Consider the following 115,343-nt stretch of genomic DNA (forward strand, 5'->3'; position numbering starts at 1 on the left):
TATCTGTATCTCTTCCACTGAACGTTCCTGCAGCTTGAATCCACTCTGATCGATGACCTGGTAGGAAATGAACTCCGAATACGCCACTCTTCTCAATGAGTTCATAGGAGTATGTTTCCTTACGAAGGGAGATGCCATATACACCTGGAGATGATCCGATGTATGTATGCCATCCGGACGCCATCACATTCTGGACTCCCTCATGACGTGAAGTCACCACCGCTACCATTCCAGGATAAGAATAAAATTTGGGTTCTTCTATCGACTGAAGCATCTAATCCCCTCTCTTCTTCGTTATAAATACACTTTCATTATAAAGTAATGCAGCAGGTTGAAAAAGCGCTTTGCGGAGGATTACGCTATAAGTACACATTCATTATTATGTTATACTGAGAGGGATCAATGTCTAAAAATACGATACCGGGAATGTGATAGGATATGGTCAAATCAGTCAAATATACCTCCTAAATAAAGGCATTATTATAATTTAGGAGGTTATAACTTATGTTTAATCCAATCGTGTTAGATCAGTGGGATCGAAAGCCTTACTTTGACCACTACTTGAATCAGGTCAGATGTACCTACAGCATGACTGCTAATCTGGATATCACGCTATTGATTGCTCAAATAAAACTTAAAGGCATGAAGTTCTACCCAGCTCTTATTCATATGATCTCTACGGTCGTCAATACACATCAAGAATTTCGAACTTGTTTCGACGCCGAGGGGAGATTGGGCTACTGGGACGAGATGTCTCCGAGCTATACGATTTTTCATGAGGACGACAAACGTTTCTCGACGATCTGGACGACATTCCATGAAGATTTTGAGACGTTCCACATTCGTTATCTGGACGATATGAAGAATTACAAAGATCATAAACAATTGGTTGCCAAACCCAATGAACCACCAAATACATTTCCCGTTTCCAGTATTCCCTGGGTGAACTTTACGGGATTTAATCTGAATATTTACAATGAGGGAACCTTCTTGTTGCCTATCTTCACGATGGGAAAATATGTTCAAACAAACGATAAAGTTTATCTTCCCTTATCTATTCAGTTACACCATGCCGTGTGCGACGGCTATCACGCTGGGGTTCTATTCAACGAATTGCAGTCATTGGCAGATCGTAGTCATAAATGGTGTTAGTTAGCTAAATGAAGAAAAGGCATTCCTGACTCTTGGTGGAGTCATGGAACGCCTTTTCTTTTTCTCTTTTTTTCAAATGCTATTTAATTGCACTTGCTATACCCACATTGACTGCATGTTTTGCATCCTTCCACATTCATCAGGGATGCCGAACCACAAGAAGGGCATAAATCTCTTGATTCGATAAAGTTTTTTTGATTCTCCACTTGTGGATATGCGCTCTTCACTTGGTTCTGTTCTTGTGAAGCTCCCGTTTCATTCGCCTGCACATTGCTCTGTACATGACTTTCCAATGCTTTGGCGACGGCATCTGCAATCGATTCCACCCGGTTGGCTCCAAAGCCAATCGCACCCGAACCACCAATTCCCTTGAGATGTTTGATCAACAGTTCCACCTTGTGCCCGTGATCTCCGTATCGAAGAAACAGTGAGCATACCCGACCGAGGGCCTCAGCCATGGCGAACACGTCCGATCCCGCTTTGCCCACGTTCAGGAAGATTTCACCCGGCGTTCCCTCCAGATCATTAATTGTAATGTAAGCCATTCCGAATGGCGTATTAATTTTGTATGTTGCACCGCGAAGTACCTGAGGGCGGCTTCTATATTGTTTATCCAGCACTGTGGCAGAGGAAGAGGTTTGATCGGAAGAATGGATTTCATCATCAACCTTACTACTGACCGGCTCAACACCTGCCTGCCCTCCTACATTATTCGGGTTATCTATTGTAGATACGTCCGTCTTCTCTTTTGCTTCCGCCGTGTTCTGATCTTCGGTCTCCTGGGTCTCTTCCTTCTTCGAAGTGGACAACACCTGCACATCCCTACTGCCGTCTCGATATATCGTTACTCCCTTACAGCCAAGGTCGAAGGCCAGTTCATACAGTTCAGCCGTATCCTCCACCGTAAAATCAGCCGGACAGTTGGCCGTCTTCGAGATGGAACTATCCACCCATTGCTGAATCGCAGCCTGCACCCGGATGTGATTCTCAGCCGACAGATCCATCGCCGTCACATAATAGTCTGGTAAAGCTTCACCCGGATGTTCATCCAGCCACTCTTGCGCAATCGGTACGAACTGTTCATCATAACCCAGACGGCTTTGACGGAAATACTTGAAGGCGAAATACGGCTCAATCCCTGTTGATGTGCCTACCATCGTACCTGTACTTCCCGTTGGCGCCTGGGTGATCAGCGTGACATTTCGAATGCCCTGTTTGCGAATAGCCTCTCCCACTTCAGGGTACCTCGCAACCATATTTTTCATGAATCCACTCTGTAAATACGGTTCAGCTTCGAAAGCCGGGAAAGCTCCCTTCTCTGCTGCAATCTCTGCCGATGCCAGATAGGCCTCCTTCGCCATGAATCCATACAGTTTATCCAGAAATTCAAGGGATTCAGGACTGCCGTACCTTATACGCAGCTTAATCATCAGCTCTGCCAGTCCCATCGTGCCAAGCCCCACCCTGCGTTCACGCTGCTGATTCAGTCTGTTTTCCTCAAAATGATATGGTGTTGCATCAATGACATTGTCCAAAAATCGAGCCGAGATGCGAGTGGTTTCCGCCAGTTCATCCCATGCCACATCATGATTCGTTTCATCATAGAATTTGGACAGATTGATCGCTGACAGATTACATACACCCCAGGCAGGCAGACCCTGTTCCGCGCATGGATTAGTACAGATGATCGGATTAAAGTACCAGCTGTTGGACATCTGGTTATAGTACTCCATGAAAACCACACCAGGCTCTGCCGATTTCCAGGCTGATTCAATAATGGTATGCCAGATTTCGCGCGCCTTCAGCGTACGATAGTGTACCACCGAATGACCTGCGGCTTTCCACTGCTGCATATCCCCGTTCCACTCGGTGTCGTAGTCTGGATCGTTCGTATCGGGGAAAACCAAATCCCAATCTCCGTCCTGCTTGACAGCCTCCATAAAGGCGTTGCTCACACATACAGACAGATTGGCATTGGTCACCTGCCCCATCGTTTGTTTCACGGTAATAAAATCAAGCACATCCGGATGCCAGTCATTCATCATCAGCATGAGCGCACCCCGTCGGCTTCCGCCCTGTTCAATCAGTCCTGTCGTATAACTGAACAATCCGCCCCACGATACGGAACCGCTGGATGATCCATTGACACCTTTCACCACCGCTCGGCGAGGACGCAAAGAAGACAAATTAATGCCCACACCTCCCCCACGTGCCATAATCTCCGTCATCTCGGTCAAGGTCTTCATGATGCCACCCCGACTGTCCTGCGGAGACGGAATAACATAACAATTAAAGAGTGTGAGCTCATCGCTTGCCCCCGCTCCTGCAGCAATACGCCCTCCGGGTACTAACTTCCAATCCTCCAACACGGAGCGGAACTTGGACTCCCACGTTGCCCGCTGATCTGCTGTAGATTCAACAGAGGCCATGGCTTTGGCAAGCCGGCTCCACATCTCTTCCGGTGTTTTTTCGATGTTGAGTGTCAGTTTCTCCACGCTGGTCTCGATGATCTCTCCGCTTCGAGTCCTTACTTGTACAAGCTGACCCTGACGTTCTATAATTTCGCCCACTTCCTTGGTTGGGAACTTGGGATCATCCTTTGTTAATACCAGTACCACATCTCCGACCTTGGCATGATTCGAGTCAGCATCCTTCCAGGCGTATCGGTCCAGAAATATTTTTTCGCTAAGTCCTTCTAATTGGTACGATCGTTGGTTTGATTTCATCGCTACGTTCAACCTCCCCGATTAACGCTCCATTTTCACTATAAAAGTAAATTATGATGAAACACCACATATAGTGATATAAAACCAGTATATTACACCATATATTGATTTTCTATATGACTTTTATCACAGACCTTATTTTTTAGACTCTCCTGCTCGGACAAGCTTCTTCACACACCCTCAGACTCACGCATACAAAACCTGTGAATTTTTTGGGACAGAAAAAACCTGAAAGAGCGAAGCGTTCGCCTAAAAGCTTTCTGAAAGAAAGCTGCATCGAAAGCATACGCTATCCCCGGATTTCCCCTTCAGAAAAGGGAATCAAAAAAATCTGGGGATAACAGCGATTGGAAGGTTGTTCTGTCATCGTAGTGTTCGTGCAAATAAAATGTAGTTCAACTTGTATAGTTATGAACTCACTCTCATTCGTCCATACTATTACCTACGAATAAAACGTCATCACGTATGGCAGGGGAGGAAGCATCATGAACCGGAAAAACCCGCACCACACGAATCAACCTGTAGCCGAGCTGCCCGTTCCACTGGAATTCGATCGAAGCTGGATCAATCAGTTGGAATCACGACTGGATAAAGGGGGCCCTTGGGGAGATTACCGACTCTTTCAACTGGGCATTCAAGCCGAAGAGACCAATCTGATTCCCAATTTTGACGAAATTCAGTGTTTGAAGCATTTACAAGGCCTTACTCCACTTCCTCACCAGATGGACACTGCACGCAGAGTATTATTTGAAATGTCAGGCCGGGCCATTCTCGCCGATGAGGTCGGTCTTGGCAAAACCATTGAAGCCGGTCTCATTCTGAAAGAATATATGGTTCGGGGTCTCGTATCCAAGGTACTCATTCTCGTACCGGCTTCTCTTGTGTTGCAATGGGTACGGGAGTTGAATTCGAAATTCGGTATTCCTGCCATTGCCCAGAAAAAGGCCTATTCCTGGCAGAATGAAGTAGTCGTTGCTTCAATGGATACAGCCAAACGTGACCCGCATAAAGATATGCTGCTGAACACTGATTACGACATGATCATTATTGATGAAGCACATAAGCTCAAAAACAAGAAAACAACCAATTATCAATTCATGCTGAAATTGCGCAAAAAGTACTGTTTGCTGCTCACAGCTACACCTGTGCAGAACGATATGAGTGAGCTGTTCAATCTGATTAACCTGCTGAAGCCCGGTCAGTTGGGGCGTCAGGGTGACTTTGCGGCCAACTTTGTCGTAGACAAACGGGTTCCGAAAAATCAGGAACAACTTAAGAACGAGTTATCCAAAGTGATGATTCGTAACCGCCGCGGCGAAGGCCCCGTTCAATTTACCAAACGGAACGTCTCCAACGTGAATCTGCAACTATCGCCCGAAGAACAAGCGCTTTATGATGGGGTGACGTCCTTTGTTAAGGATCAATACCAGGAAGCTGGCGGCAACCTGAGCAGCATGCTCTCCCTTGTTACATTGCAGCGTGAAGTGTGTAGTAGTCGAGATGCGGTATTCGTGACACTGGTTAATCTGTCGAAGAAACTTCCGCTGGACTCTCCCCTTCGGGACAAGATTTGGGAACTCGTTGCCCATATCAAAGCGATCAAGGAAAATACCAAAGCCGAGAAAACGATGGAGCTAATTCGGAACATGAATGAAAAAGTAATTATCTTCACCGAATACCGGGCCACGCAGGAGTATCTGCTAAACTATTTCCGTAACAATGGGCTTACGGCTGTACCCTATCGGGGTGGTATGAATCGAGGCAAAAAAGACTGGATGATGGATCTCTTCCGCGGACGTGTGCAGGCCATGATTGCAACCGAAGCGGGTGGCGAGGGCATTAATCTGCAATTCTGCCACCATATGATCAACTTTGATCTGCCTTGGAACCCTATGCGGGTAGAGCAGCGGATCGGTCGGGTACACCGTCTGGGACAGCAAAATGATGTGAACATTTTCAACCTATCCACGTCCGGAACCATTGAGGAACATATCCTGAACCTGCTGCATGAGAAAATCAATATGTTTGAGATGGTGATTGGCGGGCTGGATGTCATTCTGGAACGGCTGGAGAAGAAGGAGTCCATTGAGAAAAGCCTGTACAAAATCATGTTGGAATCACAAAATGATGAAGATATTCGCCGTAAAATGGATTCACTTGGGCAATCACTGAACTCCATTCAACGCGAGGTTGCCGATGAAGGCCCTGCCGTCTCCGGGCTGTTAGATCTTCGCAAAGGAGGTAGCTGACCCATGACCATGACTCCCCATGAAGTGCAGGCATATGTTCTCACCTATCTGGAAGCACTCGATTGTCAGATTATGGAGCGTTCGCCTGCCCATGTTACTGTTAAACTTTCGCCTGAGGCAGACAAAGCGTTGACCAATCGCCCCTATTATTGGGGGTTCGTGGAGCGAACCGGAGCACCCGCTGAGACAATGTCCTTTACATTTATATTCGATCCTGACAGTTATCAGCAGGCCATTGAAGCAGCAGAAGCCAAAACAGCGCAAGCATCACCTGACACTGCTCAAACGAATGGCGCAACCAACGGCAGTCCTCAAGGCGAGCCACCGAAAGAAACCATTCTGGGCCGTTATTTCGGCATTACTCCATCCATGCCACTACTGGGACCAGGAAGGATATTGCGTGAAGAAGTGGTGTACGGCAGTCGCAGACTCCAACAGATTTTTGGTGCAGCACGTGAAGGGGGTGCCTTCGTGAATCTGTTCGAACAAGCTGCCAAACGGCAATTGCGCGCTACAGCGCCAGCCGTATATGAACCTTGGCTCGGTGTCTGTTTCAAGGTAGAGTTCGCCTGTGATTTGAAACGGGAAGAATTGCATTTTCTCGGCATCTCCCTTCGCTCAGGTGAAATTATAGAGAAGTTCGGAACCAAGCTGAATCGACGTGATCTCAGTCCAAGGCTCGCGGAGAACATGCATGTACAGACAGCCAAAGTATCGTTATCCGATGCCGGAGCTGCTCTCGAATCTCATTTGACGAACCGCTTGCTGGAACTCGATTATAGCTGGGCTGAGAAAGCCCAAGAGCGACTTGATCTGGAGCTGGACGTGTTGGATACCTATTACGAAGCAGTACTCCGGGAAGATACACCTGAAGTAGAACCCCCGGGTAACATAGCCTCAGGCGTGGAGAGTGTCCATTCTAACCGCACGTCACCTGTATCTCTGAAAAAAGTTCTGGATATAACTAACGCTAAACCCATTGGAACAGATATGGAACTGGCCGCAGAGGCCGTTGTGCCGATCGAAACCGAGACAGACGCTGAAGAAGAGAAAGCCAAACAGGCGGTTATCGATCGCGAAGCCATGAAACTGCAATACGAGACACGCCGGACCGAGATGATCTGGCAATACGAACCCAAAGTGAAAGTGACTGCGATTAGCAGCGGCATGTTTCACTTAAGATAGACGAAGACACTACTTTTCCTGCAAATGCTGGCAAAAGTAGTGTTTATTCATGATCAGCTGCCCGACAGGTTGCGGCAACCTTTGCATAGCCCGTCCCCTAGAATGAAATTAGGACCGGCTCAGGTAACGGATAAATGAAAAGTAGGTGTGAATTTGAAACAATTCTTCCATATGTGTTGGAACAACGCTCGGAAAACAGTCTGTATCTCCTTGGGCTTGCTCAGTTGTCTTGCCCTATTCTCCTTTTGGTCGATAGCCAATGCTGAAGAACAAAAAACGTCTTCACCATATCTCGCTTCATCTACAGCATATGGTCCCGAACATCATGCTTCCCAGAATGACAAACTAGCTCCCGCTGCTGTGCAACGATTTGCAGAGCAACAAGCTGCTGCACTTGGTACGGCTAACGCGGAAACTGATTGGAAGAACGCCGACCTGGACTTCTATCCTCTGGGCCCTGGTACACATAGCTGGCTGGTGCAAGCTGCATTGGATGGGAAACCAATGGGATATATGATTATTACCGCCACAGAACAGGGACATCTGATGCTTAGTGAATATGGTCAAGGAGAGCAGTCACCATATAACAATGAACTTCTCGGACAAGCCTTGGATCGACAACATGTGAATCTTGAGGCGTTACTTGCTGGCGGAGGAGAGCTTCATCGTGGTTATGCTCTTCCCCTGCTGGCTTATTGGAAAGTGGAACAACCCAACCATCCTGCACTTTATATTGATGCTACGAATGGTGATGTATTACCCTCCGAGTTACTGAAGCTGTTGGAGGCTGATTCCAAACAGGTTTCTGCGATCATAACTAAGTTATCCATAGCTCCATCGGGCACAGTCGATCCAATTCATTTGCGTCCCGTCTTCAATCCGGCTGACAATCTGTTGTGGATGACATCCAAGCCTATTGCTGCCAATCGGGCACGAGAGGTGATACAACACGGGGAGGATCAAGAAATTGTTTTCTCAGCAGATGATCGCAACGTCGTATACGGTGGTCCTCTACCCGTCAGCGGTTATCAGCTGTGGCATGCAGGACAGGAAACAGAGTCCATTCTATATGTAGCGCTTGGTGGAAAAACATCCATTCAACGCTTTGTGCCTTTGAGCATATTACAACAAGACGGTCAGTTTTACATCTTGAAGCCTTAACTGTCAGCTAACTCTACAGAGCATTCAATAACGTTAGAACAATTAAATATCTACAACAAATAAGACGCCTTCCCATGTAATAAAGGGATTGCGTCTTTTGGTTTCTCAACAAGGCGTGTCTTTAAGCTCACTGAGTGAAATAGGTGTGCTACAGTTATCCTTTGCCTGAAGAACTTCGTTTATGAGACGGTGTATCCAATTCCTTTTCCTTTTTCCCCACCCACAGGGATACAGCGAAGGGAATCATACCAAACCATTTCATCGCCCACGGCTCTTTCCTTTTGGCACGGTCTTTCCGCTCATCCTTCGGCGTATCGATATAATGAACAACCCGCTGCGTAATGTATTTTACCAATTCATCACTTTTGGCCATAACATCTGCCTCCTTCGCTCCTGCACATTCGCGGAGCTTACGATAGTTCTATTGTGTGCAAGATGTGTACTGGTTAAACATTTTTTTTGTTGAAAAGGGTATGAAAAACCTCAGAATGCACAGTCTAATGCCAAAGGTATCCAGACAGCCATGAATCTGCATCCGATACCTATTTCATGAAGGAGTGTGTATCCCATGTATAAGCTGCTGACCGCTTCGGTAGCCTTGTTAATCAGCTTCTATTGCCTTACCATGCTGCCCCATGTCGCTTATGGAAAAGCAGCCCCGTCTCAGAACAGTCCATCCATGCTGCCTGTGACCGATGGAGATGCTTATCGCTCAAGTCATCATGCCTTTGCAGCACCGGTTATCCTGCTCGATGTAGGCCATGGCGGTATTGACGGCGGTACGTCAGCCCAGGGTGTGCTGGAAAAAGATATCAATCTCGCCATTAGCCAAAAAGTCTATCTCCTGCTTCGCAGCAAAGGTTATGCCGTTATCATCAATCGACTTGGTGATTACGCCCTTAGTGACGACAACCGCTGGCTGAACAGCCGCTCGCGTCATACCAGAGATCTTGCCCAACGTAAGAGCCTTAGCGAAGAAGTAAGTACGGATATCGTGGTCAGCATCCATGCGAACTGGAGTCCCCGATCATCTGCACACGGCCCCGTGGTATTGCACCAGAAGGAAGGCAGAAGCTATCTGTTAGCCCAATCCATCCAGGACGCCATGAACCAATTATTCAAAACGGAGCACGGAGTCGTGTGGGGCAAGCCCTTTTATTTATTGAATTACGTGAAGCAGCCAGCCGTCATCGTCGAAACCGGATTTTTGAGCAACGCCGAAGACCGGGCCAGAATGAGTGACCCCGCAGAGCAAAAACGAATCGCAGAGTCTATTGCGAGCGGCATTATTTATTATCTGTCGGTAGTGTAGGGGTAGCGTGCCAGTTCCACACTTCGCGCACAAGATCGCCAATACCTACAAACTCAACCTGACCCTGCAGACGGGAAACGGATTCACGAACTACAGCTGATGTGTTCATCCCGCTATGTCCGACATGACCAATAACAACACAGGTCTCCTTGTCGATTGCACGACGAGCTGCCAGATCCATTTGCTTGCGAATGTGTTGCTTGGAGTTCTGATCATCCAGGAAAATGTCATTACCTACAGGTGGCATGTTTTTGGATATAGCCAGTTCCCCCACCACGGAGCGAAAGTTCGTACGGCTGTCTACAAAGAATAGGCCCCGCTCCTTGCATACATCGAGCACAATGGACATGATGCGTTTGTCCGAAGTAATTTTGGAACCCATATGATTGTTCATGCCAATTGCGTAGGGCACATCATCAATCGCTTTTTCCACGCGTGAGCGGACTTCCTCATCTGTCAGATTGGATGTGATTGCACCCGGGCCCAGCCATTCAGGTCTTCCTTTCTTGGGTTCCATGGGCATGTGCACAATTACATCCATCCCCTTTTCATGTGCAGCTATCGCATCTTTCTTCGTTGTTGGCAAAAAAGGCATGACTGCTACCGTAAGTTTAATTGGCATTGCCAGGATCTCTGCGGTACCTTTCATGTCGTTACCAACATCATCGATGATAATCGCTAATCGTTTATGATTCGATGTGGACTCTGAAGCTGCCGCTGTTGGCCCTCCTGCCGATATCCCTGCGCAAATTACTATCAACAATACCATGCAACCTGCAATGAATCGAAAATGCTTTCTATTTTCCATCATCATGACTCCCTCCCCGTAAGTTTCTGTGATTTCATTGTTTGATAATGAAGGGGGGAATATGTAAGCCAATGCCTTCCTTAATCACAATATCCCCACCACTGGAGACCTGTATCTTCAGGGAACCACGCCATCTCCCCGTTTTCACCTTTACAATCAGACAAGAAATGTCATTGAACTGTAGAAAAAAGAGATTAATTAGAAAAAATACTGTAATTTGTCAGGTTTTCAGTTTGGCAATTATTTAGTAGAATCAACAAATGAAAGAAGTTAATATGTTTCATTTCTTTCCTATACTTTTTGGAAGGGGGTTTTGAAAGGGTTTACATAAAATAAATGCCAGACTATCAGCTCTTTTTATTTCCCTGGTCACGGTTTCTCTATGTAACCATTTACCATTATCGAGGAGGATGAAAGTAGTGAAATTCAAATTCAAAAAAACGATCAATGTTTTATTGGCCTGTTTAACAGCACTACCCCTGATGTTAACCCCGACACAAGTTTCGGCGGCAAGTGATGCCAACATTAATTTATCCTCGGAAAAACAACTGATCAAGGGCTTTGGCGGTATTAACCTTCCCGCCTGGATTGGTGATCTGACTCCCGCTCAACGTGAAACTGCTTTTGGTAATGACCAGAATCAGTTAGGCTTTTCAATTCTGAGGATCTACGTGGATCCAGATTCCAATAACTGGTATCGTGAAGTTGCCACAGCGAAACGGGCTATTGAGAAGGGAGCTATCGTATTCGCCTCCCCGTGGAATCCTCCGAGCAGCATGGTGGAAACGTTCAACCGTAATGGAGATACCAATGCCAAACGTTTGAAATACGACAAATATGCCGCATATGCGCAACATCTGAATGACTTTGTAACCTATATGAAAAATAACGGCGTAGATCTGTATGCCATTTCTGTGCAAAATGAACCGGATTACGCGCATGACTGGACCTGGTGGACTCCACAAGAAATTCTTCGTTTCATGAAAGAAAATGCCGGGTCCATTCAAGGTACCAAAGTCATGGCACCTGAATCCTTCCAGTACTTGAAGAACATATCCGATCCAATCCTGAATGATCCGCAGGCACTTGCCAACATGGACATTCTGGGAGCACATACGTATGGAACCCAGATTTCGAACTTTGCCTATCCTCTCTTTAAGCAAAAAGGAGCCGGTAAAGAACTGTGGATGACTGAGGTATATGTTCCGAACAGTGACAACAACTCAGCAGACCGCTGGCCTGAAGCACTGGAGGTTTCCTATCACATGCACAATGCCATGGTGGAAGGTGATTTCCAGGCCTATGTGTGGTGGTACATCCGCAGACAGTATGGTCCGATGAAAGAAGATGGTACCATAAGCAAACGCGGATATAATATGGCCCATTTCTCCAAATTTGTACGTCCTGGCTACCTGCGAGTCGATGCAACGAAAAATCCGGATACGAACACATTTGTCTCAGCCTATAAAGGGGATAATAAAGTAGTCGTCGTGGCAATTAACCGTGGAACTTCGGCCACAAGCCAAAAATTCGTTCTGCAGAATGGTAATGCCTCCACGGTGTCCTCATGGGTTACGGACAGCAGTCGCAACCTGGCAAGCGGGGCCTCGCTTACCGTATCCAATGGAGCCTTCACGGCACAACTCCCCGCTCAGAGCGTAACAACATTTGTTGCCAACATTACTGGTGGGAATAACGGTGGAAATACAGGCAGCGGCACTACTTATGAAGCAGAGACCGGAACAACACTTACGGAAGCTGCCATTGAAACGATCTACCCCGATTACACAGGCTCCGGGTATGTCAACTTCAATGCAATGACTGGTTCAGCCATTCAATGGAACGCTATTAACAATACGATTACTGGCACCAAAAATGTAAAGTTTCGTTATGCGCTGGAAAGTGGAACACGTAACCTCGACATTTTTGTTAACGGAACCAAAGTTATCAGCAATGAGCCCTTTCCAGCAACGGGAAGCTGGTCCACTTGGGTTGAAAAAACAATACAAGTTCCCATGAACACCGGGACCAATACCTTGAAAGTGGTTACAACGGGAACGGAAGGACCGAATATTGACAGCATTAATGTTACCGCAGCACAATAAAACATTCCGTATAGTTGATGTTAGGATAATATCAAAAAATGCAAACAAAAAAAGACTCCTCATGCGTTAGCTTGAGGAGTCTTTTTATTCGATGCGGTCGAGAGGACTCGAACCTCCACGGGGGGTTAGCCCACACGGACCTGAACCGTGCGCGTCTGCCAATTCCGCCACGACCGCATATTATATCTCCGTGATTAATCTCGGCGACAAGAAATAATATATCATGCCCAATCTATCATGTCAACACTGAAAATAATAACATGAAAGCCCGAACCAGACATGCTTGTCCATTCGGGCTTTACCTTCAACTAATCATTTGGTTCATCAAAAAGGAGTCATACTACAGCTTGGAAGGCCAATTGCCATACCAGGCATAACCGCCTCTTCTTTCTTTATCAATGTCACTCAATTTGTATTTAACTACCCCGTCTCGTCCAATGAAAATGGGTCTATCCGTTCCTATTTCATAGAAGCGTGCCCAGATCGGTGCTGCTTTGGAATCAGCGATAATCTTGCTATCACCATTTGCCCTTTCATACTTGTAACCCGTAATTTTCACCTTGTTAAACCAGTCCTCTGCTCCTTTAATGGATGCGGTAATTTTAGCGGTAGCAGGCCTTGTTTTCAGAAATTTAACAATCGTTACACTCTCTCCAGCTGTCAGCGATGGTACTTCGTAGATTCTTGCGCTCGCTGGTTTAAGGGAACTGGAATCATGTTGTTGTCCCCATGCTGTAAGCTTCCCGCCTGAGACGACCTGAGTATTCAGAATCGCCTCCACACCTTTGGCAACTGAATTTTTACTGCGATTAGCAAGTGTACTGTCGATAAATGAGAAATCACCTTTGCGTGTTGCTACTTCATCGAGCATGATCATTACATTAATCATTGCATCATCATTGTAGGTAATATGCTTGTGATATCCAGAGCTTTGGTAGACTTGTGGCCATCCGCCGTTTGAATACTGCATATTGATCAAAAAGTTGATTCCTTTGATTGCAGCTGTGGAGTAGCGTGGATCATTCGTCTTTTTAAATTCCTTCGCCAATCTTCTAATTTCTGAATATGTAGCCTTGTTGTCAATCGTGGACTTCGCCCACTCTCCACTTGTTTGTTTATAATCTTTTCTCCAACCTCCATCCGGCAGTTGGTTCTTCAAAATATCTGAAATACTCGCTGTAGTACCCGATGCATCAGCAGCAGATACCGTCCCTACAGGTAGAACTGCAATTCCAACTGTTGAGAACACCATGGCGCATGCCAGGACAAAAGTAACTATTTTCTTTGCTTTCAAATGTAACACTCTCCCATGTTCATTGTAATAACATCCACAATTCTACCTTACCTATAACGCCCGTCCTTAAACCTCCTTAATTTAAATATATAACATAATAAAATCTATTTTTATCCAATATGTGGATTGGATAATCAGATGATATGCAAAAAATCAATTTTTGTCAATATATGCAACTTAATGAATATAATCTCTTAAATTCTACATAACGGATAGTTCTTTTAACTCATGACAAACTTATTTATTTATCCAATTTCGTCTCAAACGAATCAATAATTACGTTTTTGTCATCAATGATACCCAAACTTGACGCCTTCTTTCATATAAAATCGTTAATTCCGCTAACATTGAGGTATTACGAAGGGGTTTAAAAGGGTTTGACAATTACGCATTTATGCAATATAGTTTCAAATAGTTACAAAAACTTAATTATTCATTGCCGAGTTTCAGGTTTGAAAACGGGGGAACCATTTTGGGTGAATTATTCTTATACATAGGAAATATAGGGAACCTTCTACCGAACCCTTAGCTAACTCCGTAGGCATCGAAGGGAGAACATTGATTTTGAAAAAACTGATTATCTCCATTTTTGGAGCGGCTGTACTATTTACATCCGGGGCAACAAGCACAGAGGCAAGCAGTATTAACTCCGTAGTGAACAACATGACAGGTATTCCTTACAAGTGGGGTGGCACGACTCTGGCCGGGTTCGACTGTTCCGGGTTTATGAGATATATTTTCAATAAATACAGCATTGAATTGCCACGTACTTCGCAACAGCAAGCCAAAGCAGGTACTCCAGTAGCCAAGAGCAATGTTCGGACAGGTGATCTGGTGTTCTTTAACACAACAGGCAAAGGCATTTCACATACAGGTGTTTATATCGGCGGCGGACAATTTGCACATGCATCCAGCAGCAAAGGGGTAAGCATCACCAAAATGAGCAATCCTTATTTCAATGATCGTTACGTAACAGCACGTCGGGTAACTGGACAGTTTATGTACGATAAAATGTTAGGGAAAATGTAGGGATAATATCAAAGAGGAGGCTCCGGATCAACCGGAACCTCCTCTTTTGTTTGATTTCCTCTTTAGGAGGACAGTCCTTGGACTACCTCCATCTACACTTAATGCAGCGCCTTCTGCACTCGCATCGCGCCCTGGGACAGGGCATGTCCGCCTCCTACAGCTCCAGCCACAGCAACGGTCTCCATAATCTCCTGATCTGTAGCGCCCTTGGCACGTGCTTCTTCTACATGATAGAAGGTACATACCTCATTGTTGGCGAACAAGCCAATACCAAGCGCGATGAGCTGTTTGGTCTTCGCATCAATCGCCCCAGGTTGGAAGCATTCTCCGGTAAACTCATGATACGACTTCACCACACCTGGCAGCACATCACTTAATGCTCCAATCTGATCCTTGTAGGCATGAACTTTATCATTCATCAATGTCATGTCTTGCAGCACACCCTCTCGGCTATAGTTACAGAATTTCTTCACTGTACCTATCTTCTCTCCCGAGTGAGTCAATTATGCCAAGAAATCATGGTAATTCCAAACATTTGTACGCTCATACTTCTGACATAATGATCGTTGTTACTCACCAAGTGGACTTTGCCGGGGTTCGCTGAACAACTGATAGCGGTAACCACGATCCAACTTGACGACACGTCGATTCTGACGACGGATAAGTACCTGCTCGCCATCCCAGGCAACGACAATCCCGGTTACATCGTTCGATTCGAGCTCGTCCCGTACTACTCTGACTTTCTCACCTGACAGACGCAGGGCGTCCAATTCTGTATCACTAATCATGTTCATGGCTCCTATATTCCAAATTTATTTACAAAAAGAGACCTAAATGAAAAGTCATTTAGGTCTCACGTGACTGTATTGGACTGTCATGTCATTCGAAATTATGTCCCGACTGAAAGTTACCGCTGCGCGTGCTCTTTGCTGTCGTTCTTCTCGAACCAAAAATCAAGCACTTTGGCGGACATCACACGTTCTTCAAGGTACTCCACTTGATGCGGTGTAAATTGTTCTTTCCAAGAGAAGGACAACTCTTCGCATAAGCCTACAATCGTCAGTAATTCTGACCAGGCAACATAGCGTTTGTACCAGAAAAATTGAGGATGTTCAATCATATAGGGATAAAGGTCATCGAATTCCGTATGTTTACAATCCAGGGCACGTTCAAAATGAACTTTCGATTCCGCCAGCTTATCATTAAAGAATTGTTCTGTTGCCGGTTGGTTCCCCATGGTGTTGCCTCCTCTCCCTAACATAACCCCATTATAAATGAAATTAGCGGCCATGCAAAGGCATAGTTCAAAAAATAGGCCCTATTCCTTTAAAATGTCACATTTCGTTATCGTCAAATTGTACCGTCCCATCGTTCAGGGAACGAATGCGTACCAAGGCTTCCACCGGAATCCCCTGTTCACGAATCGTTCGTGCCCCTGCCTGGAAACATTTCTCTACCACAACACCGAATCCGACGAGTTCCGCACCGGAACGCTCAATGATTTTGATGACGCCACGAGCGGCATCTCCATTGGCAATAATATCATCAATGAACAAAATACGGTCATTCTCATGAATGAACTCGCGAGATACCATAATGTCAGTTACAATTCCTTTGGTAAAGGACGGTACGCGTTCACAGTAAGCATCAGGATCAGCTAGAAGTGTTTTTTTGCGACGGGCGAATACAAGTGGCACCCCAAGTTCATAGGCCGCGGCAAACGCAACCGGAATCCCTGAGGATTCTACCGTGATTACACGGGTCACTCCACTTTCACGAAAACGGGCAGCGAATTCACGCCCCATCTCCATCGTTAATGCAGGATCAATCTGGTGGTTCAACAGACCATCCAGCTTCAATACTTGATCCGAGATGACAACACCCTCTTGTAAAATTCGTTGTTTCAATAATTCCATGATTTGACCTCCCAAGCCTATCTTATGAGGTAAAAGTATCATATATCTATCTATAAGTTCAAGCGAAATTGCCTGGACGCTGTCCTTCAGACGCGATTCAAGCCAAAGCTCATGATCGATTGTCATGACTTTCGTGGGTCAAGCATACCTTGTACCATGGTACCCGCATGTCCAAACTATACAGGGTCCTGAGAGGGGAAACACATGAAACAGGCATTTCGGGTGCTGCAGATCGCATTTACATACATCGGAACGGTTGTCGGAGCCGGCTTCGCTACAGGGCAGGAAATTTTGCAGTTTTTTACCCAGTATGGCAAATGGGCCACCGTCACCATAGGCTTATCCACCATGCTCTTTGTCTGGTTAGGTACCAAAATGATGCTGATCGCCCACGATACCGGATCCCGCTCTTATGAGGATCTGAACAAACACTTATTCGGCCACAAGGCGGGCAAATGGATCACTTGGGTGACCCTTCTCATTCTCATTGGCGTGAACAGTGTCATGCTTGCCGGAGCAGGTTCCGTTTTTGTCGAACATCTCGGTTTGCATTATCAGACCGGTCTAATCGTCACACTTGTAGGGACATATCTGCTTCTCGGTCGGGGCATCCAAGCTATTCTTCAAATGAATAGCATTGTCGTGCCTATGATGCTTCTGTTATCTCTGCTCATGATCACAAGTACCATCCATCATCCGGGAGCTTCCCGATTCATCACACTGACGACAGACTCAAATCCTATTCAAGTATGGCTGTCTCCACTGTTGTACACTTCATTTAATCTGGCGTTAGCTCAAGCTGTTCTGGTGCCTGTAGGGAACCAGATTCGTAGTCGGAATGTGCTGAAGTGGGGCGGAGTATTGGGTGGAATTGGCGTAGGTTTCATGCTAATGGCAGCCCATTTTGCCATGTCGGCACAGATGCCCGGCATCATCCAATTCGAAATTCCGATGGGCAGCATTGCCTTTCAACTTGGATGGGCAGTACAATCTGTATATGTATCCCTTATTTTTATGGAAATATTCAGTACGTTTGTTGCGGATATCTATGGCATGACCTTGCAACTCAGACAACATATACGCGTTCATCCCCGTTTCATTACATTAACCATTATGCTCCTCTGTTACTCACTCAGTCAGTTTGGATTCAGTTCTCTGCTATCTATCCTTTACCCTATCTTCGGAAGTATGGCACTGTTCTGGGCAGCCAAATTGGTATTAAACCGCTGGGGTACATTTCGTGGACGCAAAAATATATAAACATGCTTATGTACTTCATGAATATGTGCATACGTTTGCTTCATAACCACAATTCATCACTCATGCGCACACCTTTTGCATGAAAAAAAAGCCGCTGTTTAGCACAGCGGCTCGCACTTTTTGTTCTCTCTTTTAGGTCTTGCTGGGAAACTGTAGATACATCTTCTTCAGCTCATTGACTGATCTGCCGAGCGAGTAATGTGTTTTGGCTTTTTCACATGCTGAACGGGCAAGTTCATAACGATAAGCCGGATCCAGCATCACCTTTTCAAGCGCTTCAGCCAGTGCAGAAGGATCTTCTGCCGGTACAAGCAACCCATTGCTACCATTCTCGATCTGTTCGGGTATTCCACCTACATCCGTACCCACAAGGGCAAGACAACTCAGCGCCGCTTCAGCGAAAACGGAACCAAATGCCTCTGCTCGTGAAGGAAGTACAAAAATATCAAAGAATGGCATGAATTCCTCAGGGTGCAGTGTGTAACCATAGAAAATGGTCTCATTATAGATCCCTAATCGCTGCGCCAATTCTTCCAGATCAGGACGAATCGGTCCATCTCCAATAATATGTAACACATAATCATGACCTCGGCCCTTGAGTTCCGCACAGGCTTTGAAAAGAATATCCAATCCTTTCGCCGGAACAAGCCGACATACCGTCACTAGCTGTGGTATCGCATTATCATGAGGAATCGGCTTAAAGCGCTTCTCATCAAATCCATTGGGAATCACACCGATGACATCAGGTTCCTTCACGTAGGGAGCCAGATAACGACGGAACGAGTCTGACACCGTCAAGAGACGCTCTGCCTGATGTTCCAGTTCACCATATATCGCAAGCAGGAATTGATGCTCCGGTCCGTCCGTTTCAATGCGTCCATTAAGGATTAATTCTCGTTCATAACTGGAGTGAATCGTCTGAATGAGAGGTGTATCCGGGAAGACCGTTTTCATCGCAAGTCCGGCAATGGGATGGTGAGCATGAATCAGATCATAGGGCTTCTGAATACGCAACTTGGTCCACCATAGATAATCACGATAGGTTTGAATATATTTTTGGACAACAGGACTATCCTGATATTCAGTCCAGTCAAACGTTTCGAAATGAACTTCCTCCCTGCCCTTGTTGCGAATCCGCTTCGGCAACGAGAACAGATCCATTTCCCACCTTGGGGTTGTAAATCTCTCTTGCATATACGGAATCATAGAGGATACACCTCCGGGCTGCTCCGGAGGAAAGAAAAGCGCCTGCAGCAATCTCACTGTTAGTTTCCCCCTTTCTAATTACGTTCTTTCCATACATCTTCATTCATGATATACCAGAACATATGTTCAGTAAAGATACAAAATGAGAATCCCTCTCAATTGCCCATCCTATATTGCATGCATATTCATTCATTTGTTTTCTCTGATACGGCTCTGTTATCCATTATGACATAGGACAGCCGGAACATCTATATTACGATAGACACAGCAAAATCTTGCTATTCAAACCACGCGATTTAAGCAGCACTTGATAAGCTTTTGTTATCACTCGTATATACAACATATTCATGAAACATGACGCTCAGAAGCAAAAGCTTTAAACCAAACCAGCAATCAACCACTTGCTGTTGTCATCAATATATATTTGATAATAATTATAATTAAAATCAGAGGACAGTCATCATGCTCAGCTCAGGAGCTCCACCGGCTTCTCATATGTACTGTAACCATCAGTCTCTCCCAAAAAAGTATACCCGTTCCGCGCGTAAAAGGCGTTTAACGTTGCGTTGTCGGCTCCGCAGTCCAAACGAACCGTATGTTTGCCTTCAAAGTGTATGCCGCTGCTGGACCATTCCAATATTGCTCGTCCCAGACCGCTTTGGGCATATTTTCTTCGGATCGCCAGCCGATGCAGATAGATTGCGCCATCCTCGGCGTAAGCTTTTGAACCCCAGAGATGAATATCCCACGGGCTTGGCTGAACCATAAGGATGACCATTCCCGCTACGTCAGCTCCTTTTTTAAATACAAACACATCCCCGCGCCGAATTGCCCCTGCCGTATCATGTGAATCTTCACCTTGAAGCAAAGCGTTCCATTGGGTAGAACCTTGGCCCTGTAACCATTCGGCTGTCTCCACCAACAGCGACATCACATCCTCCGTATCTTCGGGCTTCGCCTGAACCGCTTGAAAACCATCGTTAATATATTCGCTACTGATCCTGAATGAGTGCATATTGTTCTCCTCCGCTTCCTGAGCTCTATTAAACTAATGGTACTATACCGGGAAATGAATTTTTCGTCAAAATGAGAACAAAAAAAGGTAAAAGGCAGTTGCCTTTTACCCATCTATTCTGGCTTCATCAATAATCTGATTTCGATACAACATCGTAAGATGAAGGGTATCAAACTCCATCTCCTTGTCCAACTCCTGCATCAACACTTCGACAAGGCTCTTTCGCTGCACACTGGTTCCAGGAACCTCGTAATCAATGTATCCCGTCAGATCGGATTGAGAGGTGTCTATTGTTGCTGTTCCGACAGGCAACCCACCTCGTTCCTGAAGAAATAGCTCATACACCCGGAACTCCCGGTCCTTACGTTTCAGCATGACATAACATGCTTCTTCAGCAGCTTCCAGCTCATCCTGATCGGATTCATCCAGATCCTCAAATTCCTCGGAGAAATCGCGATGTATCCACTCTAACGTCTCGAGTTCATTCCCCTGATGCCACATGCGGATCGTAATCGTATCGATGATGTCCTCATCCAGCTCTCTGACCAGCAACTCTGCTGCGGCTTCCAATTGGTTCTCTTCCGGCTCGTCATACCAGTGTATTTCACCTTGGACATCAGCGCCATATTGTTTTAGAGAAGCTTCTGCAAGCTCCTGTCCTTCGACATCATTGAATATATAGGTGGATATGCTGCGTCCTGCGCTTACCATTTCCATCTCCAGAACCTGATCCCGATCTTCATATGTAAACGATTCGGCTTGTGAAACAGGAATTACCTTACTTTCACTGCTGTCTATATCGTCATAGCTGCCATCGTGATGATTCATATCCTCAGACGGCCACATCGTATCTGACTCAGGCTTATGCAGAACTGAGTGCAATGAGCCGCAACTAACCAGCACTTCATAATATGCAGCTTCCAACGCATCTGCAAGAGATCGGACATAGGTATGCACTTTATCCACAATAAGTTGCTCTGTGTCATCTGGCAGAGACTCCTGCTCGATCTGAAGACTGCCTGATAAACGGTCTCCTTCTCTGTACACGAGAAAAAGTGAGCCTGCATATTGACCATTGATCATCACGTCCTGCACTTCTCCACCTGATGTCCGCAGGTCTGCAACCAATTCCACATCATATTTCATCACGTGTCCTCCTCAATTCCTAACGTTATTCTCTTAGGATGCCCCTGAGGACGGTAGATTATGAGGAAAGCGTGCATTTTACGTATAAGATGCAGGATTAAACCGATAAGACATATTTTTGGATTGCGTGTGCTACTCCCTGCTCGTTATTAGAGAGGGTCACCTCGTCCGCGGCAGCTTTCACCTCGTCAGGTGAGTTATCCATGGCAATGCCTTTGCCCGCAAAAGTCAGCATCGTAATATCGTTGAAGTAGTTGCCAATCGCCATGATCTCCGAAGGCATGATTCCTTTGGATTCGGCAAGCCTTTTAAGCGCAGCACCTTTGGACGCTTCGGGATGCATCAGGTCAATAAAAAAATCACCACTCCGTGTCATATAATAAGGCAGATTCCAGGTAGACCACTCCTGAAGTACGGCATCCATCTGTTCAATCGGTCCAAATGCAGTGAACTTGGCCAGCGGTTCTGTCATGTCAACCCACTTGGGTAACTTCAGTGGCTCTGCCATAAAGTTGTAATACATCTCACGCACCTGCAATCCCAGACCTTCTGGTTGATCCACATACAGACCAAATGCCGTATTGATGTCAAAATGTACTCCATTGGTTCGACAGTAGGATATGATCGGCTCCAGTCCTTGTCCATCCAATGCAAAATGATGAACCACCTCACGAGTATCCACTTGCGCCGTTACAGCGCCATTATGTGTAATCACATATCCATCCAGTCCCATCTGCTCCATGAAAGGAATCGTATTGGCAGGACCTCTACCTGAACAAAGAACGATCTCTGCTCCCTGACGGGAAGCTTGGATCAAGGTCTCCTGAGTCCATTCGGTTAGTTCATGATGGTCATTCAGCAGTGTTCCATCTACATCTAGTGCAATTAGTTTATACGTCATTCTGGCTTCATTCCTCATCTATTAAGTAGTCGCACCCACCCAAACCCTCCCTTCCGAGGGAGGGCCCCAGAGAGCTCTGCCCTCTGGACTCCCGTCTTGCTCATCGGTGGTAGGTCGGGTCTTGCTATGTAACGGTTGGCGTAGGAACGCTTGTTGCCGGGAACACCGCTTTTCAGCGGCGATCCCACCCAAGCTTAACCGGGACCATTTCGGGCAGGGCTTCGCTTTCTGCCCGGCTCCCTGCTCCGCTTCGCGCAGGATAGGAGCTTTCTCGCCTTCGGCGGTCGTATCGGGGCTTCGCTTCCCTCCACAACTCCCTGCTCCGCTTCGTGAAGAGCGGGAGCTTTCTCGCCTTCGGCGGTCGTATCAGGGCTTCGCTTCCTTCCACAACTCCCTGCTTCACTTCAATGAAGAACGGGAGCTTTCTCGCCTTCGGCGGTCGTATCGGGGCTTCGCCTCCCTCCACAACTCCCTGCTCCGCTTCGCGCAGGACGGGAGCTTTACTTCCGCAGAAGGTTCAACTCATCTGCGGTTAGTTCACGATAGCTTCCGATAGCAAGATCGGAAGCTAATTCAAGCTCACCCATGGCAACGCGTTTCAGATAGATCACTCGCTTGCCTACCGCCTGAAACATACGTTTCACCTGATGAAATTTCCCCTCGTGAATAATAAGCGAGATCGACGAGATCGTGCCTTCTTCCGTCTCTTCATGACCAAGTATAGTTAGCTCAGCAGGCAACGTCTCGTATCCGTCATCCAATTGAATGCCCGCTTTGAAACGTTGCACATCCGCATCATCCACATTTCCCAATACACGGGCTTCGTAGGTTTTGGGCACATGCTTGCGTGGAGATAACAGATCATGGGCAAGTGGACCATCATTCGTGAGAATGAGCAGTCCCTCCGTATCCTTATCCAATCGTCCCACAGGAAAGGGATTGAACACCCGATCCTCTTTCCGCAGCAGATCCAGCACCGTCTTATCTCTGTTGTCTTCCGTAGCAGACACAACACCCGGAGGTTTATGCAGCATCAGATAGATCATCTCCCGGTACACAATCCGCTCTCCGTCAGCTTCAATGACGTTAACCTCGGGATTCACCTGTACACCACTATCTTTTACCGCTTTGCCGTCCACATGGATTCTGCCTTGCTTCACCATCTTTTTGAGTTCACTTCGTGTTCCCACACCCATATGACTTAACACTTTGTCCAGACGCAACGTTTGTTTGCCTTTTCCACTCATACCGATGTCCACCTCCAGCCTGCCGGATATTCATTCTTCAATACACCATCCAGCCATTTTCCCCAGCCAGCGGCATAACCATCTACACACACAAGAACATACCCTTTGGCGACTGTATCCGCCTTGAGCACCACTCGTTCTTCTTCGATATTCAACGTTTCACCCTTGAGGTACCTCACGGCTTCGCCATTAGCCGATGACAGATTCACGCTTCGCCGTGCCTCAGATGCATTCAGAGCACACGCAAGCGGGTGGGAAGGAACAAATCGGCCATTCTTGATTGTGCCCATAAACCAGCCTGGGCGAATGACTTTCAGTCCCTCCAACCTTGCTGCACCTACCGATGATTGATACACACGATCTCCGTAACATACCGTTTCTCCAGTTAGATCCATCTCCAATTGTTCTTTCATAAACGAAGTATAGATCGCAATCGGGTCCATACTTGCCGGATCAGCTCCGCGTCCCTGACCCCGTTCCGATTTACGTCCACTGTAATCTTTACCTTTTTTGCTCGATCTACTCGTATTCTTGCCTCCACCAGCTTGTCTGTCATGGGACTCTCTGGATTCGATTCGCAGCAAACGTTCCTTTTTACGATCAGCCTTGGTCATAGCAATTGAAGAAGCAGCAATAGAGTGATCCTGGTTCCCCTCTACTTCAATCCTGGACACATCCTCGACCTGTCCATACTCCATTGCTCCTTCTTGAACTACTCCTGGTTGATCTGTTTCGAGTCCTTGCTCTGCACGATGCTGTAATACAGCGACATAATGTCCTTCCCCTTCCAAAAGGTGAGGCCACAATCTTGCGGTACCACGCGTTTGATCCAGCACTTCTTTTGTATCATCAGCCTTCTCAGGCATCATCTGACGCACCCATTCCGGACGCCCTGGAGCAAATCCTGTCTCTTCAGGAATGTCCTTTACAACAAAATCACGGTTTAGATTCAGAAACTCCGCAATCATCGCTTCATTTTCCTCCGGCGCAAAGGTACATGTCGAATATACAATTGTCCCTCCTGGAGCCAGTAATCGTGCGGCAGTCTCCAAAATATCCCGCTGCATGAGTACACATTTTTCCACCGAATGATGTTCCCACGATTTCACCATGTCTTCATCCTTGCGGAACATACCTTCACCTGAACAAGGCGCATCAATTAATACTTTGTCAAAATAATGAGGAAATGCATTCGCGATCCGCTCGGGCGACTCATTCAAAACAACGGCGTTCCGCACCCCGAACAATTCCACGTTCTTGGCCAGCGCTTTGGTGCGTTCAGCATGGATATCGTTCGTGACAAGCACACCCTTGCCTTGCAGCTTCGCAGCAATCTGTGTTGTTTTCCCTCCTGGGGCAGCACAGAGATCAAGCACACGATCACCAGGCTTCACCTGCAATAATTCAACTGGAGCCATTGCACTTGGTTCCTGTATATAATACAGACCAGCATGATAATAAGGGTGCAGCCCCGGTTTAACACCATGAGGTACATAGAATCCTGTCTCACACCAAGGAATAGGTCTTAGATCAAACGGAGCAATCTCATCGAACTGTTCCATCGATATTTTCAGCGTATTAACTCTCAGTCCCGCATGAGGAGACTGTTCATAAGATTTCATAAATTGTTCAAACTCATCACCCAGCAAACTTTTCATTCGCTCAGCAAATATCAAAGGTAACTTTACACCCATATTCCCACTCATCCTGTCTTGGTAAGATTGCAATATCGTTTTATTTTATCATATCCAAGCTTTGCTTTCCTATCATATCGTATCTATTCCACTACAGCGTGTAATGTAGTATAATGGCAAGTAGATTGATTCCTGAGCAAAAATCCGGGTGTTTATGCATATTATCCCAACCTATATTTTTGCCCAAACTATATTTCGATATGATCGATGGGGGATGTCCGATGAAATCCAAGAAGAAAAAGAAAAGTGCTGCGATCCTTATTTTCCTGGGTATTTTAGTCGTTATGATTGCTGCATTGGTTGTTGTAGACCAACAATCCAAGAAACAGATGGATTCAGTAGAAAATGCTTATGGCATCGCTGCTTCCAAGCTTAATCCAGCGACACGGGAGCTACTTAGCGATCCCAATTACCAACAAATCATTCTTCCCGCGGATCTCAAAGCCAAGATTGATAACAAAGACAGCTTCTTTGTTTATTTCTTCGCTTCCGACTGCTCGCACTGCCGTGCCACAACACCTCAGTTGATGCCACTGGTTGACAGTGAAGGTATTAAGCTTCCGCAGTTCAATCTGCGCGAATTCGAAGCAGGATGGACCGATTACAACATCGAGTTCACGCCTACACTCGTCTATTATGAAGCTGGTGTCGAGAAAGACCGTATGGTTGGCGGCCTGCAAGAGAATGGCAGTGATCAAGGCTACACGTTAGACGATTACAAACAATTTTTCGAAAAATATAAAGGCAATGCCACTCCTTCGGCAAGCTAACGGATAGATCAACTTCATAATTAAGCACAGTTAAGGTCCTAACACACCAGACACTGATCTGTTGAAGGACAGGCTGTGCCACCTGCAATTATCTGAATATGATGCAACATTCAAAAACACCCCGATTGTTCCCTTCACAGGAATAATCGGGGTGTTTCATAACCATGGAATTTCAAATCCATGAGATGCTCGTATGAATGCTAACGCTGATTACAACTCAACTTTCACCCTGCTTCATCGCCTTCATCTTCTCTTCGTATATACGCCCTCTGGTAGGACTCCGGCGTTGCGGAATATTAGGTTTTAGCTCAAGTGATCTTCTAGAAATCTCCTGTTCCAAGACCTCATCAACAATTCGTATGGACAAATCCCTGTAAGACACAGACTGATCATCTGATTGGGACAGTTCCTTCACGATTTCCTGTACATCCCGTACCAAAGCCCCAAGGTCAATGCCCAGAATCGTATCAGGATAAGGTTCCAGAAGGTCAAGTGAACTCTGTAACATCATCGTTCCTCCGCGGAGATTGCCATTCCTGAAGTGGTATAAACCAACCGCAATCTGCAACAATCCTTTATAGAGAGAATCCCGGTTCCGTTCAAGCCACAATTCTTCCAGCACTTCATGGCACTCGAAATAATCCTGATCCCGATTGAAGTAGATTAAGTAATCAATGTACAGTGGCTCATAGATGCTCATCCGGGTTTTCGCCCTTTCTGGCGTTGTTCAGAAGTGTTTTCACGTCATCCAGCAAGTCTTTGAGCCCTTCCATATCATGTCGTTCCCAGTAATCGTTAAAACGCTTCTGTGCTTCAATCGCTTCACTGACAAGGTGGTAGAAGTATAATTGATGAATGATATTCAATGTTCTTGACACAATATTGGAATCATCCTCAAATGCCTTCTGTGCCTCCAAAATCTGTAGACGAATGGCAGACATCTCATTATCCAGTACAAAAGCGGCCTCCGCTGTTTTTTTCAACCTGGCTCGCATATCATCCGGTAAACTCTCCCGAAATTTGTAACTCAGAGAATGTTCAATGGTAGCCCAGAAATTCATGGCAAGTGTACGGATCTGAATCTCGGCCAATACGATCTTTTGTCCCAGAGCCGTCTGAACGGGATACTCAATAATCATATGGAAGCTGCGATAGCCACTCTCTTTGAAATTCGTAATATAATCTTTCTCAATGAGCACCGTGAGATCCTTGCGGCCTCGAATGTATTCGGCAACCCGACGGATATCATCTACGAATTGGCACATGATACGGATACCTGCAATATCCTCAATGCCTGTCTCCACGTCATCAAGCGACACATTCAGTCGTCTGGATTTCTCCAGAATACTGGATATTTTTTTGACACGACCGGTAACGAATTCAATCGGGGCATACTCTTCCCGTTTTTTCAGCTCCGCCCGCATTGTCTTAAACTTGACTTTTAATTCCTCTACCGCTTGTTCATAAGGAAGTAAAAATGTACCCCAGTCTCTACCGTCCATGCTTATGCCTCCTGTCTCTATAGCGTCCCCTGTTCTATTCCATTATACATGATGTTTGGTGGGGGGAAGAGTCCCGAACCATATTACGCTCTTCCATGCTTCTATATTTTCATACCGGGGAATCACAATCCTTCTTAACGATGCTCTGCACCAACCGCTTCAGAGATATGACGATAACCATCCTTGCGCAGTAACTCACGCAGTCCGGCATGAATGCGCCGATTCACCTCAGGTCCTTCATAGATCAATGCGGTATATATTTCGACCAGGCTTGCTCCGGCTTTAATCTTCTCGTATGCATCCTCACTTGTGAAAATGCCACCTGAACCGATGATAGGAAGTTTGCCTTCGGTCTGACGATAGATCTGGCGAATAATCTCCGTTGAACGTTCACGCAGAGGTTTACCGCTCAGACCACCCGTTTCCTTCGCATGTTGGTGAGAAAGTCCTGTACGACTGATGGTTGTGTTCGTTGCAATGATGCCAGCAACACCACTGTCTGCAATCGTGCGAACCATGTATTCAAGTTCCTGATCATTCACATCCGGTGCAATCTTCACCAGAACGGATTTGGTCGCTCCGCCTGCTCGCGAATGCTGCGCATTCATCTCGTTCATAACCGCAGCGAGCAGTTCCTTCAATTCATTCCCATGTTGCAGATTACGCAAATCCGGTGTATTTGGTGAACTGATATTCACCACGAACAGATCAGCATAATCGTATAGTGCCTGTATGCACTTGGAATAGTCCAGGTGAGCTTCCTCATTAGACGTTGCCTTATTTTTGCCGATGTTAACAGCCACTGGAATACGCCGATCCTGTAGACGTGCCAACTCACCTGCCATGGCTTCCGCACCAAGATTGTTGAAGCCCATTCGGTTCACCAAAGCCTCATCTGGCGGCAAACGGAACAGCCGTGGTTGGTCGTTACCTGGTTGTGCAAGTGGTGTCACGGTTCCCACTTCCATGAATCCAAATCCGATGGAAGAAAAGCCCGTTACGGCCTGTCCGTTTTTGTCCAGACCCGCCGCCAGACCAACAGGTGTAGGGAAATGACACCCAAACATGTCAACAGCCAGATCAGACGTTTCACGAACGCCGTACATCACTCGCAGTCCGGAAGGAACCGGACGGATGCTACCCACGCCACTAAGGCCGCCAATAATCAGATGATGGGCCTGTTCAGGGTCCATTTTGAACAACAAAGGTTTAGCAAGACTTCTGTATAACAAATCACTCACTCCGTTCTGGTCCGGTACGCCAATAAGCCGTTTTCCGCCTTTTCATATGTAAAAAAACACTCTACACACAAGTCTATCTGTTTCTTATTAAAAAGGAAAGTAGTTTACGCATAGACACCACAAATCGAATCATGCAAAATGCTCACAAGAAATCCACCCGTCCACTGGTAATGACGAGTTGAATTCTTTACAATGAGAGCATGGTTACTCTACACCAGTTCTATTCCAATAAGGAGGAATAACTCATGGCTCCCAAACGTAAACCACCTGCATTACAGCAAAAGAAAGAAGAAGTGAATCGCAAAGCCATTGCATGGACTGCAGCATGTGTAGGCGGCTTGATCATCATTATTGGTGCTCTTATCATTATTGCCAATATGTAGATGATTCAGGCTAAACCCGTCTGATTCTACATATCCAACAGATCAATTCAGCCAATGATACGTTTTGTTCGGGTTATCTTGCTTTGGAACAAGCGTATGCTGATAACGCTGCTTTGCTTCTGGAACAAGTGTCAGATCTGGCAGTAGATCTTCTCCAATGCGTACCGGAGTACCTTGCGGAGCAAGAGCAAACAACTCTTCTACATCTCCTGTACGCATTCTCACACATCCAAGGGACTCATCCAGTCCGATACTGTCTGGCTCGTTGGTCCCATGGATAGCATAATTCGTGTTGGAGAGCTGCATCCCCCTGCTACCAAACTCACCATTCGAACGTCCATTCGGATTCACCACTTTATCCGTAATGACATATGAACCTTCCGGTGTTCGATCACCCCCAAGTCCCACATCATACATCCGAACAATCGTATCCCCACTGATTAATGCAAGTTTATGTATATCCTTATCAATGACAATCTCAAGCGGTTCCTGCAAAAAAGGTTTTCCTCCCAGCGTATCCGCAAAAGCGGCATTCTGTCCTTGAGACGAATTCGAAGTCGTCGAACTGTTATCTGCTCCACCGGCTTCACTCTTTCCTTGCTGTGCCTTTCCTTGATGCAAGGCAAGCAGCTTCGGAAACATCTCGGTCATGCCTGGCGCGGTCTCTCCGAGGATATTATTTGGAAATGGCTGAGCCATTTGCGTTACACTCTTGGGCCAAGCGTCATTTTTTTTGCGATAAGCAACAATTGCACTTGATAATGATGCAGCGGCTTCCTGCTTCGCGGTCCACGCCATAGCCATCTTTTTGATCTTCGGCGTGACTTCTGGAGGTTCACAGTTACACTGCTTGGCATCATAACTCTGTGCAGTTAGTTTCCCGCTTGTATTCGTCTGCACAATGTATTTCACAGGCATATTTCGCTTCCACAAAGACCAATCCTCCGAGGTTTGCATTCCCAATACAGCCGAAGTCTCTACTTTTGGTCCAGATCCGGACCATGCAGCTGCGAGCGCAGCCTCACCATGATTGCCCCCGCCAAACGCCGCAGCGGTGAACACATTACTTGGTGGCGTGGCTGTACTTACAGCCTGTTTATCCGCCTCTACAGGCTCTGCGATGTCATCTGTGGATTCCAGTGCCGCCGATAGTGCGTCTGCCGCTTCACGACTGAAACCTGGAGCGTCCGCAGGTGGCAGACCTGCCAGTACAAGCAACATGAATAACGTAAGCCACATTTTGCGTCTACGTTGTTTTTTCTCCTTTTGCTCGGACATCTCCACCAGTTTCTCCTGATAGTCTACCCAGATGTCGGCAGGAGCTTTACTGCGCTCAAATGCCTCGTAGACCTCGCCCGCTTGCTGAAAGCAATAGTTGGCTTTGGCCTCCTGTCCTTCGCCCAAGTACTCCTTTCCAAGCAAATACCAGGCCATTTTATTGTCTGGATGTTTCTTGACATATGTTCTTAGATGAGTATTTTGCATCCGATCCTCCACTATTTCGCCTTTTTCCGTATATCCTTATATATCGGCATAAACAGTCGTTCAATCCATAGGACTTGAGTACCCGGTGGGAAAAAGGCATTTCGACAATGTTCGTCCTTGATCCATGGATCAGATAAATACAGATAGACGAAAACAAAAAAAGCACCTTCCCTTGTCGTAAGACAACAGAAAGTGCTCTGTGAGCATGTAAGAAATTAGCCCTCTTTATTGAAAGGCTCGTCCGCTACTTTGATTGAATCTGTAGGGCAGCCGTCGCATGCATCCTGCATATCGTCAAACAAGTCGTCTGGAATCGCTTTGATCCCTTTGTTAGCGTCGCCGTCAAAGATAACTTCTGCCAAACCTTCATCATCGTAATCGTAGATGTCTGGAGCCGTTGCTCCGCAAGCGCCACAAGCGATGCATGTGTCTTTTTCAACCCAAGTATATTTACTCATTTACATTCTCTCCTCCTATAATTCGAAACGTACAGTGTTTTTATCTAGAAACATATTAAACCAAAGTAAGAATAATTACAAATCATTTTGCAACCATAAGTCTCTATTATCCCCTATTTAATCAAGACTTTGCAAGTTATCTTTTTGCAGTGAAGTCCCCCGCACTTTATGATTACGAAGCAGTACGGAAGGATCGTCTCCAAGCATGCCTGCAGTCACAACAGCATTCTCACCAAATTTATCACGTAACTGATCCATAATCCGAATCAGATTGTCCTTTTTGGGCTTCTGCTCATATTCGAACAAGTCCATCTGCACAGCGGATTCCTCTCTTGGAATCAGGTTTTGAAGTGTCACACCCAGCATACGTACAGGCTTGCCATTTCCCCAGTGCTTCTCAAATAATTGACATGCCTCACGGTAAATGACCGCTGCATCCTCCGTAGGAACTTCCATTAGACGTGATCGGGTGATCGTCTTCATATCGGGTGTCCGGATCGTAATCTGAATACCCTGGCTGAACATTTCGTGCTTGCGCAATCTTCTGGCGACCTGGTCACTTATATTGAGGAATACCCGATGAATCTCATTCATATCCGATACATCCGCCGGCAGAGTTGTCGTATGCCCAATGGACTTATTGGCTTCCCGTTCTGCGTGAACCGCGGAATGGTTAATGCCATTTGCAGAGTTTTTGAGCCAGGCTCCATTGACTCCAAATAGTTCGGTCAACATGTTCTCATCCGACTTGGCCAATTGACCAATGGTTTCAATGCCTATTTTTTTCAACTTTTCAGCCGTTTTTTTGCCAATGCCAAACATTTCGTTACATGGCCTGTGCCAAAGAATCCGGGGTACGTCCCTCATGCGCAAAATGGAGATACCGTTCGGTTTTTTCAGATCCGAAGCCATTTTCGCCAATAATTTGTTGGGTGCAATACCAATGGAACAAGGCAGTCCCAATTCATCCTTGATTCTACGCTGAATGCTCTCCGCAATCTCCATTGGATTCCCGAATTGTCTTGAGCCTGTAATATCAAGATAACACTCATCAATGGATGTTGCCTCAAGTTGAGGCGTATAACTATATGCAATCTGCATGAACGCTCTTGAATATTGACGGTATAGATGAAAATCGGGACGAATCACAATGAGGTCAGGGCACTTTTTCATGGCTTGGTGTACAACCATACCTGTTGAGATCCCTCGGTTACGAGCGGTATATGAGCAGGTTACAATTACACCCTTGCGCAGTTCACTACTTCCCGCAACGGCCGTTGCTTTTCCTCTATATAGATCCGGTTCTTCCGCTTCATGTACAGAGCAGTAGAAAGCATTCATATCCACATGCAGTATCACCCGTCCGGCTGTAGGGTAATATTGATCCACATTCGCTGGAGGATTGCCGTCTGAAGACATCATGACCCCCGCCCTTTCATGCACACTAATTAATGAAACGAATTTCTTTCTTCTATAGTATATCAAACCCGTTATGTAAATTCAGTCGCGGGCTTTTATTTTCTCCGAGATCTGATCAGAGATCGAATAACCAACCAGCCTACACTCACAAAAAGAATCAACGTGATCAGGGCAATAATCGTATTTTCCCATACAAAAGTCAAAATCAACCCTCCTTTTTTTCCACATATTCCTATTAAAACTCAATAATAAATTATAACATACATACGAATTATGATTAACATCCTTCTTTTAGCTCTAAAATCCATTAATTATTACATGAAACTGTGATTTCGATGTAGCATTTGGCTATAATGGTGCTATAATAATTAATTATACAAATTGACAACTTTAGGACAAATCAACGCATCCAGTTTAACACAGTGTAGCGTTGCCGAATTGAAGGATTTGTCCATTACCGTACTTAACTGCTTTTCCCAACTTACAATCCAAACTTTTAAAAGAGCGCTTTATCTCAAAGGAGGATCTTCATGTCAAAGGCCATTTCCATCTTCGATACGACTTTACGTGACGGCACACAAGGGGAGGGTGTCAGCTTATCGGCAGACGACAAACTCAAAATTGCCAAGAAGCTTGATGACCTGGGTGTCCATTATATTGAAGGCGGAATTCCCGGCAGCAATACCAAGGACATTGAGTTTTTCAAAAGAGTCAAGGAATTAAACCTGAATGCAAAAGTCGTCGCTTTTGGAAGCACACGCCGTAAAGGCAGCATCGCTAGTGAAGACGCTAACCTGAAGCGCATGATCGAATCCGGTGCCCAAGCTGCAACCTTAGTCGGTAAATCATGGGACTTCCACGTGCATACTGCTTTGCAAACCACCCTGGAAGAGAACTTGTCCATGATCTATGATTCCATCGCCTATCTGAAACAGAACGGTATGGAAGTCATCTTTGATGCAGAACACTTCTTTGACGGATTCAAACATAACCCGGAGTATGCTCAAGCTGTCTTGACCAAGGCTCACGAGGCTGGAGCGGACTGGCTCGTCATGTGTGATACCAACGGCGGGACCATGCCAAACGAGGTGTACGAGATCGTATCAACACTGCATAGAAGCCTGCCTCATGCACATCTTGGCATCCACACACATAATGACTGTGAACTTGCTGTGGCCAATACACTAAGCGCTGTACAAGCCGGAGCCCGTCAGGTTCAAGGAACAATGAACGGTTATGGAGAGCGTTGCGGTAACGCCAATCTCGCATCCATTATCCCGAACCTGCAACTGAAGCTTGGCTATGAATGTGTTACTGAGGAGTCCATGCGACAACTTACCAACGTGGCTCGTTATGTTAGCGAGATTGCCAATGTAAACATGCCGATTAATCAGCCTTATGTCGGCAATGCTGCTTTTGCTCACAAAGGTGGGATCCACGTCTCTGCCATCCTGCGGGATTCGCGTACGTATGAACACATCGTGCCTGAACTTGTCGGTAACAAGCAACGTGTGTTGGTATCGGAACTTGCCGGACAGAGTAATATTGTATCCAAAGCGCAGGAACTGGGGCTTGAATTCGATCCAAGCAGTGCCAATTCACGTCAGATTATTGAGAAAATCAAAGACCTGGAGCATCAGGGTTATCAGTTCGAAGGCGCTGACGCCTCGCTCGAATTGTTAATTCGTGAGGCGAACGGTGACATGAAAGAATTGTTCACTTTCGAATCATTCAAAATGCTTGTGGAGAAAACGGCGGGCAAATCCGTAGTCTCTGAAGCTTTTGTCAAACTTAATGTAGCTGGAACAAGTGTCTATACCGCTGCTGAAGGTAATGGTCCGGTTAACGCACTCGATAATGCACTTCGGAAAGCACTGGTGCAATACTTCCCTTCACTTGCCAACATGCATCTCTCGGACTACAAAGTACGTGTACTGGATGAGAAGGATGCCACTGCTGCCAAAGTTCGTGTTTTGATCGAATCCAAAAATACGGAAAACACGTGGAACACGGTTGGTGTATCCGAGAACGTAATTGAAGCCAGTTGGGAAGCTCTCGTGCATAGTTTCCGCTATGCGCTTCTTCAAGAAAAATTGCAGGATGAGCCGGGCACACTCCCTATTCCTGCTCACGGGCTGAGTAATCATTGAAGTGTATTTCCCGGAAAATAAAAAGAAGCCTCTGTACCCATGATTCATGGATGCAAAGGCTTCTTTCTTTGCAGTAATTAATTTGCAATTAATTCTTTAATCTTACGTTCCAACTCTTTTTCGGGCAATATGCCCAGAATAATCTCCTGTATAACGCCTCTGGAGTCGATCAGAACATTCGTTGGAAAGGCGACCCCATTGTATTGAGCATACACGGTTCCCTTCTCGTCCAAGGGAATGGGGAACTTCAGTTGGTATTCATCCACAAAAGCTTTGGCATCTTTCAGTTTATCGTAGGATGTTACATTAACGCCATAGAGATCAAGCTTATCCTTATATTTCTCAGCCATTTTGTTCAGCTCGGGAGCTTCCTGTTTACACGGATCACACCACGATGCCCAGAAACTGACGAAAGTCGCCTTGTCTTTGGCGCCGCCCACACTGTACGTTTTCCCATCCATTGCTGTCAGAGAAAAAGGAGGTGCCAGAAGACCCGCACGCGGACCCGTCTCAGTAGGCATGGGTTCCTCCTGCTTAAATACGGCGGCAATACCATCGCCCGCATTCTGGGCCAGTGTAATACCAACTAGCAAGACAACACCGAGGAGTATGTATATGTTTCGTTTCATAACCCGCCACCCTTTTATATAATTAACCTATTGAAACTGAAACCTTATTTCGCGCATGTTAGATGTTTACGACAATCTATTACAGATCACCAGAACATGATTCACCAATGTCCTCTTTAATATTGTACCCTTTTCCTTTAAAATTTTACAATCCACATCACAGAAAATAAAATGAAAAAGGACTCCTGCCTAAGCAGGAGCCAAAGAGAGAGGGGTGAATACAAATGGCAGCACTTCACGGACAGCAGAACACCTTCTACATCCCTTCTTCCGTAGAACAAGAGATGTGTAAGCACATGTTCCTTTCGCTGCCGCAAGAAGCCTGCGGGGTTATGCTGGGTGAAACCGCAGCGGGCGGTATACGAATCAGTCGGTTTCAGCCCATTCGTAACGTAGCACCTGACCCGCTGCACCATTTTGCTCTGGACGATGCCGAATGGATTCGGTGCGTTTTCTCCGAACCCAAACTCATCGGCATCTTCCATTCTCATCCGCAGACTAGTCCTGTACCTTCCCTAGAGGACATGCAAGCTCTTCCCGCCTTCGCCGGTTTGCTTCAGATGTACCTCATCGGCTCACCTGACCTAACAAGCGGGTTGCGATCGCGTATGCATCTGAACGGATATCAGATTGAATCTTCGAAGGAATTGCCGGATCAAGCACACCACGTTGCGCCTTCTTACCATCTGCTTCCCGTTCCGTTATGCGTGACTTAGCTGGGTATACAAATCACCCAGGGTCTCCACATTTTTACGCATCATGTCCTCCAGATAACAGGACCATAACTGTGCAGTCATTTTCGAATCTTCCAATGCATGGTGACGACCATAGATCGGAATGCCTCTGGATTCCAGTAATTCATCCAGACCATACCCCGGCCTGCTTGGTTCAAGCCAGCGAGCCAACATCATCGTATCAATTAAACGATGCGTCAGTCTTACTTTTGAAGTCCGCCACAGCGCAGCATTCAGAAAGGCGCGATCATGCGCACTTGCGTGTGCGATCAGAACATTTCCGCCTACAAAAGACATGAAATCATGTAATCCCTCCAACAAAGTTGGCGCGTTCAGTGTCATCTCCTGTGTAATACCTGTAAGTTCAGTAATATGTTCTGGGACCGCAGTTTTGGACTGGACCACCGTATAGAACTGTTCTCCTTCCAGCACCACACCACCATGTATACGGACCGCACCAAATGAGATAATCTCATCCCCATGCTGGGGTGAAAAACCCGTCGTTTCCAGATCAAATACAACTGCGTCCAACTCGTTTAGAGGCGTATGCAGAACCTCAGGTCTGCGCTGTTCTCTCATCATCGAGCGGATAAACGCCATGTGTTGCGCCGTAGGGGCTCCCATAATGGAAGCGATGGCGGAAGGAACCCCTCCCTGACGCAGCGAATTCCAGAATCCTGTATTGCCCCTTGCCGGCTCTCTCATGGACGTCTCCTTTCTGCAAAACGCAACTGTCTTTGCAAAGCACGATGCACTCGTCGTACCAACCCGAGCGTATCCCTGAGCTCATAATGAATCTGTTTTTGTTTCATCTGTTTCTCATCCAGGAACCCGCTGCTATGTTGCAAATCCCCTTGGATGATAACCGGCGTACTTCGGCGAAACTTCAAAGCGGCTATGAAGGCCCGCTGACATGCGTCCAGTAGTGTAAACGGAACAGCTTCAAGTGAAGTCAGTCTCTCCATTCTTTTTAACGTAGATGACTCCTTGATCCCATGCTGCAAAGCCAAATAACGGGCACTGTTCACAAGTGGGATGTACAAACCATACTTGACATCAAATCCACCTGCATGTTCACCAAATCGTTCTGTGACCACACGTCCAAGTACATTTAATGTAGCTTTATGTTTAACCGTATTGCGAAGAACGGCATCCGAAAGTTCGGGAACAAGTCTGAACTGTTCATAAAAACTTGTGATCCATTCCTCTGCCAGACTTTGCTGCCCCGTAACAAAACGCATGTCTGAAGCGATGATCAGATTACGAACAGGCTCCCAATTCAGATCTGAACTCCACTCTGCCAATTGTTGCTTCCATGATGCCAGCGTTTTTCTCCACAGTGACTCTGAGCACATGACTTTGCCTTCGCACTTGGCGTAACCAAGCCCTTCCAACATATCCGTGATTCGCTGTCCAAGTTCGGCAAAGTATGCCCCTTTACCCTCATGTGGGATATCGCTAATAATCATGCCATTGTCCTGATCACTCCATAACGTTGCTTCTTCCCTGCCAGAACTGCCAAATACGATAAAGGCATAGGGGACGGGAGGTTGGCCTAAGCCTTCCTCAACCATCCCCTGAATGCATAACTCTACTGCTTTCCGTGCAATCCGGTCATGCAGTTCATTTACCGTTTGGTACCACTCGATTGGCGACAAGGAAGCGGACAACAAATCCTGGAGCTCATTCTGTAATATCACACGTGCCTGGCGCAGTTCTGGAACAGACACCGCACCATCGATTCCCTGATAAGACCAGGAATAGTTTGTAAACGAGATGGGTTCCATCATGTCCAGCCTCCTTGATGCATGTTTCAGCATTATCCAACTCAGGAGCTGAACGTACCACCATTGGATTTTGAATCTACGCTTTTCATTTGTTCAGGGTATCCGTAAGTACCGTGCTCACTGATATCCAGACCCATTGTTTCTTCTTCTTCAGTAACACGGATGCCCATGATCGCTTTCATTCCGCCCAGAATAATGAAGGACATCACCAGTACGAAGGCAAAAGCACCCGCCAGACCTAGAAGTTGTACGCCCAATTGGTGGAAGCCACCGCCATAGAACAGACCCGCTTGACCTACACCAGCATTCTCGGCAAGTTCAGGAGTAGCGAACAAACCTGTGGAAATCGCACCCCACATACCCGCAATACCATGTACGGAGAAAGCGTAGATTGGATCGTCAATTCCTTTACGATCGAAGTACTGTGCTGTGAAGAATGTGATGATACCCGCCAAAGCACCGATAACCAGCGCTGCCCAAGGCTCAACGAATGCACATGCCCCTGTAATCGCAACGAGTGCCGCAAGCACACCGTTTAACATGCTAGGAATATCTGACTTACCAAGTACTGCCCACGAGATTAACAGCGCAGCAACACCACCTGCTGCTGCAGCTACGTTAGTAGTCAATGCAACATATCCGAAGAATCCATCCCCCATGGCAGATAACGTACTACCTGGGTTGAATCCAAACCAACCGATCCAGAGGATAATAACCCCGAGTACGGAATACACTTGGTTGTGACCTGGAATGATGTTAGGTTTGCCGTCTTTGTTATATTTACCGATACGTGGTTTCAACAAGATGGTAGCTACCAATGCTGCAGTCGCACCAGTCAAGTGAACTACCGTCGATCCTGCAAAGTCTTGCATACCCAGCTCAGCCAACCAGCCGCCGCCCCATACCCAGTGAGCAACAACCGGATACATAATAATGGTATACAATGTACCAAACACGATATATACGCTCATCTTTGCACGTTCAGCCATACCACCGCAGGCAATGGCCAGAGATACCGCCGCAAAGGCGAGGTGGAATACAAATTTGATAGTCAGTGGAACATCGGAGAAAGCCAGTGATTCGAAGGAAGCAGCCATACTGTCTCCACTTAGGAAGAATCCGGTAGTTCCAAAAAATCCATTACCATTACCGAAGCCTAGACCAAAACCCAGCCCCCAGAAGGCAATAACTGAAATTCCCAATGTCAGGATGGTCTTACCTGCAATGTGTCCTGCATTCTTCATCCGTGTTGAACCCGCTTCGAGTAAAGCAAATCCCCCTTGCATCAAGAATACGAGTACCACAGCCAGAAACGTAAAGGCTGAGTTCAAACCGCTTTGAAGTTCAATGTTAGTTGGACCCTCCGCAGCCGCAAATGCGCTGACCGGAAAAGCGAACAAAGTAAGCATTACTAACATGGAAACCAACCATTTCTTTCTCATATACCCCACTCCCTCTTATGTTAAGTTTCTTCACATAACGTGAAACTCTTAATGTCATTATAAGCAGAAGAGAGGAAAGTTGACAAGAGTATTTTCATCAAAACTGAAAATTATTTCTGGGAATAAAGTCATACGTCTTTTTCTTGCACTTAAGTACATAATCACATTCTATGAGTACATAGATATAGAAATGCGGTATCCTGATCGCCAAAGCATAACGTTTGACTGTACGGTTAAAGATCATGTATCATACTTATTAGTAAGAAAAATTGGGCGTAGTATAGAAATTCGCAACTGGAAACTACAATTCCCTACATTTGAACTTGCAAGCGAGGTGAATATCATTGGGGATATGAAACTTTTTCGGATTGGCGAACTCGCCAAGACCGCTGGTGTGAGTGAACGGACGATTGATTATTACACAAAGCTTGGGTTGATCGCTCCCGAAGAACGTACACAAAAAAATTATCGTCTCTATAGTAATGAAACTTTAACGAGGCTTGAACGTATTGTACAGATGAAACAAGAGAAGTATAGTCTCGACGAGATTAAGCAATCTCTTGAGAAGTGGCGTCTGGTTAGTACAGAAGAACAAGTTGCCAGCAAATTGACAACATTGGAACTTCACGTACAACAACTTGAGCGAGAGGTTAATGAACTCAAACCGCTACTTGGAGAGATGAAACCTGTACAAGCACGCAAAATGATGGCAGGACTTCTCACCAAAAGCGCCGGTACAATGGAGGCACTTAAAATCTTGCTTGAGAACACCATGATGTAGCTTATTTCAGAAAGCGGAGGAATGAATATGAGTTTTAATAACGGTATGTTCGTATTGATCATTATCGCCTTTTTGCTCTCTTTATGGGCGCAATTTCGCGTTAAAGGTACATTTAGACGTTGGTCGGAGGTCCCGAACCAAAACGGAATGACGGGTTACGATGCTGCTCGCCAGATGCTGGATGCTAACGGCCTGCATGATGTTCCCATTGAACCTGTACGCGGCACGCTCTCAGATCACTACGATCCGATCAATCGGGTTGTACGGTTATCAGAACCAGTATATTATGAAAACTCAATCTCAGCTGTTTCGGTAGCCTGCCATGAAGTTGGTCATGCCATTCAGCATAAAGAAAGTTATCCAATGCTGGCACTGCGTCACCGGATCTTCCCCATTGTGAATTTCGCATCCGGATTAGCTCCATTCCTGCTGATTGCAGGATTCCTCTTCAATGCCATGAACCTTGTAGGGATCGGTATCATCTTCTTCTCTGTAACTGTAGCATTCCAACTCATCACGTTACCGGTTGAGTTCAATGCGAGTAACCGCGCTAGAGAAATTATGGTATCTGAAGGGTACATCCGTAATGAAGAAGAAAAAGGTGTTGCAAAAGTCCTGAACGCCGCAGCCTTGACTTACGTCGCTGCAGCGTTGATCTCACTGCTTGAGTTGATTCGTTACATCGGAATCTTCAACAGCCGCGATTAATTGCATAGCTCATACAACACAAACAATACCCCACCGTTAATCGGATGGGGTATTGTTCTGTTGTAAACCAAAATAATGAAGCAAAAATGAACGAAAGGACTGGGCAACCAGCGGCAACTTGTCATCCGCACGGTGAATTAACCCAATGGTCCGTGTTACTTTTGGATGGGAGATAGCGACATGTGCCGGCTGCAACGGGTTTGTCTGGAATAGCGCCATCTCAGGCAGGAGGCTGACCCCCATGCCCGCAGCGACCAATCCGCGGATCGTGTCGGTCTCTTCCCCTTCAAAAGCAATTTTGGGTGTAAAACCAGCTTCCAGACAGGCATGCCACACAATAGGACGAAGAGAATAACCTTTGCTAAACAATACAAATTTATCATCCTTGAGTTGTTCAAGCGCAATGGTCTCTTCACCAGCTAACGGGTGATTCGGAGGAAGGATGGCATGTAATTCTTCCGTGAGTACAATATCACCAGCCACTTGATCATGCTTCTCTGGAAAAGGAGAAATGAATGCCAAGTCTACCTCTCCCGATAACACGTCACGAATCAATGTAGGGAACATCCCCTGCTTGAATCTGAATTTCACGTTAGGGTAGCGCTGACGAAAAGCAGCTACAACGGAAGGAATGAGATGAATCCCCAGGCTATGCGGGAATCCAATGCGGATCTCCCCATGCTCCGGGTCAAGAAACTCATGAACTTCCCCGACTGCTTTGTCCAAATCTTTTAATATACCTTCAATTCGTTTGCAAAAAAGCTGTCCTACTGCAGTCAACTGCAGGTTTCGCCCCTTTTGCATAAAAAGGTCCACGCCCAGTTCTTCTTCCAGCTGATGAATCTGACGACTCACCGCCGACTGTGCCACATGCAGCTCTTCAGCAGCCTGTGTTACATGTTCCTTTTGTGCCACTTTCAAAAAGTAATGCAACTGTCTTAATTCCACTCGTCCTGATCGCTCCAATCTGTTATACCCTACTTATCCCTGACTGCATTCCATCTTGAGAACGTTCTGACTACCGTTTTAAGCTGCGAGGTTTCCACAACCTGATCAACAGTCCGTAAATAAAGAATCCACCCAACAATCCTCCGAGGTGCGCCATCCAATTGATGCCCGACATCGCGAAAGAGAATATGATCCCGAACAAAAGCAGCGTGTACATCGTTTTGCGCGAAGCCTCGTCCATCATCGTTCGCTGGAACAGCGCTACATACAGGAATGCACCATAGACGGCATAGATCGCTCCAGAAGCACCTACGGAGATGGTGATACTTCCAATCGAGTTGTACCATGCAACAGCAAGGATATTACCCAATACACCACCACCCAGATACAATACACCATACCTTACCGACCCGAGCAAACGTTCCATTGGTGGTGCAAATACAATTAACGCAAAGCTGTTAAACAATAAATGACTGAAGCCCGCATGCAGGAAGATCGATGTAATGTAACGCCACCACTCCTGTGCGAACAGTTCATGATTCGTAAGTGCCCCGAATTTCAGCAGCACCATATTGTTCGTTGAGCCACCGTTCACCGTTAACACAATAAACATCACAACATTGGCAATTAAAAAAATCGACGTCAAAGGGAAATACTTCAGATAACCTTTCCAGTTCTCATAGCGAATAAATATCATAAATTTCTTCTTTCACTCCACCCTGTTCAGATCGGACTTAATCTCTGATCCATCGTAATGGTACATGTCCGAATTGGACAATGCCTTTCATAAAAGATTATAATGGATTTTGGCACGGATCACCAATTTATAAGGAGGAACATTATTATGACACAAGAACGTACAGGCGCAGCCACATTCAAAGGCAACCCTATTACATTGATCGGACCCGAACTGAAAGTGGGCGATCAAGCACCTGATTTTACCCTGAGCAAAAACCTGGTTGAAGATGCTTCCCTGAAAGACTACGCAGGCAAAATCAAATTAATCAGCGTTGTTCCTTCCCTGGATACTGGCGTATGCGATGCGCAAACTCGTCGTTTCAACGTTGAAGCTGGAGAACTGGGAGACAATGTTGTTGTCTTGACAGTAAGCGTTGACCTCCCGTTCGCTCAAGCCCGTTGGTGCGGGGCAGCTGGTGTCGACCGCGTAGTTACATTGTCAGACTACAAAACACGTTCTTTCGGTGAAGACTACGGCGTTCTGATCAAAGAATTCCAACTCGACATGCGCTCCATTTTTGTTTTGGATGCCGAAGACCGGATTACATATGTGGAGTATTTGCCTGAAATGACAGACTCCCCTAACTTCGAACAAGCCATTGCTGCTGTAAAAGCTTTGCTGTAGAAGTTACCACACGTTCAGAACAAAAGCGAGGAAGGTTAACCTTCACTCGCTTTTTGTTATTTATCATCTATTTCAATCATTCGCTTTATACTTGCTTAGCTTCTTGTCCAGTACGGAGAATAAGTTCATAATCGTGCGATAATTCGAACCCAAATCTCCAAGCGAACCACGTGAAGCTGAATACATATCCACCGCACTACGAACAGGACTTACCGAGATAATGGAAACTGTAATATCCATCGTCCGTCCAAAGGTAGTCCGCTTCTCCAGTATAACTTCTCCAACAGAAGGAACTTCGTGCAGCACTTTATAACCCGGAATTTTTTTGAGTGTTGAAGAAACCTCTTCCCAAGCTCTGTCTTTAGATAAGTTATAATACCGTGTTTTTAATTTGGGATCCTTGGCTCGATCGCTGGTCCCCTCCATGCTGCGGATGATACCGACGAGCGTTCTCTTTAAGGTCAAGACCCTTCCTCCTTTGATTGTAACCGTTCCATTTATGTATCTAAGTGTAACATTGTTCAAGTAGTAACAAAAGGGTAAGCATCATATTTATCACAAAACCAATCAAAAACAATCATCACAACTTAAAAACACCCTGAGATTCCTTCAGAAGAGGGAAAGTCAGGGTGCTGTACATGAAAATTTAGGAACCCGCCTATGCCGTCCGGCTACATTGTCTTATGAACCTGCTTGGCAGGTGGGTGACCGCAAAAATGCTTTTTGAAGTCCCCATGTCGTATAGACAGGGCTTTTCAGCAACATTCTGTGTTGATCTCCCGAAGACATCATCATTGGTTCAAAACAACGAATAACCGAAACGTACATCGCAGGATGTACAATTATTATATCCCTAACTGTGTAAAAAGTAAATGGCGATTCATCATGTTTTATTTTTGCAATGTAATGTTTTTGTCGTCTGATGGCTCAGATGTTTCACCATTCTCTGCTGATTGTTCAGCCAGCGCAGCAGCTTCCTCTTCTTCCTTCTTCAACTGCATCTTTTCCATCTGCTCCTGCATTTTGTTGAAGGTTGCGTAGAAGTTAAAGAACGCGAACCAGGCAATGATGCTGATAATGAAGAAGACGAACAATACCGGATAACGGAAACCAATGTAGAACAGTAGTCCGCTTCCCAGCAATGTGGAAAATACACGGAATGGTCTGATCAGCGTTAACAGTACTGCATTTTTGATAATGAGTCCAATGGACATGTGATAATGCACAACCATTGAGAAAAAGTTAAAGAGTGATACAAATAACAAGAGAAGCAGCACAAGCATGATGATTCCCACGAGCTGCATGTTGCGGAACTGGGTCATGTACACCGTATAATCCAGATACATGATCGCGAACAACAATGTGTAAAAAATGCCCCCGATTAAACTTTGCTTGTAGTTTTCTTTGTAACCTACAAAGAACGTACGGAAGATTGGCACATCCGTATCTCCCATATTCCATTTACGAACAACCGTAAACAGCGCCGACGTCGCCGGGAATAGTGTAAGCGGTGCCACAATGGCTATAGCCCAGTTCATTTGCAATGATTCGTTGGCGAGGTTCTGCTGCATAACAAGCAGTTTCATAATCAAGAAAAACAAGAACGGAGACGAACAAATAGCCCACAACAGATTGGTTGCGGCCAGTCTCGTAATCCACTCTGTAAGCCGGTAGATCCCACCCATAGCTCCTTTAAATTCCAAACATTTCTCCTCCTCCGCAGCCTTGCGTATTACCTGAAGTCTAATATTAATATACCTTATTATAGATAGGAAAAGCCAGTACTTCCCGAAAAGAGATCAGCTCCGCCTTTGACCAGTGCTTTGCATAATCAGAAAAAAAGAAAATAGCCATCTAAAAATAAAAAAAATGGAGCAGTTGCCTGCTCCATTTCAAGTTCACACATTTATATTACTCGAAAGAGGAATCTTTTGCTGGACGACGTCCTTCGTTGGAGCTTGGACGAGGTTTGCGGTCACGGTTGTAACCACCTTCTCTGCTTCCGCCACCAGTGCTGCTGCCGCTGTTACGATCACGGTTGTAGCCACCACGTCCGCCGCCACCGCTGTTGCGATCACGGTTGTAGCCACCACCACTGCCGCTGCTGCGGTTACCGCTATAGCCAGATGGTTTACGTCCGCCAGAGCGAACATCCGGTTTGCGACGCTTCGCACGGATTGGATCTTCAGGAGTCAGGTCAACTTGAGCATCTTTTTTGTCACCTGTCAGGAGCTTCAGAGCAGCCGACAACAGTTGAACAGAATCATATTGCTCAAGCATTTGAATCGCGATACCTTTGTATTCGTTCAATTCGCCCGATTGTACGATTTCCAGCAAGCGTTCTGCTGTCAAACGTTGTTTTCCTTCAACAGCTTCTGCCATTGTTGGCAGTGGTTTACGTGGAATACGGTGACGTGTTACACGCTCAATGAAGTGCAAGTGATCAATCTCACGCGGTGTAACGAAGGACCAAGCAGCACCCTCTTTACCCGCACGACCTGTACGACCGATACGGTGAACATAGCTCTCCGGATCTTGCGGAAGGTCAAAGTTCACAACGTGAGTTACGCCGGATACATCGAGACCACGTGCAGCTACGTCTGTTGCAACGAGTACATCAATGCTGCCGTCACGGAACTTACGCATTACTGTATCACGTTGATTCTGGGAAAGGTCACCATGGAGACCATCAGCAGAATATCCACGTTTTTGCAGAGCTTCAGCCAATTCATCAACACGACGTTTGGTACGTCCGAATACGATCGCCAGTTCAGGAGATTCCATATCCAGCAAACGGCTAAGTGCTTCGAATTTTTGACGCTCAGGAACTTCAATGTAAGCTTGGTCGATCAATGGTGCACTTACTTGTTTAGGAATTACAGATACGTGTTCAGGGTTGTTCAAGAATTGTTGAGCCAATTTTTGAATGTTAGGAGGCATTGTTGCTGAGAACAGCATCGTTTGACGCTCGTCTGGTACTTGTTTCAGGATAGACTGAATATCCTCCATGAAACCCATATCGAGCATTTCATCTGCTTCATCCAATACAACAGTTTGTACATCATCAAGTTTGATTGTTTTGCGGTTGATGTGGTCAAGGAGACGTCCAGGTGTACCAATGATAATTTGTGGTTTTCTTTTCAGTGCGCGAATCTGACGAACGATATCTTGTCCGCCATAGATTGGCAGGGAGCGCAGACCTTTGAAGCGAGTGAGTTTTTCGATCTCTTCAGCAACTTGGATTGCAAGTTCACGTGTAGGTGCCATAATGAGGGCGCGGATTTTTTCGTCACTTTTAGTGATTTTGCTGATCAATGGAATACCGAATGCAGCTGTTTTACCAGTACCCGTTTGTGCTTGACCAATCAAGTCTCTTCCTTCAAGCGCCAAAGGAATTGATTTGGATTGGATTGGTGTTGCTTCTTCAAACCCGAGCTCAGTGATGGCTTGCAGCACCAGCGGTTCAAGATTGAAATCTGTGAAATTTAAATTTGTCAAAATTATTCATACTCCTTTTATATGGTGGACATGGTGGACAATCCACTTTGTTGTCTGTATTCTTAAGTAGCGTTAATATTTATAGGGTATCCCAACTGGGCAAATTATTTTCACGAACGATTATAATTCCATGAATGGGTCCCCAACATAAGACTAAAACTACATACATGTGTTTGAAACATTTCAAATTTTATCGTTCCATTTGGGAAAAGTTTCCTACTCAAGAATATCCACAAATCATTATATCACAAAACAATTCAAGATTACCAGCAATCTGGTTTTAAATATAAATGAGGTGATTAAATTGCCCAAAATAATTTGGCACTCTTTAGTGATCATTTTGGGTGCCGCAGCTATTGCTTGCGGCTTTAACTGGTTCTTGGTCCCCCATCAGCTTTTAAGCGGCGGGGTATCCGGTATTTCAATGCTTCTGGGTTATTTTACAACGTTGAATCTTAGTATAATGTATTTTGTTCTTAACATTCCCCTGCTCATTGCAGGTTGGTTTATTCTTGGACGTCGTTTCATTACATTAAGTATTCTCTCGGTAGCAGCCACTTCTTGGTTCATTGCGCTTCTGCCTGTTTTTGCTGTGGCTACAGACCCTTTGCTTAGTTCTGTATTTGGCGGTGTACTCATTGGAATGGGCACTGGCGTTTCCTTCCGCGTCGGCGGCTCCACGGGAGGACTCGACATTGTTGGGTCCATTTTCACACGTAAACGAGACTTTCCGATTGGTACAGTGATGGCCGGCATGAACGGTTCGATTATTATGCTTGCAGGATACCTGAGTGACAATTGGAATACAGCGTTGGCCTCCATGGTATCCATTTACATCACGGGCAAGGTGCTTGATCTGATCCATATCAGTCACGTCAAGGTAACCCTGTATATTATCACAAACGAAACCGAAGCCATGTTGAAAAAATTACTTGTTCGGCCTCGTGGAGTTACCAAAATTAAGACTCAGGGAGCATACACGGATATTGAAAAGGACATGCTCATGACCGTTACCACCCGCTACGAGCTGGTTGAAATTAAACGAATTATCAAGGATACCGATCCAAATGCTTTTGTTAACATAGTGGAAACGGTTGGTGTTATGGGCTCATTTCGCAGAAGTTAAGACACCTGTACGGTTAACAATTCACAACATTGTGGTATAATAACGGTGTACGGCTCCTAAATATGTTGTATAGCAGGTTCAACCCTTCAATTTCACAGGCCATATGCTTTCCCGAATGCACCGAATGACTTACCATTTTGGAATTCGAGTAGGAAAGGGTGATTAATGTGGATATGGAAACGGTAAAACTGTTTGAAATTGTCAACAGATGGTGCCCGGAAATGCTCCCTTTCTTGAAACCGAATGAACTCGACTCACTGATTGTCCTCCGGGATGGGCTGGGCATCCTGGAACAGGGAGACGCAATGGAAATCATTCAGTACAGTATTTGTGAGCATCAAAATGAGATTTACATTCAATAATTTTTTTCAGATTGATCACGCCGCTTTTTGCAGGGGATTTCCTCTGCAGGAAGCGGTTTTCATTTTTTCCATGTGTTTCATTACTTGCTTAATATGGTTAAAAGCCCGGAGGCTTTAATGTATAATTCATATATGGAATGCACATAAGGGAGTGGAAATGAATGAACATGTTTTTGGCTTTATTGGCTATGGCCTTTGGAAGCTTTGGTGGTACCCCCGCAGCAGCGGATCAGGGAAACCCCCAGTTCCAATCGTTAACCAACAGTTTTAACACCGCAATCTTCCAATCTCAAAAAGATCAGGTCGTTATTGATGCTGATAACCCACCTGCCAAAATGGATCCTCAACCTGACGCACCTGTGGTCAAAGGTATTTACGTCACAGCCTACAGCGCTGGCGGCGCACGTATGAAAGAATTGCTGGAACTGACAGACAGTACCGAACTGAATGCCATGGTCATTGATATCAAAGACGATCTCGGATACATAACTTATCCCACAGAAAACAAAGCGCTACAGAAAATGGGCAAATCCCAACCCTTTATTCGGGATATCGATGCCTTGATGAAACGGCTGCAAAAACACGATGTCTACCCGATCGCACGTGTCGTTGTATTCAAAGATACGATTCTTGCCAAGAAGAATCCAGAGCTTTCCTTCCGAAATAAGGATGGATCCGTCTGGGCCAATGGCAAAGGCGACAGCTTCGTGAATCCGTACAGCAAGGAAGTGTGGGACTATAATATCGAGATTGCAAAGGAAGCAGCCAAACTTGGATTCAAAGAAATTCAATTCGACTACGTTCGTTTCCCGGAAGGTTTCGAAACTCGGGCCGATGTACTGAAATATACCAAGTCCGACAAGTCACGGGTCGATGTTGTGGCTGAATTCGTGCAATATGCACGCAAGGAGCTCGCGCCGTTAGGTGTTCGTGTCTCAGTGGATATTTTCGGTTATGCCGCTTCTGTACCTGCAGCTGAAGGCATCGGACAAGATTTTGTGAAAATATCCGAAAATGTGGACGTCATCTCACCCATGGTATACCCTAGTCACTATTCAACGGGATGGTATGGAGTGAAGGACCCTGACAAAGATCCTTACACCACCATCAAGGGCTCCATGGAAGACACACACAAGAAACTGGACCCTACCAAAGAGCTCAAACCCGTCATTCGTCCGTGGATTCAGGACTTTACGGCAAGTTGGCTCGGAAGTGGGCATTATATCAAGTACGGCAAGAAACAAGTGGAAGACCAAATTAGAGCGATGAAAGACATGGATGTGCATGAATATCTGCTCTGGAATGCGTCCAATCGTTATACATCTGGTGTACAATATGAGTAATCCGCACTTTTGCATATCTTTGTATTCATCCAACCTCGCTCCGCTTCAGGCGGAACGAGGTTTTTTATGCTTGCCTTTCTCGATTGTGCCTCTCTTCTGCTTCTGTCCCTATTCAAATCGGACAAAATCCACTACAATGAATAGCTGTCCAGATATGACACTTGGATGACATCACTTTAGAATAGCGAGGCACTGCCAGTGAACATGAACACAACAAGTTTTTCACAAAAAGTGAAGCAATTCCTGATTATATTTTTGCCCATCTTCACCACTCAAATCGCCCTCTCTGCCATGTCGTTCTTCGATACGAATATGTCAGGCAAGTTTTCCCCGGCCGACCTTGCAGGTGTTGCGATTGGCACAAGTCTGTGGATGCCAGTTCAAACTGGACTAAGCGGCATTCTAATTGGCATAACCCCCGTTGTATCTCATCTGTTAGGTTCCAAACGTAATGATCAGATCGGATATAACGTCATACAGGCGTTGTATCTTGGCATTGCTGTCAGTCTAGTCGTTATCGGAGCCGGGGCCTTGTTACTTGGCCCTATACTAAACGGAATGCCTTTGGAGCCTCACGTTGCCCAAGTGGCCTTTTATTTTCTGTGTGCACTCGCTTTTGGCATTATCCCACTCTTCGGATATACCGTGCTGCGCAGCTTCATGGATGCACTTGGCCAGACGCGAACGACAATGTTCATTACACTGGTCTCGCTGCCCGTTAATATCTTACTGAATTACCTGCTGATATTCGGCCGCTGGGGCTTTCCCCAATTGGGCGGCGTTGGTGCTGGAGTCGCTACAGCTTGTACGTACTGGCTCATCTTTCTCATTAGTCTCTTTTTTGTCCATCGGATGGAGCCTTTCGCCCAATACGGTATTTTCCGTCAGTGGACCCGCGTATCCCTTGCCAAATGGAAAGAGTTACTCAAGATCGGGGTTCCGATTGGATTCGCGACTTTTTTCGAAACGTCCATCTTCGCTGCGGTGACTTTAATGATGAGCCGATTTGATACCACAACGATCGCTGCCCATCAGGCGGCTCTGAACTTCGCTTCTACGCTCTACATGCTGCCTGTGAGCATATGTATGGCTCTTACGATCCTTGTAGGTTTTGAGGCAGGTGCAGGGCGTCTGAAAGATGCCAAACAGTACAGTCTGCTCGGCATTGGTGGAGCCATCGGACTCTCCCTGCTGACAGCCATCGTGTTGATTGTGTTCGGTGAACAGATTGCAGGTGTGTACTCAAACGATCGAGAGGTCATTGCACTTACGCAGCATTTCCTCATTTACGCCATTTTCTTTCAGATCTCGGATGCCATTGCTACACCGACCCAGGGAGCATTGCGTGGCTACAAAGATGTGAATCCGGCACTAATCATTACGTTCATAGCTTATTGGATTATTGGCTTGCCTGTTGGTTATCTAACGGCTACATATACTTCTCTCGGTGCCTTTGGATACTGGATCGGACTCATTGCCGGCCTTGCTGTAGGAGCAACAGCGCTTCTCTGGAGACTCTTTCGGATACAAAAACATGCCGCACTGCGCAAGGCGTAACATTAATATTCACTTCCGTAAAAACGTAAAACAACAAAAAGAGCACAATCCTCGTTCATGCGGGATTGTGCTCTTTGTTTTTGAATCGAATTATTGGGACAAACGTTGTGCAAGCTCGTAAGTCTCCATATCAAAATCTTTTTTCGTGTTAACGACTTTATCAATATCCGTCAGGGTAAGTTCACCCTTGATAATGCCACAACCTTTGTCTGTCTCGCCTGCGATCAGACTACGAACAGCGAAGTCGCCCAGACGGCTCGCCAAGTTACGGTCGAAAGGTGTTGGCGTACCCCCACGCTGAATATGACCCAGAACGGTTACACGCGGCTCATATGTCGGGCAACGTTCCATCAGTTCTTTCGCCACATCCTCACCCTTGCCCACGCCTTCTGCAACGATGATAATACTGTGACGTTTACCATGTGCAAAGTTAGCTTTCATCCGATCTGCCACTTCGTCCATGTCAAACGGAACTTCCGGCACAAGAATGGTTTCAGCACCCGAAGCAAGTCCGGCATGCAGAGCAATATCCCCACAGTGACGACCCATAACTTCAACGATGGAAGAACGTTCGTGTGAAGACATCGTATCACGCAATTTGTTTACTGCGTCAACTACTATGCTTACAGCTGTATCAAATCCGATCGTATAGTCGGTGAATGAAATATCATTATCAATTGTTCCTGGCAGACCCATTGTGTTAATGCCCAGTTTGCTCAGTTTGTTTGCTCCGTTGTAGGAACCGTCTCCACCGATAACAACCAGACCGTCAATGCCACGTGCACGCAGAATGTCCGCACCTTTTTGCTGGCCTTCAGCTGTGTAGAACTCCTTGCAACGTGCCGATTGAAGAACCGTTCCCCCACGTTGGATGATATCCCCTACACTCCGCAAATCCATTGGGAAAATGTCATTATTCAAGAGACCTTGGTATCCACGTTGAACTCCATATACTTCGAGACCGTGAAACAGTCCGCTGCGAACAACCGCACGAACGGCCGCGTTCATCCCCTGTGAATCACCACCGCTCGTTAACACTGCGATTTTCTTTACTGCTGTCATGATGTTTCTTCCTCCTCTAGTTTCACTTCAGGCTCCGCAATTACACCTGACTTACATATTTTTCCGTATCCAGCGACTGAAAATGAAGAAAAATATTCTCGTCATCGGACTCTTCTTCATCAGACGTTTGGATACGACGCGAACTTCCTGCTGTTCGCTGACTTTGGGATCAGACAGGTAAATGGCAATCAGTCCTTCGATGATCATCCGGTGAAAGGAGCTTCCCGGGATCTTCTGCACATCGCTGCGTGCCATCTCCACAATAAAAGCAATTCTGTCCAGCATGGTCTCTACATTCTCATAATAGTTGCAGAAGTTGAGATCTCCCCCGATGCGGTCCTCATCCTGATCAATTAAATAATCGAGCATAATGTGCAATGCGCATACATGTGGGAAATAGGCCGTGTGGATCGAGGCCGCTTGCTCTTCAGTCAACTGATCGTCACTCGCAGCCAGAAACAGCATGAAAACGCCCAGTGTAGAGCCAGTCGCAGCAGCAAATTCGTTCCAACGAAACTGAGGTGTACGATGACGATGCTTCGACCACCATTCGAGCAGTGCCGTTTCTCTCAGTTCCGGCTTGATATGCTTATATACCTGCAGGTCCGTGTATAGGCCTGCCAGATCCTGAATTTGGGGCTTGGCGGACGCATAGCCTGGTAACTGAAGGGTCAGTTCCTGACATGTGGTCACCAGATTCCGCAGATATCCACCGTCATCCTGCTCCTCACGGAGGGCATAATAATTGACGGGAATTGCTTCGGGATCTACCGCATCAAGCATAGATTGATGGAGAAGACGAAAGTCATCCGGGTCCATCGATGTGCTGCGGTCGCACAGATTGTCCAAATAATCACTAATAGTCTGATATGAAACGATCAGCGGAATCAGAATGTGTCTGTTGGGCAAATCAGCTAACGCGTAGACGGTTCCGCCTTCACAGTGAAACTGTTTATCCTTTAGACTGGCAAGTGCCTGCGTACGCAATTCCTCATTCGGAATTGCCTCAGCCTGAGCACGCCATCCATTCAATGCCTTCCGTGTTTCCGGAATGGTGTATTTGTACACCCCTCTCATCAATGCCAGCGGTCCACGCGGATATTGATGACGTTTTCGATTTGATTGGCTCAAAATAAATGTGCCTCCACTTGGTTGAATACGTATTAGAGCGATTTTTAACCATTCCTATTATAATATGATCCCCTTAATTGTACAAATGATCTGCCGCATATTCCGCGCAAAAAATCGCATCCGCGCTCAAAGCTTTGTGATATACTAGGCATATTTCATCCATCAAAGGAGTCGTTGACATGTCGTCAAGTGAATCACTTTCGTGGAGACGGTTATTTTCTTTTTTTGTGCCACTTGGCATTTCCGCCTCTCTCGTCACCATTTCTCACGTCATTATAAACAGTACATTAGCACGTTCCGCTCATCCCGAGACGGTGATTGCCAGCTATGCCATCGCCGGTAGCTTGTTAACCCTCACGGAACGCCCCTCCACCCTGCTGCGGCAAACCTGTTCCGCACTGGTTCGCGATCGCCTATCCTTTCAGGCCCTCACGTTTGTGACCAAAATATTTCTTGCCTGTGTACTTCTTATTGGTTTTCTGATCGTATATTCTCCCGTGGGTACCGGGGTGTTCAAATATCTGTTTGGTGTAAGTCCTGATCTGCTGAACAAAGTCATCGACGTATATGAAATTCTCATGTATGTGAGTATCTTCTCAGTGATCCGCAACATCTATCAGGGGATCATCATTACGAATAACCGAACCAAGTGGTTAACCATCGGCATGATATTCCGTTTAGCCGGCATGTACGGCCTATCCCTGTATTTCATCTACACAGACAGCATTGACAGTGGACGTGTAGGCGCTATCATTTTTGCTGCGGGCATGATGATTGAGGCGCTGGTCAGCTTTTTGGAGGGAAACAGCATTAAGCGCAAGATGCCAGCCAAACTTGAGGATCATCCCGTTGAGAGCAGGGGAGACGTATTTCGCTTCTATAAACCGCTGCTGCTATCCAGCTTTGTAGCCCTGTTTATAGGCCCCGTCATTAACATCGTACTTGGCAAAACGACCGGGATTGCACTGGCCATTTCATCGTTTGCCATAGCAAGCAGTCTGATGCAGTTGATGCTAAGCTTCTTTACATACATTCATCAGATCGTGCTCAATTTCTACCTTGTGGACGCCAAACTGGTACGAAAATTTGCACTGGTCACCGGATTTATTCCGTTTGCCATGATGGTGTCGATTGCCTATACCCCCTTGGGACCATGGGTACTCGAAAATGTCATGAGCGTTCAGGGCGAACTGTTGAAACAAAGCCTGTGGACACTGCGTGCGTTCGTGTTATTTCCGCTGATCTTCCCTTTTCTGGATTTCAGCAATGGCATCATTCTGCTTCGCGGTCAGACAAAAACGATGTTTCGTTCGCAAACGGCGAATGCAATCTGCACGGTAATCGTGCTGCTTATACTGGTTAGTATTTTCCCTGCGTGGAACGGCATGATTGGCGCTGTAGCGCAATCCCTTGGCCTGCTCGCCGAACTTACTATTGTTTGGCTTGTCATCCGACGCACGCAGAAAGAACCTACAATGTCCACACCACCTACTGGTAAATCACCCTCCCTAAAAGGGTAATAAAATTATTGAACTGTTATCAGGATTGGAGTCTCTCATCATGAAATTAGGTCACAACGCCCGCCCGGATCAGAACTGGCTGCGGGCTCTCATGTTCACCATTTTCGGTTCCACCGTTCTAGTGGTTTCCTACTTCCAGCTTTACTTCAGTCATCTTGGCTTCAGTCGGGCTGAGATTGGTTATCTCTACGGCATTGGCCCTCTCATCTCCGTGTTCTCCAATATGTTCTGGAGCATGGCCAGCGACCGTTACCAAACAGTACGCAAAGTGATGATCATTCTGCTTGGTGGTCAATTGATTACAGGAGTCATGCTCGCCAATGCAACAACCTTCGGTCAGGTATTTGTACTTGTCACCCTGTTTTACTTTTTCTATTATCCGGTCTATCCACTCTCTGATACGATGGCGATTACAACGGCCAGCAAGTACGGTCGAAATTTCACCTCCATTCGAGTCTTCGGATCGATCGGATATGCCTTCTTTGCATTAAGTATCGGGTATTTCCTTGGATCTTTTGGTCCAGCCTGGACGATCTGGGTTTGCGTTGGTCTTGCGGCCACTACACTGTTAATCAGTTTTCAATTGAAGGATCAACCTTCGGGAAGTAGCAGCAAAATGGATCTATCGGGGCTATGGGCTATTTTGAAACGCAGAGAGGTACTCACCTTTTTTGGCTGTGTATTTTTGCTTGCCATGGGACATCGGATGAACGAAGCTTTTCTTACCATCACGCTGAAAGAGCTGGGTGCCAGTGAAGGGCTGATCGGTTGGTCTTTGCTGATCTCTTCTGTAAGTGAGATTCCCATATTTCTCCTGCTCAGCAAGTATGGAAACCGTTATAAGGAACTGCCGCTCATTGCTTTCGCTGCGCTGATGTACACGGTTCGTTTGCTTCTGATGTCCATATCCGATACACCGGCAGCTGTCGTTGCCATTCAAACGATGCACAGTGTGACCTTCGGTATTTTCTACGTTACGGCAGTCCGTTATATCATTCGTCTGGTTCCGGACGGTTACAGGGCTACGGGTATGGCTTTGTTCACTATTGTCTGGTCCAGTGCTTCGGGACTGCTTAGTGGAACGTTGGGTGGACTGTTGCTGGAACACGCGGGCAGACAAACCTTCTATCTCACCGCTATGGCGTTCTCTCTGGCTGCACTGATCGGTTTCGGATTAAAGTTATGGTCCAGCATGACCAATCGTGTGTCTTGAACGCACCCGCACCATCTTCAACCGTGATTTACATCGTAAATTGAGAATCAAAAAAAGCACAGCCTCCCTTGGGGGACTGTGCTTGGGTTCTTAATATTCAGCTACAAATTTATCATGTATAAGAAGTCCGTTGACCGGATAAATTCTTACAGTTTGTTTACGTTAGCTGCTTGAGGACCACGGTTTCCATCAGTGATTTCGAATTCTACCGCTTGACCTTCTTCCAATGTTTTGAAGCCGTCTCCTTGGATTGCGGAGAAATGTACGAATACGTCCTCGCCGCCTTCAACTGAAATAAAGCCATAGCCTTTTTCTGCGTTAAACCATTTAACTGTACCTTTCAAATGAAAAACCTCCTAAAAATATCGCCATCTATGGCGAATACCCTCATTATACTGTATGGGCTTCCATTTTGCAATTTATCTTTCCATAAATGTCGAAAAAATTTGCTTTGAATCGTAGGGTACGGTATCATTTTACCAAAACCGTTAGTTTGGAGACTACCTATGATAAAAAAACATGAAATATACAAAACAGACAAGTGGAATATGATGACCGTTGAAGTTCAAGGCAAATATCTCGTACTGCGAGAAATTTCGGAAGAGTGGGGCGAAGAATGCCATACTTTCCTTAGTCGTCCTGCCTTAATGCACTGGGCTGAACGCCGTTTTCCAAAAGCAGATTTTGAGAACCGTGAGGATGAATGGCGTCAATTGATGGCTGCCTTCAAAGGGGTCTAACCCATGCAGCTTGACTCAAGCAATGTCGTCATTTTTATTATCCTTGCCTTCTCCCTTGGTATTGTGCTTATTCTGGGACGCAATTCTATCCCGGATCGACTGAGACGTGGAATGGCGCTTATTGCTACCCTGCTCATTTGTTTCGCCTTTTTCCTGATCGTTTATTTTCTGTATAACATGGGAACCTAATCAGAAAGAACCGTGATACTCAAATATTTCAGCGTGCCTAAGGTCATACTATACGAGATTATTCGTATTGTAAGGAGGAAGGCCGTTGAAATACCAGAAATCGCTATCTGTTATACTGGTACTTAGTCTGATTCCTTCGTCTCTCTCCGCACAGGCAAGCGAGACGAAGGCAGCTTCGTCCAACCATTCATCAGATTATCAAAGGAGGATTTCCATGAGTCAATTATTGAAACGTTCCGAGGTGCCGGCTGAGCATAGCTGGAAACTGGAAGATTTATTTGCCGATCAGAAAGCCTGGGATCAGGAATATGAAGAAGTATCGTCTTTGACCAAGAAGGCCTCCGAATTTCAAGGTAAACTGGGTCAACCTGATGTACTCAAATCTTGCTTCGAGTTCGAAGATGAGATCAGCCTCAAAATAGAACGCCTTTTTGTATACGCACGTATGCATCAAGATGAAGACACAGCTAATCCTACATATCAAAACCTGTCCCAAAAAGCCCAGAAATTAGGTGTACGGGTTGGTGAAGCACTCTCTTTTGTCACTCCAGAGATTCTCTCCCTTCCGGATGATCAGTTGGACGCGTTTATCGCCAACGAAAAACTCTCTGCTTATACGTTTACTCTTGAAGAGATGAAACGGGAAAAATCGCATGTTCTTAGCCAAGCGGAAGAGGCTTTGCTTGCACAGGTAGGCAACCTTTCGCAAGCACCACAGACCATCTTCAGTATGCTGAATAACGCCGATCTCAAGTTTCCAAGAATCAAGGATGAACATGGTAAAGAAGTCGAGCTGACACACGGCAGCTACATTCAGTTCCTTGAGAATCCTAATCGTGAAGTTCGTGAACGTGCCTTCAAGGCGGTATATGAAACGTATGCCAAACAGAAGAACACGATTGCGGCTGCCTTGAATGCAAATGTAACCAAAAATATGTTCTATGCTAATGTTCGGAAGTACCCTTCCGTAATGGAAATGTCCTTATATGGAGATAACATCCCAACGGATGTGTATACGAATCTGGTAGACACGATTCACGAAAGCCTTCCTTTATTGCATCGTTATATGAATCTGCGCAAAAAGTTGCTGGGCGTGGATCAATTGCACATGTATGACCTGTTCGCTCCACTCGTAGACGAATACAAAATGGATATCACCTATGACGAAGCGAAACAAACCGTTAAAGACGGTCTGAAACCACTCGGCAAGGACTATGCAGATGCATTGCAGACTGGATATGATAACCGCTGGATCGATATATACGAGAATGAAAATAAACGCTCAGGCGCATATGCCTGGGGCGCGTACGGCACTCACCCGTATGTCTTGTTGAATCACAAAGATAACCTGAACAGCATGTTCACCCTTGCTCATGAAATGGGTCACGCTCTGCATTCACATTACTCGGATACAGCACTTCCGTATCGTGATGCCCAGTACACCATCTTCCTAGCTGAGGTTGCATCCACAACCAACGAAGCGTTATTGATGGATTATCTGCTTAACAAATCAACAGATCCAAAGGAAAAATTGTATCTGTTAACTTATTACGCAGACCAATTCCGTACAACGGTATTCCGTCAGACCATGTTTGCTGAATTTGAGAAAATCATTCACGAACGCGCGGAACAAGGTGAAGCATTAACACCACAATTGTTATCCGAGATCTATTATGATCTGAATGTTAAATATCATGGTAAGGACATGGTTGTTGACAAAGATATTGAGATGGAATGGGCTCGTATTCCCCACTTCTATAACAGCTTTTACGTATATAAATATGCTACTGGCTTCTCCGCAGCGACCAGCTTCTCCAAGCAAATCCTGGAAGAGGGCCAGCCGGCTGTTGACCGGTATCTCGGTTTCCTGAAGAGCGGGGGCAGTGACTACTCCATTAACATTCTGAAAAAAGCAGGCGTGGATATGTCTACACCACAGCCAATTCGTGAAGCCATGAGTGTGTTCAAGGAATTGATTGAACAGATGGAGGAACTAACCAAGTAAGATTAACGTTCCATGTGACCTGCATCCCTTGCCCAACGGGCAAGGGATTTTACAATCATTGAAAGATGCAACATACTCGAATATGGGTAATGCATACTAGTTCTCAATTGTTCAACAAGGAGGCAACACCATGAAAATGCAATGGGCACTCATAGCAGGTCTTGTTTTTGCACTGCTCACAGGAATCTTTGCGGTTATTAACGTTGATTCTGTTCAGGTTAACCTGTTATTTAGCACGGTTCAAATCCCGCTGATTTTGCTGATCCTCGGCTGCACCCTGATCGGTGGTATTATTGTAGGTTCATATGGCATCTATCGCCAATACCGACTGCAACGCGAGAACAAGCAATTGAAATTGCGTTTATCTGAATTGGAAAGTTCGGCTACAAGCAACTCTTCGTTCGATTCATTCAAATCGATGGATTCGCTTGACTCAACTGAACCGGACAGCCTATTGGAGAATGATTCGATCCAGAGTCAGCGCAAAGGAAATCCTACCGGGACATTGTAACCAACAGAATCAGCCTGCTGGCGAGTCAGGAATGGTAGTATCACATTCACTCCCCCAGACAGGCTGTATTTGTTTCACACCATACCCACGTTTCAAGGAGGAAATTACACAATGAGTTTTACCATTAATGAATCTTACGTTTTGTCTTTTCTGAAAAAATTGCTGGATACACCAAGTCCAAGCGGCTACACCCATCATATTATCGAGATGATTAGCCAAGAAGCTCAATCACTGGGCATCACTTGTGAGCTCAATAACAAGGGTGGTGCCGTGCTTACTTTGCCAGGGCAGGATTCATCCAAGACGATTGCTTTGAGTGCCCATGTGGATACGCTAGGGGCCATGGTACGCTCCATTACATCCCACGGCACCTTGAAATTGACTTCTGTCGGTGGATTTACCATGCAAAGTATCGAAAACGAATATTGCAGCATACATACTCGGGACGGAAAGACATACACAGGCACCATTCTCTCCCTTCACCCGTCTGTACATGTATACCCAGATGCACGTACCTTTGAACGGACCGAGAGCCATATGGAAGTGCGAATTGATGAAGTTGTCTCCTCCAAGGATGATGTGTTAAAACTCGGGATCGCTGTTGGTGACTTTATCTCCTTTGATGCTCGTGCAGTTATTACCCCAAGCGGTTATATCAAATCACGTCATCTGGACGACAAAGCCAGTGTAGCTGCATTGTTCGGCATCCTTGAGTCTGCCCATCGCGAAAGCTGGAAACCAATACATAATGTTTCTCTGCTCATCTCTAACTACGAAGAAGTCGGACATGGTGCCTCGTATATCCCTGCAGAAATCAGTGAAATGATCGCTGTAGACATGGGAGCCATGGGCGATGATCTGAGTTGTAAAGAAACCGATGTATCCATATGTGCCAAAGATTCTTCTGGACCGTATGACTACGATATGACCAGTCGTCTCATTGAACTGGCCAAACAAGATGGGTTGGATTACGTTGTGGACATCTACCCCCACTATGGCTCAGATGGAAGTGCAGCACTACGCGGAGGAAACAATATCCGGGCAGCACTGATCGGACCGGGCGTTCACGCATCTCATTCCATGGAGCGCACACATAAGGATGCTGTCTTGAATACGGCACGCTTGCTCGCTGCCTACATTACAACGAAGTAAAACAGAATCATCCATCTACGAAAAATCGTGAATAACATCCATATGTACGTCTAAGCAAAAGGACACTTCCAAGCACAGCCATTCGGTGCGATCGGAAGTGTCCTTTGCTGTCCTATCTCTTAATCTGCCTGTTCCACATAGGCATGATATTTATGCTCCAAACGCTCTAACTCTGCCCTGTGGTCACGCATTTCATTGCTTAACACATGCATGGTCTGTCGAACCGCACTCAGTCCATCTTTCACCTGACGTTCGGCTTTACGAATTTTGTCCTGAACCATCCAGTCCACAAAGAGGTTATCAAAGAAATAGTCTGCGAAAGAAAGCAGGCCTCCCAGATGCAGATCCGCATGTACTGCCATCTCTACATCCTCCAATTCCTTTTGAAAACGTCTTAGACGCTTTCCTGCATCCATAATGGCGACCTGAGCGTCATCCATACGTCCCCGCTTGATATGTGTGGAGATTACCCCACCACCCATCATGTCATATATGCCCCAATTACCTGCCGAAGCCAAAGCCTTCTCGGCACGTTCAAGGGCATAGACCAGGTATTCCCCTTCCCGGAAAGCTTCGTCCAGTTCCTGAAGTTCACTCGCCAGATGTTCCCGATTTTCAGCCATGTGTTGCAATTCAGCATCCTGGTCCAGCAGACGACCTTCCTTCTTTCCCCACAGAGCGTTGTAATCGCTTTGCCAGTATTGATACTGCCGCCCGCCCTCCAACTCCTGCTCCACATGAATTCGTTGCTCCTGTACGTCTTGTAACATGCGACAAGCGGTATCGTATGCAGCCTTGCTTTCCATCAGTTCGAGTTCTTCCTTCTCCAGCCGCTCCGTTTTCTTGCCAATCAGCTGATAGAAAAATGCTGCCAATGTCATACTGTTCAGTCGATCAACATCTTTCTGCTCCTTCTGGAGGTGCTCCTGACGACGTTTTACCTTTGCTTCCCATTCAGTTTCTTCCGTTTGAAGCTTCTCCAAACGCTTGGTCCATTTCTCGTAAATTCTCCCCTTTTCCTTGAGTACCGCCAACTGTTCATTGATTTCTTTATACATAAGTATGGTGTTCTCTCCCTTCTATGGAATTCTTTACTTATACAACGTAATGAATATACTGAACGTTTCACTTTCATGCGAAATTCACAAACAAAAAATAGCCCTCTCCTCCAAAGCGACATCAAGTCACTTTAGAAGAAAGGGCGATGTTTAACTATAAATTAAGACTTGCTCTGTTCAATCTGCTCTGCAAGTTCATTCAGAATGGTCCAGCGTTCCATCAATTCGTCCAGATGACGTTCAGCCTCAACCTGCTCCGCCATCAACTCCTGCAGACGGGCAGAATCACTAAATGACTCTTCCATCTCTTTATTAATCCGGACAAGATTGGCTTCAGCCTTCTCAATATTTTCATCAATCTGATCGTATTCACGTTGCTCCTTGAAGCTGAATTTCAACTTGGGTTTAGCTGCTGACACAGCGGGAGTTGTTTTCTCCGATGACTGCTTCACCTTCGTTGATCCTGGGTCACTCTCTTGCGTAGCTCCAGGTGCATTTTTCAGCATCCATTCCGCATACTCACTGTAGTCGCCGACATGTACACGTACAGCACCGTTGCCCTCAAAAGACAGCACTTTATCCACCGTACGATCAAGGAAATAGCGATCATGGGATACCACAAAGACAACACCTGGAAAATCGTCCAGATAGTCTTCCAGTACAGCGAGTGTCTGGATGTCCAGGTCATTCGTCGGCTCATCCAGCAGCAAGACATTCGGCGCAGCCATCAGAACACGCAGCAGATACAGACGACGTTTCTCTCCACCAGAGAGGCGGGAGATTGGTGTCCACTGGGATGCCGGGGTAAACAGGAACCGCTCCAGCATCTGGGATGCTGTGATCAGAGAGCCATCGGCTGTTTTCACATTCTCGGCCACTTCCTTGATGTACTCAATGACACGAAGAGATTCATCCATCTCCTGATGCTCCTGGGTGAAATAGCCCAGATTGACCGTAGGACCGACGTCAACCACGCCTGCATCGGGTTCCAATTTGCCAGATATCATCTGTAACAGCGTAGACTTACCACTACCATTCGGTCCGACAATCCCTACCCGATCTCCAGGTACGGCAATATAACTCAGATCTTCAATCAGTGTGCGGCCACCGACGGATTTGGAAAGATGCTCGATCTCCAGAATCTTTTTACCTAGACGAGTGGAGCCAACCGACACTTCCAATGAACCGGAGCGCTGGACTCCTTGTTGGTCTTTGAGTTGTTCGAAACGATCAATTCTCGCTTTTTGTTTCGTCGTCCGTGCCTTGGCACCACGACGAATCCATGCGAGCTCCGTCCGAAGCAAGTTTTTACGCTTCTGTTCGGAAGAAGCTTCCCGCTCTTCACGCTCTGCCTTCAGTTCCAGAAAGCGTGTATAGTTGGCTTCATACCGGAACAAACGGCCATGATCCAATTCCAGCATGACATTGGCCACACGATCCAGGAAATACCTATCATGCGTAATCATAAGCAGTGCGCCGCGACGCTTCTGCAAATACTGCTCGAGCCATACGACCGAATCATTATCAATATGGTTCGTTGGCTCATCCAGAATGAGCAGTTCGCACGGGTGAATCAGAGCAGCAGCGAGTGCTACCCTTTTGCGTTGTCCACCAGACAACGTGCCCATCAGTGCATCGAATTGACGAATACCCAGTTTGGACAAGATACTCTTCGCTTCACTCTCCATCTGCCAGAGCTGAAGCTGCTCCATTTGCTGATTCAAACGTAATAATCGCTCTTGCAACGCTGGATCGGAGGAATTCAGCTCCAATAATTCCATCGTTTCCGTATATTCACGCACGGTTTTCATTTCCATGCTGTCACCTTCGAATACTTGTTGCAGTACCGTATTGTCTGGATTGAAGTCCGGATTTTGTGCAAGGAATTGAATACGTACGTCATTACCGATGGAGATCTGTCCCGCGTCTGCCGGTTCCATACCGGATATCACACGCAAAAATGTGGATTTACCGGTGCCATTTACCCCAACGACACCAATCTTGTCCTGATCAGCCATGCCAAATGAAGCATCCTTGAACAATATTTTTTCACCATAACTTTTTGCAATCTGCTCTACCGTCATTATGTTCATTGCTCGTACCCACTTCTCTGTAAAATAAAATTCATATTACGCACATCCACGCACTCACTTTAAACTTGTAAAAAAGAACGGCATCCGTCCAGAAACAATGCTGCTGCAAAGGCAATTCGTTTGTTCAGATGTTCCTCATTGAACTCCGGATTCAACATGATATCCATCTTCAGCCGGTCCAGAATTCCAATATAAGCTTCAGCAAGCAATACAGGCTCAGGTACACTTGCACTCTCCAGTACTTCACGCACCATGCTCATGTATTGGTTCATGAATGCCTTCATGAATTTCATTAGATCCGGATCATTATTGGGTGCCATAAAAAAGAGTTTGGTATGATTGCGGCGCTCATAATAATACGTAAGGTGGGTCTTGGCTATTGCTCCAAGTTTATCACCTGTGTTGTCATGTGAGTTCAAAGCATATTCAAGACGACTGATAAAACTGTTACAGTCCCGCTTGGATACTGCGATGAATAGTTGTTCCTTGCTTTTGAAATATAAATAAATGGTGCCTTTTGCAATGCCGGCTTCGTCTGCTATATCAGACATTTTGGTCTCATAAAAACCTTTCGAGCCAAAAATACCATAGGCCGCATCCAAAATAGCCTCCGATTTGTCTCCCTGTACCGTACTCAAATGTACTCCCCCTTACAACGCCAAAATGTTACCTAAACCTATCGCCACGCATCCTCCGATAACCGAACTAAGTACGTTCACCAGGTCGTTGCTCATCCATGCCCAGCCACGAGCCCGAACCGTTGGATGCCCGCAATGTTCATGCACCTCAACTTCACGGCCACACACAGTGCAACGATACATCTTCTGCACCGTTGCGCCCAGATAGGAATCGGCAAAAGCACCTGCCAACCCGCCTACAAGACCGACAAAAGTCCAACTAAACAGACCAAGGCCTTCGATCCCGGCGATCCACGAAAACATGAAGGCTCCCGCACCAATCAGAGCCCCGCCTGCGGCTGCAGCCGCGGTGCCGAGAAATGAGACACCTCCTGAAGCACCTGGTGTAAGTACCTTCCATGTGAGAACAGAGCGCGGCGGCTTGCGACTGAGACTCCCGAGTTCAGTTGCCCATGTGTCCGATGTCACGGTAGCCATTACACCAATGAACGCATATATCCATGCCGGATGTGGAAATATCCAGTATCCCAGACATAGGAACATGCCCATTCCACCATTAGCCATTACTTGCCCAGCGTCCCGATTTCCTGACTTGGCATAGGATTTCTCCAGCTCCTGCTTCCGATCTTTACGAAACCTGGAGAGCAACGTTGAAGTAATAAAAAATAACAATAACGTGCCAAACCAGAACAGGTTACCCGCTCCGTAATATATCGTTCCCATCATGATTGCTGCCAAGCAGCCAGACAGAGTTAGCGACTTTTTTGCATAGGCAGCACCTGCCACCATAGAAGCGCATACGGCGCCAATAATCCAATCCATAATGTCTCCTGCATGCAGCATATGTACAGCCCACATGACGTTAATTGTATTTTTGAAATTCAATTATACCACGGTTTGATGCCAATGCCGAAACTCCTAAGGCCAGCACACAAAAAACCTGTTTCGGCCTCGTGTAGAAGTGCCAAAACAGGTTATTGACCAAACGTTACAACAAGATGAATCCCCTTCTCAAGTAACGTCTGGAATTGCGCATTCTTATGTTCTCATTCAGACTCGTTTTGCTCCGCCAATGACCCCATATCGGTAGAGTACCCTGCGACCAAACCAGTTGAACAATCGATCCGTCAGGAATCCCATAAAACCCAGGGAAATCAGCCCGACAAATATCCAATCCGTACGGAAAAAGAGTCTGGAATTCCAGATCAGGTAACCCACTCCCTCATTTGCGGCAATCATCTCCGCACCAATGATAGCCATATAGGAAGTTCCCATTGCCAGGCGCACACCTGTGAAAATATACGGGGTTGTCGCCGGAACAATCACATGCAGCAGAATCTGCCGTTCATTGGCTCCCATACTGCGTGCCGACCGGATTTTGTCTTCTTCAACGGAGAGCACACCCGTTAAGGTGTTTAGCACAACAATGAAGAAGGTTGCGTACATGATGAGTGCAATCTTGGATTGCTCACCAATACCGAACCACACCAAGAATAAGGTAATAAAGGCGATCGGCGGGATAAAGCGTATAAAGTTAAGGAAGGGTTCCGCGAACAGCCGGATGAGATGTACTTTGCCAATAATCAGCCCTACCGGAATAGCAATGATGCTTCCGAGTACCCAGCCTGCAAGTACACGCGTGAAGCTGATTCCGATATACTGCATCAGCGTACCGTCAGCAATCAGTTCACGCGCTCCCAGAATCGTATCCCAAGGGCCAGGGATTACGTCAGGCCCATAGATGAGGGCACCAAACTGCCAGATCAGGATGACTGTTACCCACAGGAGCGGGATGGACACCGATTTTTTTTCCAACCATTTCATCTCACATATCACCTCAGTTATTCTTCAAAGTGGCCTTGAATTTGGTCATACAGGGTGTTGAACTCAGATGAGGCGATGTTCCTCGGGTAAGGTAATGTGTTGTGGTAAATATCCGTAATATTCGAAGACGGACCTACAGACATAATGCCTATGCGCTCACCAAGCAATAACGCCTCCTGAATATCGTGGGTGACAAAGATAACGGTCTTGTGAGTTTCTTTCCAGATATTCACCAGTTCCTTCTGCATCGTACGCCGCGTCATCGCGTCCAGCGCACCGAATGGCTCATCCATCAGCAAGATCGACGAGTCATTCGCAAGTACACGGGCCAATTGAACCCGCTGCTTCATGCCCCCCGAGAGTTCTTTTGGAAATTTACCCTCATGAGCACTTAGTCCAACAAGCTGAATGTATCGATCAGAGATCTCACGTCGTTGTGCCTTAGGTACCTTGGACATTCGGAGCCCAAATTCCACATTCTCTCTCACGGTTAGCCATGGAAAAAGAGAGGAATCCGCCTGCTGGAATACCATCGCCCGATCCCTGCCCGGTCTGTCAATCTCCTTGTTGTCCACTTTGAGCTGGCCACCCGACTTGGAGATAAAACCCGCGATCATGTTCAGCAACGTTGACTTCCCACACCCACTGGGACCAAGCAGGACGAAAAACTCTCCTCCCTTGATAACCAGATCGACATCCTTGATGATATAATGCACATCTCCATTAGTCGGGGCATGATACGTTTTCCGAAGCTGTTCGATATGAATGGTATGCTGAGTTGCAGGTAAGGACATCACGAACACCTCCCATTTGAATGAATTATTTGCTATATGTCACTTTTTTCGGCAGAGCCTGCTGGAGAGAGGTCAGATTGAGTTTGGTGTCGAGATCAAAATCTTGTTCAATGATTCCGGTATCCACCATATATTGCTTCTGACCTGCCAAACTGTCATAAGCGGCCTGCGTAAATCCAACTTCCCATGGATTGATCGGAAGGTCTTTCAACGTGGCATCTTTAGGCTGTTTGGTCTCTTGATACATCAGATCCGCAACTTCTTCAGGATGCGCTTGGGCATACGCGGATGCCTCATCAAGTGCCGCGAGAAAGTCACTTATCTTTTCGGGGTTTGCCTGGATGAATTCATAACTGGATACCAGCCCCATACCAAGGCGTATAGGGGTCTGGGACATATCCGTCAGTTGATGGACCTCTTCGAGTGCATCGAATTTATCAGTTAACGCAGAGCCTATCACCCAGGCGGCATCAAGGTCTCCCTGTTTCAGTGCGATGTAGGACTCATCAAAAGCCCCCTGACCAATTTGCGTCACATCACCCAGCGCTAATCCCTGATCTTTCAGATATTCATCCCATAGATACGGAATAAATGTGCCTCGAATGAAGCTCACTTTCTTGCCTTTCAAATCCGCTCCGCTCTGAATATCCTTCCTTGCATACAGCTTCCAGGCGGCTGCCGCTTCATCCGTAGCCTGACCAGCCGAAGCGATGACTGAATATTCTCCTTTAGCCAATGCATTCAATACGGGAAAATCTGCCCCATACGCAATATCCACCTGTTTGATAAATAGTGCATTTACACCTTCAGCCGGTGAGCCAAACGTAATACTCTCTGCGTCAATGCCCCTTTTTTCAAAGAAACCTTTGGCAATGGCTACCCTGAACGTTGGGTTGGTACTGGTATCTGCGATTCGAATTTTTACATTCTCGGCATGTTTACCTGAAGCGTCTTTGGTTCCGGACCCTGCAGCGCTTGAACTGCATCCGGATAATAGGAGTGCCGTAGCCAGGAATGCTATTAACACGCCGGTAATTATGGATGGTTTTCTCACAATATACACCCCATTCAATCTAGTCATGATCTTGACGCCTAATTGCCCAATTTGCCTTCATCCGACGTTGCCACACAGGCTGCACCTTCCACAAACGGAAGAGTTGTCTCCACACTCACGATGGATGCAGAACCTTTGGGTGCTGCTCCCGGCACCCTATAGTTGGAGACATCAATGGCTTCAATGGGAACTTCCTGCGGCTTCTCCAACTGTGGAACCCACTGATAAGGAACTCGATACGAACGATAGACCATATTGGTATTTCGCCGATCCGTGTAAGGGGAGACATATTCCCAGACCAACTCATGCTCGGCTGTCACTTCGAACAACCTGCCATTGGAACCTTCGGTTATCAGGGTGTTGCCGTTAGGCAAACGCTGAGCGGAACTGATGTATGGACTATAAAATTTATAGGAATCCGTTGGGACGGAAAATCCAGCTTCTGCCGATGTATACTGCCAGACAATCTCCAGGGTGACCGGGTTAATCTCCAGCACACGCGAGTGATCCCGAATCGCATGTTTTAATCCAAATGGGGAAGCCGGATTCGGAAGGCCGTAACCTGCCCAGCCACCATTGTCGAATACAAGCAAGTTCCCTTCTCCAGGAAGGCCCTGAGGAATGATATGTGCATGATGCTGTCCGATAATTGTGCCAATGTGCTTCGCTTCAGTTGAAGTATAGTCGGGGCCCAGTCTCCATACGATTTTTCCGCTCTGCCTGTCTGTAATTGCGATTATATTGGCCTCTCTGGCATCCCAGATAATATTGTCGGGGTGGAACCGTTCGTCTCCGTCTTCATAGAAGCGGTTGGGTCCAACATAAGAAGCAGAATTAATATGTAACCAGTCACCGACACCACCACCCAAATGACCAAAAGAACGTGTATTCGGATCACGGAACAGAACATTTCGAGCAGCTTCATCAAAACCTAATTCTTCAAAATGCTCGTTAGGCAGCCATTCCCAAAGTACCTTCCCCTCCCAATCCACTTCAATAATGGCGTCATCAAGCAATGGCTTATCTGAAATTTGCGGGTTATTCACATTTTTGTGAGCCAGGATAAGTGTGTTGCCACTCTTCGTCTTCGGTGCAAGCCCAGGTGCATAGTACCCTACCGGATTACCCTCACGCTGATAATCATGATGCTGGCGGGCATACCATAGTGGCTCATACCCCGGATCTTCAATATGTTCGTAGCTATTGTATTTCCATACAATGTTACCATCCCAATCTACCTGAACCAGATCAACATTATCCTGAATGCCGAACTTCGGATCTCTACGACCTGTGCTGCCCAGCACGTAACCTCCAGGCAATATTTTGGCCGGGAATCCTAACAACCCTTTCCACAGGTGAACCTCCTTGCCATTCATATCAATCAATACTACGCCTTCTTCACCTGCCTGATAGACGGTATAACCGCCCCAAGCCTTGTCCGGATTGTATAACGTCGCTCCAGTTGGATATATTGTTGAGTGTCCCATTGATCATCTCTCCCCTAGAATGTTTGTGGTATATCAAATGTCATTACTGTGATCCAACCTCAATAACTGAGATAGTTACTCTTCCCGGTATTGTTCCGCTGCTTCTGCTCAAAGTTACTTGTGGAGGAGCTATCATGTTCTTGTATCCCGTTGCTCTCCGCCAATTCCAGCACTGTGTCCGAGAATCCCTCCAGATTCGCTACTACCCGCTCGTAGAATTGACTTTGCTGCTCCAGTTCCTCCGCCGTAAAACCCTCAAACAGAAGCGTGATACATCGGGCACCGATGTTGCTGTTTCTCGCATACATCTCCCGCCCGCTGGATGTGATGTCCAGTAAAACCGTCCGGCGATCGTCTTCCTTTCGTCTGCGGATGGTGAGTCCCTTTTTCTCCAACTTATCGGTCAGAGCTGTAATGGCACCCGATGTGAAGTCCAACTGTTCTGCCAGATCTCCAAGCCGCTGTTCTCCCTCACGAATGATCTTGTGCAGGATAAGCATGCCCGGCAGGCTGATGCCTTCTACAGAGATGCGATCCCGCTCCTTGACGAATCGTCTGACCATTTTGCGAAATAACCAATCCGTCCGCTCCAACGCTTCCCAGTCTCTATCACTCAATGCGTAACCTCCTTGATCATCTGAAACCTCAATAGCACACGAAAAAAGGCCCCCGTGGACATTCCATAGTGGAGTAGTCCCGGGAGCCTTTGGTGGTCCAATCAGCTCGATTTATTTTCAGTTCAAATTATTTCACTGTTCATTTAATGAGTATTAAAATAATTGAGATCATCATATAACCAACTAACCCAACCTGTCAAGTGTGAATTATGTGAGTGAGCTTCTTTTAAGGTCATTCTCTGCGGGTTAAATTACTTATTCCGTTTTAAGTTTCACTTCAGGTTTCCCGTTTACACTATTCACAGATCGATATATCAACCAATACATCTATGACAAGCTACGAATCAGTTCGTTCGTACTCTACTACAGAAATGAGGAATATGCATATGAACATGAAACGAGTCATTATTATAGGCACCATGTTTGTCACCATGTCCTTCGCCGGAACAGCATGGGGCCAATCTGCCATCTCCCCCATACCTACTGCCAAATGGTCCATCGTTGACCTGGATCCTGGTGAGGGAAGCAGTGACGAACTGCTCAGCGCTCTTAATCAGTCTTCAGAAGAGGATCTGTATCAGAAGCTCTACAACGGTAAGTCGCTGAGAACGATTACGGAAGAAAACAGGGGGAATTTGGATGAGGTGATTGCTATACAAGTAAGACAACTCAGAGAGCAGTTGGATGAGCGACTCGCGAGTGGAAGTATCAGCTCGCAACAACACGCTGCACAACAAGCTGAACTGGAGGCGTTGGTCACGCAGAGCGCAAATACAGCATATAATCTGACGTAATTAAAAACCTACCTGTACGATGAAAATATGAAATTGCCATGAATAACATAACAAAAAGGAGCGTATGCACGCCCCTTTCTTGTACCCTATAACATCTCTACTTCTCAAGCAGGTATGATCTGTACTGTGTAATCCTTATTGCGCTGCCCCAATCGTGCATGCACCCAAGGATTCGCCGTCCCATGCCAGTTCGAGCACATCTCCTGCTTGTGTTGGTCCAACACCTTCCGGTGTTCCTGTGAAAATGACATCTCCCTGCCCCAGGCCGTAATGGTGACCTACATAATCCACAATATCCTGTAAACTGAAGATCATGTTACGAATGTTACCACGCTGAACTTCCTCACCGTTTTTAGTCAACGTAAAGTCTTTCTCCAGCAGTGTTGCCGCCCCCGGGAACGCTTGAAATGCAGTAACCGGAGCCGAATTTTTGAATCCTTTGGCCGCTGTCCACGGGTGGCCCTTTTTCTTAATCACGGACTGTACGTCACGTAACGTAAAATCAATACCAAACGCATACGCATCCACCAGCTCATCTACCGTCATACCTAGCTCATAAGCCCGGCCGATCTGCACGACCAGCTCAGCTTCATAGTGAACTTCACCCTTGGTAGCAGGCAATTCAAGCGTTTCACCACTCAGGGGCACGACTGCATGAGAAGGTTTCATAAAGATCATTGGTTCATCCGGAACCGCGTTACCCAATTCTTCCGCGTGAAGTTTATAATTGCGTCCTACACAGTATACATTGCGAATATTAGTCAACATGGGTATATTACCACCTTTATTGGATTCAATAGTGCATTTAGGGTAATTACGGTCTGAAGAATCGGCTGCTCGTCTCCTGAAATGCCAGCTCCCATACGTCAGGACGGTTTGTACATAACATGAGCTCTGGATCAACTGCGGCCAGTTTCTTCATAATGGTCTTGTCATCTACTGTCCAGGCCATCACCCGAATACCTGCACTCCGCATCTCGTTCATTAAGGATTTGTCTACATTGGTGTATCCAATGGAGAGAAATGTACAATTCATCTGCTGCAGGGCAGTTAACAGATCACCTGGTCGTGCATCGATAATCAGCCCCGTCTGGATCTCCGGTGCAAGCTTCTTCACTTCGATCAGAGCGGCTGGTTCAAATGAGGTGATCACCACATCATTTTGCATATGTCTTTTTCTCACTTCATGTATAACAGCCGCAGGCAGACCCGGGTACATGTCTCCCTGCGTTTTCAGTTCAATGTTAAGACGTACTCTGCCGCACGAGCGATCTAACAATTCACTTAGCGCCGGAATCCGTTCGCCCTTGTAAGACTTGTTTTTCCATGCTCCAGCATCCAAACGTTGCAGATCAGCCCAATCGGTTTCCCGAACCAGACCCTTGCCATTCGTCGTACGATCCACTGTAAAATCATGAATAATCACTGGCACACCATCACGCGACAACTGCACATCCAGCTCCATCCACTGAACTTCAGGCCGTTCCATGGCCATTAGAAACGCAGCCATCGTATTCTCTGGTGCAATAGAAGAAAATCCACGGTGCGCTACACAAAGGTTGTTCATTCGATTCCCTCCTCAAAAAGATTATTAATTAGGCGAAGCGACTCCATTTCCATCATATCGTATGCCTGGCGAAAGCTTTGCCATCTGTTGCAGCAGCAGTTTGTTTGCCTCATCAATCATTGGAATGGCCTGACCAAGCGCCGCTTCATAAGGGATGACTTTCATGCTGCAAGCTGCATCAGGAGTACAACGTGCCTGAAATACCGCTGTTTTCCATGTCTCTTCGGTGGTTGATCTGGAGAAAATAAAATTTCCCGTACTGTATGCAATCCATTTCCCCTTATAATACTCCAACCCTTGCAACACATGAGGATGACCACCTATGACCAGATCTGCGCCAGCATCCACAAACTCATGAGCCAATCGGGTCTGGTCACTGTTCGGAGTACTTACACGTTCCTCGCCCCAGTGTGCAACCACGATCACCAGATCAGCCTTCTTACGGGCCTCCTGAATCGCTTTGACTGCTCCTGTAGAATCATAGGCTTCAGCCACGCCAGCCCGATTGCCATCCGCCTTCCAACTCGTTTCCGGTACAACGCGGGAGAACCCAAGCAATGCAATCTTCATACCTTTGCGTTCCAGATACGCTGGTGCATACGCTTCATCCCTGTTCATGCCAGCCCCGGTGTGAGCAATACCATATTCCTTGAGATAGGTTAACGTATCTACCAAACCCTCAACACCCTGATCCAGAATATGATTGTTAGCCAAATTGACAGCATCAAAACCCGCAGAGGCCATTGCCGCCAATGCTTTGGGCGAAGATTTGTATACATATGTTTTGTCTGCTGCCCCCGTACCTTCCAGGGTTATCGGTGTCTCCAAGTTCCCGATGGTAAGATCATCATCCTTGAATAATCTGCCGAGTTTAGCAAAGGGATAATCATAACCGTTCTTATCCAGCAGTTCAGCAACTTTGCCCGAAAATTGAATATCCCCGACAAAATTAATGGTTACACCCTTCGCTGAATTGGAAGGTTTCGACGTCTCTGATTCGGTATCCACACCTGCATTTCCCTTGGTGCCGGACGGCGTCGAATCTGTAGCAGGTTTTTTCGTTCCGGATTCGGCTTTCCCATTATTGGTATTGCCTGAAGTATCAGGTTTCGCTACGCCGGATGACTCACCTACATCTGCTGTTGTTTCTTTATTCGTTGCTTCGGCGTCTTCTTCCGGAGTCTCATCAGACTCCTCCGAGTCTGGAGAACTTACTTGATCCCCGCCTTTGGCATCGTCTCCAATGGAAGGCTGATCCTGATCAACAATTTGCTGCTTTACCGGCTGGTCTGCCTGTTGCTGACGTGTGTTAATCACATAAAAAATGCCCACCAGACCAATTGTCATGATCAATAAAAGATTAATTGTCCAGATGATTCTATCACGGGTGCGCTTTCTTTTTTTTCTCTCTACACTTCGATCTGATCTTGGGGGATACATAAGCAACTCCTCTTCTTCACAGCCATACATACCATTATATCAGGCATATTCTGGATTTCCATCTTTCCTTGGAACTGCATCTATTGAAAGGGGATTAACTCGCTTAGCTTCCAGATTTTCATATGAAAAAAGCCATCTCTCCAGTAGATAATTCTACGGTGAGACAGCTCTCTTGCTGTACTTAATCTGTTACAAGCGCCTGTGTTGCCAAAATAGACATTTCCTTCGCTTGTTTGATGCAATCCGGCAAGCCTACGCCCTCATAACCTGCACCTGCAATGTACACACCCGGTAACTTGCTACCAAGTTCCTCACGCAGGGAGGCAATATGTTGGAGGTGTCCCACCGGATACTGAGGCATGGATTTTCGAAGCCTTGTAATTTCGGAGAAGATCGGCACCGCTTCGATACCCATCGTCTCTCTCAAATCTTTGAGAACCAGATCCGTCAACGCTTCGTCTGGAAGCTCTACGTTCTGTTCGTCACCCGAGCGACCGACATAACAGCGGAGCAGTACTTTATCGTCCGGGCTGGTATGCAGCCATTTCGTCGATGTCCACGTGCAAGCCGTAATATTGCGACCCTCTTTCCGCGGAACAAGGAAACCCGATCCGTCGAATACATGCTCCACCTCTTTTTTCTCAAAAGCGAGCACTACATTGGCCACAGATACATAATTAATCGCATCCAGTGCCGCTGTGTCCACGTGAGGCTTCAACAGATCTGACGCGACATATGTCGGCACAGTAACCACTACATCATCAGCTTCAAGCATTTCACCATTTTCCAGCTCAACATGGTATCTGGTCTGCGTTCCATCAAGACGTTGCAATGACTTCACCGCGGTGTTCAGACGTTGATCCACATCCTGCAACTCATGGACAAGTGCATGAACAAGGCTCTGCAGTCCCTGACGAAAGTTCAGAAAAGCGCTCCTTTTGGTTCCGGTATGCGTCTCAGCCGGTTTGCGACCTGTCATCATGCCCCGGATCAAGCTGCCGTAATCCCGCTCTACTTCGCCGAACTGCGGGAATGTAGCCTGAAGGCTTAATCTCCGCATATCACCTGCATAGATTCCCGCGAGCAGTGGTTCGGTCAAGTTCTCCAGCACTTCAGCTCCAAGACGGCGTTCAATCATATAACCGAGCGATTCATCCTCTGTTGTACGACGAGGCGGGATGACAAAATCCATCAACGCCCGCAGTTTGCCTGCCGGAGAGACAAGCCCGCTTCTCAGGAACGGTCTTAATTCTGTAGGAATACCGAGAACGAGTCCTGCTGGCATAGGATGAAGCTTGCCACGCTGCATGATATACGTTTTCTTCGACTCCGGATTCTGACTGACCAGCTCATGATCAATCTCCAATTCTTTAGCCAAATCAATCATTGCTGTTTTGCGAGCGAGGAAGGAATCCGGCCCTTTTTCAATCACAAATCCATCCCGGTGCAGTGTCTCAATCATGCCCCCCATGGACGAGCTTTTCTCGACCAGAGTAATCACAGGTTCAACGCCCGCTTCCCGGTAATGCTTGCGGATATAAAATGCCGCGCTGAGGCCGGTGAGGCCACCGCCGACGACAACAACACGGCGTTTCTTATCACCCATTACTCATCCGACCCTTGCTGCCATTGGCTTATAATAACGTCGCTTAACGTCTCCATGTATAGAGGATCACTATTAAGAGAATCAATACGCATCAGGCGCATATCGATTTCTTTGGCAATCGATTTGGCCTCAATATCGAGATCATAGAGTACTTCGAGATGATCCGAGACGAACCCGATTGGTGCCACAAGTACATCCTCTACCTGTTCACGCGAAAGTTCCTGTAACGTATCCAGAATGTCCGGTCCGAGCCAAGGCTCAGCTGTTCGTCCGGCACTTTGCCACGTAAATTGCCAATTGGTTATTCCTACACGTGAGGCAATCACTTCCGAAGTCTCCAGCAGTTGTTGCGGGTACGGATCCCCCATCTCCACAATACGTGCCGGCAGGCTGTGAGCACTGAACAATACCTTCACGTCCCCGCGTTTTGCTCCAGCTTCCTCAAACGCATCCAACTTGGCACTGACACGCGTGGACAGCGCCTGAATTAATTTCGGATGCAGATGATAACTCTCAATAAAGGACATATGGACGCCCAGCTCTTCTGCCTTTTCACGCGCACGTTTGATATAACTGCCCACACTCATTGTGGAGAAATGAGGAGCCAGTACAATACCAATTGCAGTCTGAATTCCATCCTTCGCCATCTGTTCCACGCCGTCCTCAATAAACGGATAGGCATGCTTCAGTCCTTGATAACAACGGAATTCCACATCAGCGCCACGCTCATCGCGGTTTAAAGTCTCCTGAAGAGCCTTGACCTGATTGTCCGTGTTCTCCCGAAGCGGGAATACACCGCCAACAATGGCTTCATATCGATCCGTCAGTTCCTTCAGTTGCTCCGGTTCAGGCGGACGTCCTCTGCGGATATGTGTGTAATACGCTTCAACACTTTCCATATTTTCTGGTGTGCCATACGACATCACCAGTACACCTACAGTATTAGTCATTAGTAATCGTCACCCCTGTCTTTAATGCTTCGGCAGAATACTCATGAATATAAGCCGTTAATTCTCTGAGCTTATCAAGGGAGGCTTCAGGAAATAGTCCGTGCCCCAGATTGAAAATATACCCCGGCTCCTTGATCCCTTCGTCGATAATCAATTTGGCTTGTTCCTTGATCAATTCCATCGGTGCAGTCAGCAAATAAGGGTCCAGATTGCCTTGTACGGCAAATTTGCCGCCAAGTCGTTTACGCCCTTCCGAAATCGATACTCTCCAGTCCAATCCAATTACATTGGCTTGCAGATTATGCAGCGCTGGCAACAATTCGCCCGAGGCGACACCAGGGAAATAAATCTTCGGTACATTCAAATCCGATAATTCGGTAAAGATACGGGTAATCGTAGGCAACACATATGTTCTGAAGTCTTTGGGAGAAAGTGCTCCAACCCAACTGTCAAACAACTGGAAAGCCTTGCCGCCATTCGCAATATGCGCACGGACATATGTAATAACCATATCACCAAGCTTCTGCATCAGTTTGTGCCACACCTCAGGCTCGCTGTACATCATCGTTTTGGTACGGATATAACCTTTCGAAGGTCGGCCTTCGATCAGATAACTCGCAATCGTGAAAGGTGCACCCGCAAACGTAATCAGAGGCACGTCAAGCTCCTTATCCAGAATTCGAATAGTCTCCAGAATATGTGAGAGATCTCCTTCTACGTCGATGGGACGTAGTCGATCCACATCTGCAGCTGAACGAATAGGATTATCGATTACCGGTCCAATATTTTTAACAATGTCAAAATCAATGCCCAATGAGGCAACCGGATTCATAATATCGGAATACAAAATAGCCGCATCTACACCCAGTTTGCGTACCGGCATGAGTGTAACTTCAGCCGCCAGCTCGGGTTGTTTGCAGATTTCTAACAAGGAGTACTTTTCTTTAATCTTGCGATATTCAGGATCGTAACGTCCGGCTTGACGCATGTACCATACCGGGACGCGGTCTACCTGTTGTTTGAAACTTGCCCGAATCAGTCGATCATTATAGCTCATGTAAGAAGCCTCCAATAGTTTTTGGACTCATAATTACCATTATGCCCTTTTTAAACAGCTGTAACAACCACATGCGGATGCGTTCTACGTGACAATACTATGACATTCCTTACACTCATCCCCCATATGCCAATTGTGTTATAATGAAAGAATCGATTTTTTTAGAGAATTACAGAAATATCTTTGAAAGGAAGTGAAAGCACTTTGAAAACGTGGAAAGTAAACCTCATTGTGCTTTGGTTCGGACAATTTTTGGTCAATTCGGGCATGACCATGATTACCCCATTTTTGTCCCTGTATCTCGCGAGAGATCTTGGCGTTGTTGGCGAACATGAAATTGGCATTTGGGCGGGATTTATTTTTGCAGCCAATTTCCTCACCTCATTTTTGTTTCAACCGCTGTGGGGCAAGTTGTCGGACAAGTATGGTCGTAAAGTTATGCTGCTTCGTTCGGGATTCGGGATGGCCATCGTCATTGCCCTTATGGGTCTGGCACAGAACCCCTGGCAGCTTCTCTTATTGCGTTTGCTTAACGGTACAATCTCCGGTTTTAACCCTGCGGCTGTTGCGCTGATCTCGGGTACCACTCCGAAAGACCGCATGGGTTTCGCCATGGGAATCAGTCAGTCCGGGCAAGTTGCCGGTACAATCCTGGGTCCGCTGATTGGCGGCTTGCTGGCTGATGCAGTAGGCTTCCGGCCTATTTTCTACATTACAGGTGGACTGATCTTTGTCGCTTCCATGCTCGCCATGTTCCTGGTGAGAGAGAAATTCGACCGTCAAGAAGCAGCCAAACTGCCGGCACAATCCGTATTGTCCGGTCTGAAGGAATTAAACAAGTCACCTCAACTTCCCGCACTGTTTGCTGTGACGTTCCTGCTGCAGTTTGCGATGATTAGCCCCATGTCACTCTTGCCGCTGTATGTGCAAAAATTGCATGCTTCGGATGTAAATGTGGCCTTCTGGGCAGGACTTGTCGGTGCAGTTACGGGTCTATCCAATATGGCCATGTCTCCTGTTCTCGGGAAGCTGAGTGATCGGATTGGTCCTCACAAGGTACTGACGTTCTCCCTCATAGGAACAGGACTCATGCTTATTCCGCAGGCATTTGTTCAGACCGTGTGGCAGCTCATTCTTGTTCGATTCATGATGGGTGTGTTCATGGGTGGCCTGCTTCCGAGCGTCAATGCCTTGATCCGTTCCTATACAGCTGATAGCATGATTAGCCGTGCATTCAGTTTTAATACGAGTACCCTTGCGTTAGGCAACATGCTTGGAGCGATCATTGGAGGTTTCATGGCAGGATTCATCGGAATCGAAGGTCTGTTCATCGTCTCTGGCGGACTGCTGCTGCTTAATATGGTTTGGGTCAGATTCAAATTGTATAATAAACCTGCTTCTATTCAGAAATCCTGATCCCCATCCATTTCTTAACTAGTCCATCTTACTGTTCCATTGAAAAAGCCGCTTCCAGCGCCTAATTGGCCTGAGAGCGGCTTTTGTCATTCATGTGCCATTCATTATTTATTTATTAATTCGATTGAAGTGTATTGGATAATGCTTCACACCAAACACGAAGGCACTTTGTATCGGTTCCAGGGCTGTTCCTGGCACAAGCTGAATATGCTCCATGTGCTGAAGCAATGTATGAAGAACGACCCTTGCCTCCAAACGAGCGAGTGGTGCACCCAGACAAAAATGAATGCCAAAACCAAATCCCATATGTCTGTTCGGCTTGCGATCAGAGATGAAATCTTCCGGCTGTTCAAATTGGGCACTGTCCCGATTAGCAGCTCCAACCCAGGAAATCACCTGCTCTCCAGCTTGAATCGTCTGACCATTCAACTCTACAGTTTCCTTGGCGACCCGTCCAATCGCGACAATTGGCGGATAATATCGCAGCGTCTCTTCAATCGCAGAAGTAATCCGTTCAGGATGTTCGCGCAACTCCTGCTGTAGCTCAGGTTGTTCTGACAGGATACGAACCGCATTGGTAATCAGGTTGGTGGTTGTTTCATTACCGGCCGCAAGCAAGAGAATACAGAAGCCCACCACCTCATCTGCAGTCAACTTCTGACCCTCAATCTCCGCAGCAAGCAATAACGAGATCAGATCATCCTCTGGCTGCAACCGACGTTCTTCCATAATGCCAGTGAAATAGATATGCAGCTCCTGCATATTTCTCTTCTTCTCCTCCAGTAACTCCTGAAAGGCCTGTTCACTATCATCACGTGCACCTTTTACCAATACATCAGACCAATCTTTGAACTTTTGACGATCCGCCGCAGGGACCCCGATTAATTCTGCAATCACAATGACGGGTAATGGTGTTGCAAGGTCATCAATAAGTTCCATGTGTCCTTCTGACAGGTGTGGAGCAATTAATTCATCTGTGATTTCCTGAATACGTGGAGCCAACGCTTCAATTGCCTTGGGTGTAAACGCCTGATTCACCAGATCACGCAGCTGTTTGTGTTTGGGTGGGTCTGTCGTCAACATGCTCGTATTGGCACGATCACGTGCAGAAGAGAACAGTTTCGGGTTTTTCAATACGTATTTCACATCTTCATAACCGAAAACATCCCAACATTCTCGATGCTCATCATATCGGACTGGAGTATTATCACGAAGTTCTGCATACACCTCGAAGGGAGATAACCTCTCTTCCAAAGTCTCCAGTTCTCGAATCGGAATGTAATTCGCATACTTTCTCGGTGCCTGTTTCATCGTTTCTCCTCCAATCAATATTATATATTTATTTACATATGTTGATCATCCCTATTATAACCATAACTCTCTAACGAAACCAATATTTAGACCTTAATTGAGCCCCATTACCTAATATGTGCTGCTATCACCCTCTCCTTCTGTTACCCACTTCCGATATACGTCCCGATTCGACATTCTTTTATCGAGATACTCCGTTTTATCAGGACAAAAGACTCATTATGTTATGTTAATTTACATTAAAAAAGGATTTATCTTATTCAAAACTGCTAAATCTAGCTATTTACTCTCTCAACAAAATGAATAATCTTTCATAATCCCTTATAAACAATCATTTTACTCTCATTATCTATGAATGTAACCGATTACTCTATCATTATCTCAATTTGTCATATTAACTGACATTAAATACAATCAATTTGAAATGGTATACATATTCTTCTTAATAAACTTAACATCACACTTACTTGAAGGAGAGTGCTATTCATGAGTAAAACATCCAATCTTCGTCCCTGGGCCGTATGGAGTACCGCAGCTTTAACAGCATTAACCATCTCGTTGTCACCCATTGGTGCCTACGCTGCACACGCAGCTACGGTAGAGGTGAAAGGCACAACAGGTGCTGTTCAAACAGCAACCACGACGCCGGCTCGCAATACATCCATCCCTGCAATACCGGACTCTTCCAAACAATCTGCACTTCCTAATGTATTGGTTATCGGAACGGGCGGAACAATTGCCGGACAATCCGAAGATGCCACCAGCTTCCAGAATTACAAGGCAGGTACACTTCCCATTGGAGAGATGGTAGACTCCTTACCGGATAAACAGAAGATTGCTGATGTTAGCACACTCCAATTTGGAAACTCAGGTTCGGGTTCCTATAGCATGGCCGACCTCTATGACTTGTCGCAGACGGTAGATAAAGCTCTTGCAATGTATGACAGTGTTGTCGTTACTACAGGTACAGACACAATGGAGGAAATCGCCTATTTCCTTGATATGACGGTTCAGAGTGACAAACCGGTCGTGATCACAGGCTCCATGCGTCCATGGACTGTCATCGGTTCTGACGCTCAAGCCAATTTGTACAACGCAATCAAGCTTGCAGGCAGTGGTCGTACCACTTCATTCGGGACTGTACTCATGTTGAATGACACGATCCAGCTTGCTCGTGGTGTAACCAAGACCAATGATTATCGGACAGATACGTTTGAAACCCCAATGCTCGGCGCTGTAGGATATATTGATGAAGAAAACATTCGGATCTACCGCGCTCCTGCACGTGCCTTGAAACCTGAAGGCACAGCGAAGCCCGTATTTGATCTAAGTAAAATCACAAAGGCAGATCTGGCCAAAGTTGAAATTGCGATCTCGTATCAAGAAGCTGGAGGCGGGGCGATCGAAGGTTTCGTGAATAGCGGCGCCAAAGGAATCGTGACTTCCGGTACCGGAGCTGGCGGCATCTCCAGAGCGATGGGACAAGCGCGTACCAAAGCCATCGAAGAAGGTGTCATTTTCGTGACTACCACTCGGACGGGTTCAGGAAGTGTGTACGGCGGTGGCAAAGGTATCATTGCAGGCGATAATCTGAGTCCACAACAAGCTCGTGTATTATTGATGCTGGGCTTGTCCTTCAGTGATGATTTTGACACCATCAAAAAATGGTTCGAAACGTACGGAACACCTGAAGTATAAGAAAGAATTACTACAACAATATCTGTAAATACAAAGAAAGAGACGATACTCCCTGTGATTCAAGGTGTGTCGTCTCTTCTTTGTATATGCTCAAAAAAATCAAGAAAACCAGGATTGCAATGAGCAGAATATACACGGCCAATATTAAAAACGGCTAAAAAACTCCGATCACGATCCCCCTCACAACATAAAAGCGCGAGATCGTGTTCCATCGGAGTTTTATCTTTAGGAAATATCCACTTTTACTTCACCCAGGCAAGTACCAGCCCATCGTAATCCGGTAACATCGTCGTCACCAGGCGCGGATCACTTGCCATCTGTTCATTGAAGCGACGAACAGCAAGCACTGCTGGACCCTGCTTGTCCGGATTCAGCGTACGACCACGCAGGAAACAATTATCGCCTACAATAACAGCACCTGGCCGGGCCAGCTTAATGGCATAATCAAGATATACCGGATAATTCTCCTTATCTGCGTCAATAAAGAAGAAATCGAATGTGCGACCCTCCTGTTCCAATTGCTCCAGGCTGCCTGCCGCCGGTCCAATGCGGTACTCCACCTTTTCGCCAAAGCCGCCTTCTTCCAGATGTCCACGCGCCATTGCCGCATATTCTTCTTTCAGTTCCAGCGAAGTCAGGGTTCCATTCTCACGCAATCCGCGTGCAATGCAGATCCCACTGTAACCGCCCAGCACGCCGATTTCGAGCGCAGCTTCTGCTTTGGATGTCTTGGCTAGAAACGTGAGCAATCGTCCATATGCAGCAGCCACCGAAACTTCAGGCATACCGTTCGAACGGATAGCTTCTTTCACTTTCAGCAAAAGGTCATCTTCTTGAAATAATTGATTTACATATTCATCAGGGGTCAGATTCACCACTAAAATCCTCCTTGGACACTTGGACTGCTTTCCATATGGATGCCAATGTTCTATAATAAATGTTTGTTATCAACACAGGCGGTTGACTGGTGCATCACTTCGAAAGAGGAATGCATACGTTCACCGCATTTCTCATTGTAAGTTTTTTCACGGAAAGCGGCAAGGCCGCACCGTTACTATACAGCAGAGAGAAGGATATCCTTCTCCAGCTTGAAATGGAGTTGAAATGAATCACATGGCTCAATTGCAATTGATTGCAACCTCGGCGATGGGACTCGAGGCTGTTGTCGCCCGGGAACTGAAGCAACTGGGGTATGAAGATGTTACGATCGACAACGGCCGGGTTTTCTTCACAGGAGATTATATTGATATTTGCCGTTGTAATCTGTGGCTGAGAAGTTCGGACCGCGTATTGGTGAAAATGGGTGAATTCCCTGCCACGACATTTGACGAATTGTTTGAAGGCACCAAAGCACTTCCTTGGGAAGAGTGGATTCCAGCCGACGGCGAATTCCCTGTAGAAGGTCGCTCTCAAAAATCCCAACTTAGCAGTGTACCTGCATCACAAGGGATCGTGAAGAAAGCAATCGTAGAGAAACTGAAGTTAACCTATGATACAGAGTGGTTCCCCGAAGATGGGTCTCGTTATGTGATTGAAGTTATTTTACTGAATGATCGCGCCTTACTTACATTAGATACGACCGGACCAGGCTTGCACAAACGGGGTTATCGTAAACTCGTCACCGAAGCGCCACTCAAAGAAACACTTGCAGCAGCTCTGATTCAGCTCAGTCGCTGGAATGTATCCCGTCCCTTCTATGATCCATGCTGCGGATCAGGCACAATGCTGATCGAAGCCGCCATGATTGGCTGGAACATTGCACCAGGACTCCGTCGGACCTTCAACTCTGAGGACTGGGCTGTCATTCCTGAAGAATTGTGGGAACAGGCGCGCGAAGAAGCATTCGATGCTGTGCGAGACGATGTCCCGTTACAGATTTCAGGTAGTGACATCGATCCGGAAGCGATTGAAGTAGCTCAGGCTGCTATCAAAAGCGCAGGTTTCGCCAAAGACATTGAAGTCAGTGTTCTGCCCGCTCATCGCGCAAGACCACAAGGCGAATATGGTGTTATCATCACCAACCCTCCTTATGGTGAACGTTTAAGTGAAGAAAAAGAAGTTCAGAAGTTACTCCGCTCTTTAGGGCGCAGTTATCTCGACATGCCAACATGGTCCTTCTTTGCAATTACGTCAACCAAAGCCTTTGAAGAATATTTCGGTCATAAGGCAGACAAGCGTCGCAAATTGTTCAACGGACGCATTGAAACCCAGTACTATCAGTATTTGGGCCCACTACCTCCAAGAAATAAAACACCACAATCTTCATAATTGTTCCAACTATAAAGTGCTCTAGCCACATGGCCGGGGCGCTTTTTTTGTGCGCTTTTCTGTTCATATGAATTTTCCTTCATCCACCTTTAATCGACCACGAATGGATTCTACCAGAGGCGTAGTTGAAAACCCATGAGGTCACGCTATAATGAATGGAGCCCTATTTTACATTCCGATTACAAAACAACAAAAACAAAGGGGACATAGATTATGGTTGTCACTCGGCCTACTCGCAGCTCCATGCCACGCGGGCTTCTGAATCATCCACTAACGTTATATCTTATTTTTCTTGTGTTCATGCTGCTCAAACTCATGTGGCTTCATCACAATCTGCACGCCTATAACATTACGATGGGACTTCTGGATAAAGTTATTGCCATTGGATCATTACTCCTCCTGTCCTTCTGGACCTGGTGGCTGCCTCGCAGAGGCATGATCGTATCTCTGGTCGTGCTTAACCTGCTGCTTACCGCACTAATCTACGCCGATATGGTGTATTATCGCTATTTCCAGGATTTCTTGACCATCCCGGTATTGTTGCAAGCCAGACAGGTTGACGCATTGGGGGACAGCATCGCTACATTGATCTCCCCAAGTGATTTCTGGTTTTTTGCCGATTGGCTTGTCGTCATGCCTTTCGCAGCGATTGTTCTGTTCAGCAGACATTACCGTTCAAAGCACTCCAGTGCATCGGTTCAAGGTTATGGAAGTTATTCGTTCAACGATCGCAAGGGGCAGATGCGCCGCCGACTCACTGCTGGCAGCATTGCCCTTGTGCTAGGGCTGGGACTTGCCGTTGGTCCGATTTATTTTTACAGCAAAACATGGGCCAAGGGCCTGTTCGATAACAACTGGTGGAATGTATCCATGTACAATGTGACCGGTCTTCTCGCTTTTCACGGTTATGATCTGTACAACTATGCCAAAGACCACATCGGTTCCGGGCCAGAGGCTGAACCCGCTGATGTTGAACAGGCAAAGGCGTTCTTCGCTGAAAGGCAGCAAAACGCTCCGCAAAATGATGCTTTGTTCGGCAAATATAAAGACAGCAACGTCATCATTGTACAGGGTGAGGCTTTTATGAACTTCATGATTGGCCAGAGCATTGGCGGACAGGAGATCACGCCCCATTTTAATGAACTGATGAAAGAAAGTCAGTATTACAGTCACTTTTACCACCAGACCGGTCAGGGCAGAACATCAGATGCCGATTTTGGGGCAAATATTTCCCTACATCCACTTCCGGTCGGTTCAGCCTTTGTACGATATGCAGACCATACGTATGATTCCCTCCCTTCTATTCTGAAGGATAACGGGTATAGTACCAACGTATTTCACGCTTATGAGAGCGGCTTCTGGAATCGGTATACGATGTATCAGAACATGAAGTATGACAAGTTCTATAGTAAAAATGATTTTGCACAGGATGACCCTCTTGGCTGGTCCCTGTCTGATGAATCCTTTTTCCGTCAATCCGTTGAGAAAATGAGCAGTGAGGTTACCGAACCGTTCTATTCGTTCCTCATTACACTCAGCAGTCACCATCCGTATGCATTGCCGAAAGAGAAACAACAACTGGATGTAGGCGAGTTTCAGGGAACCATGTTTGGTGATTATCTGCAATCCGTACATTACGTGGATTCGGCACTGGGCAAGATGGTGGAGGATCTGAAAAGTCGAGGACTATGGGAAAATACCATTTTTATGTTTTACGGGGACCATGACAACTCAATCAAAGAACAATCGCAATACGAGCAGTTTCTCGGACGCTCGTTGAACGACCTGGATATGGCACAGATCATGAACGAGGTTCCCCTGTTGGTGCATTTACCGGATGGGGCAGCCGTTGGAACCATCGACGAACCTTCGGGACAACTGGACATCACGCCATCCGTGCTGCATCTGCTCGGCGTGCCTGACCAGTCCTATTATCATATGGGTAACGACGTATATGACGGGTCTGCACGCACGGTTGTGCTGCGTAATGGCGCATTCACGGATGGTTCTGTATTCTATATTCCATCGGATGATTATATCTACGAGAACGGCGCTTGTTATGACCTGTCCACACGTGACAAAACAGATATCAACGCTTGCCGTCCCGCTCATGATGAAGCAGTCAAGCGATTGCATGTCTCTGATACCGTAATTACCTATGATTTGATTCAGCGCTTTCGAGAGGAAGACAACTCAGCAGTAACATCGCAATAAGCCTTATCGTAATGACAAGCTAAGCTAAACAAATACACAAAATCAAGTGAATTGGATTGCAAAAAGGGGAATTCTAATTACATGACATCACATACTGAACCACTCCATATTGAACAGCAATTATTCGATGCAGCCGCCAACTTTGTGAAGCAACGTTATCCTCAGGGATGGGGCGGTGCGGGCGCTGTCTATACCGAAGCAGGTTCCCTGCTAATTAGTGTAGCTCCAGAGGTCATCAACGATGCCACGCATCTGTGTATGGAAACAGGAGCTTATCTGGAGGCCCACAAATTGAACGAACGCGTCACCCACTCCCTCTGTATCGCTCGTAATGACGAGCATTCAGAATTCAAGGTCCTCACACCTTGCGGCGTCTGTCAGGAACGATTGTTTTATTGGGGTGAAGAAGTTAAAGCTGCTGTATACGACCCTGAAGGTCAACTGATCTTCAAAAGACTGGATGAGATCCAGCCTTATCATTGGACCAAGGCATTTCGGGATAAATCGTAATCTTCTTGCGAATTATAGAAAGTGGCTTTATAATTGTAACTATATTAGTTTCAACTAAAAGGATAATGGAGGTTTTAACATAATGAATATTGAGATATGGTCAGATTTTCTGTGCCCATTCTGTTATATCGGCAAACGCCGCCTGGAGAATGTATTGCAACAGTTTCCACATCGTGATGAAGTGAAGCTGCAATTCAAAAGCTTCGAGCTTGATCCAAATGCTGAATTGAACCCCGGCAAAACCAATACGGAATATCTTGCTTCCAAATATAATATGAGCGTGGAACAGGCCAAAGGCATGAATGCTCAAATGAATGCCAATGCTCGCACAGCAGGACTGGAATACAATATTGATGCCATGATCCCTACGAACTCCTTCTCCGCACACCGATTGACACACTGGGCGGATACACAAGGCAAAGCGCTTGAACTGAGTGAGCGCATATTCCAAGCTGTGTTTATTGAAGGTAAACACTCTGGCGACCCTGAAGTGTTGGCTCAGTTGGCAGAGGAAGTTGGCTTGGATCGAGATGCAGCTACGGCAGTGCTGTCCGGTGATCAATTCACCGACAATGTCCGCGCTGACCAAGCGGAAGGCGAGCAACTGGGCATCCGAGGCGTACCGTTCTTCGTATTTGACCGCAAGTTCGCCGTGTCAGGCGCTCAGCCGGATGAGGTGTTCCTGGACGCCATTCAGAAAGCATGGGACGAACGTTCCCCGTTCACCATGGTTGAGTCCAACACAACCGAAGCCGACGGCAGTGGTGTCTGCACAGATGACGGCTGCGCAGTGCCGAAAAAAAATTAATTCACACACAGCAGCAGGGTCAAGGAACACTCCCCGATCCTGCTGCTTTTGTATATTTCTTACTATATACCTATCCACTAAAGATGGATTTATAATTTTCACGATAACGAAGTGGGCAGAACAAAGCTGGAGAAGCGGAGCGCTCGCATTTATCACCGGATTTCTCCCATGATAAAGGGACTTTCAAAAAAATCCGGGGATAACGGCGATCGAAAGATTGTTCTGCACACGTAGTGTCTTAGCGTGACCGATTATGCTTACATCTTAAACTCACGAAGAACGATCCCGTAACCGGAACAACCGCCAGTAGTTCATCAAACAATCATATTCAATTAGCGACTACCCACTCAATCCCAAAACAGTTGATCCGGATGTGGACCCGTCCGCTTATCCGAGTCCAGCGCATCAATCTGTTTCAACTCATCGGGTGTCAATTCAAAGTCAAAGATGTCCGCATTCTCACGAATACGTTCCGGGGTAACCGACTTCGGAATCGTTACAATCTGATTCTGAATGTCCCAGCGCAGAATGATCTGTGCTGGCGTTTTCCCATATTTCTGGGCCAGTGCTTTGAGGGTGGACTCTTGATTCAGCTTGCCTTTCATGATCGGGCTCCATGCCTCCAGTTGAATCCCCTGCGCCCCGCAGAAATCCTGCAATTCCTGTTGAATCAGACCCGGATGCAACTCCACCTGATTCACTGCTGGCACCGTGCCGCCTTCATCTATGATATCTTGCAAATGATGTACTTGGAAATTACTCACACCAATCGCACGAATGCTTCCTTCGCTATATAGACGTTCGAATGCTCTCCATGTCTCCTTATACTGGTCTCTGCCAGGCCAGTGAATTAAGTAAAGATCAATCACATTCAGTCCAAGTGCCTTCTGACTGGCTTCAAATGCCCTCAACGTCGAATCAAATCCCTGATCCTCGTTCCAGAGCTTGGTTGTCACAAACAGTTCGTTACGGGCAACACCACTGCTTGCAATAGCTTGTCCCACTTCTTCTTCATTACCATAGATAGACGCGGTATCAATGCTCCGATATCCAACTTCCAAAGCGGTCTCAACCGCCTGTTGTACTTCCTTACCTTTTGCTTTATATGTTCCAAATCCTAGCCATGGCATCGTTACTCCGTTGTTCAGAATCGTACAATCCGTAATATGTTTTGTCATTCTGTACCTCCCGTATGGAATTTTGCCTGCTCTCGTTCTATTAACCTTCTCACAGAATTTTAAGCGACCATTCGACATACTGTCGGAGTAAACTCATGAATCGAGAGTCGTTGCAAAAGATATAAAAAACCCGCAAAGCATTGCTGCCCTGCGGGTTCTGATGTGACAGGAACGTTATAAATTCCCTTGACCGTGCTGACTCTGGATTGAATTCAATCTTCTCTTCTCCTCGATGAACATCTCTTCTGCTAACTCAACGCCTTGTCCTCCGAGCGAAAGCTCTGCTTGACGCATTGCCTGCTCCGTATGTGCCAGACGGCGTTCCGCCTGTACTATGGTTTGTGCTGTCGGGTGTGACAGGGCCTGAGATACAGCATAATGAAGCTTGTTCACCGCATTTTGCGCCTGAGATACGGTGGTATCGGCTTGCAAACTGGAATCATAACGCTTCGGCATGAGTATTCCTCCTTGGGATTATCATGTTCCTGTTACCCCTTTAGGATGGATAGCACAAGCCTTCCTTATTCTTCTTTTATGATTTTATCGTAACTTTAATTGCTTTCACTACGTTTATTAGGTAAACATGCTGAGTCGGGAGGAATTCATTTGAAGAAAATAGTACTGACACTCTGTATGTTGCCCCTGCTCATCTGGGTACAAGGCTGTGCTCCAGCAACATACGAGATAGAAGGATATACAGAATCATCCATTAACCCCGATATCCCGGTTCCAAGCAATGCGAAGCTTATTGAAGGCAAAGCTTATTCCGATCATCCCACCCTTAAAGAGGGCGTTAAATATGAACTAAAGCATATTGGGGGTGAGCAAGGACTATACCCGCCAATGGATTATTTTCAGAAGTTAGCAGATACAGGCTGGGTGGAATTAGAGGAAGAACGACTGGGGCATGTACATTTTTTGAAAAAAGATGATACCGTCATCGCCATTGAAATTAGAGAAGATTCCTTCGAAATCACTGAAACGAACAAGGGCGCTATAGAGTAACTTATCCTTTCACTACTACCCAAACGCAAAAAAAGGAGAGGCTCGTAGCCCCTCCTTTCTGATGTGTGAACTTTTCATTCACTCACCTTGTTATATCACATCCTATTACTTGACGAACTTTGCAACTTTGACGAGCACTTCTTCTTCAGTCGGCGCACTGATATACCGACCGTTGATAAAAACAAATGCACGTTTCGCGCAAGGACCGCAATAGGATTTGCACCCAATCTTGATCTCCGTGTCTGGAGCCATTTTTTGCAGCTTGGGCACAATGGATTTCAATCGAACATGATTACACTTTTCGCATACGCGGATATCGTTAGCCATGAGTTCCCCTTCTTCGCGCCCTTAGTGGTCGCCGTGATTGCCTTGGGACGGATTCGTAATAACGAATCCCTCTTCAGGGAAGTAGAGATAGTCGATTTTAACACCGTTCAACAGAGGCTGGTCATTCGCAAGAATAACATCAATCTCTTTATCGGTAGATACAACTGTATCATTTTCTTTTGGTGTGTCGAGATCAAGCCCGTAGTGAGCATGGTCACCATGTGCATGTGTGATGACAACGCGCAGTTTTTTTCCTTCGTTCTCCGGCTTGTCCAATTCAAGCTTCAATACTTTAGCAGCATTACGCGTAATTTTGCAGTTCATTCTCTTCATCTCCTATATTGTAATTGCAGGTTTCAACAATTTCAGCATTCTTAAACTACAGCATCTATTGTAAAGAAAGTTACCGCTCTTCGCAATAACATTGATGCGAATTCAATGTTAAAATGATTCATGAGCTGCATATTAAGAAGGTGCACCCTCCTGAAGCACAGGATATTTACGTTCTGCCCGGCTCACAAACCAATTCATCAGAATCAAAGTAACCCCGATATCATCGATGGGCATAAACGGCATTACGTCAGGAAGCACCCAGTACAACAGGGCCGGAATAATAAATAACAGCTTTTCTCCCAAAGGAATCTGCGGAGCCCGGAGCAGCCGGGGGAGCCTTTTGAAAACTTGTGTCCATCGTTTGAATGACAGCAGTCTTCTCCACTTCATGCGAATCCCTCCGTATAATAATATATATCGCCAAACGGCACATCCATCATTACCCGTTCGAAAACCATCCAGAACGTATGTCATAATAAGCCACAATAAAAAAAATAATAAAAACGGAACGTCGCTCATAGCGTCCGTTCCTGTTATACGAATGATCTACCGTTAAGTTTCACACCATCATCATTCAGGGTCTTGCCTCACTGTCCGTTAGCTAACAGTTCAGCCAGCAACATTCCCACTTCGATACAGATATCATCAAACTGTTCAACGGGAAGCGGATTAACACCCAACCCAACTTCCACCGTGAAGCCCGGCTTACCAAAAGCTTGGATAAACCAGTCTTTGTATCCCGCATCACTGCCACCGAGCTTCACCGCTTTGTAACCCGAAGCTTTGGCGAGTCTACGCGACAGCGGAGCACTCTCTCTGGGTTCCAGATCACGGTAGTTCCAATAGATTTCCTGTCCCTGACTATGCAGGGATACAACCGCCTCGAATGTGTGTTGCTTCGTCCACTGCGCAAGCGCCTGTGCCTCCGGTTCGGTTAATGGAGCTGTCCCTGCATAATCCCTGGGACCAGGTGAGATCACACCTCTTCTCGCTACCTCATCATCCCAATGGGCGGGAAATTGATCATTCAGATCCACACCTCTGATGTTGGCCTTCCAATGGGTGAAATTTGATCTGCCGGCATTCCAGGCTAACAACTGCTGTGCATGTGGGTGGTGATTGACTACACCTTCCTGAACCAATTCGACCCCGTCCGGATTAACCATCGGCACTGCCCAGAGTGTCGTCTCTTGCATCCAGCGTTCCGTCTGGTATTGATGCCATGTCCCATGTGCACTATATGCCTCGGCATACTCTTCGATAAACTTCATCAGAACTGCTGATGTCAGCCACTCATTAGCATGAACAGAAGCGTTAACATGGATATGTCTCGGCCCTTGCCCGATACGCAAATAAGACAGCGACTTCCCCATGACACTTGTTCCAATGGACCCCGTTTCGATAAACGGGTATTGATGCTCCAGCTTGTTTATATCCTTGATTAATTCTCGATAACCATACTCTCCCTGAATCTTTACAATAGTTTTTCCATTCGAAACCGGAATATGAATACAGCGACCAACCCAGTCGGTAATATTGGTGATTTCGGGATTGGCCTGTCGCAACGCTTCTTCCTCCAGACCAAATCTCCCTGCAATCTCCCCTACACGTTCTCCAGGCGGTACAGCATATCTGCGACCTGTCCCGGGCACAATACGCAGCATCTGACCTGCCAGCAAGTAAGGCTGGGCGGCTGCTTCCGGGTTCAGTGCGGCAAGTAACTCCCTGGTCATATGGTGTGCTGACGCAATTCGCGACAGTGTATCTCCCCGCTGAACGATAATCCATTGCAGTTCCATGTTGCTCTCCTTTCCACAGGAAAAGACAGGTCTCCTGTCCGGTTCTCACCAACTTCGTCTATGTAACATATGTATGCAGGTCGGGTTGTCCGTCATGTGACATGAATCATGTTCATCACCTGTTGATGCATAATCATGACAAAAAATCCCGAAACTTCACAGTTCCGGGATCATTCATTATTAAATACATTAATTTAAAGTCTGATTCATGCATATTTTGAGTATAACTAGGATAATTGCGTAACCTGCCAGACAACAGGAGTCTTGGAGATCTGCTCTCCCAACCAGCGACGGGTGATATTCTGGAACATGCGAGGGTCGCCAGTGCAGAAAAACTGATGCACCGGAGTCTCATCCCCACTGGCCAACTTTCGTTTATCATATAAAATCGTACTGATTTCACGTGCCGTTTCATCTGCCGAACTGATTAACTTCACTTCCTGTCCCATAACTTCCTGAATGGTGTCCATGAGAAAGGGATAATGCGTACAACCCAGAATAAGACAATCTATTGGCTGCTGTTTGATCTCGCCTAATGATTGCTCCACCGTATGTGTCGTGTGCTCGGAACGAAATTCACCTTGTTCCACCAACGGCACCAGCGCCGGACAAGCCTGACTGATCACATCAATATAGGGGGACAACTGTTTAAGTGCCGATGTATAAGCCCCACTACCTATGGTACCCGTGGTACCAATCACACCAATACGTCCTGTACGTGTCGCTGTGATTGCTGCCCGCGCACCCGGATGTATAACACCAATGACGGGCATATTCACCTTGGAACGGATATACTCCAACGCGGCCGCTGTTGCTGTGTTACAGGCGATAACGATAACCTTCGGATCGAACTGGATCAAGAAATCAACGATTTGTTCCGTAAATTGTTTTACTTGTTCGGACGAACGGGGTCCGTACGGTGTCCGGGCAGTATCCCCAAAATAAATGATCTTTTCCCGCGGGAGCTGACGCATCACTTCCTTGGCGACGGTCAATCCCCCCACACCGGAGTCTAATATAGCGATTGCTTGCTGCACGAACACACCGCTTCCTTCTTCATTGAATTGGTTCTCATTACATTTGTTTTCCAGAGCTTTCTTCCTACCGTATGAACATTCCGGCAAAAAGGTACCTACATCTTACCCGATTTCATCGCGGCGTTCAAATTAAATCCGCGCCACGTCTTCTATGTGTGGACACGCAACAAAGCAGGCTCTCCTCTAAATAGAGGAAAGCCTGCTTATCTCAAGCTTGCTTAGTTGTCGTCCTTGGACTCATCCGCAGGAAGCTTCGCTACGATGTCATTGCCGGATTCATCAACTGTTTTATCGATATCGGCGGTATCTACAATGGCTGCCGATATACGAATTTCTTTTCCTTCGCCGCAATTGCGCCAGGATTGAATATCCTGAATCACGACATCTGCGGTCTCTTTAACCTTGGATACGATCTGTGAGCTTTGTTCCCCCACGATTCCAGCCAGTTCCTGACCTTTCTCCGATACCTGACGAGCACCTTCTGTAATATCCTGACGAAGTTCACGACCCGATTTCGGCGCCAGCAATAACGCTGTTACAGAACCTACCACGGAGCCAATAAGAGCTCCCCACAACAAACTTTTGTTAGAATCCTTCACGTCACATCTCTCCCTTTACTATGGTTTAAGTACCGGATCAGAAGCAACGATCTGTCGCTCAGCCATCCGGGCGAATGCCTACTCTGTTGATGCATTATAAGCAGCACAGGCTTGACTTGACACTCCAGATGTTAAAAATAATCTGAACGCCCTTTTTGAATGGCTGCAGAATGTCTTGGATTTAAACTCAACTCTGACGAGCCGGCTCGAGATCAGCCGCCGCATGCTCATCACCCGGGTCCAAATCAATGACATATCGTCCTGGTGCAATTAATGCCGCCTGATGTTCACAACGCCAGCGACGTCCACCTGAAGAACCCAGCGTCTGTCCATCTTGCAGGACATCTCCCTGATCAAATATGTAATACGCTGCACCCAGTAAGGTCTGTGCCACCGTATCTGGATCAAGACCAACGAAGTGACACTGTACATCAGGTACACCCAGCGCAGACAATCCTACGGTATCCATGACCAACCCGCGCTGTTCCTCCGTACCTCCAGCCTGATACATCCGAACGTTCATAGCTGCATACAGATGTTCCTCACGTTCCTGAGCTTGCGTATAAGCTTCCGGTTCAACCAGCTTATCACTGCCATACCAATACAGCGCATCACAGGTCAAACTCTCCATAATTGCCAGTACAGTTTTCTGGAACAGCTCCAAACGCTGTTTACGAGGCATGGCAGCCGTGAACATATCATGTATCCGGATGGAATAACGCGAAGCTTTGACAACTTGTCCCACTTCCGGCCAATGCCATGCTTGTTGCACAGCTCCGCCAAAACGTGCACGATCTGCGATTTCATTCACTGGAAGCATGCAGGTCTGAGCAGGGATAGCCCCTTCCTGAAAAGATACCTTATGGTCCAGATGGTAGAAGACTAACATCTCATGCTCTTGCTCTCCAGTTCCTTGTTTAACATCCAGTCGAACTTGTCCTGTATGACGAATCATCGCTTCCTGCAAACGCAGGCGGTCTACCTCCGGACGTTCCCGGAACAGGAGTTCAACCATATACACCGGATGGAATCCGGAAGGCGTTTCATTCGGTTCTTTACTTTCAGTATTTACTTCATTGAATTCTTTTGATTCATTTGTCATGCGATTTCCCTCATTCCTTGCGCTGTCCCTCGGCTTGTGCCGCATTGAAAGGACCAAGTTCTGTTTCCACGTATGCGCTAACCTGTGTAGTAAAATGTTCAAGTATGTTCGGCAACTCTATGCTAAGCGGATGGAGCTCAGATCGCTCCCAACTGTAATAATCCTGCACCAGTGGTTTACGTAACGTCACAAGCTGACGCAAGATCTCATAGGTCGAATTGTCAAAAACCTTTTCTTCATAATTAATCTGAATAATATCATCATAGCTGCTCGCATCTCTCATGATGAAGCCATCAATCAGATAACTTCCCACATCGGTAACAATCTCAATCGCCAGATGAAGACACCGCTCCTGAACCATCCCCAGCATGAGACTGCCATCCCAAGCCTGCGCTGCGCGGCGAAGCCCTTCAGCTACTTCCGGTACAGCAGCAAGCCGGCGGGCAATCTGTTCTCTGTTCACATAATACATTCGTTCACTTCCCGTTCAGTGAGTTATCGGTTCCGTTTCCCTCTTCGCTTAAGCCAGAATATCATCACAGGACAAGCGATTAGAAACACAACAAAAATATATAGAAATTCCATAACGTCTCTTAAATCGCTCATGCAGAGTCCCCTTTATCTCAACGTAGTTTGAATACCAGATCAGATCTCGTAGTCCACTGCAATCGACTGTTCTCTGACTTCATTCATGTACTTGATAACTTCCTGATGAAGCGGATGTACCTGATACGCCTGAAGATCCTCCAGTGACGCAAACTCCGCCGTGAGTGAAATGTCGAACGATCTCTCCGAGCGAAGCACATCAATCCCGATTTCAAGTGAAACCAGAACATCAATCTTACCCTCCAGATTACGGAGTACCTGGGCAGCAGCTTCAATACTTTCTGTTGAGCGATCTTTCATTTTGAACAGGACAATATGTTTAATCATCTGAGCAAGCACCTCGTTTAATATAATAATAGTAGAAATGAATGAATTTTCATGTATCCAAAATATATCATAACGTTCTCTATTACGAAAGGATACTTGGAAACGTTCTCTTGAAAAGAAAAACTAACCCGAACCATCTCTTTTCGGTTCGGATTCTTCTCGGGAACCATCTTCCACCTGTTTCGCGGATTCATCCTGCGAAGTTTGTCCTGTTTCAGCCTGCTGTTGGAGACTATCCTCGCTTTGTGGAATTGACCATTCCCGATCCGGCAAATACTCCTGATCTTCCTGTTTCTTCAACACTGCTATAGCCTGTCTGAGCTTTCCGGGCAATGGAAGGCCGATTCTCGCATAGTTTTCAGTTATCGAGATCAGTTCATTGACGAGGTAGAAATAAATAGCTCCTCCCTTGATAATATCGGTTCCCATGATCAGGTCAATTCGGTGAGCAAGCAAGACAACGGTCAGCATGAGCCCTTTGCGAGCAAGCCCCCAGAAGCCAATGTTGCTATTCAACCCCGTACCACTTCTCACCGCAGCTGCCAAACCTGTGACATAATCCACAGCCATCGCGACCGCGAGCAGGCTCAGCAATTGATCCCATCCACCAAAAGCAAACGTAACTATCGCTCCCGAGATGGCAGCAAAGGTATTCACAGACAGATTCACGTTCCTCACCTCTCCCTTTACTTGAGTACCCTACAATATATGTAAAAGTAAGAGATTTGACAGGTCACATGTCATGCTGAACTTGCGGATTTATCTTTCAGATTTGTGCACACCTTCTACCGGATGCGTTGAAGCACATCCAATAATTTTTGGGGAATTCAGGGAAATAAACCGCATCATATCAACAAAAAATAGATAAAAGTTCTTCAGACCTAATAATAAGTAATTAGAACTATATTATCTTTAATCCTGCTCATTTTGTCCCTTCATTTTTAGTGAAACATTGTAATCTAGGAATATACTAGGATGTGAATTGCGTATGGTCTAGTTCGTAGTTCCCTCTTTATCAGGAATTGACGCATTGACGCATTTGAAACAGGTAAACCCGGCACTTGAAAGTACCCCGTTGTTTATTGTAGTATTTGGTTAAAAAAAATCGGAGGAAATATGCCTAATCAACCAGAACAACATTCCATCCAGGCGTGGTCTCTGATCAACCGTAAATACTTGGGAAAAGGCGTCCGTGTTAAACGATTCCGAAAACCGACACGCTGTCAAATCCGTAATCGTGTTCTTCTTGCCGTACTGATGGCCAATGATATCAAATTGTCCCAGCTCGCAGAAGACCTTTCCATCTCTTCACGCAGTGTCAGTGCGTGGGTATATGAAGGACGGATACCCGGCAGTACCAATTTGGACAAGACCTGCCAATTGCTCGGCTATCCCCGCCACATTCTTTTTAATGAGGAAGTTGTGCGTAATAGCCCTGTCATATGTCAACCCGAGTCATCTCGCTTCATGAAGCGTACAGTGACCCGTTCTCCGGTTAGTAACCGTATCTTGACAGGCTTGTGTATGGTCCATGATTTGTCGGTGACAGATGTCAGCCACTGGATCGGGGTTCATCCCGGCACTTTCCGCAAATGGCTGCATCAGGGAACACTGCCTTCCGCTGCGTTTCAGGAACAAGCGGAGCAATTTTTCCGCATCCCGAAAACTATTTTGTTCGCAGATGTCATCTTGAAAGATCGTCGCAACAACTAAATAAGCGAACAACCAAAAGGCTCTGATCTCCTCCCAGGAGGCCAGAGCCTTTTTAAATGAAACATCCCCCTCTTCTCTCCCGACCTTGAAGCAGCCTTGCTGGCACTTACGCCAACACCGTCAGGTGATCCCCTTCACGGCTTTCTAATCCAAACCAAGGCCATTTCAGCGCACTAGAAGCCAATGCTATGCAATCTCGGAGACCATACTTCCTTAGAAATAACCCTTACCTCGTTTTTAACACTTCATTGATATATTTCAATCCGGTATATCGAGGACGAAGCGTATGCGCTGTGGTAAACGCATGTTCCACCATCTCCGGGGTTACACCAAGTTGTTCAGTAGTCACAGGTCCACCTACTTGCTCCAACCATGCGATGAGCTGAGCAGCCTCCGGTAATTGGTTATATATCGCAAATACTGGTTCACCCGAAGTTTGTGCAAGTTCTTTATATCTCACCGTAAGCAATGCACAGGCCACCCCAACTTTGGCACCATGCAGAACCGGTCTTTCTCCAGCCTGCATCAGTTCCATCTCCAAGATGTGAGACAGGTGATGCTCACCCCCGGATGCCGGGCGGGAATGGTCAATGATCAGCATGGAGATGCCAGAAATAATTAATGCGTCCATTAATGCAGCTACTCCCTCTGCTCGCCCCTCCGCAATAGCTTGTACCTGATTAATGCAGGAATTCAGCGCTTCTTCTGTCATCCGATAAGCGACCGGGCAGAACGGTTCTCCTCCCAGATCTCGAGAAACAATCCAGTCTGCAAGGGAAGTATATTTGCCCAGCATATCTCCGAATCCAGCAGCCGTCATCTCTTGGGGAGCTTGCTCCAAAATATTCATATCCGCAAAGATGGCCTCGGGCGGAACAGCCTGAAATGTCTGTTTGATGCCGCTTACAATTAAGGGCGCACCTGCAGAGGTAAACCCATCCACTGAAGCCGCTGTCGGTATCGACAGAAAGGGCTTGTTCATTTTGGAACATACAAATCGCACCAGATCATGAATGGTACCTGAGCCCACCGCAATGACAGCCTGGCTTTCCAATTTCACACCCAACATGACCTGCACAATAGCTACTTCATCCGCAATAACATCACCCGTACGATTCTCCTGCAGAGCGATCTCATCCACATGCATTCCCGCTTCCCGAACACTGTTCAGCACATCAGATCCGGCAGCACGAAACGTATGTCGATCATAAACAACCGTCACATGGCGGTACCCTTGTTCAGACAAATAACGAGGTAACCTCTGAATGGCCCCGGCTTCCAGATGAATGAGCATATCTACCACTCGGTGTTGATGACCACAAGCGCACTGCTGTGCTTCTTCATTCCACGCTGCAATTCGTTCGTTCATATTCATTCGCTCTTACCCTCCCATATGAGATATCATGCATAATTAACGGGTTAAAACCGCAAGATAAAAAAGGAAATAAAATGTGATGATTTTCCTGATCACACTTTACTTCCTGTTCCCCATATTTGCAAATCCATATCTCACATGTCCAAGTAGGTGAATTATGAAATTAACCAACGAATTAGGAATTTCGCTCGGATTTCTCGCTGGAACCACCTTTGGCAGCGGTATCGCTTTTTTGTTTCGTCTCCAGTCCGTTGAGGTTATTGCCAGTGTTACACTGTTTGGAATAGCTGGAGCTATCACCGGACTCATTATGGCAGTCATTCTGCGGCAACGTCAGCATTAGAGTGCCAACAGCGAAATACCGAATTCACAATGTTATTGTAAAAATAAAAGAAAGGTTCGTGAATTGCTCTAAAGCAACTCGCGAACCTTTCTTTGGTTTGATGCGGTCGAGAGGACTCGAACCTCCACGGGGGGTTAGCCCACACGGACCTGAACCGTGCGCGTCTGCCAATTCCGCCACGACCGCATATTATGTATCTCCTCATCCATGGATGAAAAGCGTTCCGGTGAAGCAATTCCTTGTTTTACCGTAATTCAGAGTATACATGCTCCAAAATAATAATGCAACTTCTTTTTATCCATTCAGAAAAAGGACATATGTCCTTTTTTATCAACGTCAAACACCCTATCGTATTATCAAGCAAACAAACCACCAATACGAATGATACATTGAAGGAGAGATCTCATTTTGAAAACAACCCATCTGTGCTTTATCGGTGCCGGGTTTCATGCATCCACGAATATATATCCTTCTGTCGTTGAAAGCGGAGCGCAGATCCAGGCCATTGCCACTCGCAGTATGGAACGATCTGAAGCAGCTCTGCTGAGATTTGGCAGCAATGGCAAAGCGTATGATAACGCTCAGCTTATGTTACAGCAGGAAACTTGTCATGGAGTCGTTGTGGTCGCCCAGCCTATGGATCAGACTGCTCTTGTCCTTGAATGCATTCAGGCTGGCAAAAATGTATACGTGGACAAGCCGCTTGGATGGAACGCTGCGGAAGCCTCCACTGTAGCCGAAGCTGCCGAGCAGGCTGGCGTCGTTGTCATGGTTGGTTTTATGAAGCGTTATGCTCCGGTCTACTTGAAGTTAAAAGAACTCATTAATGGTGGATCGCTAGGTAAAGTGCGTTCGTTTCAGATGAAATTCGCTGTAGACAGCACCCCGTTTTGCAAGGATGAGGAGCAGTTCATCAAACTCGCTGCCATTCATATGATCGATCTGATGCGCTACTTATTCGGAGAAGCTATACGTGTTACAGGCACAACCGTGAAGGATGGGGAGCACATTAATCAAAGCATTTCCCTTGTATTCGAAAATAACGTGGTAGGCAGTGCTTATTTTACCGGCATGAGTGCCTGGTCACGGGAGAGTGAAAGTGTACTCGTCACCTTTGATCACGGATTTGCGTTAGCTGAAGAGATCAACACTCTTACTGTTCATCAATCCCGAAGCTCGACAAGCCTTCCCTGGAAATCTCTCGAGGAGCAAGATACCGTATATACCCCTTCCGGATCTCCCATGTCAGGAGCTTATCGCGACCTTTATCTACGCGGTTTCGTTGGTGAGATGGCGCACTTCATCACGTGCTGCCAGAACCAGACAGTCCCACATTCCAGCGCCAAGGATAATATTGCAACGATGGCTCTATGTGACTCCATTCTATCATCACTGAAGTAGCATATACACACTCATTATCATACTTTAACACATTCAGAGAAGAGGAAATCATCTCATGTTGGACACGGGTCTACTCATCATTCGTCTCGTTATCGGTTTTATTATGATCGGACATGCCTGCAAGAAACTGTTTGGCTGGTTTGAGGGTGAGGGTGTATCAGGGACGGCTGAATTTTTCGGAGCGATTGGCCTGAAACCCGCTAGAGCGTTGGCCGTGTACGCAGGACTTGCTGAATTAATTGGTGGATTCCTGTTTGGAGTCGGTCTATGGATTATCGTTGGAGCCATTCTGCTCATGCTTCCGATGGTTGTAGCCATAGCCAAGGTTCACGCAGATAAAGGTCTATGGAATCTGAACGGAGGATTCGAATATAACCTTGTGATGATTGGATCATTACTTGGTGTTGCTCTCGCTGGAGCTGGTGCATATTCCCTCGATGCCCTGATATAGTGTACAAAATTCATCCCATTTATTGAGCCTCCATGTTTCGCAAGACGAAACGGGGGCTCTTTTTTTCTTACAGACATCATCACATCTGCCTGCGCCTAGGATTAGGGTTTATAATCTGCATAATAAGTGATATGCTCTTTCATGAACTATACGTACGATATGTAATGTAATCACCCAAATGGATACCATAGATTATCACCGTAAAGTGGAGGTGCACTAATAATGAAAAAAGATGCAACCAAGCCATGTCCAACGCCATACGGCTGTTCCGTGGAAGTTACTCTTAGTGTGATTGGAGGCAAATGGAAAGGTGCCATTTTGTATCACTTATTCTCTGGTCCTCTGAGATTCAATGAGCTTCGCAAATTGTTTCCTGACATCACCCAGCGTATGCTCACCCTACAACTTCGAGAGTTGGAAAGCAGCGGAATTGTTCATCGTGAAATCTACCCCCAAATCCCTCCAAAAGTGGAGTACTCGCTCACAGCATTTGGTGAAACGCTACGACCAATTATCTTCAGCATGCGAGATTGGGGAGAAACGTATACCAATGAGGTGCTGGCCAGATCCTCACAAGAGGTATAGAAAACAAAAGAAGCTGTCCCTTGTTCTTAGGGAACAGCTTCTTTATTTATTTGATAACCGTCTGGATCGTAACCGTACGATTACGCCCCTCTTCCTTCGCTTGATACAATGCATTATCGGCCAAGTGAAACAGTTCTGTGGATGTTGTGGAGTGCTTCGGATATTCAGCAATACCAGCTGAGATGGTTACGGAACGATCAATAGGCAATATGCTTTCTTCGACCGTTATTCGGATACGTTCAGCAATCTCAAAAGCCACGTTAGACTCGGAATTCCTTAACAAGACTACAAATTCCTCTCCACCAAAACGAGCACAGACATCTTCCGTGCGAACAGACAATTGAATGATATTGGCAATGTGTTTCAGCACCTCATCCCCAGCATGATGCCCGAATGTATCATTAATGGACTTGAAGCGGTCAATATCCAGAACAATTATGGAGAATGGCGTTTCATCCTGAATCCATTCCTGAATGACTTCTTCGAAGGTTCTGCGATTGTTCATACCTGTTAAAACATCTGTTCTGGCATCATAGACAAGCTGGTTCTTCTGCTTCCTAAAGTTCGCCAACGCGCCAACAACGGTACGTGTAAGAAGGTCCGCCTCCCTGTTCCAATGAGGCTTCATCACCGGCAGATCCACTTGTCCCTTATCGACCTGATTCACCAAATCAGCGAGCAACACAAACGGACTTGCCAGCTTACGTGCCACCCGAAGTACAATTAGAGTCAGAATCAGGAAAGGCACAGAAGTATACAGTAACAACATACGGATATGATGATTCAATTGATCGTACACCGTTTGGGTTGGAGACACGATGACGACGCCCCAGTCTGTTGACGGAACTTTGTAATAACCGGCAAGTGAATCCACACCTGCAAGGTTCTTGTATTGTTCTTTACCGTTCTCATTTATGAGCAGCTTCTGTACCACTTCATTTTTACTGACATTTTCCCCAATGCGGTTGGTGTTTGGGTGAAATAATAACGTGCCCTTCTTATCCACAATAAAAAAGTAGGAACCATTGCTTGTCTTGAGCTGACTGCCAAAAGACAGACTCAAAATATTATCTTCCTGCAAAAAGATATTTCCACCAATCGTTCCTTGGTACGCACCTGCCGAATCAAAGATCGGTTCACTGACAAATACAATTCTGCGTTTGGTTCGGGGTGTCTGGTACGCTTCGGAGATATAGGAAGCTCTCGATTTAATCGCTTCTTTTGCTGCATCTGAACTAACATGGTTACCTACGCTAGCCTGCGAGTAAGGTGAGGTAGACCTGACTACTCCTGCTTTATCTACCAAAGCAACGGAATTAAAAAAATTACTGCTATTGCGAACCAAATCCAATGTGGAATTCAATTCTTTAGCATTGGTTTGATCCATATCAGGGAAATATTGGGCTGCAAATTTCAAGCTCTCCTGCATGGAATTAAAAAGCGAATCCAGGGTTTGGCTCATTTGCACAGCGCTTGCATAGTTTAGCGTTAGGGTGTTATCAATGAGTGACTGTTTCTGAGATGTATAAGATGAGATGACCATGAGGGTCAATGTCATTAAGACGGATATGGTGACCAGCCCACCGAGTAAAGCTGTAAGGCTGATTTTCTTGATGTTTTTTATTTTTCTTCGTAATTTGGATCTTTTGATCTGTGCAATCATTATTTACTTCCCCCGGATTTTCATGAAAAAGCATATTCCCTCTATCTTATACGAAAGTTGTTAAGATCAAATAAAGAGTTTGAGAAATCTTAACAATTACATCGTAAGATTGACGATTTAATGACATTTACTTTCCCTGGAAGAATCACTGTTCAGGTTCAGTCTGGATCAACGATGATATATCCTTCTTCCGGCTCCTGCTCAACAAACCCCGCCATGTGGGGAATCTGAAATTCGATCGCATGATGACTGCCCATTAAAATACGATTTTGAACTTCATCCGCTGTTTCTGTGGGCAATGCAAATGCATGTGTATAAGCAAAGTGTGCCTGAAGTGTCGTATAGATCGCACTCACAAGCCGGTCATTGCCAACATGACCGAACACATTAAGGAGCACAGCACCTTTCTTGTCCAGCTTGTCCTTGACCAAGGCAAAAAAATCACTGGATATCAAATGCTCGGGTGTACCCGTTGCCGTAAACGCATCAACAATAATATAATCATATATCCCTGAAGGCTCCTGCCCTAATAATTCACGACCATCCCCAATGAGTACAGGACTTCCTTCAAATCCAAAAAAAGTTCGGCTCAGCTCAGCGACCTCTGCGTCCAGCTCAGCCACCTTTACCTGACAATCAGACAAGTAGGTTGGCAATGTGCCAATACCATGTCCGACCACAAATACCCTTTCAAAATCAGGATGATTCAGTTCCATTAGATGTACCATCGCTCTTGGATACTCCAAGACCATCCGGGCAGGCTCATCCAGATCCATTGCGCCCTGCACAGCTGCATTGGAGAACTCCAATACACGAAATCGCCCCTTCTCTCCATATAGCTTTTTGGTATCATATACCGTCAGCTCATGCTGTTCACTTTTATTTCGATACAGAACTCTCACTAACCGTTCTCCCTTCGTGCTCTCACACCTATTCGACATATACCTTCATTCTATTACACGGGATGACAACATACCACCCTCTACTTGAGTGATTGCAGCAGAACAAAAAAAACCGCTCCCGATTGTACGGAAACGGATTTTTGACGAACCTCCCAACATCATTAAGACCCTATAGCCTCATGCAAAGCCCGGACATATTCCACGCCCAGATTAGAGAGAGAAGTACTCTTATGACTTATCCAGCCCACATTAATGGTTTCCTCACATTCCAGCGGTACAGGAATAATCTCGTTTCCGTTCAGATCAGCGCTAAGCACACCCGTAGAGATTGTATAACCATTCAAACCAATCAACAGGTTAAATAATGTTGCGCGGTCGTTGACCTGTATGCTCTTGGGGTGAGATAACGTACTCAGGATCTCTTCGGAAAAATGAAAGGAATTGTACTCTCCCTGGTCAAATGACAGATACGGATAATCTTGCAGCTGCTCAATCGCAACCGAATCCTGCTTCGCAAGCGGGTTCTTCACACTGATAAAGATATGGGGCTTAGCTGTGAACAAGCTTGTGAAGACCAGACCTGCATCTTTTAACAATTTGTTAATCACTTTGGCATTGAATTCATTCAAATACAGGATGCCAATCTCACTACGCAGGCTTTTCACATCCTGAATAATCTCGTAGGTCTTTGTCTCCCGAAGCGCCAACTCATATTCATCCTGACCATATTGCTGTACCAGACGAACAAAGGCATTCACCGCAAAAGCATAATGTTGTGTCGATACGGAGAAATGCTGCGGAGATGGCTTGGCGTTCAGATACCGATTCTCCAACAGTTCAGCCTGTTCTACCACCTGACGTGCGTAACTTAGAAATTCAACGCCCTCTTTGGACAGAGATATCCCCTTATTGGTACGTTCAAAAATGGTGATTCGTAACTCCTGCTCCAGATCCCGAATGGCATTCGACAGGCTGGGTTGCGAGATAAACAGGCGTTTGGCTGCTTCATTCATCGAGCCGCGTGTGGCCACTTCAATTACATATTTTAATTGTTGTAGAGTCAAGGCAGATTTCCTCTTTTCAATATCAATTGTCCGTCAAACGAATATGTTCTTTTTCTCAAAAACAGACATCTGGTTTTCCCCGGTAATAGGGCACTCATCAGGAAACATACTTCGTTTATGCAACTTCTCGTCGATGAAATCTATCACCTGCTGCAACGAAACGACCTGTGCTTCAACTTTCTTTCGATAATTAACCAGCATCTCCCGCTCCTCCGGAAAATCTGCGAGATCCGAATCCAGGGACATGTGCAAGTACGGCTTCATTTCTTCCAGAGACATTCCCGTTTTTTTGAGGCATGTGATCAACTTCATCGTATGAATATCCTCCGGACGGTATACCCGATGGCGATTGGCTCTGCGTTCAGCTCGGGGAAGCAGTCCAATCTTCTCATAATAACGAATCGTATCTTCCGATAATCCCGCCTGTTCTGACGTTTCTTTAATGGAGAACACTTCATTTTGGCTCATCCTATAGCCCTCCTCCGTATTCATATCTCTCCATATTACAACTTGGAGTTGACTCCAAGTCAAGCGTGATCCATTCGAACCCCCTCTTGACTTGGAGTCGACTCCAAGTTATAGAATGAGCGCAGCATACAGATTCGCTCTGTAATCCCATTCTTCTGGAGGTATATATGAATAACCAAAATCAGCTTCACACCGCTCTCATCACAGGCTCAACGTCAGGAATTGGTCTTGAACTGACACGCAAGTTACTGGATGAAGGATGGCAGGTGATCGGTCTCAACCGGTCGGCTTTCCCAGCCGAGGATACCGATATTCAGAACGCCTTACGTTCAGGCAAGCTTCGTTGGGTTCAGGCCAATCTGACCAACTACGATAGCCTGAGAACTGCACTGGATCAGATCAAATCTGATACCGATTCGATTGATGTCTTGTTTAACAATGCCGGGGGGAGCGCCTCCGAGCTTCGCTTCTCTGATCAGGGGCATGAACTACACTTCGAACTTCAGACGGTAATCCCTTATATCATTTACATGGAATTGGCTGAGCTATTGCTCAAAGGACAGATGAAGACAGTCATTAATACTTCCACCACCGCGTTCAAAATGGTCAAACAATTTGATCTAAACATCCTGGAACGTCCAGCTGAATTCAAAAAGCTGTTTGGTCCTTATGCCATTTCTAAGCTCGGCTTATCTCTCTGGACACGCGAGGTTGCCAAATCTGCTAAGGCGGATGGCATACAATTGCTAAGCGTAGATCCCGGTGGAAATAATACGCTACGGGGCAACAAAACATCCGGTCTGCCCTTCTATATCAAACCCATTATGAAATGGTTCTTTCCCCATCCAAGTCATGGCGCTTCATTGCTCTACAGTGCGGCTTTATCACCCACCAGACATGAATCCGGTACTTTCTTGGTGAAAAATAAAGCGACAGCGCTTCGTTTTACCGAGCAAGGTCCTGCCGTTCTCCATCGTGTACACGAAATCTACGAGCAGCGTTTTCGTACAACGCAGCGTGAAAAACCTGCCTCCACCCCATCCTAATCGTGATGTACCAGGAGGACGAAATATAACAAAAACACGCTGAGCGCCTAATGAACGGGCATCTTCAATCCGATCTGGAATTCTGCCTTCATCTGATTCGATAACCAGAAGATGTGACTGCATGCGGTCACGTCTTTTTTGTCGTTTGTCCCTCATATTATCCAGGCCCTGATTCATAGGTGTAGACATAACGATACCATGTCGCGTGTGACATGCCACTGAATCTGGAGGGATCACTCAATGACCAAAGGACAGCAACCAAATGATAAACCTCTTATCATCCCGCAACCCATTCGCAGTGATGGCGCTGGAGGACCTGATCTGGGACCCAGAGATGTCATGAGAGATATACAAAACCCCGATATGCTGGTACCTCCAGCTACCGATAACGGGTTATTGCCCAATCTGAGAATGTCTTTTTCCGATACCCATATGCAATTGAACCATGGGGGGTGGTCACGTGAAATTACCGTACGGGATCTTCCTGTTGCCACGACACTGGCTGGTGTGAACATGAGCCTGACACCCGGCGGTGTACGAGAACTCCATTGGCACCAGCAATCCGAATGGGCCTATATGATCTGGGGAACAGCGAGAATCACCTCGGTGGATCAGAACGGACGTAATTTTATTGCAGATGTTGGGCCGGGCGATCTCTGGTTTTTCCCAAAGGGTCTCCCCCATTCCATTCAAGGACTGGAGGAAGGTTGTGAATTTCTACTCGTGTTTGATGACGGGTCCTTCTCCGATCTGAATACGTTATCCATATCCGACTGGTTTGCCCATACACCACCGGAAGTATTGTCTGTCAATTTCGGCGTGCCCGAATCTGCTTTTCAGTCGATGCCGAAGGAACAGGTGTACATTTTCCAAGATACTGTCCCGGGCTCCATCGAGAGCCAGGAAGTTCAGTCGCCATACGGTACCGTTCCGCTCACTTTCAAACATCGATTGCTGGCGCAGGAACCACTCATTACACCTGGCGGAAGCGTCCGTATTGTAGACTCCACCAACTTCCCCATCTCTACTACTGTTGCAGCTGCACTTGTTGAGATCCGGCCTGGCGCCATGCGTGAACTGCACTGGCATCCTAATGCAGATGAATGGCAATATTATCTGACAGGACAAGGAAGAATGACCGTCTTTGGAGGCAATGGCATTGCTCGAACATTTGATTATCGGGCTGGAGATGTCGGATATGTTCCTGTCGCAATGGGACACTATATACAGAATACCGGTACAGACACTTTATGGTTTTTGGAAATATTCCGAAGTGATCGATTTGAGGATGTGTCCCTGAATCAATGGATGGCGTTAACCCCGCGGGATCTGGTCCGCGACAATCTGAATGCGCCCCCTGAGTTGCTCGATGCGCTGCGAAAAATAAAATGGCCTGTAGTTTAATTTAGTATCTTCTCTATCATTTGAGCTGAAAAGGGGTAATTGTCAGAGAATCCCACTATACAAGGAGGAATATGAAGATGAGAGCCGTTACGTTTCAGGGAATGAAGGACATTCAAGTCAAAGAGGTTGAAGATCCCACACTGCAACAGAAGGATGACATTATCGTTCGTATTACTTCCACAGCCATATGTGGATCCGATCTGCACATTTATCAGGGAGCCCTGCCTGCTGCCAAAGATTATGTTATCGGTCATGAACCGATGGGCATTGTAGAAGAAGTCGGTCCGGAAGTGACACGTGTGAAGAAGGGGGACCGTGTGGTCCTGCCTTTTAATATCGCTTGTGGCGAATGTTTCTATTGCAATCATGACATGGAGAGTCAGTGCGATAATTCCAATGGCAATCCGGATATTCATACAGGCGGTTATTTTGGATTTACTGAGCGCTACGGCAACCACCCTGGAGGTCAGGCAGAGTTATTGCGTGTTCCCTATGGGAACTTCACACCGTTTGTGATCCCGGAATCCTGTGAATTGGAAGATGAGGCCTTATTGTTCCTGTCCGATGTTCTTCCAACCGCTTACTGGAGTGTCGAGAATGCGGGAGTTAAACCGGGAGATACAGTTACCGTACTCGGTAGTGGCCCCATTGGACTGATGACGCAAAAGTTCGCCTGGATGAAAGGTGCCAAACGCGTTATTGCTGTAGATCGCCTGCCCTATCGACTGGAGAAAGCCAAACGTTTGAACGATGCAGAGATTTTTAATTTTGAAGATTACGATGATATGGGTGAACACATTCGCGAGATTACACAAGGTGGAACCGACGTTGTCATCGACTGTGTAGGTATGGATGGCAAAAAAAGCACGCTGGAGGAAATTGGACAGAAGCTGAAATTGCATGGCGGTTCCCTGAGTGCCATCGAGATTGGCATGAAGGCCATTCGCAAATTCGGTACACTTCAACTTACAGGTGTATATGGTTCTTCCTACAACATGTTTCCATTAGGCAATCTGTTTGAACGTAATATCAATCTCAAAATGGGACAAGCCCCTGTTATACATTACATGCCTGAGTTATTCCGTAAAATCACAGCTGGTGAATTTGATCCAACCGAGATCATCTCCCATCGAATTCCACTGGAGAATGCAAGCGATGCGTATCGTATTTTCAACGATCATGAAGACGAATGTACCAAGGTTATACTAAAACCCTGAACCGTCGCTTTGATGATTATAAATATGCCAAAAAAACAAGCAGATCTACCTGTTCAAGGTACTCTGCTTGTTTTTGTTGATTAATATCCGCCCTTTTAGTCGTTCAAAACCTGCCAACTTAATGGTCTGCTCTATTGAATCAGACATGAGTCGGCTTAGTCGCTTGAATATATACACTTTCTCCTTGGAAGCTGTCGAGCTTCCCGTTCGTTGTCACTTCAAAATCAAAAAATTTCCTGATGATGGACGGTGCGCTTAACATGCTTGCTTCAAGTACACCCCTCTCCTGTTCCGGCAGTGCTGCACGATTACACCACTCTTCAAATTTAAAGCGCTTCTGGAAAGAAACCATCGCTTCCATTCGGAAGCCCGCATACTCCAGCATATGAATCCATTCCGTCTTGCGCCATGCTCGAACATGGCTTGCATCTCGGCACTTCTCTACTTCATTGTAAAACTGGTCATTCTCATCACGTTCAGGTGCCACGTTGTCAATCAATAACAACCTTCCACCAGGCTTCATGACTCGCAACGCCTCGTGAACAAACGAAGAAACGTCCGGGAAATGGTGAGCCGCGATTCGGCAGGTCACAAGGTCAAAGACATCATCATCGAATGGTAGCTTCTCCGCATCCCCGGCTACAAAATCTACATTATCGTGTCCATTCCCCAGGATAAACTGTTCAGCTGCCTGCAGCATCTCCTTCGTTAAATCCAGGGCAGTCACCCGCTGAACAAGAGGAGCCAAAGCATTGGCGACATGTCCTCCTCCAGTGGCGATATCCAACACGTTCATATCTGGAGTAGCTTGAGATGAAGACACGAGCAACTCGAGATCTTCACCTTTGGCATGTCCCGTACTCGTCACGTATTTTCCTGCATTTTTCGCAAACTGCTTCTGCACCTGACTCTTGATTACATCAGACATTCAAATTCCTCCTGCATAAGTTTCATTAGTTGAAACACTGTTTCATTATATATTTTTATTTTACCATATATTCATATGAATGCTAAATAAGCATTTTACACAAACACAAATTCAGAGGCAAATTTCCGTTGTCTGATGAAAAAGTTGAAACAAAAAAAACATCCCCCAGGTGAAATCCACCCAGGAGATGTTTCTAATATTCCTTACTTCACAAGCGTTGGTGATTTCTTCCACAAGCCCAGAATCAGACCGGAGATCACTGCACCAATGGCAACGGCAAGCAGGAACAATATTGCGTGGTTCGCCAGTGCAGCAACAAAGATGCCGCCGTGCGGAGCGGGTACATTAATACTCCACAATTGTGTCAGTCCGCCCGCAACAGCAGAACCAACGATGCATGATGTCAATACACGAAGTGGATCAGCTGCTGCAAATGGAATTGCACCTTCCGTAATGAAAGACAATCCAAGAACATAGTTGGTCAAGCCCGATTTGCGTTCTTGCTCCGTAAATTTGGATTTGAAGAACGTCGTTGCCAGGGCAATTGCCAGAGGAGGCGCCATACCACCTGCCATAACCGCTGCCATCCATGCACCGTCTGTGTTACCACTGGATGTGAATACCCCAATCGCGAACGTATATGCCGCTTTGTTGAACGGTCCGCCCATATCGATCGCCATCATGCCACCAAGCAACAGCCCAAGCAATACTTTATTTCCTGTTCCCAGATTACCAAGTGCATCTACAAGCCATGTGTTCAGGGAACCAAAGATTGGATCGAAGACGTAGAAGCTGATTGCACCTACGATCAGCAAACCGAATACCGGATACAGCAAGATTGGTTTCAAGCCATCAATTGCTTTTGGCAAACCTTTCAATGCCTTACGAAGACCAATGACTACATAACCCGCCAGGAAACCGGCAGCCAGACCACCAAGGAAACCTGCGTTCGAGTTAACCGCCATCAATCCACCGACCATACCAGGCATCAGGGCTGGACGATCACCAATACTCATCGCGATAAATCCGGCAAGGACCGGAATTAGGAAGTGGAATGCACCTGTTCCGCCACCGATCGTTTGAAGCAGTTGCACAATTGGATTATCAGGACTAGCAATCTGCTCGAACAAGAAGGAGATTGCGAGAAGGATACCGCCACCTACAACAAACGGCAGCATATGAGAGATACCATTCATCAGATCTTTATAGATTTTGCTACCTACACTGATCTTGCCAGTGCTTGCTCCCTCTTCCTTGGTACCTCCGCCTTGACTGTGATAGATCGGTGCATCACCGTTAACAGCTTTGCGGATCAACTCTTCGGATTTGCGAATTCCATCGCTCACCGGTCTTTGTAATACCGGTTTACCATCGAAACGTGCCATCTCTACATTTTTGTCTGCGGCAACGATAACCCCTTTGGCGCGGGCAATCTCATCAGCCGTCAGCACATTCTGTGCTCCTTCGGAGCCGTTTGTTTCTACGCGAATGTTAATGCCCATTTCCTGAGCTTTCTTTTTAAGTGCATCTTCAGCCATGAACGTATGCGCTATACCTGTCGGACAGGCTGTAACCGCAACAACAAAATCTTCCGAGTTTGCGTTACCCACGATCACACCAGAGGTATTCTGTGGCTGACCACTAGTAGTTCCGGATGCGGCATTTGCTGCTTTTTCAGCTTTTGCTTTCTCTTTGGCCGCTTCTTTTTCTGCTGCTTCCGCCTGTTTGGCATCAAACAATGCACTGACTTCGGCGGGTGTATCTGTACTCATCAACTGTGAGATGAAATCGCTATCAATCAACAACCTAGAAAGAGCTGCAAGCGTACGCAGATGGGTATTCCCTGCGCCTTCTGGAGCGGCAATCATGAAGAACACATGAGCTGGCTGATCATCCAACGCTTCAAAATCAAGGCCTTGTCTACTCTTGGCAAATACAACCGTTGGTTCATTCACTGCTGTTGTTTTGGCGTGTGGCATCGCAATTCCGCCACCGATCCCCGTGCTGGATTCAGCTTCTCTTTTATAGATCATTTCCTTGAACAGGACCGGATCATTAATACGTCCGCTTCGGTTCAGGCTTGCAATCAGTTCATCAATAGCCTCATCTTTCGTTGTGGCTTGCAGGTCCATGATCATCGTTTCCTGGATCATCAAGTCTGTTATTCTCATCTTGGTACACTCCCTTAGGTTCTATCGGCCTGCGATGAGCAGGCCTCAATACATTACAATTACAAATAAGAAACTTTTATATTTCCGTTAGACTAGATCGTCGTAATAGTTACTTGATTGCGTAATTCATCAATCAATTCACGTGTTGCTAGATCATCCGAGAAAGCAGTCGCGCTTCCAGATGCAACCCCTGTGCGGAAAGCTTCCAGCAGATCGCCGCTCTGTACATAGGTACCTACAAATCCACCAATCATGGAGTCACCAGCACCCACCGAGTTTTTCACAGTACCTTTTGGCACACTCGCATGATGGACTTCTGCTTTGGTAATGAATAGTGCACCCTCGCCTGCCATGGAGATCAATACATGTTTGGCTCCGGCTTCAAGCAACTTACGCCCGTATAAAACCAATTCCTCGCGAGTCTCAATGGTTACACCGAACAGTTCGGCTAGTTCATGATGATTCGGCTTCACCAGCAATGGTGCATGTTTAAGAGCTTCCATTAACGCAGGGCCAGTTGTATCAATCACGAATTCCGCACCCGTTTGCTTGCAGACTTTAATGAGACGATCATAAAAATCCGTTCCAAGAGCAGGTGGTACGCTTCCGGAGAGAATGACAATATCTCCTTTTTCCAAGGAAGACAATTTGTGAAGCAGTTGCTCTGCTTCTTCTCCGCTTATTGCAGGTCCAAGACCATTAATCTCTGTCTCTTCTCCGTGCTTCAACTTGATGTTAATACGCGTATCGTCTGCAATTGTGACAAAGTCTGTCCGGATGTGATCTTCTTGCAACTTGTCATTAATGAAACGCCCTGTGAATCCACCAAGGAAACCAATGGCCGTGTTATCTGCTCCAAGTTGATTCAGTATGCGAGAGACATTAATGCCTTTGCCTCCAGGCAGCTTCAAATCCCGATTCATTCGATTCAATCCACCAAGCTTCAGCTCATCAACTTCCACGATGTAATCAATGGACGGGTTAAGTGTTATTGTATATATCATCGTTATCCCTCAATTATTTTAGTTTTCTGGGCGATTCCAGGCCGCCAGTGTTCTGGCATCTGCTCGGTAATCAAATCAGCCTCCTCCAAATCAAACAATTTGGCAAAAGTAATTTCCCCTATTTTGCTGGAATCAGCCAGCACATAAGATTTTCCCGACAATTGATGTGCACGCCTTTTAATCAAGGCTTCCTCCGGATCGGGTGTTGTATACCCCATTTCAGGGTCAACGCCGTTGCTTCCAAGAAAACATTTATCAAAACGGAAGTTATCCATGTTCTGTAATGCGATACTGCCAATGACCGCTTTCGTATGAATTTTCATCATACCTCCAAGCAAGTAACTGCGAATACGCTTGCTTACCAAAGCTTCAACATGTGAAAGTCCGTTGGTAACCACCGTTACGTCCTTCGCTTCAATGAAGGGAATCATGGCTAATGTTGTCGTTCCTGCATCCAGATATATGCATTCGCCATTTGCGATCTCCATTGCAGCCAAGCGAGCAATCGTTGTTTTTTGTTGAATGTTTTTGAACGTTTTTTCTTCCATGCCTGGTTCAAGCGTTTTTTCGTTCACCAGTGAAGCACCGCCATGGATGCGTTTGAGCATCTGACGACTCTCCAGATCAATCAAGTCACGCCTAATCGTTGATTCAGAAGCACCTAACACATCAACAAGCTCCTGCAATTTCACAATCCCCTGTGCATGTAAGCGCTCTATAATTGCAGCATATCGTTCTTCAGTCAGCATCTTCATTCCTCCAACTGCTTCTATAGTATCATAATCTCCTCAAAAAACAACCATTTTCATTCAAAATAATTTAAAAACCTTCAAAAATTTGCATCGTTCGACTCATTTTCTTGTCCAGTTGTCCATTTCCCTAATCCTCAAACACGCATCTGATAATCTAGTCCCGATTTTATAGAAGGTGGTGACCTGATGACAGATCGTCCACACAAACGGCGAAAACCCTGTTCCCTGCATCAGAAAAAGAAAGATTCCTCTTCGCGTTTTGGATGGGTCTCATCCAACTGGAGCGGTTATGCTTGTACAGGAAAACCACACCAATACCGCCGCATCTCAGCAGAATGGACAGTTCCCTATGTTCTACCTAGCAAAGGTAACTCGTATTCATCCGCATGGATTGGGATTGATGGCTTCAAAAACAGCAGTCTGATTCAGACCGGAACAGGTCATGACTGGGTTCAAGGCAAGGCCAGCTATTATGCCTGGTGGGAGATCCTGCCTAACGCAGAAACCATTATTCCACATCCCGTTTCCCCTGGCCATCACATTCGAGCAGTCATCGCCAAATTAACGCCCAAAACCTGGTGCATTACACTCTCTAATCTAACGTTAGGCTGGACCTTCCGCACCATTCAGTGTTATTCAGGTCCGCAATCCTCTGCGGAATGGATTGTTGAAGCTCCCACTGTTGGAAGCTCTATCGCCTCCATGGCGCGGCTTACCCCGGTAA

The 115,343-nt window shown here is 46.3% G+C and carries 113 protein-coding genes, 2 tRNA genes, 1 other RNA gene, 1 pseudogene and 1 riboswitch (2 of these 118 only partly in view); of the genes and pseudogenes, 43 read left to right on the top strand and 74 right to left on the bottom strand.

What is annotated here, in order from left to right; genetic code table 11:
- A protein-coding gene (locus ACX9NY_RS13170; RefSeq protein ID WP_472478819.1) for a flavin reductase family protein crosses the window boundary here: on the bottom strand, nucleotides 1-274 show its start. The gene continues 287 nt to the left of window position 1, outside the view; only the first 274 of its 561 coding nucleotides appear in the window; the start codon lies at nucleotides 272-274; the stop codon falls past the left edge of the window.
- A gap of 230 nt (nucleotides 275-504) precedes the next feature.
- Between ACX9NY_RS13170 and catA the strand changes: the two genes are divergently transcribed.
- On the top strand, nucleotides 505-1,152 hold the full coding sequence (gene catA / locus ACX9NY_RS13175) for a type A chloramphenicol O-acetyltransferase (RefSeq protein WP_472478821.1): 648 nt from the start codon (nucleotides 505-507) through the stop codon (nucleotides 1,150-1,152).
- An 83-nt stretch (nucleotides 1,153-1,235) separates the two neighbouring features.
- On the opposite strand, the gene ACX9NY_RS13180 is transcribed toward catA, so the two are convergent.
- Nucleotides 1,236-3,878, bottom strand: coding sequence for an adenosylcobalamin-dependent ribonucleoside-diphosphate reductase (locus tag ACX9NY_RS13180; protein ID WP_472478823.1), 2,643 nt, complete (start codon nucleotides 3,876-3,878; stop codon nucleotides 1,236-1,238).
- Between the two features lie 485 nt (nucleotides 3,879-4,363).
- On the opposite strand from ACX9NY_RS13180, the gene ACX9NY_RS13185 reads away from it, so the two are divergent.
- From ACX9NY_RS13185 to ACX9NY_RS13195, 3 genes are all read left to right on the top strand, one after another.
- Nucleotides 4,364-6,127, top strand: a complete 1,764-nt coding sequence (locus ACX9NY_RS13185; RefSeq protein ID WP_339241238.1) for a DEAD/DEAH box helicase — start codon at nucleotides 4,364-4,366, stop codon at nucleotides 6,125-6,127.
- A gap of 3 nt (nucleotides 6,128-6,130) precedes the next feature.
- Nucleotides 6,131-7,312, top strand: coding sequence for a YqhG family protein (locus ACX9NY_RS13190; protein WP_339241236.1), 1,182 nt, complete (start codon nucleotides 6,131-6,133; stop codon nucleotides 7,310-7,312).
- Nucleotides 7,313-7,465: 153 nt separating this feature from the next.
- On the top strand, nucleotides 7,466-8,473 hold the full coding sequence (locus ACX9NY_RS13195; protein WP_472478825.1) for a hypothetical protein: 1,008 nt from the start codon (nucleotides 7,466-7,468) through the stop codon (nucleotides 8,471-8,473).
- A gap of 154 nt (nucleotides 8,474-8,627) precedes the next feature.
- Here ACX9NY_RS13195 and ACX9NY_RS13200 read toward each other — a convergent pair whose 3' ends face one another.
- Nucleotides 8,628-8,846: a YqzE family protein gene (locus ACX9NY_RS13200; protein WP_339303090.1), complete on the bottom strand. Its 219-nt coding sequence runs from the start codon at nucleotides 8,844-8,846 to the stop codon at nucleotides 8,628-8,630.
- Nucleotides 8,847-9,041: 195 nt separating this feature from the next.
- On the opposite strand from ACX9NY_RS13200, the gene ACX9NY_RS13205 reads away from it, so the two are divergent.
- On the top strand, nucleotides 9,042-9,785 hold the full coding sequence (locus ACX9NY_RS13205; RefSeq protein ID WP_342572520.1) for an N-acetylmuramoyl-L-alanine amidase family protein: 744 nt from the start codon (nucleotides 9,042-9,044) through the stop codon (nucleotides 9,783-9,785).
- Here the strand turns inward: ACX9NY_RS13205 and ACX9NY_RS13210 are convergent.
- Nucleotides 9,760-10,599 carry a divergent polysaccharide deacetylase family protein gene (locus ACX9NY_RS13210; protein WP_472478827.1) on the bottom strand — a complete coding sequence of 280 codons (840 nt, stop codon included), beginning with the start codon at nucleotides 10,597-10,599 and terminating at the stop codon, nucleotides 9,760-9,762. The genes ACX9NY_RS13205 and ACX9NY_RS13210 overlap by 26 nt on opposite strands.
- A 404-nt stretch (nucleotides 10,600-11,003) precedes the next feature.
- Between ACX9NY_RS13210 and xynC the strand changes: the two genes are divergently transcribed.
- Nucleotides 11,004-12,698 carry a glucuronoarabinoxylan endo-1,4-beta-xylanase XynC gene (gene xynC / locus ACX9NY_RS13215; protein ID WP_472478829.1) on the top strand — a complete coding sequence of 565 codons (1,695 nt, stop codon included), beginning with the start codon at nucleotides 11,004-11,006 and terminating at the stop codon, nucleotides 12,696-12,698.
- A gap of 92 nt (nucleotides 12,699-12,790) precedes the next feature.
- On the opposite strand, the gene ACX9NY_RS13220 is transcribed toward xynC, so the two are convergent.
- Both ACX9NY_RS13220 and pelA read right to left on the bottom strand, forming a co-directional pair.
- Nucleotides 12,791-12,875, bottom strand: a tRNA-Leu gene (locus ACX9NY_RS13220).
- 163 nt (nucleotides 12,876-13,038) lie between these two features.
- Entirely contained in the window at nucleotides 13,039-13,992 is a 954-nt protein-coding gene (gene pelA, locus ACX9NY_RS13225) for a pectate lyase (RefSeq protein ID WP_472478831.1), read from the bottom strand.
- A gap of 427 nt (nucleotides 13,993-14,419) precedes the next feature.
- Nucleotides 14,420-14,551, top strand: a riboswitch (cyclic di-AMP (ydaO/yuaA leader).
- A 5-nt stretch (nucleotides 14,552-14,556) separates the two neighbouring features.
- Between pelA and ACX9NY_RS13230 the strand changes: the two genes are divergently transcribed.
- Nucleotides 14,557-15,021 carry a C40 family peptidase gene (locus ACX9NY_RS13230; protein WP_339241221.1) on the top strand — a complete coding sequence of 155 codons (465 nt, stop codon included), beginning with the start codon at nucleotides 14,557-14,559 and terminating at the stop codon, nucleotides 15,019-15,021.
- 98 nt (nucleotides 15,022-15,119) lie between these two features.
- Here the strand turns inward: ACX9NY_RS13230 and ACX9NY_RS13235 are convergent, their stop codons facing one another.
- The 4 genes from ACX9NY_RS13235 to ACX9NY_RS13250 form a co-directional block, all read right to left on the bottom strand.
- On the bottom strand, nucleotides 15,120-15,449 hold the full coding sequence (locus ACX9NY_RS13235; protein ID WP_339243003.1) for a carboxymuconolactone decarboxylase family protein: 330 nt from the start codon (nucleotides 15,447-15,449) through the stop codon (nucleotides 15,120-15,122).
- A 141-nt stretch (nucleotides 15,450-15,590) separates the two neighbouring features.
- Nucleotides 15,591-15,809, bottom strand: a complete 219-nt coding sequence (locus ACX9NY_RS13240; RefSeq protein ID WP_278295843.1) for a hypothetical protein — start codon at nucleotides 15,807-15,809, stop codon at nucleotides 15,591-15,593.
- A 119-nt stretch (nucleotides 15,810-15,928) separates the two neighbouring features.
- The gene (locus tag ACX9NY_RS13245; protein ID WP_036609615.1) at nucleotides 15,929-16,258 is read right to left on the bottom strand and encodes a hypothetical protein; all 330 of its coding nucleotides are present in this window, start codon (nucleotides 16,256-16,258) and stop codon (nucleotides 15,929-15,931) included.
- 97 nt (nucleotides 16,259-16,355) lie between these two features.
- Complete coding sequence (locus ACX9NY_RS13250) at nucleotides 16,356-16,937, bottom strand: xanthine phosphoribosyltransferase (protein ID WP_124113961.1); 582 nt, start codon at nucleotides 16,935-16,937, stop codon at nucleotides 16,356-16,358.
- Between the two features lie 204 nt (nucleotides 16,938-17,141).
- Between ACX9NY_RS13250 and ACX9NY_RS13255 the strand changes: the two genes are divergently transcribed.
- Entirely contained in the window at nucleotides 17,142-18,197 is a 1,056-nt protein-coding gene (locus tag ACX9NY_RS13255; RefSeq protein ID WP_339241217.1) for a YkvI family membrane protein, read from the top strand.
- Nucleotides 18,198-18,329: 132 nt separating this feature from the next.
- Here the strand turns inward: ACX9NY_RS13255 and ACX9NY_RS13260 are convergent, their stop codons facing one another.
- From ACX9NY_RS13260 to ACX9NY_RS13285, 6 genes are all read right to left on the bottom strand, one after another.
- The gene (locus ACX9NY_RS13260; protein WP_342572517.1) at nucleotides 18,330-19,460 is read right to left on the bottom strand and encodes a glycosyltransferase family 4 protein; all 1,131 of its coding nucleotides are present in this window, start codon (nucleotides 19,458-19,460) and stop codon (nucleotides 18,330-18,332) included.
- 409 nt (nucleotides 19,461-19,869) lie between these two features.
- Complete coding sequence (locus ACX9NY_RS13265; protein ID WP_339241215.1) at nucleotides 19,870-20,418, bottom strand: GNAT family N-acetyltransferase; 549 nt, start codon at nucleotides 20,416-20,418, stop codon at nucleotides 19,870-19,872.
- Nucleotides 20,419-20,523: 105 nt separating this feature from the next.
- Nucleotides 20,524-21,564 (bottom strand): hypothetical protein, encoded by a 1,041-nt coding sequence (locus ACX9NY_RS13270; RefSeq protein ID WP_339241214.1) that lies wholly within the window; start codon nucleotides 21,562-21,564, stop codon nucleotides 20,524-20,526.
- 97 nt (nucleotides 21,565-21,661) lie between these two features.
- Nucleotides 21,662-22,465, bottom strand: a complete 804-nt coding sequence (locus ACX9NY_RS13275; RefSeq protein WP_036670159.1) for a Cof-type HAD-IIB family hydrolase — start codon at nucleotides 22,463-22,465, stop codon at nucleotides 21,662-21,664.
- A 500-nt stretch (nucleotides 22,466-22,965) separates the two neighbouring features.
- Nucleotides 22,966-23,712 carry a pseudouridine synthase gene (locus tag ACX9NY_RS13280; protein WP_472478836.1) on the bottom strand — a complete coding sequence of 249 codons (747 nt, stop codon included), beginning with the start codon at nucleotides 23,710-23,712 and terminating at the stop codon, nucleotides 22,966-22,968.
- Entirely contained in the window at nucleotides 23,709-25,406 is a 1,698-nt protein-coding gene (locus ACX9NY_RS13285; RefSeq protein WP_472478838.1) for an RsmB/NOP family class I SAM-dependent RNA methyltransferase, read from the bottom strand. Before ACX9NY_RS13285 ends, ACX9NY_RS13280 begins: the two co-directional genes overlap by 4 nt.
- A gap of 221 nt (nucleotides 25,407-25,627) precedes the next feature.
- Here ACX9NY_RS13285 and ACX9NY_RS13290 point away from each other — a divergent pair, with 221 nt between their 5' ends.
- The gene (locus ACX9NY_RS13290) at nucleotides 25,628-26,176 is read left to right on the top strand and encodes a thioredoxin family protein (RefSeq protein ID WP_472478840.1); all 549 of its coding nucleotides are present in this window, start codon (nucleotides 25,628-25,630) and stop codon (nucleotides 26,174-26,176) included.
- A gap of 217 nt (nucleotides 26,177-26,393) precedes the next feature.
- Here ACX9NY_RS13290 and ACX9NY_RS13295 read toward each other — a convergent pair whose 3' ends face one another.
- The 3 genes from ACX9NY_RS13295 to ACX9NY_RS13305 form a co-directional block, all read right to left on the bottom strand.
- The gene (locus tag ACX9NY_RS13295) at nucleotides 26,394-26,876 is read right to left on the bottom strand and encodes a DUF309 domain-containing protein (RefSeq protein WP_339241206.1); all 483 of its coding nucleotides are present in this window, start codon (nucleotides 26,874-26,876) and stop codon (nucleotides 26,394-26,396) included.
- Nucleotides 26,863-27,678 carry a GTP diphosphokinase gene (yjbM, locus tag ACX9NY_RS13300; protein WP_124113953.1) on the bottom strand — a complete coding sequence of 272 codons (816 nt, stop codon included), beginning with the start codon at nucleotides 27,676-27,678 and terminating at the stop codon, nucleotides 26,863-26,865. Before yjbM ends, ACX9NY_RS13295 begins: the two co-directional genes overlap by 14 nt.
- A gap of 134 nt (nucleotides 27,679-27,812) precedes the next feature.
- On the bottom strand, nucleotides 27,813-28,910 hold the full coding sequence (locus tag ACX9NY_RS13305) for a quinone-dependent dihydroorotate dehydrogenase (RefSeq protein WP_472478842.1): 1,098 nt from the start codon (nucleotides 28,908-28,910) through the stop codon (nucleotides 27,813-27,815).
- Between the two features lie 254 nt (nucleotides 28,911-29,164).
- On the opposite strand from ACX9NY_RS13305, the gene ACX9NY_RS13310 reads away from it, so the two are divergent.
- Nucleotides 29,165-29,302 carry a hypothetical protein gene (locus ACX9NY_RS13310; RefSeq protein ID WP_339241200.1) on the top strand — a complete coding sequence of 46 codons (138 nt, stop codon included), beginning with the start codon at nucleotides 29,165-29,167 and terminating at the stop codon, nucleotides 29,300-29,302.
- A gap of 42 nt (nucleotides 29,303-29,344) precedes the next feature.
- Here the strand turns inward: ACX9NY_RS13310 and ACX9NY_RS13315 are convergent, their stop codons facing one another.
- From ACX9NY_RS13315 to ACX9NY_RS13325, 3 genes are all read right to left on the bottom strand, one after another.
- Nucleotides 29,345-30,787, bottom strand: coding sequence for a L,D-transpeptidase (locus ACX9NY_RS13315; protein WP_472478844.1), 1,443 nt, complete (start codon nucleotides 30,785-30,787; stop codon nucleotides 29,345-29,347).
- 215 nt (nucleotides 30,788-31,002) lie between these two features.
- Nucleotides 31,003-31,245: a ferredoxin gene (locus ACX9NY_RS13320; RefSeq protein WP_090924741.1), complete on the bottom strand. Its 243-nt coding sequence runs from the start codon at nucleotides 31,243-31,245 to the stop codon at nucleotides 31,003-31,005.
- A gap of 117 nt (nucleotides 31,246-31,362) precedes the next feature.
- Nucleotides 31,363-32,664 carry a DNA polymerase IV gene (locus ACX9NY_RS13325; RefSeq protein WP_472479291.1) on the bottom strand — a complete coding sequence of 434 codons (1,302 nt, stop codon included), beginning with the start codon at nucleotides 32,662-32,664 and terminating at the stop codon, nucleotides 31,363-31,365.
- Between the two features lie 530 nt (nucleotides 32,665-33,194).
- On the opposite strand from ACX9NY_RS13325, the gene cimA reads away from it, so the two are divergent.
- The gene (cimA, locus tag ACX9NY_RS13330; protein ID WP_339303103.1) at nucleotides 33,195-34,814 is read left to right on the top strand and encodes a citramalate synthase; all 1,620 of its coding nucleotides are present in this window, start codon (nucleotides 33,195-33,197) and stop codon (nucleotides 34,812-34,814) included.
- Nucleotides 34,815-34,891: 77 nt separating this feature from the next.
- Here the strand turns inward: cimA and ACX9NY_RS13335 are convergent, their stop codons facing one another.
- Entirely contained in the window at nucleotides 34,892-35,443 is a 552-nt protein-coding gene (locus ACX9NY_RS13335) for a TlpA family protein disulfide reductase (protein ID WP_339241191.1), read from the bottom strand.
- Between the two features lie 224 nt (nucleotides 35,444-35,667).
- Between ACX9NY_RS13335 and ACX9NY_RS13340 the strand changes: the two genes are divergently transcribed.
- The gene (locus ACX9NY_RS13340; protein ID WP_339241188.1) at nucleotides 35,668-36,159 is read left to right on the top strand and encodes a M67 family metallopeptidase; all 492 of its coding nucleotides are present in this window, start codon (nucleotides 35,668-35,670) and stop codon (nucleotides 36,157-36,159) included.
- Here the strand turns inward: ACX9NY_RS13340 and ACX9NY_RS13345 are convergent.
- The 3 genes from ACX9NY_RS13345 to ACX9NY_RS13355 are packed head-to-tail and all read right to left on the bottom strand — an operon-like array spanning nucleotide 36,145 to nucleotide 39,406.
- On the bottom strand, nucleotides 36,145-36,882 hold the full coding sequence (locus ACX9NY_RS13345) for an exonuclease domain-containing protein (protein ID WP_339241186.1): 738 nt from the start codon (nucleotides 36,880-36,882) through the stop codon (nucleotides 36,145-36,147). The genes ACX9NY_RS13340 and ACX9NY_RS13345 overlap by 15 nt on opposite strands.
- On the bottom strand, nucleotides 36,879-37,964 hold the full coding sequence (locus ACX9NY_RS13350; RefSeq protein ID WP_472479293.1) for a DUF294 nucleotidyltransferase-like domain-containing protein: 1,086 nt from the start codon (nucleotides 37,962-37,964) through the stop codon (nucleotides 36,879-36,881). Before ACX9NY_RS13350 ends, ACX9NY_RS13345 begins: the two co-directional genes overlap by 4 nt.
- A 41-nt stretch (nucleotides 37,965-38,005) precedes the next feature.
- The gene (locus ACX9NY_RS13355; protein WP_339260276.1) at nucleotides 38,006-39,406 is read right to left on the bottom strand and encodes an ammonium transporter; all 1,401 of its coding nucleotides are present in this window, start codon (nucleotides 39,404-39,406) and stop codon (nucleotides 38,006-38,008) included.
- Between the two features lie 352 nt (nucleotides 39,407-39,758).
- On the opposite strand from ACX9NY_RS13355, the gene ACX9NY_RS13360 reads away from it, so the two are divergent.
- Together ACX9NY_RS13360 and ACX9NY_RS13365 are read left to right on the top strand one after the other, a co-directional pair.
- Entirely contained in the window at nucleotides 39,759-40,187 is a 429-nt protein-coding gene (locus tag ACX9NY_RS13360) for a MerR family transcriptional regulator (RefSeq protein WP_017689377.1), read from the top strand.
- Nucleotides 40,188-40,214: 27 nt separating this feature from the next.
- A complete protein-coding gene (locus ACX9NY_RS13365) occupies nucleotides 40,215-40,895 on the top strand; it encodes a zinc metallopeptidase (protein WP_338593613.1) in 681 nt (226 codons plus the stop codon).
- A gap of 36 nt (nucleotides 40,896-40,931) precedes the next feature.
- On the opposite strand, the gene ACX9NY_RS13370 is transcribed toward ACX9NY_RS13365, so the two are convergent.
- Complete coding sequence (locus tag ACX9NY_RS13370; RefSeq protein WP_339241179.1) at nucleotides 40,932-41,843, bottom strand: LysR family transcriptional regulator; 912 nt, start codon at nucleotides 41,841-41,843, stop codon at nucleotides 40,932-40,934.
- Nucleotides 41,844-41,913: 70 nt separating this feature from the next.
- Complete coding sequence (locus ACX9NY_RS13375) at nucleotides 41,914-42,540, bottom strand: rhomboid family intramembrane serine protease (RefSeq protein WP_253433339.1); 627 nt, start codon at nucleotides 42,538-42,540, stop codon at nucleotides 41,914-41,916.
- A 147-nt stretch (nucleotides 42,541-42,687) separates the two neighbouring features.
- Between ACX9NY_RS13375 and tpx the strand changes: the two genes are divergently transcribed.
- Entirely contained in the window at nucleotides 42,688-43,206 is a 519-nt protein-coding gene (gene tpx / locus ACX9NY_RS13380; RefSeq protein ID WP_339241177.1) for a thiol peroxidase, read from the top strand.
- Nucleotides 43,207-43,278: 72 nt separating this feature from the next.
- Here the strand turns inward: tpx and ACX9NY_RS13385 are convergent, their stop codons facing one another.
- The 4 genes from ACX9NY_RS13385 to cshA form a co-directional block, all read right to left on the bottom strand.
- Entirely contained in the window at nucleotides 43,279-43,671 is a 393-nt protein-coding gene (locus ACX9NY_RS13385; protein WP_017689382.1) for a DUF1499 domain-containing protein, read from the bottom strand.
- A gap of 182 nt (nucleotides 43,672-43,853) precedes the next feature.
- A non-coding RNA gene (gene ssrS, locus ACX9NY_RS13390) (6S RNA) lies at nucleotides 43,854-44,045 on the bottom strand.
- A gap of 51 nt (nucleotides 44,046-44,096) precedes the next feature.
- Entirely contained in the window at nucleotides 44,097-44,909 is an 813-nt protein-coding gene (locus ACX9NY_RS13395; RefSeq protein ID WP_017689383.1) for a YesL family protein, read from the bottom strand.
- Nucleotides 44,910-45,117: 208 nt separating this feature from the next.
- On the bottom strand, nucleotides 45,118-46,704 hold the full coding sequence (gene cshA / locus ACX9NY_RS13400; RefSeq protein WP_339241176.1) for a degradosome RNA helicase CshA: 1,587 nt from the start codon (nucleotides 46,702-46,704) through the stop codon (nucleotides 45,118-45,120).
- Between the two features lie 304 nt (nucleotides 46,705-47,008).
- Between cshA and ACX9NY_RS13405 the strand changes: the two genes are divergently transcribed.
- The 4 genes from ACX9NY_RS13405 to ACX9NY_RS13420 all read left to right on the top strand — a co-directional run bounded on the left by ACX9NY_RS13405 (nucleotide 47,009) and on the right by ACX9NY_RS13420 (nucleotide 51,092).
- A complete protein-coding gene (locus tag ACX9NY_RS13405) occupies nucleotides 47,009-47,830 on the top strand; it encodes a YitT family protein (protein ID WP_091017520.1) in 822 nt (273 codons plus the stop codon).
- Nucleotides 47,831-48,003: 173 nt separating this feature from the next.
- Nucleotides 48,004-48,192: a hypothetical protein gene (locus tag ACX9NY_RS13410; protein ID WP_029880762.1), complete on the top strand. Its 189-nt coding sequence runs from the start codon at nucleotides 48,004-48,006 to the stop codon at nucleotides 48,190-48,192.
- 161 nt (nucleotides 48,193-48,353) lie between these two features.
- Complete coding sequence (locus ACX9NY_RS13415) at nucleotides 48,354-49,535, top strand: putative glycoside hydrolase (RefSeq protein WP_472478850.1); 1,182 nt, start codon at nucleotides 48,354-48,356, stop codon at nucleotides 49,533-49,535.
- Nucleotides 49,536-49,739: 204 nt separating this feature from the next.
- Nucleotides 49,740-51,092 (top strand): MATE family efflux transporter, encoded by a 1,353-nt coding sequence (locus tag ACX9NY_RS13420; RefSeq protein ID WP_339243000.1) that lies wholly within the window; start codon nucleotides 49,740-49,742, stop codon nucleotides 51,090-51,092.
- 90 nt (nucleotides 51,093-51,182) lie between these two features.
- Here the strand turns inward: ACX9NY_RS13420 and pfkA are convergent, their stop codons facing one another.
- Both pfkA and ACX9NY_RS13430 read right to left on the bottom strand, forming a co-directional pair.
- Nucleotides 51,183-52,154 (bottom strand): 6-phosphofructokinase, encoded by a 972-nt coding sequence (gene pfkA, locus ACX9NY_RS13425; protein WP_253433325.1) that lies wholly within the window; start codon nucleotides 52,152-52,154, stop codon nucleotides 51,183-51,185.
- 51 nt (nucleotides 52,155-52,205) lie between these two features.
- The gene (locus tag ACX9NY_RS13430; RefSeq protein WP_472478852.1) at nucleotides 52,206-53,285 is read right to left on the bottom strand and encodes a tetraprenyl-beta-curcumene synthase family protein; all 1,080 of its coding nucleotides are present in this window, start codon (nucleotides 53,283-53,285) and stop codon (nucleotides 52,206-52,208) included.
- 179 nt (nucleotides 53,286-53,464) lie between these two features.
- Here ACX9NY_RS13430 and ACX9NY_RS13435 point away from each other — a divergent pair, with 179 nt between their 5' ends.
- Nucleotides 53,465-54,805 carry a polysaccharide biosynthesis protein gene (locus tag ACX9NY_RS13435; protein ID WP_342572505.1) on the top strand — a complete coding sequence of 447 codons (1,341 nt, stop codon included), beginning with the start codon at nucleotides 53,465-53,467 and terminating at the stop codon, nucleotides 54,803-54,805.
- A gap of 40 nt (nucleotides 54,806-54,845) precedes the next feature.
- Nucleotides 54,846-56,018 carry an MFS transporter gene (locus ACX9NY_RS13440; RefSeq protein ID WP_339241166.1) on the top strand — a complete coding sequence of 391 codons (1,173 nt, stop codon included), beginning with the start codon at nucleotides 54,846-54,848 and terminating at the stop codon, nucleotides 56,016-56,018.
- A gap of 146 nt (nucleotides 56,019-56,164) precedes the next feature.
- On the opposite strand, the gene ACX9NY_RS13445 is transcribed toward ACX9NY_RS13440, so the two are convergent.
- On the bottom strand, nucleotides 56,165-56,362 hold the full coding sequence (locus ACX9NY_RS13445) for a cold shock domain-containing protein (protein ID WP_017689394.1): 198 nt from the start codon (nucleotides 56,360-56,362) through the stop codon (nucleotides 56,165-56,167).
- 162 nt (nucleotides 56,363-56,524) lie between these two features.
- Between ACX9NY_RS13445 and ACX9NY_RS13450 the strand changes: the two genes are divergently transcribed.
- The 5 genes from ACX9NY_RS13450 to ACX9NY_RS13470 all read left to right on the top strand — a co-directional run bounded on the left by ACX9NY_RS13450 (nucleotide 56,525) and on the right by ACX9NY_RS13470 (nucleotide 60,615).
- Nucleotides 56,525-56,758: a hypothetical protein gene (locus ACX9NY_RS13450; RefSeq protein ID WP_017689395.1), complete on the top strand. Its 234-nt coding sequence runs from the start codon at nucleotides 56,525-56,527 to the stop codon at nucleotides 56,756-56,758.
- Between the two features lie 3 nt (nucleotides 56,759-56,761).
- On the top strand, nucleotides 56,762-56,947 hold the full coding sequence (locus ACX9NY_RS13455; RefSeq protein ID WP_047842378.1) for a hypothetical protein: 186 nt from the start codon (nucleotides 56,762-56,764) through the stop codon (nucleotides 56,945-56,947).
- 214 nt (nucleotides 56,948-57,161) lie between these two features.
- Nucleotides 57,162-58,952 carry an oligoendopeptidase F gene (gene pepF / locus ACX9NY_RS13460; RefSeq protein ID WP_472479295.1) on the top strand — a complete coding sequence of 597 codons (1,791 nt, stop codon included), beginning with the start codon at nucleotides 57,162-57,164 and terminating at the stop codon, nucleotides 58,950-58,952.
- A gap of 130 nt (nucleotides 58,953-59,082) precedes the next feature.
- On the top strand, nucleotides 59,083-59,463 hold the full coding sequence (locus ACX9NY_RS13465; protein ID WP_472478855.1) for a LapA family protein: 381 nt from the start codon (nucleotides 59,083-59,085) through the stop codon (nucleotides 59,461-59,463).
- 111 nt (nucleotides 59,464-59,574) lie between these two features.
- Complete coding sequence (locus tag ACX9NY_RS13470; RefSeq protein ID WP_472478857.1) at nucleotides 59,575-60,615, top strand: M42 family metallopeptidase; 1,041 nt, start codon at nucleotides 59,575-59,577, stop codon at nucleotides 60,613-60,615.
- 119 nt (nucleotides 60,616-60,734) lie between these two features.
- On the opposite strand, the gene ACX9NY_RS13475 is transcribed toward ACX9NY_RS13470, so the two are convergent.
- The 9 genes from ACX9NY_RS13475 to ACX9NY_RS13515 all read right to left on the bottom strand — a co-directional run bounded on the left by ACX9NY_RS13475 (nucleotide 60,735) and on the right by ACX9NY_RS13515 (nucleotide 70,180).
- Nucleotides 60,735-61,673 carry a hypothetical protein gene (locus ACX9NY_RS13475; RefSeq protein ID WP_472478859.1) on the bottom strand — a complete coding sequence of 313 codons (939 nt, stop codon included), beginning with the start codon at nucleotides 61,671-61,673 and terminating at the stop codon, nucleotides 60,735-60,737.
- A gap of 161 nt (nucleotides 61,674-61,834) precedes the next feature.
- On the bottom strand, nucleotides 61,835-63,766 hold the full coding sequence (locus ACX9NY_RS13480; protein WP_339260265.1) for an ABC-F family ATP-binding cassette domain-containing protein: 1,932 nt from the start codon (nucleotides 63,764-63,766) through the stop codon (nucleotides 61,835-61,837).
- A 59-nt stretch (nucleotides 63,767-63,825) separates the two neighbouring features.
- Complete coding sequence (locus ACX9NY_RS13485) at nucleotides 63,826-64,404, bottom strand: TetR/AcrR family transcriptional regulator (RefSeq protein ID WP_339260263.1); 579 nt, start codon at nucleotides 64,402-64,404, stop codon at nucleotides 63,826-63,828.
- A 12-nt stretch (nucleotides 64,405-64,416) separates the two neighbouring features.
- Nucleotides 64,417-65,226: a DUF92 domain-containing protein gene (locus tag ACX9NY_RS13490; RefSeq protein WP_339241149.1), complete on the bottom strand. Its 810-nt coding sequence runs from the start codon at nucleotides 65,224-65,226 to the stop codon at nucleotides 64,417-64,419.
- Nucleotides 65,227-65,454: 228 nt separating this feature from the next.
- Complete coding sequence (locus ACX9NY_RS13495) at nucleotides 65,455-66,228, bottom strand: ABC transporter permease (protein WP_472478861.1); 774 nt, start codon at nucleotides 66,226-66,228, stop codon at nucleotides 65,455-65,457.
- A 17-nt stretch (nucleotides 66,229-66,245) separates the two neighbouring features.
- Nucleotides 66,246-67,022 carry an ABC transporter ATP-binding protein gene (locus ACX9NY_RS13500; protein ID WP_472478863.1) on the bottom strand — a complete coding sequence of 259 codons (777 nt, stop codon included), beginning with the start codon at nucleotides 67,020-67,022 and terminating at the stop codon, nucleotides 66,246-66,248.
- Between the two features lie 25 nt (nucleotides 67,023-67,047).
- Entirely contained in the window at nucleotides 67,048-68,103 is a 1,056-nt protein-coding gene (locus ACX9NY_RS13505; protein WP_472478865.1) for an ABC transporter substrate-binding protein, read from the bottom strand.
- A gap of 11 nt (nucleotides 68,104-68,114) precedes the next feature.
- Nucleotides 68,115-69,563, bottom strand: coding sequence for an aryl-sulfate sulfotransferase (locus tag ACX9NY_RS13510; RefSeq protein ID WP_472478867.1), 1,449 nt, complete (start codon nucleotides 69,561-69,563; stop codon nucleotides 68,115-68,117).
- A gap of 59 nt (nucleotides 69,564-69,622) precedes the next feature.
- Entirely contained in the window at nucleotides 69,623-70,180 is a 558-nt protein-coding gene (locus ACX9NY_RS13515; protein WP_339260255.1) for a MarR family winged helix-turn-helix transcriptional regulator, read from the bottom strand.
- Nucleotides 70,181-70,566: 386 nt separating this feature from the next.
- Here ACX9NY_RS13515 and ACX9NY_RS13520 point away from each other — a divergent pair, with 386 nt between their 5' ends.
- On the top strand, nucleotides 70,567-70,974 hold the full coding sequence (locus tag ACX9NY_RS13520) for a hypothetical protein (RefSeq protein WP_472478869.1): 408 nt from the start codon (nucleotides 70,567-70,569) through the stop codon (nucleotides 70,972-70,974).
- A 135-nt stretch (nucleotides 70,975-71,109) separates the two neighbouring features.
- On the opposite strand, the gene ACX9NY_RS13525 is transcribed toward ACX9NY_RS13520, so the two are convergent.
- The 6 genes from ACX9NY_RS13525 to hemE form a co-directional block, all read right to left on the bottom strand.
- Nucleotides 71,110-71,742: a fumarylacetoacetate hydrolase family protein gene (locus ACX9NY_RS13525; protein WP_472478871.1), complete on the bottom strand. Its 633-nt coding sequence runs from the start codon at nucleotides 71,740-71,742 to the stop codon at nucleotides 71,110-71,112.
- A gap of 46 nt (nucleotides 71,743-71,788) precedes the next feature.
- Entirely contained in the window at nucleotides 71,789-72,541 is a 753-nt protein-coding gene (locus ACX9NY_RS13530) for a glycerophosphodiester phosphodiesterase (protein WP_253433275.1), read from the bottom strand.
- Nucleotides 72,542-72,565: 24 nt separating this feature from the next.
- A complete protein-coding gene (locus tag ACX9NY_RS13535; protein ID WP_472478873.1) occupies nucleotides 72,566-73,981 on the bottom strand; it encodes a CapA family protein in 1,416 nt (471 codons plus the stop codon).
- Between the two features lie 181 nt (nucleotides 73,982-74,162).
- Nucleotides 74,163-75,587: a protoporphyrinogen oxidase gene (hemY, locus tag ACX9NY_RS13540; RefSeq protein WP_472478875.1), complete on the bottom strand. Its 1,425-nt coding sequence runs from the start codon at nucleotides 75,585-75,587 to the stop codon at nucleotides 74,163-74,165.
- Nucleotides 75,587-76,537 (bottom strand): ferrochelatase, encoded by a 951-nt coding sequence (hemH, locus tag ACX9NY_RS13545; protein WP_221823324.1) that lies wholly within the window; start codon nucleotides 76,535-76,537, stop codon nucleotides 75,587-75,589. Before hemH ends, hemY begins: the two co-directional genes overlap by 1 nt.
- Nucleotides 76,530-77,594: a uroporphyrinogen decarboxylase gene (gene hemE, locus ACX9NY_RS13550; RefSeq protein WP_342572496.1), complete on the bottom strand. Its 1,065-nt coding sequence runs from the start codon at nucleotides 77,592-77,594 to the stop codon at nucleotides 76,530-76,532. The genes hemH and hemE overlap by 8 nt, the downstream gene beginning before the upstream one ends.
- A gap of 204 nt (nucleotides 77,595-77,798) precedes the next feature.
- Between hemE and ACX9NY_RS13555 the strand changes: the two genes are divergently transcribed.
- A complete protein-coding gene (locus tag ACX9NY_RS13555; RefSeq protein ID WP_339260246.1) occupies nucleotides 77,799-79,010 on the top strand; it encodes an MFS transporter in 1,212 nt (403 codons plus the stop codon).
- A gap of 108 nt (nucleotides 79,011-79,118) precedes the next feature.
- Here the strand turns inward: ACX9NY_RS13555 and ACX9NY_RS13560 are convergent, their stop codons facing one another.
- Nucleotides 79,119-80,321 (bottom strand): cytochrome P450, encoded by a 1,203-nt coding sequence (locus ACX9NY_RS13560; protein ID WP_472478878.1) that lies wholly within the window; start codon nucleotides 80,319-80,321, stop codon nucleotides 79,119-79,121.
- Nucleotides 80,322-80,807: 486 nt separating this feature from the next.
- On the opposite strand from ACX9NY_RS13560, the gene ACX9NY_RS13565 reads away from it, so the two are divergent.
- On the top strand, nucleotides 80,808-82,019 hold the full coding sequence (locus ACX9NY_RS13565) for an asparaginase (RefSeq protein ID WP_472478880.1): 1,212 nt from the start codon (nucleotides 80,808-80,810) through the stop codon (nucleotides 82,017-82,019).
- A 242-nt stretch (nucleotides 82,020-82,261) separates the two neighbouring features.
- Here the strand turns inward: ACX9NY_RS13565 and ACX9NY_RS13570 are convergent, their stop codons facing one another.
- Nucleotides 82,262-82,894 (bottom strand): O-methyltransferase, encoded by a 633-nt coding sequence (locus ACX9NY_RS13570; protein ID WP_339241119.1) that lies wholly within the window; start codon nucleotides 82,892-82,894, stop codon nucleotides 82,262-82,264.
- A gap of 238 nt (nucleotides 82,895-83,132) precedes the next feature.
- On the opposite strand from ACX9NY_RS13570, the gene ACX9NY_RS13575 reads away from it, so the two are divergent.
- The 4 genes from ACX9NY_RS13575 (at nucleotide 83,133) to ACX9NY_RS13590 (ending at nucleotide 87,819) form a co-directional block, all read left to right on the top strand.
- Nucleotides 83,133-84,287, top strand: a complete 1,155-nt coding sequence (locus tag ACX9NY_RS13575) for a THUMP domain-containing class I SAM-dependent RNA methyltransferase (RefSeq protein ID WP_310336624.1) — start codon at nucleotides 83,133-83,135, stop codon at nucleotides 84,285-84,287.
- Between the two features lie 213 nt (nucleotides 84,288-84,500).
- Complete coding sequence (locus tag ACX9NY_RS13580; RefSeq protein WP_472478882.1) at nucleotides 84,501-86,501, top strand: LTA synthase family protein; 2,001 nt, start codon at nucleotides 84,501-84,503, stop codon at nucleotides 86,499-86,501.
- A gap of 81 nt (nucleotides 86,502-86,582) precedes the next feature.
- On the top strand, nucleotides 86,583-87,011 hold the full coding sequence (locus ACX9NY_RS13585) for a cytidine deaminase (RefSeq protein WP_339241116.1): 429 nt from the start codon (nucleotides 86,583-86,585) through the stop codon (nucleotides 87,009-87,011).
- 82 nt (nucleotides 87,012-87,093) lie between these two features.
- Nucleotides 87,094-87,819 (top strand): DsbA family oxidoreductase, encoded by a 726-nt coding sequence (locus tag ACX9NY_RS13590; RefSeq protein WP_342572494.1) that lies wholly within the window; start codon nucleotides 87,094-87,096, stop codon nucleotides 87,817-87,819.
- 347 nt (nucleotides 87,820-88,166) lie between these two features.
- Here the strand turns inward: ACX9NY_RS13590 and ACX9NY_RS13595 are convergent, their stop codons facing one another.
- Both ACX9NY_RS13595 and ACX9NY_RS13600 read right to left on the bottom strand, forming a co-directional pair.
- Nucleotides 88,167-88,997 carry an aldo/keto reductase gene (locus ACX9NY_RS13595; protein WP_076249922.1) on the bottom strand — a complete coding sequence of 277 codons (831 nt, stop codon included), beginning with the start codon at nucleotides 88,995-88,997 and terminating at the stop codon, nucleotides 88,167-88,169.
- 174 nt (nucleotides 88,998-89,171) lie between these two features.
- Complete coding sequence (locus tag ACX9NY_RS13600) at nucleotides 89,172-89,453, bottom strand: hypothetical protein (protein ID WP_091017568.1); 282 nt, start codon at nucleotides 89,451-89,453, stop codon at nucleotides 89,172-89,174.
- Nucleotides 89,454-89,603: 150 nt separating this feature from the next.
- Here ACX9NY_RS13600 and ACX9NY_RS13605 point away from each other — a divergent pair, with 150 nt between their 5' ends.
- Nucleotides 89,604-90,002, top strand: coding sequence for a hypothetical protein (locus tag ACX9NY_RS13605; RefSeq protein WP_342572493.1), 399 nt, complete (start codon nucleotides 89,604-89,606; stop codon nucleotides 90,000-90,002).
- A 105-nt stretch (nucleotides 90,003-90,107) separates the two neighbouring features.
- On the opposite strand, the gene ACX9NY_RS13610 is transcribed toward ACX9NY_RS13605, so the two are convergent.
- The 10 genes and pseudogenes from ACX9NY_RS13610 to ACX9NY_RS13655 all read right to left on the bottom strand — a co-directional run.
- Nucleotides 90,108-90,329, bottom strand: coding sequence for a YuzB family protein (locus ACX9NY_RS13610; RefSeq protein ID WP_091032287.1), 222 nt, complete (start codon nucleotides 90,327-90,329; stop codon nucleotides 90,108-90,110).
- A 21-nt stretch (nucleotides 90,330-90,350) separates the two neighbouring features.
- The gene (locus ACX9NY_RS13615) at nucleotides 90,351-90,653 is read right to left on the bottom strand and encodes a heme biosynthesis protein HemY (RefSeq protein WP_036670085.1); all 303 of its coding nucleotides are present in this window, start codon (nucleotides 90,651-90,653) and stop codon (nucleotides 90,351-90,353) included.
- Nucleotides 90,654-90,794: 141 nt separating this feature from the next.
- The gene (locus tag ACX9NY_RS13620) at nucleotides 90,795-91,052 is read right to left on the bottom strand and encodes a hypothetical protein (RefSeq protein ID WP_017689423.1); all 258 of its coding nucleotides are present in this window, start codon (nucleotides 91,050-91,052) and stop codon (nucleotides 90,795-90,797) included.
- 197 nt (nucleotides 91,053-91,249) lie between these two features.
- Nucleotides 91,250-92,461 carry a M14 family metallopeptidase gene (locus ACX9NY_RS13625; RefSeq protein WP_472478887.1) on the bottom strand — a complete coding sequence of 404 codons (1,212 nt, stop codon included), beginning with the start codon at nucleotides 92,459-92,461 and terminating at the stop codon, nucleotides 91,250-91,252.
- A gap of 227 nt (nucleotides 92,462-92,688) precedes the next feature.
- On the bottom strand, nucleotides 92,689-93,498 hold the full coding sequence (racE, locus tag ACX9NY_RS13630; RefSeq protein ID WP_472478889.1) for a glutamate racemase: 810 nt from the start codon (nucleotides 93,496-93,498) through the stop codon (nucleotides 92,689-92,691).
- Nucleotides 93,499-93,716: 218 nt separating this feature from the next.
- Nucleotides 93,717-94,097: a YtxH domain-containing protein gene (locus ACX9NY_RS13635; RefSeq protein WP_339241104.1), complete on the bottom strand. Its 381-nt coding sequence runs from the start codon at nucleotides 94,095-94,097 to the stop codon at nucleotides 93,717-93,719.
- Between the two features lie 187 nt (nucleotides 94,098-94,284).
- A complete protein-coding gene (locus ACX9NY_RS13640; protein ID WP_339241102.1) occupies nucleotides 94,285-95,199 on the bottom strand; it encodes a DUF4261 domain-containing protein in 915 nt (304 codons plus the stop codon).
- Between the two features lie 10 nt (nucleotides 95,200-95,209).
- Nucleotides 95,210-95,671 carry a DUF86 domain-containing protein gene (locus ACX9NY_RS13645; protein WP_339241099.1) on the bottom strand — a complete coding sequence of 154 codons (462 nt, stop codon included), beginning with the start codon at nucleotides 95,669-95,671 and terminating at the stop codon, nucleotides 95,210-95,212.
- 173 nt (nucleotides 95,672-95,844) lie between these two features.
- Nucleotides 95,845-96,132 carry a Dabb family protein gene (locus ACX9NY_RS13650; protein ID WP_339241097.1) on the bottom strand — a complete coding sequence of 96 codons (288 nt, stop codon included), beginning with the start codon at nucleotides 96,130-96,132 and terminating at the stop codon, nucleotides 95,845-95,847.
- Between the two features lie 285 nt (nucleotides 96,133-96,417).
- A pseudogene (locus tag ACX9NY_RS13655) lies at nucleotides 96,418-96,810 on the bottom strand (phage holin family protein); the annotation flags it as partial.
- Between the two features lie 438 nt (nucleotides 96,811-97,248).
- On the opposite strand from ACX9NY_RS13655, the gene ACX9NY_RS13660 reads away from it, so the two are divergent.
- Nucleotides 97,249-97,845, top strand: a complete 597-nt coding sequence (locus tag ACX9NY_RS13660) for a helix-turn-helix domain-containing protein (RefSeq protein ID WP_017689431.1) — start codon at nucleotides 97,249-97,251, stop codon at nucleotides 97,843-97,845.
- A 226-nt stretch (nucleotides 97,846-98,071) separates the two neighbouring features.
- Here ACX9NY_RS13660 and ACX9NY_RS13665 read toward each other — a convergent pair whose 3' ends face one another.
- Nucleotides 98,072-99,220 carry a sn-glycerol-1-phosphate dehydrogenase gene (locus ACX9NY_RS13665; RefSeq protein WP_339241094.1) on the bottom strand — a complete coding sequence of 383 codons (1,149 nt, stop codon included), beginning with the start codon at nucleotides 99,218-99,220 and terminating at the stop codon, nucleotides 98,072-98,074.
- A gap of 157 nt (nucleotides 99,221-99,377) precedes the next feature.
- Between ACX9NY_RS13665 and ACX9NY_RS13670 the strand changes: the two genes are divergently transcribed.
- Nucleotides 99,378-99,563 carry a hypothetical protein gene (locus tag ACX9NY_RS13670; RefSeq protein ID WP_339241093.1) on the top strand — a complete coding sequence of 62 codons (186 nt, stop codon included), beginning with the start codon at nucleotides 99,378-99,380 and terminating at the stop codon, nucleotides 99,561-99,563.
- A 101-nt stretch (nucleotides 99,564-99,664) separates the two neighbouring features.
- Here the strand turns inward: ACX9NY_RS13670 and ACX9NY_RS13675 are convergent.
- A tRNA-Leu gene (locus ACX9NY_RS13675) sits at nucleotides 99,665-99,749 on the bottom strand.
- Between the two features lie 222 nt (nucleotides 99,750-99,971).
- Between ACX9NY_RS13675 and ACX9NY_RS13680 the strand changes: the two genes are divergently transcribed.
- From ACX9NY_RS13680 to ACX9NY_RS13690, 3 genes are all read left to right on the top strand, one after another.
- Entirely contained in the window at nucleotides 99,972-100,964 is a 993-nt protein-coding gene (locus ACX9NY_RS13680) for a Gfo/Idh/MocA family protein (RefSeq protein ID WP_339241092.1), read from the top strand.
- A 55-nt stretch (nucleotides 100,965-101,019) separates the two neighbouring features.
- Complete coding sequence (locus ACX9NY_RS13685) at nucleotides 101,020-101,415, top strand: DoxX family protein (protein ID WP_339241090.1); 396 nt, start codon at nucleotides 101,020-101,022, stop codon at nucleotides 101,413-101,415.
- Between the two features lie 222 nt (nucleotides 101,416-101,637).
- Nucleotides 101,638-102,000, top strand: a complete 363-nt coding sequence (locus ACX9NY_RS13690; RefSeq protein ID WP_339241087.1) for a winged helix-turn-helix transcriptional regulator — start codon at nucleotides 101,638-101,640, stop codon at nucleotides 101,998-102,000.
- 46 nt (nucleotides 102,001-102,046) lie between these two features.
- Here ACX9NY_RS13690 and ACX9NY_RS13695 read toward each other — a convergent pair whose 3' ends face one another.
- The 4 genes from ACX9NY_RS13695 to ACX9NY_RS13710 form a co-directional block, all read right to left on the bottom strand.
- Nucleotides 102,047-103,663 (bottom strand): sensor domain-containing diguanylate cyclase, encoded by a 1,617-nt coding sequence (locus tag ACX9NY_RS13695; protein ID WP_472478894.1) that lies wholly within the window; start codon nucleotides 103,661-103,663, stop codon nucleotides 102,047-102,049.
- Nucleotides 103,664-103,821: 158 nt separating this feature from the next.
- A complete protein-coding gene (locus ACX9NY_RS13700) occupies nucleotides 103,822-104,565 on the bottom strand; it encodes a spermidine synthase (RefSeq protein ID WP_339241084.1) in 744 nt (247 codons plus the stop codon).
- 161 nt (nucleotides 104,566-104,726) lie between these two features.
- Nucleotides 104,727-105,629, bottom strand: a complete 903-nt coding sequence (locus ACX9NY_RS13705; RefSeq protein ID WP_339241083.1) for a LysR family transcriptional regulator — start codon at nucleotides 105,627-105,629, stop codon at nucleotides 104,727-104,729.
- Between the two features lie 33 nt (nucleotides 105,630-105,662).
- On the bottom strand, nucleotides 105,663-106,097 hold the full coding sequence (locus ACX9NY_RS13710) for a MerR family transcriptional regulator (RefSeq protein ID WP_339241081.1): 435 nt from the start codon (nucleotides 106,095-106,097) through the stop codon (nucleotides 105,663-105,665).
- A gap of 167 nt (nucleotides 106,098-106,264) precedes the next feature.
- On the opposite strand from ACX9NY_RS13710, the gene ACX9NY_RS13715 reads away from it, so the two are divergent.
- The 3 genes from ACX9NY_RS13715 to ACX9NY_RS13725 all read left to right on the top strand — a co-directional run bounded on the left by ACX9NY_RS13715 (nucleotide 106,265) and on the right by ACX9NY_RS13725 (nucleotide 109,764).
- On the top strand, nucleotides 106,265-107,143 hold the full coding sequence (locus ACX9NY_RS13715; RefSeq protein WP_339241078.1) for an SDR family NAD(P)-dependent oxidoreductase: 879 nt from the start codon (nucleotides 106,265-106,267) through the stop codon (nucleotides 107,141-107,143).
- Between the two features lie 240 nt (nucleotides 107,144-107,383).
- Nucleotides 107,384-108,547, top strand: coding sequence for an oxalate decarboxylase family bicupin (locus tag ACX9NY_RS13720; RefSeq protein WP_339241076.1), 1,164 nt, complete (start codon nucleotides 107,384-107,386; stop codon nucleotides 108,545-108,547).
- Between the two features lie 77 nt (nucleotides 108,548-108,624).
- Nucleotides 108,625-109,764 (top strand): zinc-dependent alcohol dehydrogenase, encoded by a 1,140-nt coding sequence (locus ACX9NY_RS13725; RefSeq protein WP_339241074.1) that lies wholly within the window; start codon nucleotides 108,625-108,627, stop codon nucleotides 109,762-109,764.
- A 139-nt stretch (nucleotides 109,765-109,903) separates the two neighbouring features.
- On the opposite strand, the gene ACX9NY_RS13730 is transcribed toward ACX9NY_RS13725, so the two are convergent.
- The 4 genes from ACX9NY_RS13730 to ACX9NY_RS13745 form a co-directional block, all read right to left on the bottom strand.
- Nucleotides 109,904-110,692: a class I SAM-dependent methyltransferase gene (locus tag ACX9NY_RS13730; protein ID WP_472478898.1), complete on the bottom strand. Its 789-nt coding sequence runs from the start codon at nucleotides 110,690-110,692 to the stop codon at nucleotides 109,904-109,906.
- A gap of 203 nt (nucleotides 110,693-110,895) precedes the next feature.
- Nucleotides 110,896-112,863: a PTS fructose transporter subunit IIABC gene (locus tag ACX9NY_RS13735; protein WP_472478900.1), complete on the bottom strand. Its 1,968-nt coding sequence runs from the start codon at nucleotides 112,861-112,863 to the stop codon at nucleotides 110,896-110,898.
- Between the two features lie 92 nt (nucleotides 112,864-112,955).
- Nucleotides 112,956-113,867 (bottom strand): 1-phosphofructokinase, encoded by a 912-nt coding sequence (pfkB, locus tag ACX9NY_RS13740; protein WP_472478902.1) that lies wholly within the window; start codon nucleotides 113,865-113,867, stop codon nucleotides 112,956-112,958.
- 2 nt (nucleotides 113,868-113,869) lie between these two features.
- Nucleotides 113,870-114,616 (bottom strand): DeoR/GlpR family DNA-binding transcription regulator, encoded by a 747-nt coding sequence (locus ACX9NY_RS13745; RefSeq protein WP_472478904.1) that lies wholly within the window; start codon nucleotides 114,614-114,616, stop codon nucleotides 113,870-113,872.
- Between the two features lie 189 nt (nucleotides 114,617-114,805).
- Here ACX9NY_RS13745 and ACX9NY_RS13750 point away from each other — a divergent pair, with 189 nt between their 5' ends.
- Nucleotides 114,806-115,343 carry the 5' portion of a G1 family glutamic endopeptidase gene (locus ACX9NY_RS13750; protein WP_472478906.1) on the top strand. The gene runs 146 nt beyond the window's last position, so the window shows 538 of its 684 coding nt (coding positions 1-538); its start codon is at nucleotides 114,806-114,808; its stop codon lies beyond the right edge, outside the window.

Source organism: Paenibacillus sp. CB74 (assembly GCF_055687625.1).

Coding starts and splice junctions, on each gene's coding strand:
- catA (WP_472478821.1), top strand. CDS start 505: ATGTTTAATCCAATCGTGTTAGATCAGTGGGATCGAAAGCCTTACTTT.
- ACX9NY_RS13180 (WP_472478823.1), bottom strand. CDS start 3,878: ATGAAATCAAACCAACGATCGTACCAATTAGAAGGACTTAGCGAAAAA.
- ACX9NY_RS13185 (WP_339241238.1), top strand. CDS start 4,364: ATGAACCGGAAAAACCCGCACCACACGAATCAACCTGTAGCCGAGCTG.
- ACX9NY_RS13190 (WP_339241236.1), top strand. CDS start 6,131: ATGACCATGACTCCCCATGAAGTGCAGGCATATGTTCTCACCTATCTG.
- ACX9NY_RS13200 (WP_339303090.1), bottom strand. CDS start 8,846: ATGGCCAAAAGTGATGAATTGGTAAAATACATTACGCAGCGGGTTGTT.
- ACX9NY_RS13205 (WP_342572520.1), top strand. CDS start 9,042: ATGTATAAGCTGCTGACCGCTTCGGTAGCCTTGTTAATCAGCTTCTAT.
- ACX9NY_RS13210 (WP_472478827.1), bottom strand. CDS start 10,599: ATGATGATGGAAAATAGAAAGCATTTTCGATTCATTGCAGGTTGCATG.
- xynC (WP_472478829.1), top strand. CDS start 11,004: ATGAAAGTAGTGAAATTCAAATTCAAAAAAACGATCAATGTTTTATTG.
- ACX9NY_RS13235 (WP_339243003.1), bottom strand. CDS start 15,449: ATGACATTGATGAATGATAAAGTTCATGCCTACAAGGATCAGATTGGA.
- ACX9NY_RS13240 (WP_278295843.1), bottom strand. CDS start 15,809: ATGATTAGTGATACAGAATTGGACGCCCTGCGTCTGTCAGGTGAGAAA.
- ACX9NY_RS13245 (WP_036609615.1), bottom strand. CDS start 16,258: ATGGGGAACCAACCGGCAACAGAACAATTCTTTAATGATAAGCTGGCG.
- ACX9NY_RS13250 (WP_124113961.1), bottom strand. CDS start 16,937: ATGGAATTATTGAAACAACGAATTTTACAAGAGGGTGTTGTCATCTCG.
- ACX9NY_RS13255 (WP_339241217.1), top strand. CDS start 17,142: ATGAAACAGGCATTTCGGGTGCTGCAGATCGCATTTACATACATCGGA.
- ACX9NY_RS13265 (WP_339241215.1), bottom strand. CDS start 20,418: ATGCACTCATTCAGGATCAGTAGCGAATATATTAACGATGGTTTTCAA.
- ACX9NY_RS13270 (WP_339241214.1), bottom strand. CDS start 21,564: ATGAAATATGATGTGGAATTGGTTGCAGACCTGCGGACATCAGGTGGA.
- ACX9NY_RS13275 (WP_036670159.1), bottom strand. CDS start 22,465: ATGACGTATAAACTAATTGCACTAGATGTAGATGGAACACTGCTGAAT.
- ACX9NY_RS13280 (WP_472478836.1), bottom strand. CDS start 23,712: ATGAGTGGAAAAGGCAAACAAACGTTGCGTCTGGACAAAGTGTTAAGT.
- ACX9NY_RS13285 (WP_472478838.1), bottom strand. CDS start 25,406: ATGGGTGTAAAGTTACCTTTGATATTTGCTGAGCGAATGAAAAGTTTG.
- ACX9NY_RS13290 (WP_472478840.1), top strand. CDS start 25,628: ATGAAATCCAAGAAGAAAAAGAAAAGTGCTGCGATCCTTATTTTCCTG.
- ACX9NY_RS13295 (WP_339241206.1), bottom strand. CDS start 26,876: ATGAGCATCTATGAGCCACTGTACATTGATTACTTAATCTACTTCAAT.
- yjbM (WP_124113953.1), bottom strand. CDS start 27,678: ATGGACGGTAGAGACTGGGGTACATTTTTACTTCCTTATGAACAAGCG.
- ACX9NY_RS13310 (WP_339241200.1), top strand. CDS start 29,165: ATGGCTCCCAAACGTAAACCACCTGCATTACAGCAAAAGAAAGAAGAA.
- ACX9NY_RS13315 (WP_472478844.1), bottom strand. CDS start 30,787: ATGCAAAATACTCATCTAAGAACATATGTCAAGAAACATCCAGACAAT.
- ACX9NY_RS13320 (WP_090924741.1), bottom strand. CDS start 31,245: ATGAGTAAATATACTTGGGTTGAAAAAGACACATGCATCGCTTGTGGC.
- ACX9NY_RS13325 (WP_472479291.1), bottom strand. CDS start 32,664: ATGTCTTCAGACGGCAATCCTCCAGCGAATGTGGATCAATATTACCCT.
- cimA (WP_339303103.1), top strand. CDS start 33,195: ATGTCAAAGGCCATTTCCATCTTCGATACGACTTTACGTGACGGCACA.
- ACX9NY_RS13335 (WP_339241191.1), bottom strand. CDS start 35,443: ATGAAACGAAACATATACATACTCCTCGGTGTTGTCTTGCTAGTTGGT.
- ACX9NY_RS13340 (WP_339241188.1), top strand. CDS start 35,668: ATGGCAGCACTTCACGGACAGCAGAACACCTTCTACATCCCTTCTTCC.
- ACX9NY_RS13345 (WP_339241186.1), bottom strand. CDS start 36,882: ATGAGAGAGCCGGCAAGGGGCAATACAGGATTCTGGAATTCGCTGCGT.
- ACX9NY_RS13350 (WP_472479293.1), bottom strand. CDS start 37,964: ATGGAACCCATCTCGTTTACAAACTATTCCTGGTCTTATCAGGGAATC.
- ACX9NY_RS13355 (WP_339260276.1), bottom strand. CDS start 39,406: ATGAGAAAGAAATGGTTGGTTTCCATGTTAGTAATGCTTACTTTGTTC.
- ACX9NY_RS13360 (WP_017689377.1), top strand. CDS start 39,759: ATGAAACTTTTTCGGATTGGCGAACTCGCCAAGACCGCTGGTGTGAGT.
- ACX9NY_RS13365 (WP_338593613.1), top strand. CDS start 40,215: ATGAGTTTTAATAACGGTATGTTCGTATTGATCATTATCGCCTTTTTG.
- ACX9NY_RS13375 (WP_253433339.1), bottom strand. CDS start 42,540: ATGATATTTATTCGCTATGAGAACTGGAAAGGTTATCTGAAGTATTTC.
- tpx (WP_339241177.1), top strand. CDS start 42,688: ATGACACAAGAACGTACAGGCGCAGCCACATTCAAAGGCAACCCTATT.
- ACX9NY_RS13410 (WP_029880762.1), top strand. CDS start 48,004: ATGGAAACGGTAAAACTGTTTGAAATTGTCAACAGATGGTGCCCGGAA.
- ACX9NY_RS13415 (WP_472478850.1), top strand. CDS start 48,354: ATGAACATGTTTTTGGCTTTATTGGCTATGGCCTTTGGAAGCTTTGGT.
- ACX9NY_RS13420 (WP_339243000.1), top strand. CDS start 49,740: ATGAACACAACAAGTTTTTCACAAAAAGTGAAGCAATTCCTGATTATA.
- pfkA (WP_253433325.1), bottom strand. CDS start 52,154: ATGACAGCAGTAAAGAAAATCGCAGTGTTAACGAGCGGTGGTGATTCA.
- ACX9NY_RS13435 (WP_342572505.1), top strand. CDS start 53,465: ATGTCGTCAAGTGAATCACTTTCGTGGAGACGGTTATTTTCTTTTTTT.
- ACX9NY_RS13440 (WP_339241166.1), top strand. CDS start 54,846: ATGAAATTAGGTCACAACGCCCGCCCGGATCAGAACTGGCTGCGGGCT.
- ACX9NY_RS13450 (WP_017689395.1), top strand. CDS start 56,525: ATGATAAAAAAACATGAAATATACAAAACAGACAAGTGGAATATGATG.
- ACX9NY_RS13455 (WP_047842378.1), top strand. CDS start 56,762: ATGCAGCTTGACTCAAGCAATGTCGTCATTTTTATTATCCTTGCCTTC.
- pepF (WP_472479295.1), top strand. CDS start 57,162: ATGAGTCAATTATTGAAACGTTCCGAGGTGCCGGCTGAGCATAGCTGG.
- ACX9NY_RS13465 (WP_472478855.1), top strand. CDS start 59,083: ATGAAAATGCAATGGGCACTCATAGCAGGTCTTGTTTTTGCACTGCTC.
- ACX9NY_RS13470 (WP_472478857.1), top strand. CDS start 59,575: ATGAGTTTTACCATTAATGAATCTTACGTTTTGTCTTTTCTGAAAAAA.
- ACX9NY_RS13475 (WP_472478859.1), bottom strand. CDS start 61,673: ATGTATAAAGAAATCAATGAACAGTTGGCGGTACTCAAGGAAAAGGGG.
- ACX9NY_RS13480 (WP_339260265.1), bottom strand. CDS start 63,766: ATGAACATAATGACGGTAGAGCAGATTGCAAAAAGTTATGGTGAAAAA.
- ACX9NY_RS13490 (WP_339241149.1), bottom strand. CDS start 65,226: ATGGATTGGATTATTGGCGCCGTATGCGCTTCTATGGTGGCAGGTGCT.
- ACX9NY_RS13495 (WP_472478861.1), bottom strand. CDS start 66,228: ATGAAATGGTTGGAAAAAAAATCGGTGTCCATCCCGCTCCTGTGGGTA.
- ACX9NY_RS13500 (WP_472478863.1), bottom strand. CDS start 67,022: ATGTCCTTACCTGCAACTCAGCATACCATTCATATCGAACAGCTTCGG.
- ACX9NY_RS13505 (WP_472478865.1), bottom strand. CDS start 68,103: ATGACTAGATTGAATGGGGTGTATATTGTGAGAAAACCATCCATAATT.
- ACX9NY_RS13510 (WP_472478867.1), bottom strand. CDS start 69,563: ATGGGACACTCAACAATATATCCAACTGGAGCGACGTTATACAATCCG.
- ACX9NY_RS13520 (WP_472478869.1), top strand. CDS start 70,567: ATGAACATGAAACGAGTCATTATTATAGGCACCATGTTTGTCACCATG.
- ACX9NY_RS13525 (WP_472478871.1), bottom strand. CDS start 71,742: ATGTTGACTAATATTCGCAATGTATACTGTGTAGGACGCAATTATAAA.
- ACX9NY_RS13530 (WP_253433275.1), bottom strand. CDS start 72,541: ATGAACAACCTTTGTGTAGCGCACCGTGGATTTTCTTCTATTGCACCA.
- ACX9NY_RS13535 (WP_472478873.1), bottom strand. CDS start 73,981: ATGTATCCCCCAAGATCAGATCGAAGTGTAGAGAGAAAAAAAAGAAAG.
- hemY (WP_472478875.1), bottom strand. CDS start 75,587: ATGGGTGATAAGAAACGCCGTGTTGTTGTCGTCGGCGGTGGCCTCACC.
- hemH (WP_221823324.1), bottom strand. CDS start 76,537: ATGACTAATACTGTAGGTGTACTGGTGATGTCGTATGGCACACCAGAA.
- hemE (WP_342572496.1), bottom strand. CDS start 77,594: ATGAGCTATAATGATCGACTGATTCGGGCAAGTTTCAAACAACAGGTA.
- ACX9NY_RS13560 (WP_472478878.1), bottom strand. CDS start 80,321: ATGAAACAGGCACCGAGAAAGTATGCGAATTACATTCCGATTCGAGAA.
- ACX9NY_RS13565 (WP_472478880.1), top strand. CDS start 80,808: ATGAGTAAAACATCCAATCTTCGTCCCTGGGCCGTATGGAGTACCGCA.
- ACX9NY_RS13575 (WP_310336624.1), top strand. CDS start 83,133: ATGGCTCAATTGCAATTGATTGCAACCTCGGCGATGGGACTCGAGGCT.
- ACX9NY_RS13580 (WP_472478882.1), top strand. CDS start 84,501: ATGGTTGTCACTCGGCCTACTCGCAGCTCCATGCCACGCGGGCTTCTG.
- ACX9NY_RS13585 (WP_339241116.1), top strand. CDS start 86,583: ATGACATCACATACTGAACCACTCCATATTGAACAGCAATTATTCGAT.
- ACX9NY_RS13590 (WP_342572494.1), top strand. CDS start 87,094: ATGAATATTGAGATATGGTCAGATTTTCTGTGCCCATTCTGTTATATC.
- ACX9NY_RS13595 (WP_076249922.1), bottom strand. CDS start 88,997: ATGACAAAACATATTACGGATTGTACGATTCTGAACAACGGAGTAACG.
- ACX9NY_RS13600 (WP_091017568.1), bottom strand. CDS start 89,453: ATGCCGAAGCGTTATGATTCCAGTTTGCAAGCCGATACCACCGTATCT.
- ACX9NY_RS13610 (WP_091032287.1), bottom strand. CDS start 90,329: ATGGCTAACGATATCCGCGTATGCGAAAAGTGTAATCATGTTCGATTG.
- ACX9NY_RS13615 (WP_036670085.1), bottom strand. CDS start 90,653: ATGAACTGCAAAATTACGCGTAATGCTGCTAAAGTATTGAAGCTTGAA.
- ACX9NY_RS13620 (WP_017689423.1), bottom strand. CDS start 91,052: ATGAAGTGGAGAAGACTGCTGTCATTCAAACGATGGACACAAGTTTTC.
- ACX9NY_RS13625 (WP_472478887.1), bottom strand. CDS start 92,461: ATGGAACTGCAATGGATTATCGTTCAGCGGGGAGATACACTGTCGCGA.
- ACX9NY_RS13640 (WP_339241102.1), bottom strand. CDS start 95,199: ATGACAAATGAATCAAAAGAATTCAATGAAGTAAATACTGAAAGTAAA.
- ACX9NY_RS13645 (WP_339241099.1), bottom strand. CDS start 95,671: ATGTATTATGTGAACAGAGAACAGATTGCCCGCCGGCTTGCTGCTGTA.
- ACX9NY_RS13650 (WP_339241097.1), bottom strand. CDS start 96,132: ATGATTAAACATATTGTCCTGTTCAAAATGAAAGATCGCTCAACAGAA.
- ACX9NY_RS13660 (WP_017689431.1), top strand. CDS start 97,249: ATGCCTAATCAACCAGAACAACATTCCATCCAGGCGTGGTCTCTGATC.
- ACX9NY_RS13665 (WP_339241094.1), bottom strand. CDS start 99,220: ATGAATATGAACGAACGAATTGCAGCGTGGAATGAAGAAGCACAGCAG.
- ACX9NY_RS13670 (WP_339241093.1), top strand. CDS start 99,378: ATGAAATTAACCAACGAATTAGGAATTTCGCTCGGATTTCTCGCTGGA.
- ACX9NY_RS13685 (WP_339241090.1), top strand. CDS start 101,020: ATGTTGGACACGGGTCTACTCATCATTCGTCTCGTTATCGGTTTTATT.
- ACX9NY_RS13690 (WP_339241087.1), top strand. CDS start 101,638: ATGAAAAAAGATGCAACCAAGCCATGTCCAACGCCATACGGCTGTTCC.
- ACX9NY_RS13695 (WP_472478894.1), bottom strand. CDS start 103,663: ATGATTGCACAGATCAAAAGATCCAAATTACGAAGAAAAATAAAAAAC.
- ACX9NY_RS13710 (WP_339241081.1), bottom strand. CDS start 106,097: ATGAGCCAAAATGAAGTGTTCTCCATTAAAGAAACGTCAGAACAGGCG.
- ACX9NY_RS13715 (WP_339241078.1), top strand. CDS start 106,265: ATGAATAACCAAAATCAGCTTCACACCGCTCTCATCACAGGCTCAACG.
- ACX9NY_RS13720 (WP_339241076.1), top strand. CDS start 107,384: ATGACCAAAGGACAGCAACCAAATGATAAACCTCTTATCATCCCGCAA.
- ACX9NY_RS13725 (WP_339241074.1), top strand. CDS start 108,625: ATGAGAGCCGTTACGTTTCAGGGAATGAAGGACATTCAAGTCAAAGAG.
- ACX9NY_RS13730 (WP_472478898.1), bottom strand. CDS start 110,692: ATGTCTGATGTAATCAAGAGTCAGGTGCAGAAGCAGTTTGCGAAAAAT.
- ACX9NY_RS13735 (WP_472478900.1), bottom strand. CDS start 112,863: ATGAGAATAACAGACTTGATGATCCAGGAAACGATGATCATGGACCTG.
- pfkB (WP_472478902.1), bottom strand. CDS start 113,867: ATGATATATACAATAACACTTAACCCGTCCATTGATTACATCGTGGAA.
- ACX9NY_RS13745 (WP_472478904.1), bottom strand. CDS start 114,616: ATGCTGACTGAAGAACGATATGCTGCAATTATAGAGCGCTTACATGCA.